Origin of the sequence: Pantoea ananatis PA13, assembly GCF_000233595.1 — a bacterium.
Classification (GTDB): Bacteria; Pseudomonadota; Gammaproteobacteria; order Enterobacterales; family Enterobacteriaceae; genus Pantoea; species Pantoea ananatis.
Genome location: NC_017554.1, coordinates 3,729,620 through 3,844,962 on the forward strand (window position 1 = coordinate 3,729,620; position 115,343 = coordinate 3,844,962).

The following is a 115,343-nucleotide window of genomic DNA, read 5'->3' on the forward strand; positions in this document are numbered from 1 at the left end:
ATAGATGTAGAACGGAATCATCGGCAGGTTGTTGGTGCTGTAAGAGGTTGCCGCCGCCAGCCAGGATGATCCTGCGCCCAGCTCGTTAATCCCTTCCTGCAGAATCTGACCTTTCTCGTCTTCTTTATAGTAAGCCACCTGCTCACGGTCCTGCGGTGTGTACTGCTGACCGTTCGGGCTGTAGATACCAATCTGACGGAACAGGCCTTCCATACCGAAAGTACGGGCTTCATCCGCAAGGATAGGCACCAGACGATCTTTGATCGACTTGTTCTTCAGCATCACATTCAGTGCACGCACGAACGCGATGGTGGTCGAGATCTCTTTGTTCTGCTCTTCAAGCAGCGCACTGAACTCTTCCAGCGCCGGCATTTCCAGCTTTTCAGTGAACTTCGGCTGACGTGATGGCAGGTAACCGCCTAACTTCTCACGCTGGCCGTGCAGGTAGTTGTACTCTTCAGAGCCTTTATCGAAGGTGATGTAAGGCAGAGATTCGATCTTGTCGTCTTCTACCGGCACGTTGAAGCGATCGCGGATGTAGCGAACGCCATCCATGTTCATCTTCTTCACCTGGTGCGCGATGTTCTTACCTTCGGCGGTGTCGCCCATACCATAACCTTTAATGGTATGGGCCAGGATCAGAACCGGCTTGCCTTTGGTATCCTGCGCTTTTTTCAGTGCCGCATAGATCTTCTTCGGATCGTGACCACCACGGTTCAGTGCCCAGATTTCATCATCTGACCAGTCTTTCACCAGGGCAGCGGTTTCCGGATATTTGCCGAAGAAGTGCTCACGCACATAGGCACCATCACGTGACTTAAACGTCTGGTAGTCGCCGTCAACGGTTTCGTTCATCAGCTGGATCAGTTTACCGCTGGTGTCATTACGCAGCAGTTCATCCCAACGACCGCCCCAGATAACCTTGATCACTTCCCAGCCAGCACCGGCAAAAATGCCTTCCAGCTCGTTGATGATCTTACCGTTACCGGTGACCGGTCCATCCAGACGCTGCAGGTTACAGTTGATGATGAAAACCAGGTTATCCAGTTTTTCACGGGTGGCGATGGTGATCGCACCTTTGGATTCTGGCTCATCCATCTCGCCGTCGCCCAGGAAAGCGTAAACGGTCTGACCGGAGGTATCTTTCAGACCACGGTGTTCCAGATATTTCAGGAATTTAGCCTGGTAGATGGCATTGAGTGGGCCCAGACCCATGGAGACGGTCGGGAACTGCCAGAATTCCGGCATCAGTTTTGGATGCGGATAAGAGGACAGGCCTTTGCCATCCACTTCCTGACGGAAGTTATTCATCTGCTCTTCAGTCAGACGACCTTCCAGGAAAGCACGGGCATAGATACCCGGAGAAATGTGGCCCTGGAAGTACACCAGATCGCCGCCGTCTTTTTCACTGCGCGCGCGGAAGAAGTGGTTAAAACACACTTCATAGATGGTGGCAGAAGACTGGAAGGAGGACATGTGGCCGCCAAGTTCCAGATCTTTCTTCGATGCGCGCAGCACCGACATGATGGCGTTCCAGCGAATGGCGGAACGGATACGACGTTCAAGTGAGGTGTTGCCCGGATAATCCGGTTCATCTTCAACGGCAATAGAGTTGATGTAGTTACTGATTGCGGCAGCACCGCCAGCAACTTTCACACCGCCTTTGCGGGCTGCACTCAGCACCTGATCAATCAGATACTGTGCACGTTCAACACCTTCTTCACGGATGACCGATTCGATCGCCTGTAGCCAGTCACGAGTTTCAATCGGATCCACGTCATTGTGTAAACGTTCTGACATGGGGGTATTCCTTATCTGTGTCTAATACGTTGAAAAATCGGGAGCCTGTTAACGTCAGGGAGACAGGCTCGTCGCACATGTTCGCACGATCTTTGCCGCACGTTATTCCTTACGTTGCTGTAAACGACGCAGGGAGCGTTCTCGACGGCTCTGCTCCCGACTTCTGTCCAGCAAGATTTCCTCAATGAACGCCAGGTGACGGTGTGAAGCCTCGCGTGCTTGTTCCGGCTCACGAGCCACAATCGCCTCGAAAATTCTGGCGCGGTGACCGCTCACTTTCGCCAGCATTTCCCGGCGCGAGTAGAGCAATTCAAAATTCTGTCGAACGTTCTGTTCCAGCATAGGTCCCATTGATCGTAGCAAATGCAAAAGCACGACATTATGGGCTGCTTCTGTGACAGCGATCTGATACTTCATTACTGCGTCTGCTTCAGCGTCGAGATCGCCGCTGTCCTGCGCCTGCTGAATATGAAGATGGCAGTCGCGAATCCGCTGTAAATCCTCTTCTGTACCGCGCAGCGCGGCATAGTAAGCGGCGATGCCTTCTAACGCGTGGCGCGTTTCCAACAGGTCAAACTGCGATTCCGGATGCTCGGCAAGAAGCCCAACGAGAGGATCGCTCACGCTCTGCCAGAGATGTTTCTGTACAAATGTTCCGCCGCCCTGACGGCGTAGTAACAATCCTTTCGCTTCTAAACGCTGGATTGCCTCACGGAGAGACGGACGTGAAACATCGAATTGTTTGGCGAGTTCGCGCTCGGGGAGCAACTTCTCTCCCGGCTGCAGCGTCCCTTCCATAATCAGGGATTCAAGTTGCTGCTCAATGGCATCGGAGAGTTTGGGTTGACGAATCTTAATGTAAGCCATCTTCCCTTCTTAGTGTGCCTGTCTGATAAAGTAAATTGGTAATACCAATTCAAAAAAGGAGCCCGTAAAGTAACAAAGTATTCACCTTGTGTCTATACGGCATCGGTGACATTAAGGTGACGTAAGGCTGTGCTTTTGCATTAACTGTTGAGTTGAAAAGTGGAAAACAGGGTGTTAACTCAATGTTAAATTTTTTCGGGTTTACCTAAAATTACACAAAGCTCCCAGTTAAACCGATTTAGCTCGCTGCGCTTTCCTTTCGCTGCGTTCAGGTTCGTTTTTTACCCACCTCGTCAACATCCCCCTTTTTCCGCTGCTTCTTTTTCAGCCAACTCGTAACAGGTAAAGCGAAAGCAGGTGCAAAGCCCTGCGCTTATCACTATTCTGGTCGGCAGGTTACAGCTGGCGGCATTACGCAAGTCAGATTCCCTAAAAATATCAGTCTTACGTGTATTTAATTCTTTACAGTCAGAGCATCCTGCGGCGAAGAATAACAACATCATGAGGTGTGTATGGAACAACAGCACGGCGAATCGCTGAAGCGCGGTTTAAAAAACCGCCATATTCAGTTGATTGCCCTGGGTGGTGCAGTGGGAACCGGCCTGTTTCTGGGCAGTGCGTCGGTTATCAAATCCGCTGGCCCGGCCGTTATTTTAGGCTATGCCATTGCCGGATTTATCGCTTTTTTAATCATGCGCCAACTCGGCGAAATGGTCGTAGAGGAGCCGGTCGCCGGCAGCTTCAGCCATTTCGCTTACAAATACTGGGGCAACTTCGCCGGTTTTGCCTCCGGCTGGAACTACTGGGTCCTGTATGTGCTGGTGGCGATGGCCGAGCTGAGCGCGGTGGGCAAGTATATCCAGTTCTGGTGGCCTGATTTTCCTACCTGGGCCTCAGCCGCCATCTTCTTTGTGCTGATCAACGCCGTTAACCTGACCAATGTAAAAGTGTTTGGTGAGATGGAGTTCTGGTTCGCCATTATTAAGGTGATTGCGGTTATTGCCATGATCCTGTTCGGCGGCTGGCTGCTGTTTAGCGGTACCGGCGGTCCACAGGCCACCGTGCGCAACCTGTGGGAGCAAGGCGGCTTTATGCCCAACGGCCTGGGCGGACTGGTGATGGTCATGGCCATTATTATGTTTTCGTTCGGCGGATTGGAGCTGGTAGGGATTACGGCTGCCGAAGCGGACAATCCTGAAACCACGATTCCTAAAGCCACTAATCAGGTGCTGTGGCGTATTCTGATCTTTTATATCGGTTCGCTGGCGGTACTGCTTTCTTTAATGCCGTGGACGCGCGTAACCGCAGAAACCAGCCCGTTTGTGTTTATTTTCCACGAGCTGGGCGATGCGATGGTGGCTAACGCGCTGAACGTCGTCATTCTGACTGCGGCGCTGTCGGTCTATAACAGCTGCGTTTACTGTAACAGCCGTATGCTGTTTGGTCTGGCGCAGCAGGGCAATGCACCTAAAGCGCTGCTGAACGTGGACCGTCGCGGTGTGCCCGTGATGAGTATTCTGGTGTCGGCCGTTGCCACGGCATTGTGTGTACTGCTCAACTTTCTTATGCCGGCTGAAGCGTTTGGCCTGTTGATGTCGCTGGTCGTTTCTGCCCTGGTCATCAACTGGGCGATGATTAGCCTGGCGCACCTGAAATTCCGTAAAAAGAAAAATCAGCAAGGCGTAACCACCCGATTCAAGGCCGTTCTCTACCCGCTGGGTAACTGGATTTGCCTGGTGTTCCTGGCCGGCATTCTGGTTCTGATGGCCATGACGCCGGGGATGGCCATCTCCGTCTGGTTGATTCCTGTCTGGCTGATCGTTCTTGCTATTGGCTATTTCGTCAAAAATAAGACGCAAAAAGCCTGATCCCCCTGCCCACCCGCCGCCATTTTTCAGCGGGTGGGCCGTCACCAGACCCGACGCGGTTCACACTTCTTCTCGCATGGCTGTTTTGTCCATCATCGCAACGATTTATTGCCGCTCATCCTGCTGATTAAACATTAATACTTCTTTTCTGTTTAATTGTTCTGCAGGAAACATTAATGACAGGTAAAACCCTCTCGTTCAGAGAAAAGCTGGGTTACGGCATGGGTGATGCCGGCTGCAACATGATTGGCGGTGCCGTCATGTTATTTCTCAGCTATTTCTATACCGACGTATTTGGCTTAGCCCCGGCGCTGGTCGGTGTGCTGTTACTCTCCGTCCGGATTCTGGATGCCATTACCGATCCGATAATGGGCGCGATTGCCGACAGAACCCAAAGCCGCTGGGGGCGCTTTCGCCCCTGGCTGCTGTGGGTATCGGTGCCCTACGTTATATTCAGTGTGCTGATGTTTACCACGCCTGACTGGAGCTATCACAGCAAAGTTATCTGGGCGTTTGTGACCTATTTTTTCATGTCCCTGACCTACACCGCGATCAATATCCCCTACTGCTCGCTGGGTGGCGTGATCACTAACGATCCTGGCGAGCGTGTATCCTGTCAGTCGTACCGTTTTGTGATGGTGGGGATTGCCACGCTGATTCTCTCGCTGTCTTTACTGCCCATGGCAGAGTGGTTTGGCGGCGACAATAAAGCGCGCGGCTACCAAATGGCGATGGGCGTACTGGCCCTGGTCGGCCTGGCGATGTTCCTGTTCTGTTTCGCAAACGTCCGTGAACGTATTCATCCTGCCGTGCCGACAAATGATGACCTGAAACACGATTTGCGCGATGTCTGGAAGAATGACCAATGGGTGCGCATTCTGCTGCTCACGCTCTGCAACGTGTGTCCGGGGTTTATTCGTATGGCGGCGACCATGTATTACGTGACCTGGGTAATGGGCCAAACGCCGCACTTTGCGACGCTGTTTATCAGCCTTGGCGTGGTGGGCATGATGCTGGGCAGTACGCTGGCCAAAGTGCTGACCGATCGCTGGTGCAAGCTGAAAGTCTTTTTCTGGACCAATATTGTCCTGGCCCTGTTCTCCTGCGGCTTCTACGGGCTTGATCCTCATGCCACCGTAGCAATCGTTATCGCTTACTTCCTGCTGAATATCCTGCATCAAATTCCTTCCCCCCTGCACTGGTCCCTGATGGCAGACGTGGATGACTACGGTGAATGGAAAACTGGCAAGCGCATCACGGGTATCAGCTTTTCAGGCAACCTGTTCTTTCTCAAGGTCGGGTTAGCGGTAGCAGGGGCGATGGTGGGGTTCCTGCTCTCCGCTTACGGTTACGATGCGGGAGCTAAGCAGCAATCCGCCCAGGCGATTAACGGCATCGTGCTGCTGTTTACCGTTATTCCTGGCATCGGCTATTTGATCACCGCGGGCGTAGTACGACTGATGAAAGTGGATCGTACCTTAATGCAAACCATCCAACGCGATCTTGCCCTGCGTCGCATCGCGGCACAGTCGGGCAGCAACCAGCCGCTGAGCGAGATCCAGACAGGAGCACTGAAATGAGTGAACACTGGCCGAACCCCTTTATCGAACGACGTGCCGATCCTTTTATCCTGCGCCACAGAGAGCACTACTACTTTATTGCCTCTGTGCCGGAATACGATCGTCTGGAAATCCGACGCGCCAGTACGCTAATGGACTTACGCCACGCGGAGCCGGTGGTGATCTGGCACAAGCCCGATATCGGTCCCTTCAGCGAGCTGATTTGGGCGCCGGAGCTGCATCACATTGACGGTCAATGGGTCATCTATTTTGCCGCAGCGCCCTCGCGTGACATCAAAGACGGGCTGTTTCAGCACCGCATGTATGCGCTGGTTTGCGAGGGTGAGGATCCGCTCAGCGGCCGCTGGCAGCCTGTACGCCAGGTTTTGAGCCATATCGACAGCTTCTCGCTGGATGCCACTCACTTCGTTCATCAGGGTAAAAACTGGTATTTATGGGCGCAGAAAGATCCCGGCATTCCGGGCAATTCCAACCTCTATCTTGCGGAGCTGCGCAACCCATGGACGCTTAAAGGTAAACCGGTCATGCTGAGCCGTCCGGAATATGAATGGGAGTGCGCAGGCTTTAGTGTTAATGAAGGGGCGGCGGCGATAGTGCATGGCGATCGGCTTTTTATTACCTATTCCGCCAGCGCAACGGATGAGAATTATTGTATGGGCCTGCTGTCGATTCCGCGTGATGCCGATCCGCTTAATGCCCTGGCCTGGCAGAAGTCAGCGCGGCCGGTATTCTCAACCAGTTGGGAGAACCGCCAGTACGGCCCTGGGCACAGCTGTTTTACCCAGGATGAAGCGGGGCGGGATCTGCTGGTCTACCATGCGCGCAACTACACGGAAATTGAAGGGGATCCACTGTGGGATGGCAACCGCCACACGCGCCTGAAATATTTTTACTGGCGTGAAGATGGCACACCGGATTTTGGCGTGCCACCTGCGGATCACACCAGCGTCCCGTAAATGGTCAAGAGCGCCACGACCACCACTAATACCAGTGAAATGCGTTTTGCCAGCGCCACCGCAACACGTGGCGTAGCAACCTTATCGGTATGAGGATCGCGGGCCAGTGAAAACTGCGCCAGCGTCGTCAGCACATGGTATTGAGAGCGATGCCTGTCGGTTAATGATGCAAACCAGGCAGGCAACGCTTTTTCACCATGCCCCAGCAGCGCATAGGCAACGCCCGCCAGGCGGACCGGGATCCAGTCAACCAGATGCAAAAGCGTGTCTACGCCTGATTGCGCGCGCGCCATTGGCGTACCGTGTTTTGCCAACCAGCTTTGCCAGGCCCGTAAAAAGGCGTAGCCGACCAGTAAAACTGGCCCCCATGCGCCGCCCACCACAAACCAGAACATTGGCGCCAGATAGAAACGAAAGTTAATCCAGATAAGGGCGTTTTGTAACTCGCGTAAAAATTCGCGTTCGCTGCATTCAACCGGCACGCCGTGGATCAAGGTCAGTTCTGCCGCCATCGCCTGATGCGCGGCCGCCTCATCCCGACTCGCCGCCTGCAGATAGGCATGATAATGCTGACGCACCACACCGGCACCGATGCACAGTAATCCCACCACAATCCAGAACACAAGCTGCGGGATCCCAAACAGAATCCCTTTCAGGCTCCACACCACCAGCGCGGTCAATGCCATCACGACCAACAACATCAAAAGAGTACGCATGAGGGAAACCTGCCGACGGCGACGAAAAACAGGTTCAAGCCGATGATCCAGTTGCCAGTGCTCTCCCAGCTTAAACAGCCGCTCCCAACCTAAAACCAGTAACAAGGTAAATAACGTCATAGTTACTCCAGATGAATCACGATTTTTGTTGCGGTAACCGCTGCAGATAATATTGCCAGTTAAACGCCGGTCCGGGATCGGTTTTACGTCCCGGTGCAATGTCGCTGTGTCCGGTAATGCGAGCAGGCGTTATCGGATAGTGCTGTAACAAAATTTGCGTGACCTGATGCAGCGCGTGGTATTGCGCTTCGGTATAGGGCTCAACGTCCGTTCCTTCCAGCTCGATACCGATGGAAAAGTCGTTGCAGTTTTCCCGCCCTTCAAACTGCGATATGCCTGCATGCCAGGCGCGTTGATCAAAAGGAACATATTGCACAATCTCGCCATCACGACGAATTAAGCAGTGGGCTGCAACGCGCAAATGCGCGATATCAGCAAAGTAGGGATGCGCGTCTGAGGGCAGTGTGCCCGTGAACAGTTTATCGATCCACGGCCCGCCATATTCGCCAGGCGGCAGGCTGATATTATGAATGACCAGAAGAGAGGGCGCCTCGTTGTGCGGCCGTTCATTACAGTGGGGTGACGGTACCTGGCGCACACCGGTCAGCCATCCATGTTCTAATTTCATACTGATTTCTCATCGCGAAGTCGAATTGAGAATAGCATGAATTCTAAGGCATTATTGCGCCAAAATGCGCCGCGCCCTCCTCACTCTCGCCCGTTTGTTAAGTATACTAAACAAAAATCCCCTCGGGGCTGGCACCGCTTTGTTATCCAGGATATGGTAATCCCACTGTTATCTGTCTTTTGCTGGAGCTGAACGCTATGTCTGTGCGTCGCTATGATCCTGACAGTCGCCGGAGTGCGCTGCTTGAACGTATTGAAAATGATATTCCTGAAACGGTCGCACGCGCATTACAGGAAGATCTTGGCGGTGAGGTAGACAGCGAACGGGATATTACCGCCCAACTGTTGCCCGCCGAAAGTCGCGCCCACGCCCGGGTGATTACCCGCGAAGCCGGTGTTTTTTGTGGTAAACGCTGGGTAGAGGAAGTCTTCAACCAGTTGGGTGCCTATACCGCGCTGACATGGCACGTGGAAGATGGCCAAACGCTTACGCCGGATCAACTGCTGTTTGAAATCGAGGGCCCTGCCCGCCTGTTGCTCACCGCCGAACGCACCGCCCTGAACTTTGTGCAAACGCTGTCTGGCGTTGCCACCGAAGTCCGTCGCTATGTTGCGCTGCTGGAAGGCACACAGACTCAGCTTCTGGATACACGCAAAACCCTACCAGGGCTGCGCACAGCTTTGAAATATGCGGTGCTGTGCGGTGGCGGCAGCAATCACCGTCTGGGTCTGTCAGATGCCTTTTTGATTAAAGAAAATCATATCATTGCCAGTGGTTCGATTCGCGAGGCCGTGGAAAAAGCCTCCTGGCTCTATCCGGATGTACCGGTCGAAGTCGAAGTTGAGTCGTTAAAGGAGCTACAGGACGCGCTTACGGCGTCGGCCGACATCGTCATGCTGGACAACTTCACGCTGGATGAGATGCGCGAGGCGGTGAAGATAACCGAGGGCCGTGCGCTGCTGGAAGTCTCAGGCAACGTGACCGAAACGACGATCCAGGAGATTGCTCAGACCGGTGTGGACTATGTTTCCGTCGGCGCACTGACTAAACATGTCCATGCCCTTGATCTTTCTATGCGCTTTGACGCTAAATAACAGCTTGTGCCGTGCCGCTTGGCACGGCCTGTTTTGTGCTATTTCTTCCAGCGTAACCGCTGTATTGCTGTAACCCGCTGTATTTACTGCCTGCCCTTTTCCACTCTTTCCTTTTGCTGCTGTTAACGCCATCACAGGCTTTTTAAACTGCGACCTTCTTATTCAGGAGGTAATGCAATGATCTCTCAACGTGGATTCACGCTGGTCGAGTTAATGATTGTGGTCGGCATCGTGGCAATACTCAGCGCTATTGGGTTGCCCGCCTACCAAAATTATCTGCAGCGCGCCGCGCTGACCGACATGCTGCAAACGATGGTGCCGTTTAAAACGGCGGTTGAGCTTTGCGCCATTGAACGCGGCGGCCCGGACGCCTGCCAGGCCGGGCAGCGAGGGATTCCGCAAGGCACAACATCACGGTATGTTTCAGCGGTCACCGTCGTGAACGGCACGATCACCCTGACCGGACAGGAAAGCCTTAACGGGCTAAGCGTTGAAATGCTGCCCGTGTGGGACAGCAATGAAGGCAGCATTCAGTGGCAGCGCACCTGTACCAGCGCTAATACCACGCTACGTGATAATTGTCAGGAGCAGTTCCGCTTTGCCGATCGGGGAGGTGCCTATGCCCACGTCTGATGATGCGATTGCGCTCATCTGCCAGCGCTTTCGGGCGATTGTCCTTGAGCACAGTGCGACACACTTGCGCCTTGCCGTTCCTGAAAGCGTCCCGGCGGGCCTGATGGAGGCATTACAGTTTGCCAGCCAGTGTCAGGCAGAGGTGGAGTGCTGGCCTCGTGCCCGGATAGAACAGTTTGAATCGATGCGTAAACCTTTGGTGGCCAATGAAAAAGCTCCCGGCGAATCGACCATTGATACGGCCAGTCAGCTTTTGCGCCAGGCAACTCTGCGTCGTGCATCGGATATTCATATCGAACCTTATCAGAGCACTCTGCGTATTCGCCTGCGGATTGACGGGGTCCTGCATCCTCTCCCCCTGCAGTTTGATACACAACCGGCTGCGCTGCTGGCACGACTGAAAATTCTGGCCGGTCTGGATATTGCCGAACGGCGCCTGCCTCAGGACGGACAGTTTAGTTGTGACATTGACGGAAAATCGGCCTCTTTTCGGCTCTCTACCCTGCCCGTTCAGGGCGGCGAAAAAGCCGTCGTTCGCCTGCTTCAGAGTGAGGGCGCGGCCTTGTCGCTGGACAAGCTGGGATTACCCACCGCGCAGTTACGCCTTCTGACCGCCGCGCTCAGGCAGCCACAAGGGCTGATTTTGGTAACGGGCCCTACCGGGAGTGGCAAAACCTTCACGCTTTACAGTGGCCTGAGCGCGATCAACCAGCCTGATAAGAATGTCTGCAGCGTGGAAGATCCTGTTGAAATCCCTCTCCCCGGTATCAACCAGACCCAGATTAATCCAAAGTATGGCCTTGATTTTAATCGCGTGTTACGCGCCCTGTTACGTCAGGATCCGGACGTGATGATGGTCGGTGAAATACGTGACGGCGAGACGGCGGAGATTGCCGTTAAGGCAGCTCAGACCGGTCATCTGGTTCTCTCTACCCTGCATACTAACTCGACAGCGGAAACGCTGACGCGCTTGCGTCAAATGGGCATTCCCGGTTATCTGCTGGGTTCCGCACTTCGTCTGATCGTTGCCCAGCGGCTGGTCAGGCGTTTGTGCCCTCACTGCCGTAAGCCAGCACAGGCGGTTGCCCACTTTCCCGCCTCACTTTGGCCCGGAACGTTACAAACCTGGCGGGCGCCGGGCTGCGATCACTGCTTCTCCGGTTATTTTGGTCGGCTGGCCTTGTTTGAATTACTGCCCATAACGGCTAAGTTACAAAACGCCATTGCCGCCGAAATGCCACTTGAGGGCTTGCTGAGTCTGGCAAAACAGCAGGGCATGCGCACCCTGCTGGCGTCGGGTCTTGAAGCCGTCAGCCGTGGGGATACCTCCCTGGAAGAAATGCAGCGCGTTGTCGGACTGGATAATGACTAGCCTTTATGTGTATCGCTGGCATGCGGTAGACGGCAGCGGAAGGTTGCAAACGGGCCACCATCTTGCGCCTGACGGCGAGACGTTGTTTTCTGACCTGGCACAGCGTCATTTACTGCCCGTCAGTTGGACGCGGGGAAAGGTGATGCGGCGAAGAGACTGGAAGTGGCAGCACAAAATTGATTTGATTCGCCAGCTCGCCACGCTGCTTAAGGCAGGCCTTCCTCTGTCACAAAGCCTGAGCCTGCTTGCCGAAGGACATTCGCAGGCGCCCTGGCGAGCCTTGATGCTGGCCCTACAACATCAGATATTAGCGGGCGAACCTTTTTCCAGCGCCTTACGACAGTGGCCGCAAATATTTCCCCCGCTTTACCCGGCGCTCATGGAGGTGGGTGAGCTGACGGGCCAGTTGGATGTCTGCTGCGAGCAGCTGGCACAGCAGCAAACGCGCCAGCAACATTTGCGGAGCAAGGTGATCAAGGCGCTGCGCTATCCGCTGTTTATTCTGGCCGTCGCACTGACCGTTACCTGCGGCATGCTGCTGTTCGTCTTGCCGGAGTTTGTTTCCGTGTATGCTTCCTTCAATGCTCCCTTGCCTGCGTTCACTGCGGCCGTGATCGGCCTCTCTGAGCGATTACAGGCATGGGGATTCCCGCTAAGTGGATTGATTATTCTGCTGGTCGCAGGGTGGCAACAGTGGCGGCGGCGTTCTGAAAACTGGCAGCGGCGCGAGCAGCGCGTTTTGATGCACATTCCGATCGTTGGCGGGCTATGGCAGGGCAATCAGCTGACACAAATCTACAGCGTTCTCCAGTTGACGCAGCAGGCTGGACTCACGCTGCTACAGGGACTTGAGGCAGCGAAAGTCACCCTGTCCTCGCGACTGTGGCAGGACGCCATCAGGCTGCTACAGAACCACATTGCGCAGGGTAATCCCCTGTATCTGGCGCTGAGCAATCATCCCTTATTTAGTCCGCTCTGCAGCCAGTTGATTCGCGTGGGGGAAGAGGCTGGCGCACTGGATGTGATGCTGGCGCGCCTGGCTGAATGGCATGAAGGGCAAACGCTGATGCGGGCTGATAACCTTGCCGCCTCGCTGGAGCCTGTCATGATGGTGGTGATTGGCGGCATCGTTGGCACGCTGGTGATTGCCATGTATTTGCCGGTGTTTGGGCTGGGAGAAGCGATGCAGTAAAGGCGCTGTATAGCCCTTACTGCATACGCAGCAGGCAACCTTAACGATTAAAGGTTCGGTTTTCCTGCTCGGCGACCCGAATAAAGGTGGTGCGCTTGGTTAACTCTTTCAGACGCTCAGCGCCAACATAGGTGCAGGCAGAACGAAGACCACCAAGGATATCGCGGAGGGTTTCCTCTACCGGCCCGCGCAACGGAAGCTTCACCGTTTTGCCTTCGGCCGCGCGGTATTCTGCGACGCTACCGGCATGACGCTTCATGGCCGATTCTGAACTCATGCCGTAGAACAGCATGAAACGCTCACCGTTTTCTTCTGTTATACGACCTTCGCACTCATCATGCGCCGCCAGCATGCCGCCCAACATGACGAAGTCTGCGCCACCACCAAAGGCTTTTGCGATATCGCCGGGTACGCTGCAGCCACCGTCGCTGACGATCTGACCGCTCAGACCGTGCGCTGCATCGGCACATTCAATAACCGCAGAAAGCTGGGGATAGCCGACACCCGTTTTGACTCGCGTGGTGCAAACTGAGCCAGGCCCAATGCCCACTTTGACGATATCCGCCCCAGACAGGATGAGCTCTTCCACCATCTCACCGGTTACCACGTTACCCGCGCAGATTGTCTTGCCGGGAAACGTTTCACGGGCACGCTTCAGGAAATCAACAAAGTGTTCAGAGTAGCCGTTGGCGACGTCGATGCAGATAAATTGCAGCGCATCGGAGATCGCCATGATCGCAATCAGTTTATTGAGATCGGCATCCGAGGTACCGGTTGAAACCATGACACAGTTCAGTACAGAACCCGGCACGCGCTGAACAAAGGCCCGCCACTCTTCCACGCTGTAATGCTTATGGACGGCCGTTAAAAGATGAAAACCCGCCAGCGCCTCAGCCATCATAAAGGTGCCAACGGTATCCATATTGGCGGCGATAACCGGGACGCCGCTCCAGCTCAGACCGGAATGCTTAAAGGTGAAGCGGCGATCCAGCTCAACCTGTGAGCGACTTTTCAGCGTGGAGCGCTTGGGGCGAATCAGTACGTCTTTAAATCCCAGTTTCAAATCTTCTTCAATGCGCATACATCGTGTCCTGGTAAGAGGTTATACACTGCCGTACATGACACCATCAGGGTTTTCCCTGTCTCATGATACGCGCCATTCCGGCCGCAACAAGACTGCGAATTTCACTTTATTTACGCTACAATCCATTACATTCAGATGCGGATTTTTAGTGTGATCCGGCACGCATTTTATCCTGTAACGACGCGTTGACCTGCGTGATACTGACCGACTAAGAGAGTTCGAGTGAGAAATCCCCCCTACACCGTGGCGCTGACTGGCGGAATTGGCAGCGGTAAAAGTACGATTGCCGGGTATTTTGCTGCGTCCGGTGTCGATATCATTGATGCGGATGTCATTGCACGCGAAGTCGTTGAACCCGGCACGCCAGCGCTTCAGGCCATTATCGAACGCTATGGCGATGCGATATTGACCGAACAGGGAACCTTGCAACGTTCACGGCTTAGAGAAATCATCTTTGCGACGCCCGATGAGAAAAACTGGTTAAACGCGCTGCTTCACCCGCTTATTAATGCCCGGACGCAACAGCTTAAAGCTCAGGCGGCCTCACCTTATGTTTTGTGGGTCGTGCCCTTGCTGGTCGAAAACCGGCTGCAGCGCCAGGCCGATCGCGTGCTGGTGGTCGATACCGACGAAGAGACGCAGCTCAGACGAACGCTGCAGCGCGATAATGTTTCTCTTGAGCAGGCTAAACGTATTCTTGCAGCACAGGCCACTCGCCAACAGCGCCTTGACTGTGCTGACGATATTATTGATAACAGTGGCGCACCTGAAAAGGCGCTACCCCAGGTTGCCAAGCTTCATCAGCTTTATCTAAAGCTTGCGGCAACGAGACAGGATTAACCCATGAGTACAGTCGTTCTGTTTGAACATCCACTGAATGAAAAAATGCGTACCTGGCTGCGCGTGGAATTTTTGATCGACCAGCTGCATGACATTATGCCGCTGGAAAACACCGCCACGGCACTGACTTTTTTTCGCCTGGTTGGCGAATTACTGGATATCTTCGAGCGCGGCGACATGCGCACCGAGTTGCTGAAAGAACTTGAACGCCAGCAAACGAAACTGCGCGCCTGGGCGGATGTCCCCGGTGTCGATATGTCCGTGGTCGATGCATTGCGTGACAAACTCAAAGCGCAGTCTGTTTTGCTTAACAGCGCCCCACGAATGGGCCAGCAGCTGCGGGAAGATCGTCTGATTGCCCTGGTGCGCCAGCGACTCAGCATTCCCGGCGGATGCTGTAGCTTTGATTTACCCGGCCTGCACATCTGGCTGCACCTGCCCCAGGCGACGCGCGACGCGCAGGTGACGCGCTGGATGGAAACGCTTATCCCGCTGCACAGTACGCTGGCGATGTTGCTGGATTTGATTCGCCAGTCAGGCACCTACCGTTTACAAACCAGTTTGAACGGGTTTTACCAGGATAATGCTGAAGGCGCTGATTTACTGCGGCTGCAGCTGGAAATGGAGGATGCGCTGTATCCTCAGGTTTCAGGCCATAAAAGCCGTTTTGCGATTCGTTTTATGCCATTGGACAGTGAGCGCGGCGAAGTGCCTGCGCGCCTGAATTTCCAACTGGCCTGTTGTTAGAGGTGAACATGCAGGAAGAGATAATGACGGTGGAATGTCCACAGTGCGGTAAAACGGTGATTTGGGATGAACTCAGTCCGTGGCGGCCATTTTGCAGTAAACGCTGTCAGTTGATCGATCTGGGCGAATGGGCGGCGGAAGAGAAGCGCATTCCCAGCAGTGATGATTTAAACGACAGCGACAACTGGAGTGAGGAAGAGCGCTGAGTGAGACGTGGGGCTTTGTTGCCCCACTCTGTTAAAGTTCGCCCGCCACCAGACGTGCGATTAGCTCATGATTCGCCGCCGGAAACTCATCGGCGATCAGCGCCTGTTGATCGACCCAACGCTGTGGTTGCCCTTCTTTGCCCCAGGGTTCTCCTTTCCAGCCTTCCACCAGAAAAAAGTGCAGCGTCACGCGCAGGTCATCGTAAGTGTGATCTTTCGTGCCAATTGCCCGCGCCTGCGTCACTTCAATCCCGGTTTCTTCGGCCAGTTCGCGCACCAGCCCTTCCTCTGCGCTCTCACCGGCTTCAATTTTGCCGCCGGGAAATTCCCATTTATTGGCCATATAGGAAGAAGCCGCACGCTGGGCAAGGAAAATTTGTTTACTGGCATTACGAATGATGCCGACTGCAACCTGCAGGTGCTTCATGAAAATATCCCGAAGAGTGGGTGAATGAGGGCTGATTCTAAAACATGTTAAGCAGGTTGTTAACCGCTCAGGGGGCCTAATGGTCAGCGGAAAAGTAAAAAAAAAGGAGCCAGTGGCTCCTTTTCGTTAACCGCTTATCAGGCCAGACGACCGTGACACTGTTTGTATTTTTTACCTGAACCGCACGGACAAGGATCGTTACGCCCCACTTTGCGCTCACCACCCTGCTGCGCAAGAGATTCCGCTGCCAGAATTTCTTCGCTGGCGTGGCTCAGATGCTGCTGTTGCGCCAGACGCTCGGCCTCTTCACGACGCTGTTGCTCCATCGCTTCAACCTCTTCCGGCATGCGCACCTGGACTTTGCTCAGCGTGCTGATCACTTCGTACTTCAGCGTTTCCAGCATCGCGGCAAACATGGCAAAAGATTCACGCTTATATTCCTGCTTAGGATCTTTTTGCGCATAGCCACGCAGGTGGATGCCCTGACGCAGATAGTCCATTGCGGCCAGGTGCTCTTTCCACAGCGAATCCAGCGTTTGCAGCATGACGCCTTTTTCAAAGTTTCGCATCATTTCTGCGCCGACAATCTCTTCTTTTGCCGCATAACTTTCGGCCGCGTGCGTCATGATACGTTCACGCAGAGTCTCTTCATGCAGATCCGGTTCTTTGTCCAGCCACTCGCTAATCGGCAGATCCAGATCGAAGTCGTTACGCAGGCGCTCTTCAAGGCCCGGTACATCCCACATTTCTTCCAGCGACTGAGGTGGAATGTAGCTGTCGATAATGGATTTATAGACGTCTTCGCGAATGCTGTTGATAGTGTCTGATACATCGGACACATCCAGCAGTTCATTACGCTGGCTGTAGATAGCACGACGCTGATCGTTGGCCACGTCGTCATATTCCAGCAGCTGCTTACGAATATCGAAGTTACGGCTTTCCACTTTACGCTGTGCGTTGGCAATCGCTTTGGTCACCCACGGATGCTCAATGGCCTCGCCAGGTTTCATGCCCAGCTTGCGCATCATGTTTGAAACACGATCCGAAGCAAAGATACGCATCAGCGCATCTTCCATTGACAGGTAGAAGCGTGAAGAACCGGCGTCACCCTGACGGCCTGCACGACCGCGCAGCTGGTTATCGATACGGCGAGATTCATGGCGCTCAGTACCCACGATATGCAGACCGCCAGAGGCCAGCACCGCATCATGACGAATCTGCCAGGCGGCTTTAATCTCGTCGATTTGCGCATCGGTTGGGTTTTCAAGCTCGGCAACGTCCGCATGCCAGCTACCGCCCAGCATGATATCGGTACCACGGCCCGCCATGTTTGTCGCGATGGTAACCGCGCCCGGTTGACCAGCCTGCGCCACGATATCCGCTTCGCGGGCGTGAAACTTAGCATTCAGTACGTTGTGTTTAATGCCTGCACGTGTCAGCTCGTTCGATACCACTTCTGATTTTTCGATGGAGATCGTACCCACCAGAACCGGCTGCCCGTTAGCCGTACGCTCACGAATATCTTCGATGATGGCGTCAATCTTCTCTTTCTCGGTCATATAAACCAGATCGGCAAGATCTTTACGCACCATCGGACGGTTGGTCGGGACAACAATCGTGTCGAGTTTGTAGATGGAACTGAACTCAAACGCTTCTGTATCAGCCGTACCGGTCATCCCTGCCAGCTTGTCATAGAGGCGGAAGTAATTCTGGAAGGTGATTGACGCCAGCGTCTGGTTTTCGTTTTGAATTTCAACGCCTTCTTTGGCTTCAACGGCCTGATGCAGACCATCTGACCAACGCCGGCCCTGCATCGTACGACCCGTGTGCTCATCAACAATGACAACTTCACCCTCTTTGACGATGTAATCAACGTCACGCGTGAACAGCGCATGGGCGCGAAGCGCAGCGGTAACGTGGTGCATCAGCATGATATTGGTTGGTGAATAAAGCGACTCACCTTCTACCATGATGCCCTGGCTCACCAGCAGTTCTTCAACTTTGACCAGGCCGCGCTCGCTCATATGTGCCTGGCGCGCTTTCTCATCAACCCAGTAGTCACCTTCGCCCTGGAAATTGTCTGAGTCTTCTTTTTCCTGACGAATCAGATGAGGAATGATTTTATTCACTTTGGTGTACAGGTCTGAACTGTCTTCTGCCGGACCCGAGATGATTAATGGCGTACGGGCTTCATCAATCAGGATGGAGTCAACCTCATCCACCAGTGCATAGTGCAGCTTACGCTGTACGCGCTCGTCAGGGCTGAACGCCATGTTGTCACGCAGGTAGTCGAAACCGTATTCGTTGTTGGTACCGTAAGTAATGTCTGCGGCATAAGCTTCACGTTTGGCGGCGGAAGGCAGGCCTGACATGTTGATCCCGACGCTCAGGCCAAGGAACTCAAACAGGGGGCGGTTATTTTCCGCATCACGCTGGGCCAGATAATCGTTGACGGTAACGACGTGTACGCCTTTTCCGGTTAACGCGTTCAAATAGGCTGGCAGGGTTGCCGTCAGGGTTTTACCTTCACCGGTGCGCATCTCTGCAATACAGCGGTTATTCAGCACCATCCCGCCAATCAGCTGCACGTCGAAGTGGCGCATGCCAAACACACGCTTACTGGCTTCACGTACCGTCGCAAAAGCTTCAGGAATCAGGCTTTCGAGTGATTCCCCTTTTTTCAGGCGCTCACGGAACAGCTCAGTTTTGGCTTTCAGTTCTTCATCAGAGAGCGCTTCGAATTCCGGCTCCATCTTGTTGATGATATCAACGTTTTTACGCATACGGCGCAAAGTACGATCGTTGCTGCTACCAAAAACTTTGGTCAACATTTTGATTAACATAATAAATATATTCTCAATTCAGCCGGGTCACCCGGACTGCGAAATCTAAAATGGGATTTAAAGCACAAAGATTAGCAGAACAATGGCGCGGGTCCGGCACGGATACCGTGCACTTTGCCGTGTCCGTCAGCCTGTGAGGATACCGGAGCAGCAGGAAGAGGTTGCGGAGACAAACCAACAGGGATGCCGGACTGTGCCGCCTGAGACGTTAATAACGCATGAAGGGAATCAATCAACGCCAGCTTTTGTGCGGCCAGCGGATGCACCTGCTCTTCCGCCTGCGCCTGTGGCGTTAACGTGAAAGAGAGATGGCGGATAACCGTGCGAATGGCATGCTGGTGCCAGTAGTCAACCGTAAAACTAGGGCGTCGCGAGGCTTCCTGAAGACGGATCAAATGATCAAAACGGACGGCATTGCCAATGAACAGGCTACTGGCTGAGGCTTCGGATGCCGTATTGAGTTCAGTGGTTTGCGCACACGCCGGCAAGCCAAGACTGGCCGCCACCATTCCCAGGAGGAAATGAGGCCAGAAATAGCGTCTACCTATTTGTCGCCAGCGTAGAAAAATTCCGATCACAATTGTTCCATTGCGCATAACATTTTAATTATTCACTGCTGTTTTCAGCAGCATGCAGCCTGTAAAAGCGCCAGAGATAGTAACACTAATGTGGCGCGGCGACACCTGAGTTTAGTGCGACAGTGGGAGAAATCGCGCGCGATTGTGCAGCAATTCAGCAATTGGTCGTTCTGAGCGGAGAATGCTGTCGCAGCAAGCGGAAATGAATGGCGAGGCAATAAAAAACGGCTGGTGCAACTGACCGGAGAGAGTGTCAGCGCAACCAGCCGTTTTTACGTTCTGAGCCGATATCAGGCCAGAACCAGATTAGGTGCTTTAAACGCCAGTGGCAATTCAGCTTCGTCTTCGAAGGTCGCCCATTCCCAGGCTTCCTGCTTCGCCAAAACGGCCTGCAGCAGTTTGTTGTTCAGAGCATGACCCGATTTGTACGCGGTAAACGCGCCAATAACGTTATGGCCACACATAAACAGATCGCCGATGGCATCTAACATTTTGTGACGCACAAACTCGTCTTCAAAACGCAGGCCTTCTTCATTAAGCACGCGGAAATCATCAAGGCCAATCGCACAATCTAAACTACCGCCCAGGCACAGGCCTTTAGACTGCAGATATTCGATTTCACGCATGAAGCCAAAAGTACGTGCACGGCTGATCTGACGAACAAACGCTTCGGCAGAGAATTTCATCTGGTAGCGCTGAGAGCTGGAATCGATAGCCGGGTGATTGAAATCAATGGTGAAATCAAGCGAGAAACCGTTGTAAGGTTTGATCTCAGCCCATTTGTCACCGTCTTCAACACGCACGGTCTGCTTAACACGCACAAATTTCTTCGCGCTGTTCAGCTGCTCGATGCCTGCATCCATCAGCAGATAGATGAAAGGCGCTGCACTGCCGTCCATAATTGGGATTTCTGGCGCATCAACTTCGACAATAATGTTGTCAATGCCCAGACCTGCCAGTGCGGCATTTAAGTGTTCAACTGTCGAAATACGCACGCCTTCATCGTTCACCAGGCAGGTGCTCAGCATGGTGTCGCGCACGTATTTTGCATCAGCCGGAAAATCAACCGGTGGATTCAAGTCAGTGCGACGATAGATGACCCCGGTATTAGCCGGCGCAGGGCGCAGGGTCAGGCTGACTTTCTTGCCGGTATGTAAACCGACACCTGTCGCCTGAACAATACGTTTTAATGTCCTTTGTTTGATCATCGTTATTATCTCGCAATATCGCTTTCCGACCGCCAGTATACGTTACCAGCGGGCGAACACTTTAGCACAAAGAGCGGGAAATCCCAATTATAAGGTTATTCCTAGTCGGCCTGCTTGCGCAAAAACGCCGGAATATCAAGGTAATCGGGCTCTTTGTTTGACTGTGCACTCTGATCGTTTACCACTTTCGCAGCAGGTTTTTGCTCCTGCGGCAGCGGGGACATACCATGCTGCTGGTAACGATGATCCATGACAGGCTGGCTGGCTGGTTTGTTCGTTACCAGCGTGATCTCTGGACGCTTATCCATGCCGATACCAGTTGCCACCACGGTGACGCGCAGTTCGTCATTCATCTCTGGATCCAGAGAGGTACCAATTACAACGGTCGCGTTGTCTGAAGCGAAGGCGCGGATAGTGTTACCCACGGTTTCGAACTCATCCAGACGCAGGTCGAAGCCCGCAGTAATGTTGACCAGCACGCCGCGCGCACCAGAGAGGTCGATATCTTCCAGCAGTGGACTGGAGATCGCCATCTCAGCGGCTTCTTCTGCACGGTCTTCACCACAAGCCACGCCTGAACCCATCATCGCGTAACCCATTTCTGACATCACGGTACGTACGTCAGCAAAGTCCACGTTCATCAAGCCAGGACGGGTAATCAGCTCGGCGATCCCCTGTACGGCACCTTTCAGCACGTCGTTAGCCGCACCAAACGCGTCGAGCAGGGAAATACCACGTCCGAGAACTTTTAACAGCTTGTCGTTCGGGATAGTGATCAGTGAATCCACGTGCTTGGACAGCTCAGCGATCCCCTGCTCAGCAAAGGCCATGCGCTTTTTGCCTTCAAAATTGAAGGGCTTGGTCACGACCGCAACGGTCAAAATACCTAGATCTTTGGCCACTTCAGCCACAACAGGCGCAGCGCCGGTACCGGTACCACCACCCATACCTGCTGCGATGAACACCATGTCTGCCCCTTCCAGCGCAGAACGCAGTGCTTCGCGATCTTCCTCTGCAGAGTTACGGCCGACTTCCGGGTTCGCACCCGCTCCCAGTCCTTTGGTAATGTTATTACCAATCTGGATGGTCTGGCCGACTGCTGTTTTACGCAACGCCTGCGCGTCGGTATTCACAGCGAAGAATTCCACACCTTCGATACGCTCGCGTACCATGTGCTCTACGGCGTTGCCACCGCCACCGCCGACGCCGATGACTTTAATCACCGCGTCATTGGTTAATTCCATAGGTTCAAACATGATTTCTCTCCGTTATGTGCCTGTCGCCTGGAGATCACTAAAGAAAACAGCATGATCCCCTTTTACAAAAATTAAAACTCTTTTTTTAACCAACTATTAATACGTTTAAACCAGTTACCCACGGAAACGCGCTTTTCAGCCTCTGCGTCACCGTTCATATGTGACTCTTTACCGTAGTGCAACAGCCCGACCGCCGTGGAATAGTAAGACTCCTGGGCGTAGTCCGTCAGGCCAGTAATGTTCAGCGGCTGTCCAATGCGCACCTGCGTATGGAATACGCGCTGCGCGCAGGCTGCCAGACCTTCAATCTGCGCCGCACCGCCGGTTAACACAATCCCGGCTGCCAGATGGTGCTTAACGCCCTGCTGGCGAAGCTGTTCCTGTAACTGCAAAATCTCGTCATTGACCAGATTTAAAAGCTCGGTATAACGCGGCTCAATCACCTCTGCCAGCGTCTGACGTTGCAGGCTTCGTGGCGGACGTCCGCCTACGCTCGGCACTTCAACGTTTTCATCTTTACCTACAATCGATCCTAGCGCACAGCCGTGACGCACTTTAATGGCTTCCGCATCGGTGGGCGGCGTACCAAATGCGTAGGCGATATCGCTGGTTACCACATTCCCCGCATAGGGGATCACCTTAGTATGACGCAATGCACCGCCAGTATAGACGGCGATATCCATTGTGCCGCCACCGATATCCACGACACAAACACCCAGTTCACGTTCGTCTTCGGTCAGGACCGCAAAGCTGGACGCCAGACCGGCAAAAATCAGTTGGTCAACTTTGAGGCCACAACGTTCAACGGCTTTAACAATATTTTTTGCCATGTCGTTGTGACAGGTGATCAAATGCACCTTTGCCTGCATGCGCACACCAGACAGACCGACCGGATTTTTGATGCCTTCCTGGTAGTCGATAGCATATTCCTGCGGAATAACGTGCAGGATACGATGCTCATCACGAACGCGCACTGACTTCGCAGTATGCACCACGTTCTCGACATCATCCTGAGTCACTTCCTCTTCGGAAATCGGAACCATCCCGATTTCGTTCTGACAGCTGATATGTTTGCCCGATAAAGCAAGGTAAACAGAGGAGATCTGGCAATCCGCCATCAACTCAGCCTGATCGATGGCGCGCTGAACGCATTTCACCACCGACTCAAGATCGTTTACGCCGCCTTTATCCATACCGCGGGACGGACAACTGCCGACCCCAATAATATTGACCATACCATCGGGCAGAATTTCCCCAACCAGGGCGGCGACCTTCGCAGTGCCGATTTCGAGTCCAACTACCAGTTTTCTGTCCGTTGCCTTGATCATTGTTGTTTAGCCTGTGCCTGGTTTTGTTGCTGATTACTGTCCTGTGGATCCATCACTATCGGTGTCCAGCCAACAGAAGCGCCAGAGTCATAGCGTAAATCAACCGAGTTGATGCGCTTGTGTTCATTCTGACCTTGCTGCAGTAGCACCGGATAGAGCTCAATAAAACGATTCAGACGCTTCATGGTATCGGTACGCCCCAGCTCAATGCGGACATCATCGCTGGTCACTAACTGCCATGAACGTCGCGCCGTCATCGACGCCACCTTCAGGGTAAACTTCCTGGCCTTCAGCACGTCATCCATACTGTGATAACCCGCCAGCACCTCTTTTTCACTGCCTTCTGGACCGTATAACATCGGCAGCGTTTCTTTACCCATGTGGTTAGCCGGGACGCTGAATGACACACCGTCGCTGTCCACCATGTGTGAGTCATTCCAGCGCGCTACCGGTGTAAACTCCACCAAATGAATTTTCAGTTCGTCTGGCCACTGCTTACGCACGCTAACCTGTTTAATCCATGGCAACCGTTCTATCTGCTGCTGGATCACGTTCACGTCCTGCGACATAAACGTGCCCGGTGAACCCAGTGACAAAATCGCCTGACGAATATCGTCATGGGTGGTGTAGTGCAGTTGCCCTGTGACCACCAGCTTCGACAGCGGTAAACGGGAGGCATCGTTCATCCACTTCAGAACGACCAGGCCACCCGCAATCATTACGCCCATCACCATCAGCAGAAACACGATGCCGAAGAGCCGGGCACCGTTACTGCGACCGGTGCGTGCCCGCTCCTGCGCTTCACGATTACGTACATTCATCGCCGCCTGTGACATATCAGTCGGCCAACTCCAGAATACGTACGACCAGTTGAGAAAATGTCAGCCCGGCCTGCTTTGCCGCCATCGGCACTAAGCTGTGGCTGGTCATGCCCGGTGAGGTGTTCGCTTCCAGCAGTTGGAAGTGTCCTTGATCGTCAGTCATGACATCAACGCGTCCCCAGCCGCTGCATCCGAGTGCACGCCAGGCTGACCACACCAGCTGTTGTAATTCCGCCTCGCGCTCGGCACTCAGCCCGGCTGGACAGAAGTACTGAGTATCGTCAGAAATGTATTTCGCTTCATAGTCATAGAACTCGCTGGCGGTCTTTATTTTTATCGCGGGCAGAATCTGGTCACCCAGAATGCCAACGGTATATTCCTCACCGCTCAGAAAAGCTTCGACCAGCACATTGTCGTCGTGGCGAAACGCCTCTTCCAGCGCAGCTGACAGATCGCTTAACTGGTTTACACGGCTGATGCCGACGCTGGATCCCTCGCTGCTCGGTTTCACGAACAGGGGTAATCCCAATGCGCTAATCGCCGCCTCGGTCGCCGCATCCAGACCGCTCTGCATCTGTTCACGCGTAATCCAGACAAATTTACCCGCCGGCAGTCCCCTGCCCTGCCACAGCAGTTTGGTGCGCAACTTGTCCATGGTGACGGCGGAAGCCATCACACCGCTGCCGGTGTAAGGCAACTGCAGGAATTCCAGCACCGCCTGAAGCGTGCCGTCCTCACCGCCGCGACCATGCAGGGCGATAAACACCTTTTCAAAACCTTGCGCGGTTAACTCCAGCACTGAGACGTCGCGGGTATCAATACCCTGTGCATCGATACCGGCTTCACGCAGGCCCGCCAGCACGGCACCGCCGGACATCAGGGACACGTCGCGCTCGGCTGACGTGCCGCCCATTAAAACGGCAACTTTAGTCATGACGGCCCTCCACTTTGCGTGCTGGCTGCAGTTTGCATTCAGCCAGCTTCCGCGCCACTTTACCGACGTTTCCTGCCCCCTGAACCAGAATCAGATCGTTGCCTGACAGCAAAGGCGCCAGCATTTCAACGAGCGCATCATGTTCCGGCACCAGAATAGGATCGACCTTGCCGCGATGACGAATGGCGCGGCACAGTGCACGGCTGTCTGCGCCTGGGATGGGCGTTTCGCCTGCGGCGTAGACATCCAGCATCAGCAAAACGTCAACCTGAGACAGCACGTTGGCAAAATCATCAAACAGGTCACGCGTGCGGGTATAACGGTGCGGCTGAAACACCATCGCCAGTTTTTTATCCGGCCAGCCCGCTCGCGCGGCTTTAATGGTGGCGTCAACTTCCGTGGGATGATGACCATAATCGTCCACCAGCATGGCGGTGCCAGGCTGCCCATTAACCGGCTCCGTAGGAAACTCACCCAGCTGGTCGAAACGACGACCGGTACCCTGGAAGCTTTCCAGCGCAGCCAGAATCGCGCTGTCTTCAATCCCTTCTTCGCTGGCCACCGCCACGGCGGCGGCGGCGTTTAAAGCATTGTGTCGACCCGGCGCATTCAGAGTGATCTGTAACGGCGCTTTGTCCTGACGAATCAGGCTGAAATGAACCTGCGCGCCGCGTTGTTCAAACGCCTCGATGCGAAAGTCGGCGTCGTCGCTGAAACCATAAGTAGTAATCTGGCGGCCGACACGCGGCAGCAGATCGCGAATCACGGCATCATCAACACACATCACCGCACGACCGTAAAACGGCAAATTGTGCAGGAAATTAATGAACGTCTGCTTCAGGTTTTCAAAATCGCCCTGATAGGTGTCCATATGATCCGCTTCGATATTGGTGACAACGGCGACCATTGGCTGTAAGTGCAGGAATGACGCATCGCTCTCGTCCGCTTCGGCGATCAGGTAGCGGCTACTGCCCAGACGTGCATGCGTGCCTGCGGCTTTTACCAGCCCCCCATTCACAAAGGTGGGGTCCAGACCGCCTTCCGCGTAAATGCTCGAGACCATCGCCGTCGTGGTGGTTTTGCCGTGCGTGCCGGCAATCGCAATACCGTGGCGAAAACGCATCAGCTCTGCCAGCATCTCTGCGCGGCGGATGACCGGGATTCGCTGTTCGCGTGCAGCCACCAGCTCAGGGTTGTCCTGCGCCACCGCACTGGAGACCACGACAACGCTGGCATCCGTTACGTTTTCCGGGCGATGGTTAAAGTAAATGGTCGCGCCCAGATTGATCAGATTCTGTGTCACCGGATTTGGCGCCAGATCAGAACCGCTGATATGGTAACCTTCATTCGCTAACACTTCGGCAATACCGCCCATGCCAGCACCACCGATGCCGACAAAGTGAATGTGCCGGACGCGACGCATCTCGGGCACGATAGAACGCAGTTTCGCCAGTTGTTGTGTATTCATTACGCTTTATTACCTACCTACTCATTCAGTTTGTGCTCAATATGAGCACGGGTCAGCCAGGCTGACCTGATGCGTTAATGTGCGGCGCGAGCCACTTCCTGCGCGACCCGTTCAGTCGCATCGGGTACCGCCACCTCGTGGGCTTTTTCAGCCATCGCGAGTAATGTTGGTCGATCCCAGTGACGCAACGTTTCCGCTACCGCCTCCGCTGTAAACTGCGGCTGCTCAAAAATTTTGGCTGCACCTGCGCCCTCAAGCGGCAAGGCATTCCAGTACTGCTGACGATCTTTATGCTGAAACGGCACGAAGATCGCCGGTAATCCTGCCGCGGCGATCTCACTCACCGTCAGTGCACCTGAGCGACAAATCACGACGTCTGCCCAGGCGTAGGCCGCTGCCATATCATCAATAAACTCGGTCACCTTGTGATGGTCCTGACCCACTTGCTGATAAGCATGTTGAACGTCCTGCAACGCGCCTTTTCCGGTCTGATGCCAGACGGTAATCTGCTCACCCAGTAGAGCCGCAATCTGGGGCACGGTCTGGTTAAGGATACGTGCGCCCTGGCTGCCACCCACCACCAGAATACGGATAGCGCCGCTGCGCCCGGCCAGACGCTGAGCCGGTGAGGGCAGTGCCAGCACGTCTGTACGTACCGGGTTTCCTACCACCTCTGCGTGAGGAAAGGCGCCGGGAAACGCCTGCATAACCTTGGTGGCGATTTTTGCCAGCCACTTGTTTGTCAGCCCGGCGATCCCGTTTTGCTCATGCAGCACCACAGGAACACCACAGCTCCATGCAGCCAGGCCACCCGGCCCCGAAACATAGCCACCCATGCCCAGCACAACGTCAGGCTTCCAGGCTTTAATAATCTTGCGAGCCTGACGCCAGGCGTTGAAAATACGCACCGGTGCCAACAGCAGGGCTTTGATGCCCTTGCCGCGTAATCCGCTGATACGAATGAAGTCGATGTCGATACCGTGCTTCGGTACCAGATCGGCTTCCATACGATCTGCAGTGCCTAACCAGCGAACTTCCCAGCCCTGCGCTTTCAGATGATGGGCAACAGCCAGCCCCGGGAAAACGTGTCCACCGGTGCCACCTGCCATTACCATCAATCGTTTACCACTCATCGACCACCTCGGGTAAACGCCTGCGCTTTAGCCAGACGCGTTTCATAATCAATACGTAATAAAAATACGATGGCCGTCGACATAATGATCAAACTCGAGCCACCGTAACTAATCAGCGGCAACGTCAGACCTTTGGTCGGTAACATACCGGCCGCAGCGCCCACGTTGACCAGTGCCTGAAAGCTGAACCACACGCCAATTGAACAGGCTAAAAAGCCGGAAAAACGTTGATCAAGTTCAAGCGCGCGCCGGCCAATCGACATCGCACGAAAAGCCACGAAGAATACCATTAACAGCGCTAAAACCACACCGATGTAACCCAGTTCTTCTCCGATAATGGAGAAAATAAAGTCGGTATGGGCTTCGGGCAAATACTCCAGTTTCTGAACCGAATTCCCCAGCCCCTGCCCCCAGAATTCACCGCGGCCAAACGCCATCAGAGACTGCGTCAGCTGGTAGCCGCTGCCGAACGGATCTTCCCACGGATTCCAGAACGAGGTGACACGGCGCATACGGTATGGCTCGGCGATGATCAGCAGCACCACAGCAAAGATGCCGGAGCCGATAATGGCCAGGAACTGCCACAGTTTGGCCCCCGCCAGAAACAGCATCGCCAGCGTAGTGACAAACAGCACGACCACCGTCCCCAGATCGGGCTGGGCCAGCAGCAGTACGGCCAGCACCACCATCACGCCCATTGGCTTACAAAAGCCCCAGAAGTTATTTCGCACCTCTTCTACCTTGCGCACCAGGTAACTGGCGAGATAGCAAAAGAGCGTGAGTTTAGATAACTCGGCGGGCTGAATACGCAGCGGCCCCAAGGCAATCCAGCGTGACGCACCGTTTACCGAACTGCCCACCACCAACACAATCAGCAGCATGGCGACGGAAACCATCAGCATTATGTTGCTGTAGCGCTGCCAGAAATCCATCGGAACGCGCAGCGTGACCAGCGCCATGCCGAATGCCAGCGCAATGTAGAACGCATCACGCTTGGCAAAGTAGAACGGATCGTCATTCAGACGCTGACCTACCGGCATTGATGCCGACGTCACCATCACAAAACCAATCGCGGCTAATCCCAGGGTTAACCACAGCAGCGTACGATCGTAGAGCACCAGTGAGGTATCGTCGCTCTCACGCGACCCCATCACCCAGTTGCTCAGGCGACCTGACAGATAATTCACTATGCCTGCACCAGGAATCCGCATCAGCTTAACTCCCTGGCCAGCTGCGCGAAGACGTCACCGCGCTGTTCAAAATTGCGAAACTGATCGAGGCTGGCACAGGCGGGGGAAAGCAGTACCATATCGTCCGGCTGGACCTGTCTGGCGATCTGCTCCATGGCCTGCTGCAGCGTATCGGTACGCACCGCCACGTCAGGCCGCAGCGCGGCGAGCGCATCGCCATCGCGACCAAAGCAGAACAGCCGGATACGATCGCCTTGCAGATAAGTGGCCAGCGGCGAGAAATCAGCCGATTTACCATCGCCCCCGAGCAGCAGCCAGAGCGTGCCGTTAACCTGTAAGCCTTTCAATGCCGCTTCCGTGCTGCCAACGTTGGTCGCTTTTGAATCATTGATCCAGCGCACCCCGCGACTCTGATGAACCAGTTGAAAGCGGTGTGGCAGTCCAGAGTACGCTGCCAGCGCAGACAGGCTGGTTGAGCGGGGCAGCCCTACCGCATCTGCCAGCGCTAAAGCCGCCAGCGCATTGGTGTAATTATGTTGGCCTACCAGCGTCATTTCGTCGGTATTCAGGACCTTCTCGCCTTTGGCGCGCAGCCAGATGCTGCCCTGCTGCTTATTAAGGTGATAATCGCCAATATCGATGCCAAAACTCACGCAGCGCGCGTCAGCGCCGCGTACCGGCATCGTCATGCCATCATCCGCGTTCACGACACAGACCTGCGCGTTTTCGTAAATCCGCAGTTTTGCTGCCCGATACTGCTGCATACCTAACGGATAGCGATCCATATGATCTTCAGTCACGTTAAGGATGGTGGCCGCTGCGGCTTTCAGGCTGTGAGTGGTCTCCAACTGAAAGCTGGACAGTTCAAGGACATAGAGCTGCGCAGGCGCTTTCAGCAGGCTGAGGGCGGGTAAGCCAATGTTGCCGCCGACACCGACCTGCCAGCCTGCGGCCTTCGCCATTTCGCCGACTAAGGTGGTGACCGTACTTTTTCCGTTCGAACCGGTAATTGCCACGATGGGTGCCTGTGCTTCACGGCAAAACAGCTCAATATCGCCCACGATTTCGATGCCCGCATCCGCGGCTTCGCACAGCGCCGGATGTGCCAGCGCAATACCGGGGCTGGCAACAATCAGGTCGGCAGCCAACAGCCAGTCGCTGTTGATCCCGCCCACATAGCGCCCCACCTGCTCAGGCAGCTTGTCCAGCCCGGGCGGTGACATACGGGTATCCATCACGCGTGGCGTTACGCCCTGCGCTACAAAGAAATCAACACAGGACAGTCCGGTCAGGCCCAGTCCGATGATGACAACTTTTCTCCCGCGATAGTCAGCCATGATTAACGTACCTTCAGCGTCGCCAGGCCAATCAGCACCAGCATGAGCGAAATAATCCAGAAGCGCACAATCACGCGCGGCTCCGGCCAGCCTTTAAGTTCATAGTGGTGGTGAATCGGCGCCATACGGAAAATGCGTTGCCCGCGGAGCTTGAACGATCCCACTTGCAGGATCACCGACAGGGTTTCAACAACAAACACGCCGCCCATGATCACGAGTAAAAATTCCTGACGCAGCAGCACGGCGATGGTGCCCAGTGCGCCGCCCAGCGCCAGCGATCCGACATCCCCCATAAACACCTGGGCCGGATAGGTGTTGAACCAGAGGAACCCTAAGCCCGCCCCCACGATAGCGGTACAGACGATCACCAGTTCGCCAGCGTGGCGCAGATAAGGAATATGCAGATATTCTGCGAATTTCACGTTACCCGTTGCCCAGGCAACCAGCGCAAAGCCCGCCGCAACAAAGACGGTCGGCATGATCGCCAGGCCGTCCAGACCATCGGTGAGGTTAACGGCATTGCCGGTGCCGACGATGACGAAGTAAGCCAGTACGATGTAAAACAAGCCCAGCTGTGGCATAACATCTTTAAAGAAAGGCACCACCAGCTCGGTCGCCGGGGTATCTTTTCCGGCCAGGTAAAGCGCAAAAGCGACGCCCAGAGAGATCACCGACATCCAGAAATATTTCCAGCGCGCAATCAGCCCTTTCGTGTCTTTACGGACCACTTTGCGGTAATCGTCGACAAAGCCGATCACGCCAAAGCCCACCAGCACCACCAGTACGCACCAGACGTACGGGTTGGAAGGGTAAGCCCACATCAATACTGACAGGGTTATCGACGTCAAAATCATGATGCCGCCCATGGTCGGCGTACCGCGCTTGCTAAAGTGCGACTCCGGACCATCGTTACGCACAACCTGGCCGATTTGCAGTTTTTGCAGCCACGCAATCAGCCGTGGGCCCATCCACAGTGAAATAAACAGTGCGGTCAGCAGGCTGACAATGGCGCGAAACGTCAGATACGAAAAGACGTTGAAGCCGGAATAAAATGCGACCAGATGCTCGGCCAGCCAAACTAACATGTTCCTTTCTCCTGTAAACTCTGTACTACCTGCTCCATGGCGGCACTACGCGAGCCCTTAATCAATACGGTCATTTCCTGGTGTTCGGACAGCAGCTGGCGTAAACGTTCAGTCAGCGCAGTTTTATCGCTGAAATGTTCGCCAACGCCACTGCTTTCACTCAGGAAGTGGCTGAACTGACCGGTGCTGAGCACCCGATCCAGCCCTGCGGCTTTGGCCGCCAGCCCGACTTCACGATGAAACTTTTCGCTTTCATCACCTAATTCAGCCATATCGCCCACGACCATCACACGGTAGCCCGGCATCTCAGACAGCACCTGTGCCGCCGCAACCATCGATCCTACGTTGGCGTTATAACTGTCATCCAGAATGAGTTGATGCTCAGAGAGGCGAACAGGGAATAAGCGGCCGGGAACGGACTGAAGACTTTTCAGGCCCGCCTGAACTGCGCTAAGCGGCGCATCGACCGACAGGGCGAGCGCAGCAGCGGCCAGCGCATTGGCGATATTGTGCCGCCCGGGCAACGGCAGAATGATGTCGGCTTCTCCACGGGGCGTGTGCATCACAAAATGGGTCCCATCCTGACGAATGCGGATATCATGCGCACCGAAGTCACAGTCTGCGGCCTGAGGCGAGAAACGCCAGACCGTTTTACCGTGCAGGTTCTCCTGCCAGCGCGGCCAGTCATTGCTGTCAGCATTTAAAATGGCCGTTCCCCTGGCAGGCAGGCCGTAAAAAATTTCACCCTTCGCTTTTGCTACACCTTCCAGCGACCCGAAGCCTTCGAGGTGCGCGGCGGCCAGATTATTGACCAGTGCCGCTTCCGGACGGACCAGGTTAGTGGTGTAAGCGATTTCGCCCTGATGATTGGCGCCAAGCTCAATGACGGCATACTGATGTTCTGGCGTGAGACGCAGCAAGGTCATGGGCACGCCAAAATCGTTATTCAGGTTACCGGCGGTATGCAGCGTTTCGCCGCACTGACGCAAAATGGACGCGGTCATCTCTTTCACTGACGTTTTGCCGGATGAGCCGGTCAGCGCAACAACGCGGGCAGTGGCCTGCTGGCGCACCCATGCTGCCAGCTTACCAAAGGCGATACGCGTATCTTTTACAACCACCTGAGGCACTGAGACAGGTAAATGCTTACTCACCAGCAAGGCTTTGGCACCCTTGGCGATGGCATCTTCTGCAAAGTCGTGGGCATCAAAACGCTCGCCCACGATGGCCACAAACAGGCTGCCTGCGGTGACCTTACGGGTATCCGTCGTGACGTCATTTAAAACCAGGTCATCGCCGTGCAGGGTGCCGCTGGCGATCTCTGCCAATGTGCTCAATGAAACCGGAATCATGCTACGCCTCCTAGCAGTGTGGCGACCGTGGCACGATCGGAGTAATCCAGGCGTTGATTGCCAATAATTTGATAGTCTTCGTGACCTTTTCCAGCCACCAGTACGATATCATCGGGCTGGGCCTGCATAATGGTGCTGGTCACGGCCTGCGCCCGACCGGCGACCACGCGGGCACGGCCAGGGTCAAGCAGCCCACTCAGAATATCCTGTACGATGGCCTGCGGATCTTCGCTTCGTGGGTTATCATCTGTCACCACCACGATGTCGGCAAATTGCTCAGCGATCGCTCCCATTAGTGGGCGCTTACCTTTATCACGATCGCCACCACATCCAAACAGGCACCATAGTTTGCCTTTGCAATGCAGCCGCGCCGCTTCCAGCGCTTTCTCTAATGCATCTGGCGTATGGGCATAATCCACTACCACGGTGGGTTTACCGGTGGCGCTAAAGACCTCCATGCGTCCGTTCACCGGCTGCAGTCTTGCCGCTACGCGCAGCAGATCGTCCAGGGCGTAGCCCAGCGCCAGCAGCGTCGCCAGCGCCAGCAGTAAATTGCTGACGTTGAAGGCGCCCATCAGGCGACTGTTCATTTCGCCCTCGCCCCAGCTGGAGTCAAAACGAATGTGCGCACCATTGTCGTGATAATTCACGTCAGTCGCACGAAGCCAGCGGCCATGACAGCCAGGCTGCAGATTATTTTCCATCGTGACGGCCACAGCGTCTGGCAGGTTTGCCAGCCAGCGGCGACCGACCTCATCGTCAGCATTGATAATGGCCACACCGACCTGATGTTCGGAAAACAGCAGCCATTTAGCGGACTCGTACTGCTGCATGTCACCGTGATAATCAAGATGGTCGCGACTGAGATTCGTAAAGACGGCAGCGGCAAACGGCAGCGCTGCGACCCGATGCTGTACCAGCCCGTGCGAGGAAATTTCCATTGCCGTCAGCGATGCGCCCTTCCTGACCAGTTCGTCCAGGTTATGTTGCACATCCACCGCTGAACCGGTGGTGTTTTCAGCCGGGACCAGTTGCCCGACCAGACCATTGCCGACTGTCCCCATCACCGCGCTGGTTTCACCCAGCAGGCTGGCCCACTGCGCCAGCAGCTGTGTGGTCGTGGTTTTGCCGTTCGTACCGGTCACGCCAATCAGTTTCTGCTTTTCGCCCGGCTGCTGGTAAAAACGGCCTGCCAGGGCAGAAAGGCGCTGATGCAGTTGCGCCAGATAAATCACCGGCACGCCGTGCATCTCCCGAATTTCACCGTCGCTTGCTTCCCCTTCCGCTTCCGCGATAACGGCCGCCACGCCCTGCGCAATTGCCTGAGGAATAAACCGGCGTCCGTCAACCTGATGGCCTGCAATTGCAACAAACAGATCACCTGCAGCCGCTAAGCGACTGTCCAGAGTCATGTCACGCAACGGGCGCGCAGGTGCGTCAGGCACCCACGGTCCGAGTAAGTCGCGCAGGTTACGATCTGTCACTTGATTCCTCACTTCTGTTTGTCACCAACTCGTTTTTGTCATTGGTCGGCAGGGCATCCGGTTCGATGTTCATGGTGCGCAGCACGCCGCCCATGATGGCACCGAACACCGGTGCAGAAACCGCACCACCATAATATTTACCGGCCTGGGGATCGTTAATGACCACCACCAGCGCAAAACGAGGGCGACTGGCAGGCGCAACGCCTGCGGTATACGCAATGTATTTATTCACGTAACGACCATCCGGGCCGACCTTTTTCGCCGTACCGGTTTTGATCGCCACGCGATAGCCTTTAATGGCGGCTTTCACCCCGCCGCCGCCCGGTAGCGCCACGCTTTCCATCATGTGGACCACGGTTTTCACGAGGGCCTCAGGAAACACGCGCTCTCCGCCTACCGGCGGATCAACTTTCGTTATCGACAGCGGACGGGCAATGCCAAAGCTGCCAATGGTTGCGTAGACTCGCGCTAACTGTAACGGGGTTACCATTAGCCCGTAGCCGAAAGAGAAGGTGGCCCTCTCTATGTCAGACCACCGTTGTTTTTTAGGGTATAAGCCACTACTTTCCCCGACCAGCCCCAAATTGGTCGGTTTGCCCAGCCCAAAGCGCGCGTAAGTTTCTACCAGTGCTGAGGAGGGCATCGCTAACGCCAGTCGTGAAACACCGACGTTACTCGATTTCTGTAAAACACCTGTCAAAGTCAGTTCGTTATAGCGCGCGACATCTTTGATTTCATGGCCGTTGACGCGGTAGGGAACGGTATTCAGCACGCTGTTCTCTTTCACCACGCCACGTTGCAGCGCCGTCATCACTACCATCGGCTTCACCGTTGAACCGGGTTCAAAAATGTCGGTGATGGCGCGGTTACGCATCAGGTCTTTGGCCGTGTCGCTCAGATTATTCGGGTTGTATGCCGGACTGTTGGCCATCGCCAGCACTTCACCGGTGTTAACGTCCACCAGCACCGCCGTGCCTGATTCCGCTTTGTTAAACGCCACCGCGTTATTAAGTTCGCGGTAGACCAGCGCCTGCAGGCGTTCGTCGATGCTCAGCGTCAGGTTATGCGCGGCACGGCTGTCTACAGAGGAGATATCTTCGATAACACGGCCATAGCGATCTTTACGTACGGTTCGCTCGCCCGGCTCGCCGGTCAGCCATTTATCGAAGCTCTTTTCGATGCCTTCAATGCCTTCGCCATCAATATTGGTAAAGCCGATGAGGTGTGAGGTGACCTGCCCCGCCGGATAGTAGCGACGGGACTCTTCGCGTAGGTGAATGCCCGGCAGCTTGAGTTTTTTAACATATTCCCCAATGGCGGGATTAACCTGGCGCGCCAGATAAATAAAGCGCCCTTTGGGATTGGCATTTACGCGCGCGGCCAGCTGATCGATCGGGATGGAAAGCGCATCTGACAACGCTTTCCAGCGGCTGTCGAGCGTGACGCCACCGGCATCGTGCAGCTCTTTAGGATCGGCCCAGATCGCATTAACCGGCACGCTGACCGCCAGCGGACGGCCACCGCGATCGCTGATCATCCCGCGCGCGGTCGGCACCGCCTGAACGCGTAAGGAGCGTAAATCGCCCTCTTTAACCAGCTTGTCTGGATTGATCACCTGCAGCCACGCAACCCGGGACAGCAGCCCACCTAACGCCAGCAAAATGCAACCGCATAACAACGCAAAACGCCAGCTTACAAAGCTGGCTTTATCTTCTGGTTTTTTTAACTTCAGCGTTCTTTTTACGCCGTTCATTAGCAGTAACAGATCCTTATTTTTGCACCACGATGTTTTCCTGCGAAGGATCAACGTGCTGCATCTGCAGCTTTTCGGTGGCGATCCGCTCAACGCGGCTGTGATCGCCAAGGGCGTTCTCTTCCAGAATCAAATTGCGCCATTCAATGTCCAGCGCATCGCGCTCCAGCACCAGCTGCTCTCGCTGGGCAGTTAACAGGCGCGTTTTATGCGTAGTGGTGACCACCAACACGGCAGAAACCAGTACAGCAATCAGCAACAGCAGTGGAATTTTGCCTTTGCGCAAAATATCCCCGGCGATAACGCCGGGTAGGCTGTGCCTTTCGTTGCCGATCATGCGTCGGTTCTCTCCGCGATGCGTAAAACGGAACTACGCGCACGGGGGTTCTCTTTCACCTCGGCGTCACCCGGTACCATCTTGCCCAGTAACGTTAACTGACGACCGCCCAGCGCATTGAGCTGCTGTTCGGTCATTGGCAGTCCACGCGGCACCTGCGGACCCCGACTTTGATCGCGCATAAAGCGTTTTACTAAACGGTCTTCCAGCGAATGGAAGCTAATAACGGACAAACGCCCTTGTGGAGCCAGGACCTCGACCGCGCCTTTCAGGGCGGTATCGATCTCTTCCAGTTCGCTGTTAATCCAGATCCGAATCGCCTGGAAGCTGCGGGTGGCCGGATGTTTAAACTTGTCTTTAATCGGCGTGGCCGCGGCGATCACCTCTGCCAGCTCTTTCGTGCGCGTCATTGGCTGTTCACGGTTGCGCTCGACGATGGCGCGGGCGATGCGTTTTGCAAAACGCTCTTCCCCATACGTTTTCAGCACAAATGCGATATCGGCTTCTTCCGCCTGCATTAACCACTCGGCGGCAGAGTGGCCCCGCGTTGGATCCATTCGCATATCCAGCGGTCCGTCGCGCATAAAAGAAAAGCCACGTTCAGCATCATCCAGCTGCGGGGACGAAACCCCCAGATCCAGCAAGATGCCGTCGATGCGCCCAACCAGTTCACGCTCTGCCACGTAGTCCGCCAGGGCGGAAAAAGGGCCGTGAACAATGGAAAAGCGCGGATCCTTTATCTCAGCCGCCGCGGCGATAGCTTGCGGGTCACGGTCAATGGCGATGAGCTTTCCGCTGGCGCCAAGCTGCGCCAAAATTAAGCGTGAGTGACCGCCACGACCAAAAGTGCCGTCGATGTAGATTCCGTCTTCCTTGATGTTGAGGCCATTAACCGCCTCATCCAACAGCACGGTGGTGTGTTTGTAATTTTCCTGCATAGCTATAGCGATAAATCCTGCAACCGCTCAGATAAAGGCGCCTGAGCTGACTGTTCTGCGTCAATATCTTCCCTGACTTGTTGATACCAGGTCTGTTCATCCCACAGTTCAAACTTGTTGAACTGCCCAACCAGCATCACTTCTTTGCTTAAATTTGCATGCTGACGAAGCGTATTCGCCACCAGTAAGCGGCCCGCATTGTCCATCTGACATTCACTGGCATGCCCCAACAGCAAGCGCTGCACGCGGCGCTCCAGAGGATTCATGCTGGAAAGACTCGCCAGCTTCTTCTCAATGATTTCCCAGGCGGGCAAGGTGTAGAGCAACAGGCATGGCTGGTGGAGGTCGATGGTACACACCATCTGCCCCTGTGATTCCTCGTTCAGCAAATTGCGATAGCGGGTTGGTACCGCCAGGCGTCCTTTGCTGTCGAGATTGACTAACGTTGCTCCACGGAACATGCCAGTCTCACCCCTCAATTACCCAATAACACCACTTTATCCCACTTTTTACCACAAAACGAGTTTAAGGATCGTAGGAAATCATTGTCAAGCCGGAGCGGCAGGTGAATATGATTATTTACCGAGGCGGGAATTAACGCTGGGAAGGTTTCAAAACGCCAAAAGATGATTAATCAAAATTAAACTAATGAATAACTGAATAAAAAAACCTGCCCCGAAACAGCATGGCTAAAATTAGCGCGCTTATTCCGGCCGAACGGCGGCGCGTCGTTTTGAGACAGGGGACGCATTTTAGGGGATTTCTTAAAGGATGCACAGCGGCACGCGCGCGGACGGGGGTTTTAAACAGCGGCTAAGTTGTAAGTAAACAAGAATGGTCTGTTAAGTTAATTTGTTAGCATAGATGATTAGCGCTGACGCTTTTTTACTTTGTAAGGAAAGAGTTTAAAAACAGCAGGTAATAGTCAGGGGCAGACGCATTGCTGCCCTGATTTTATTTAGAAATTCTGCTTAATTGTCCCCGCCGTAATAAATTACGACGAATTCGGGTTAAACCGGGTTTGGGTTTTCTGGGTTCATCTAAAGAAGCCAACACTAATTCCAGCACCCGTTCGGCGACATCACGATGACGTTGACCCACAGACAGGACCGGACATTCAAGAAAGTCCAGCAGCTCATGATCGCCGAAGGTGGCAATCGCCAGGTCGGCCGGTAAGCGGCCGTTACGTTTCAGCGTAACATCCATAACGCCCTGCAGCAGGCCAAAAGAAGTGGTGAAAAGCGCATCTGGCATTGGATGATTTTCCAGATAGGTTTCGAACAGGGCTGCGGAGGCAGTGCGTTCAAAACTGTTACAGTAAAGGTAATCTATCGGGCGCTCATCCCCTTTCCAGGCATCTCTGAAGCCCAGCTCGCGCAGAAAACTGACCGACAATTCAGGTAACGCGCCCATAAACAGCACATTACTGATTTTAAGCTGACGCAATTCAGCAGCCAGCGCAAAGGCATCATCCTGATCGGCACCCACCACGCTGGTAAAGTGTTCGCGATCCAGCGCCCGGTCCAGCGCAATAATCGGCAGCGGGTGATTAATCCAGCGCTGATAAAAAGGGTGCTCGGGCGGAAGCGACGTTGAAACGATAATCGCATCAACCTGGCGTTGCAGCAGATGTTCAATACAGCGCATCTCGTTATCGGGCTGATCTTCAGAACAGGCGATCAACAGCTGGTAGCCGCGCTGGCGGGCCTGGCGTTCAAGGTAGTTAGCAATACGCGTGTAACTGGTATTTTCCAGATCGGGGATGACCAGCCCAATCGAGCGCGTGCGACCGGCGCGCAGACCTGCCGCTACCGCATTGGGATGGTAATTGTGCTCGCGCACCACCGCCATGACTTTCTCAACGGTTTTGTCGCTGACACGATACTGCCGTGCTTTCCCATTAATAACGTAACTGGCCGTGGTGCGCGATACACCCGCCAGACGCGCAATTTCATCCAGTTTCACTGTAACCCCACCATTAAACAGGCTTAAGCTGATCGTTAATCCGCAGATAAGCTATGGACATCCTTTCTAGCACATCTAACAGCAGAAAAGTGCGCGTAGCAACCGCTTTTCCGATGGTTGGCTGTCTTACGCATTAAAAAGAAAAAACCCGGCATTTCGCCGGGTTGCAAATTTCGCTGAGGCTACCAGTGCGTCATTAACGCATAATGCGCTCACCACGAGACACGCCCACAATCCCCGAGCGGGCTACTTCAACAATTTCCGCCACTTCCCGGACGGTGTTCAAAAAGGCATCCAGCTTGTCGCTCGTCCCTGCCAGCTGAACCGTGTAAAGCGAAGGCGTGACGTCAATGATCTGTCCACGGAAAATTTCGGCGCTGCGCTTTACCTCTTCACGGCCATAGCCCGTTGCCTGAATTTTCACCAGCATAATTTCACGTTCAACGTAAGCGCCCTGCCCCAACTCCGTGACGCGCAGTACATCGACCAGCTTGTGCAGTTGCTTCTCGATCTGCTCCAGCACTTTCTGGTCGCCCACGGTCTGAATCGTCATGCGTGACAACGTAGGATCGTCAGTGGGCGCAACGGTGAGACTCTCAATGTTATAGCCGCGTTGTGAAAACAGGCCCACTACGCGAGACAATGCGCCGGATTCGTTTTCCAGCAAAACCGATAAAATGCGACGCATAATTATGTCCTCTCCGTTTTGCTCAACCACATTTCGTCCATACTGCCACCGCGAATCTGCATCGGGTAAACATGCTCGCTGCCGTCAACGTTGACGTCAACAAAGACCAGCCGTCCTGTCGCCAGGGTTTCCAGCGCCATGGCCAGCTTCTCTTCCAGCTCAGCGGGATGATTAATGGCAATACCCACGTGGCCATAGGCTTCTGCCAGACGAACAAAATCAGGCAGCGATTCCATATAGGATTGAGAGTGGCGGCCAGAATAGATCATATCCTGCCACTGCTTCACCATGCCCAGGAAACGGTTATTCAGGTTCAGCACCAACACCGGCAAATCGTACTGCAGTGCGGTAGAGAGCTCCTGGATGTTCATCTGAATACTGCCATCGCCCGTAACGCAGATGACGGTTTCGTCAGGCAGGGCCATTTTCACCCCCAGTGCGGCAGGCAGGCCAAAGCCCATGGTGCCGAGACCACCGGAGTTGATCCAGCGACGGGGTTTATCGAAGGTGTAATAGAGGGCGGCGAACATCTGATGCTGACCCACATCCGAGGTCACATAGGCCTCCCCGTTGGTGAGACGACAAATGGTTTCGATAACCGCCTGCGGTTTGATTTTGTCGCTGGTGCGATCGTATTCGAGGCATTGACGACCACGCCAGGTTTCAATCGACTGCCACCAGTCGCGCAGACTGTCCAGTTGCTGCTTCGCTTCGCTTTGGTCAAGCAGTTCGAGCATTTGCTGTAACGTCTGTTTGGCATCCCCAACGATCGGAATATCGGCCGCCACCGTTTTTGAAATGGAAGTAGGATCGATATCGATGTGCATCACGGTAGCGTTCGGGCAATACTTCGCCAGATTGTTCGTGGTGCGGTCATCAAAACGGACGCCCACCCCGAAGATCAAATCGGCATTGTGCATGGTCATATTTGCTTCGTAGGTGCCATGCATGCCAAGCATGCCTACGCACTGACGATGACTACCGGGAAACGCGCCCAGCCCCATCAATGACGTGGTAACCGGAATATTCAGGCGCTCGGCCAGCTGCAGCAGTTCGGCTTCGCACGAAGAGGTAATCGCGCCGCCTCCGGCGTAGATCACCGGCTTATGCGCTGCCAGCAACGTGTTTAACGCACGCTTGATCTGGCCCTTATGCCCCTGAATCGTCGGATTATAGGAGCGCATGCTCACTTCCTGCGGATAATGATAAGGCAGCTTATTGGCAGGGTTGAGAATATCTTTTGGCAGATCGATAACTACCGGTCCAGGACGCCCCGTGGATGCCAGCCAGAAGGCTTTTTTCAGTACCGTCGGGATCTCTTCGGTATTTTTCACCAGGAAACTGTGTTTCACCACCGGACGGGAAATACCCACCATGTCACATTCCTGGAAGGCGTCGTAGCCGATCAGGGATGAAGGCACCTGACCTGACAGAATAACCAACGGAATAGAATCCATATAGGCCGTCGCAATACCGGTGATCGCATTGGTTGCGCCCGGACCCGACGTTACCAGCACCACGCCCACTTCGCCGGTTGCGCGAGCCAGGCCATCGGCCATATGCACGGCGCCCTGCTCGTGACGAACCAGAACGTGATCAATACCGCCGACGGTCTGCAGCGCATCGTAAATGTCGAGCACTGCGCCACCCGGATAACCGAATACCTGCTTAACGCCCTGATCGATTAACGACCGGACGACCATTTCGGCTCCTGACAACATCTCCATTTTCTGCCTCCCGGCTTGAGGAACTGAATCTACTGACGACTGCTTTCCCGCTAGCCACATGCATCCTGCCCTGCTATTCGCCAATTAAGATCAAAACCTTATGTTTTTGCAAAGACAGCAGAATTCATTTCTGCTGTCCCGATACAGAGAATTCTGCTGGGTTATTTTTTCTAAGAGTAGGTCGATTACCATAACCGCAGAAAAACGGGCTGGCAAACGCCAAACGCCTTTTATTAAAGGGCGCAGGATACAAAGGCTCTGCTCGCCAACTTTGGCTTACGATTATTAAACTAAATACGTCTGTTAATAGCAGAGGAAAATGCTGGGATTGATATTTTTTCCAGCCGTATCTAAGAAATAAAAAAAACATATGATGCAGGCCTTCAGGCAGCCGTGTTTTGGTCGGGCACTTTTATGGCGTAAGTCTCTTATAAACGCGTCATGCACATTCGATTATGCTGCCTTTAAACAAAACCGCCTGGGTAAAATGATGCCATGACAGTAAATTATCATTATATTTCATTGCATTACTCCATCACCGCAGCCCTTCAGGCCCGGATCGTCGGCACTAAACGCCGCGCGTGCAAAGGGTCTCGTTTAATACTCTGCGCAGGCGTTAAATGTCAGAACATTTTTCTTTACTGTGACAAAAAAATAACCCTTCGCTTATGGTTGACATTGATTGGCGATTCCAGTACCAATAGAGGCAGCAAAAAATTCACGAGGTTTGAAACATGTCACGTTCTTTCCGTCTATCAGGTCTACTACTAAACGCAACTTATCTGCGCGGTAGACTTGTGGGCGAAATCAAACACTGATTCGAACCTGCTAAAAGTTAAAAACCCGCGCCTGTCGCGGGTTTTTTTATGCTCGTTGCAAGGCAAGAAACGCAAAAGGATGAACACGATGAGCCAGCAAGTTATTATTTTCGATACCACTCTGCGTGATGGTGAACAGGCATTACAAGCCAGCCTGAGTGTGAAAGAAAAACTGCAAATTGCGTTAGCGCTGGAACGTATGGGCGTTGATGTTATGGAAGTCGGTTTCCCTGTGTCCTCACCGGGTGATTTTGAATCCGTGCAAACCATTGCACGCACGATTAAAAACAGCCGGGTTTGCGGCCTGGCACGCTGTGTTGAACAAGATATTGATGCCGCCTACGAGTCTTTACGCGTCGCCGAGGCCTTCCGTATCCATACTTTTATTGCCACCTCACCCATGCACATTGCCACCAAGCTGCGCAGCACCCTGCCTGAAGTGATTGAACGTGCGGTGCGCATGGTGAAACGCGCCCGTAACTACACGGACGATGTGGAGTTTTCCTGCGAAGACGGTGGCCGTACACCGATTGACGACCTGTGCCGCATGGTCGAAGCCGCAATTAATGCCGGTGCCACCACCATTAACATTCCGGATACCGTTGGCTACACCTTGCCAAACGAGTACGCCAACATTATCAGCCAGTTAATTCACCGCGTGCCAAACATCGATAAAGCCATCCTGTCTGTTCATACCCATGATGATTTAGGTATGGCGACCGGCAACGCGATTGCTGCCGTGCAGGCTGGCGCGCGTCAGGTGGAGGGTACGCTGAACGGGTTAGGTGAGCGCGCCGGTAACTGCGCACTGGAAGAAGTGATCATGGCGATTAAAACCCGTCAGCAGATCATGAATGTTCACACCAACATTCACCATCAGGAAATTTATCGTACCAGCCAGATGATTAGTCAGATCTGCAACATGCCAATCCCGGCTAATAAAGCGGTGGTCGGTTCTAACGCCTTTGCCCACTCTTCGGGCATTCATCAGGACGGCGTCATTAAAAACCGTGAAAACTATGAAATCCTGACTCCAGAATCCATTGGCCTGCACAAAATTCAGCTTAATCTGACATCCCGTTCCGGCCGCGCAGCGGTAAAACATCGTATGGAAGAGATGGGCTACACAGAAAGCGAATACAATCTGGACTCCCTGTATGACGCTTTCCTGAAACTGGCGGACAAGAAAGGTCAGGTGTTTGATTACGACCTGGAAGCGCTGGCTTTCATTAATAAACAAAACGAAGAGCCTGAATTTTTCCAACTGAATGATTTCAATGTGCAGTCAGGCTCCAGTATCACGGCCACCGCGTCGGTGAATCTGGGCTGCGGCGAACAAACGAAATCAGAAGCGGCGACCGGTAACGGTCCGGTTGATGCGGTTTATCAGGCCATTAACCGAATTACCCAGTTCAACGCAGAGCTGGTTAATTACAAGCTGACGGCAAAAGGCCACGGCGAGAATGCGCTGGGTCAGGTTGATATCGTGGTGGGCTATAACAATCGTAAGTTCCACGGCGTCGGTCTGGCGACGGATATCGTCGAGTCTTCTGCCAAAGCGATGGTGAACGCATTAAACAACATCTGGCGAGCCAAACAGGTCGAGAAAGAGTTACAGCGCAAGTCTAAAGATCAGAAGGAAACGGTGTAATCATGTCAAACTCTTCACATATCGCAGTACTGGCGGGCGACGGAATCGGCCCGGAAGTGATGGCCCAGGCTATCAAAGTATTGGATGCGATTCGTCAGCGTTTTAACCTGCGTATTACCACCAGTGAGTACGACGTCGGTGGTATCGCCATTGACCGTCACGGCGAACCCTTGCCACCGGCTACCGTTGCAGGCTGCGAACAGGCCAACGCAATCCTGTTTGGATCGGTAGGTGGCCCTAAGTGGGAGCACCTGCCCCCGGCCTCTCAACCCGAGCGCGGGGCGCTGTTGCCGCTGCGTAAACACTTTAAGCTGTTCAGCAACCTGCGTCCTGCGGCGCTCTACAGCGGCCTGGAAGCATTTTGTCCCTTGCGCAGCGATATCGCAGCACGCGGTTTCGATATCCTGTGCGTACGTGAACTGACCGGCGGCATTTATTTTGGTCAGCCGAAAGGACGCGAAGGCAGCGGCCCGCACGAGCGCGCTTTTGATACCGAAGTCTATCATCGTTTTGAAATCGAACGCATTGCGCGTCAGGCTTTCGAGTCCGCTCGCAAGCGCCGTAATAAAGTCACCTCTGTCGATAAAGCTAACGTGCTGCAAACATCCGTTATGTGGCGGGAAATCGTGAACGAGATCGCGAAAGATTATCCCGATGTTCAGCTGAGCCACATGTACATCGACAACGCCACCATGCAGTTGATCAAAGATCCTTCTCAGTTCGACGTGCTGCTGTGCTCTAACCTGTTTGGCGACATTTTGTCAGACGAGTGCGCGATGATCACCGGCTCAATGGGCATGTTGCCGTCCGCCAGCCTGAGCGAAGACGGTTTTGGCCTGTATGAACCGGCTGGCGGCTCGGCGCCGGATATCGCCGGGCAAAATATTGCTAATCCCATTGCCCAGATCCTGTCACTGTCGCTGCTGCTGCGCTACAGCCTGAATGCCGATGACGCCGCCGCCGCTATTGAGCGCGCCATTAGCCGGGCGTTAGCGGAAGGCTATCGCACCAAAGACCTGGCCGGTGACGGCCCTGCGATCAGCACAGATGAGATGGGCAGCATCATTGCCCGCTTTATCGCCGAGGAAAAATAATAAAATGAAAACCTTATACCAGAAGTTATTTGATGCACATGTCGTTCACGAAGCGCCGAATGAAACACCGTTGCTCTATATCGATCGTCATCTGATTCATGAGGTGACTTCGCCACAGGCCTTTGATGGCTTGCGTGCCCACGGTCGTAAAGTTCGTCAGCCTTCAAAGACGTTTGCCACCATGGATCACAACGTGTCCACCCAGACCAAAGATATTAATGCTTCGGGCGAAATGGCGCGTATTCAGATGCAGGAACTGATGAAAAACTGTGCCGAATTCGGCGTGCAGTTGTATGACCTGAATCACCCGTTCCAGGGCATCGTGCATGTGATTGGGCCAGAGCAAGGCATGACGTTGCCCGGCATGACCATTGTCTGCGGCGATTCCCATACGGCGACGCACGGTGCCTTTGGTTCACTGGCCTTTGGTATTGGTACGTCAGAGGTTGAGCATGTTTTTGCCACGCAAACCCTGAAACAGGGCCGTGCCAAAACCATGAAGATTGAAGTGACAGGTACGGTTGCGCCGGGCATTACGGCGAAAGATATCGTACTGGCGATTATTGGTAAAACCGGCAGCGCAGGTGGTACCGGCCACGTTGTTGAATTCTGTGGCTCGGCGATTGAAGCGTTGAGCATGGAAGGCCGCATGACGCTGTGCAACATGGCTATCGAGATGGGCGCAAAAGCCGGTCTGGTCGCCCCGGATGAGACCACCTTCGCTTACCTGAAAGGTCGCCAGTTTTCACCTCAAGGTGAAAAATGGGAGCAGGCCGTTGAGTACTGGGGCACGCTGAAGTCCGACCCAGGCGCTAAGTTTGACCGCGTGGTGACGCTGCATGCGGAAGAGATTGCACCGCAGGTGACCTGGGGAACCAACCCCGGCCAGGTGATCGCGGTGGATGCGCAGATTCCCGATCCGGCTTCGTTTGCCGATCCGGTCGAGCGTGCCTCTGCGGAGAAAGCGCTGGCTTACATGAATCTGCAACCCGGCATCAAACTGACCGATGTCAGCATTGATAAAGTCTTTATTGGCTCCTGCACAAACTCACGCATTGAAGATCTGCGTGCCGCCGCCGCGATTGCCAAAGGGCGTAAGGTCGCGCCTGGCGTTCAGGCACTGGTGGTGCCGGGTTCAGGCCCGGTTAAAGCACAGGCCGAAGCGGAAGGGCTGGATAAGATCTTTATTGAAGCAGGATTTGAGTGGCGCCTGCCCGGCTGCTCAATGTGTCTGGCCATGAACAACGACCGTCTGAACCCCGGCGAGCGCTGTGCCTCAACCAGTAACCGTAACTTCGAAGGCCGCCAGGGCCGTGGCGGACGGACGCATTTGGTTAGCCCGGCAATGGCCGCCGCTGCCGCCGTTAATGGCCATTTCGCCGACATTCGCAGCCTGACATAAGGACACCATCATGGCAGAAAAATTTACCCAACATACTGGTTTGGTGGTTCCACTGGACGCCGCTAACGTCGATACCGATGCCATCATTCCAAAGCAGTTTTTGCAGAAAGTCACCCGCGTAGGCTTTGGCGCCCACCTGTTCAATGACTGGCGTTTCCTGGACGATCACGGCCTGGAACCCAATCCGGACTTCGTTCTCAACTTTCCGGAGTATAAAGGTGCTTCTATCCTGCTGACGCGGGAAAACTTTGGTTGTGGTTCGTCACGTGAGCATGCGCCCTGGGCACTGACCGATTACGGCTTTAAAGTGGTGATTGCGCCCAGCTTTGCCGATATTTTCTATGGCAACAGCTTCAACAACCAGTTGCTGCCGGTTACGCTGAGCGATGAGCAGGTGGAGGAGCTGTTTACGCTGGTGAATGCGCATCCGGGTATCCGCTTCGAAGTGGATCTGGAAGCGCAGGTCGTGAAAGCGGGCAACAACACCTACAGCTTTAAGATTGATGACTTTCGTCGTCACTGCATGCTGAACGGGCTGGACAGTATCGGCCTGACGCTGCAGCACGAAAGCGCGATCTCGGCTTACGAAAGTAACCAGCCTGCCTTTATGCGTTAACGCGTAAATAATGTAACCAGCCCGTTCGGCTCTGCCGTTCGGGCTTTTTTTCATCTGGCAAAAACTGCGCTAAAACAATTAATCGCGATTTATTTTATTGCAGAACTCCTGTTATTTATTCAGCAACAACGTTGATATTTTGACTCGCATCATTTTCCTCTCAACTTTCCCTTCTCTTTTTTCACAAGACGTAAATGGCTTGCTGATTTAATTAATATCATTTTCATTTTTATGTTATTTGATCGTTAACTCCATAGAGCTCACCTATAGCTTGTAGAAAAAAAAGCATTATTTCCGCTCATTCCCCCTCGCTATCATCGCCACAGATAAAGATTAACGCAAAACACATCGAGATCGTCTCAGCCTGGCTGTCGGATCTTTTGTGGAGACTCTGTATGCACGCTTATCCTCACCTGTTTACCCCGCTCACAATCAACGGAATGACATTAAAAAACCGTGTCATCATGCCGCCAATGGGCACCAACCTGGCCAGTCTGAATGGCGAAGTGTCTCAGGAACAGCTTGATTACTATTCACTTCGCGCCAGGGGCGGCACTGGGCTCATTACGATTGAGAATATTTGTGTGGATTTTCCCTTCGCGTCGAACGGCACCACACAACTGCGCATTGATAATGATCAGTATATTCCTGGCTTATACAAACTTACCGAGACGTTGCATAAACATGGAACCTGTGTCGCCATCCAGTTAAACCACGCCGGTGCATCAGCCTATGCCTATCGCCTCAATGGGGAAATGCCCATTTCCGCCTCCGCGGTCCCCTCCAAAAAGAATGGTAATATTCCCCGTCCGATGACACATGAGGAAATATATCGGGCGGTTGACAAATTTGGCGACGCAGCAGAACGCGTCAGACGCGCCAATTTTGACTGCGTAGAGATTCATGCCGGTCACTCTTATTTAATCAGTCAGTTTTTATCTCCACTGTTTAATCAGCGTACTGATGAATTTGGTGGCAATATCGAGAATCGGTCGCGCTTTTTAACCCTGATTGTCGACAAAGTTCGGGCCTGCGTGGGACCGATGTTTCCCATCAGCCTGCGTATCAGCGCGGATGATTTCTTACAAGGCGGAAACACGCTGGAAGATTCGCTACACATTCTTGAACGTTGTCAGGAAAAGGTCGACATCATCAATGTGTCAGCGGCGCAGAATGACAACCTGTATTTACAGATAGACCAAATGTCTCAAGAGGATGGCTGGAAACGCTATCTGTCACGTGCCGTTCGCACCAGATTTAATAAGCCCACCGTTGTCGCAGGCAATATTCGCACCCCGCAACTTGCTGAAGACATTCTTGCTCAGGGTGACGCGGACCTGATCGCTATTGGTCGTGGGTTGATTGCTGAACCGGATTGGGTACAAAAGGTACAGAGTGGGCATGAGGAGACGATGCGTAAGTGTATCTCATGCAATATTGGATGCGCCGACCATCGCATCGCCCGCTCTCTTCCCCTTCGCTGCTCAATTAACCCCGATATCATCCATGGCGACGCTTATAAGCAGCGCCAGGTCAAGCGACCGACGCGTGTCGTCGTGATCGGGGCTGGCACGGCAGGCATCGAAGCCGCCTGCACCGCCGCAGAGGTAGGGTGCAAGACCTGGCTGTTCGAAGCCAAAAACCATATCGGTGGGCTGGCTGTCGAGATCGCACGATTACCCGAAAAAAAACGTATTGCCGATTTTCCGCAATTCCTGCGCAACCGTATGGCCCGGCTGGAGAATTTGCAACTGCATCTGGGACAACAGGTTCAGCCCGAGCAGCTTGAGGTTCTGCGTCCCGACTTAATTGTTAATGCCACGGGCTCTGTCCCCCTGCTGCCGCCCATTGCGGGATTACATGAGACGATCGACCGCCCCGGCAGCGTCGTGTTCACGATTACGGGCATGATTCAACACCTGGATACATTCAGCGCGCTGCAAGGCAAACGTATCGCCGTGGTCGGCGGCGGTGCCGTTGGACTCGATGTCATCGAGTATTTTGCCACCCGGGGCGCTGAAGCAGTACTGATTGAAATGCAGAATTCACCAGGACGCGACCTCGACATCATCACAAAGAGTGCCATGTTAGCGCTGCTTGAACAGCACCAGGTAGAACAACACATGGACACGCAGCTCATTGAGGTCAAACCCGATCGCTTCCGCGTTAAAAACGCCCACCACACCTTCGACATCGCCTTCGACTACGGCTTTATCTGTCTGGGGATGTGCCCCAACCGCAGCGGTTTCGAGGCCGTTGAGCGCTGGGCCACCGCCAGACATATCAAAATAATGAACATCGGCGACAGCCTGAAAGCCCGGCGAATTATTGATGGTGTACGCGAAGGACGCAACGTACTGGATGCCCTGGAAGAGACTGGCGCACTGGGCAGCCACGAAGCGACAAGCATTCCACTTTTAACTTACTGAGGACACTATCATGGCAGAACGTATTACCGGGCATACCGAGCTGATTGGGCTGATCGCCACCCCCATTCGCCACAGCATGTCGCCAACCATGCACAACGAAGCCTTCGCGCACCTTGGGCTGGACTATGTTTATCTGGCTTTTGAGGTCGGCACTGCGGAACTGGAGAAGGTGGTGCAGGGTTTTCGTGCACTGAAGCTGCGCGGATGCAATGTTTCCATGCCCAATAAGACGGAGGTTTGCCGCTATCTGGATACGTTGTCTCCCGCAGCACAGCTTGTGGGCGCGGTGAATACTGTCGTCAATGATAACGGCGTGCTGACCGGGCACATCACGGATGGGACAGGTTATATGCGCGCCCTCGCTGAAGAGGGCATCGATATTCTGGGCAAAAAGATGACGATTCTGGGCGCGGGCGGTGCGGCAACGGCCATTTGCGTTCAGGCCGCCCTGGATGGCGTTAAGGCGATCTCGGTCTTTAACCAACGCGATAAATTCTTTGCAAATGCCCAGGAAACCGTCGCGAAGATTCGCGCCCATACTGACTGTGAGATTCACCTTTTTGACCTCGACGACCACGATCGTTTGCGTGCTGAAATTAACGACAGCGTTATTCTGACCAATGCGACCGGCGTCGGCATGAAACCCTTTGAAGGACAGATGCTGCTTCCCGACGAGAGCTTCCTGCGTCCTGAGCTTATTGTCTCCGATGTGGTCTATATCCCACGTAAAACACATTTGCTTGAGACGGCCGAGAAAAAAGGCTGCCGTATTATTAACGGTCTCGGCATGATGCTGTGGCAAGGCGCAAGCGCGTTCGAAATCTGGACGGGAAAACCGATGCCGGTTGATCACATCAAAAACATCCTTTTTTGAGGATGGCTGAGATGAAAAACAAGTATATTCCCACCGCCGCCGGGCTGTATCTCAATTACCTCATTCATGGCATGGGCGTGCTGGTCATCACTCTCAACATGGCTAACCTGCAGGCACAATGGAATACCGATGCGGCGGGCGTATCGATTGTGATTTCCTCACTGGGCATTGGCAAACTGATTACCATCGTTACCGGTTTTCTGTCGGATCGTTTTGGCCGAAAGCCTTTTGTCTATTTTGGCATCATCAGTTACGTGGCCTTTTTCATCGGTATCCTGTTTACCCGGGATATTTACACGGCCTATTTCTTTGGCGTGCTGGCAGGAATGGCTAACAGTTTCCTTGATTCTGCTACCTATCCGGCGCTGATGGAGGCCTTTCCGGACTCCGCCAGCCGCGCTAACGTGCTGATAAAAGCGTTTGTCTCCGCCGGACAATTTTTATTGCCGTTTATCATTAGCCTGCTTATCTGGGCGGATTTGTGGTTTGGTTGGTCATTCGTGCTGGCAGCAGCCTTAATGACGATGAGCGGAATCTACCTGATCAAAATGCCGTTTCCCGATCACCGGGTACAGAAAGTCTCGGAAACATCAGCCAGCGTGACCGCGCCACCGCGTAGTCGTCTGTATCAGCTGGATATGGTTGTGTTCACCTTTTACGGCTATATCAGCATGGCGACGTTTTATCTGGTGAGCCAATGGCTGGCACAGTATGGGCAGTTTGTCGCGGGCATGCCCTACACCGCATCGGTGAAGTTACTCAGTATCTACACGGCAGGATCGCTGACCTGCGTATTCGTCACTGCGGTCATGGTGAAAAAAGTGTTGAGCTCAGCCATCGCGATGGTCTTTTACACGTTCCTGTCGGCCCTCTCACTGCTGATCGTCTGCCTCTATCCAACGCCACTGATTGTTACCGGTTTTGCGTTCGTATTTGGGTTTGCGGCCGCGGGCGGCGTTATGCAACTGGGTGCAACGATTATGGCGATGAGTTTTCCACAAGCGAAAGGCTTTGCGACAGGCGTGTTTTATACCGCCGGCAGTCTGGCCAGCTTTACCATCCCTTTATTTACAGCGCATCTCTCACGAACCAGTATCGCCAGCATCATGTGGTTTGATCTGATTATTGCGGTGACAGGTTTTATCCTTGCGCTTTATATCGCTTCCCGCCAATTTCAACGTCATTGTGCGGAAACACGCCGTCAGTCCGCTACAGCGGCTAGTTGAACAGTTAAAACAGGAATGACTATGACTCAAACGGTTAGGGTTAAAAAAATCGTCTTTCAGGCAGGGCAAACGCGGCTTTGTGTGCCCTTGACAGGCCGCACTCGCGAGGAGCTTCAGGCCAGAGCACAGTTACTGACTTCCGCACAGGCAGACATTATCGAATGGCGCGTCGACCACTTCATCGAGGGTAAAGACGAGAAGCAAGTCTTGCTGGCGCTGGCCGACATTCGTCAGCAACTTGGGGAAACGCCGCTGCTCTTTACCTTCCGCAGTAAAAAAGAAGGTGGCGAAATGGACATCAGTGATGACCAATACTTCGCGCTCAACCACGCGGCCGCCTTAAGCGGGCTGGCTGATGTGATTGATATTGAGTTGTTTAACGATGAGTCACGCATCCGTTCGCTGGTAAGCGAGGCGCATAACGCAGGTGTTAAGGTCATTATGAGTAATCATGACTTTCACCAAACGCCCGCGAAGGAAGAGATCATTTACCGGTTACGTCGCATGCAGGATTTAGGTGCAGACCTGCCCAAGATTGCCGTAATGCCTCAAACACCTCAGGATGTGCTGACGCTGCTGTCTGCGACCCTGTTAATGAAAGAGCACTACGCAACGCGGCCGCTTATCACGATGTCGATGGGAAAAATGGGCGGAGTCAGTCGGGTCACCGGACGCCTGTTCGGTTCCGCAATGACGTTTGGCACCCTGGGCCAGTCCTCGGCACCAGGGCAAATCGCCGTTACACAACTGCGGGAGATGATGGAGACGCTTTCCTAGCGGCGGACATGCCCAAAGCCGCGCTTTGGGCATGTTTCCTGGCGACATCACTGTGAGTAATAATAAAGTTTTTTAGCCTCAGCGCCGCCGGTGAAAGCATTTTTGTTTTAATTGTCGCCAGACAAATATAACGCGGTGGAAGCGAATTTTTGATCGTCAGGATATGGAGATTGTAGTGCGTGAGCGCCGCAATTCTTGGCATGATGGCAATACCATAGCCGATACTGACCAACCCGGCCATTGCTAAATCCTCTTCCACATAACAGGCAATATCCGGTGACAGCGTTTGCTGGTGAAAGATGTCGTCAATAAACGGACGTAGCCCACTACTTTCTGAAAAATAGACATAGGGATAATGGATAGTTTCCGCTAAATCAACGTCGCTTTCGTGAAGACGCGCTAACGGATGATCTTTCGCTGTCACTACCACTAATTCTTGTTCAATAACCGGGATAAATTCAATATCAGGATCGTCGCCAATCCGCGAACAGATGACCATATCAACCTTATCCGCTTTGAGTGACTGCAACAACGCAACTGACGTCCCCTGTTTAAAAGAGAATGTCACATCATTATGACGAAAGTGTTGGGAGTAATTGTTGATAATTTGCGGAATAACATATTCCCCCATTGTATAGATAAATCCAATTCGGATATTTTCCCGGCACAGAAGGTGATTGTTTTTTAGCCTCTCCCTGCCATTTTCCAGTGCCGACAGTGCTGTCTCAACATAGGGTAAAAAACATTTCCCACTTTCACTAATCCTTACATTTCTGCCCTGACGGAAAAAGAGTGAAACGCCTAACTCCTTTTCTAACTCAGCGATAGCATGGCTAAGAGAGGGCTGGGTGATAAAAAGACTGGATGCCGCTTCCGTGTAATGCTCCGTTTCTGACAGGCGTTTAAAATAATAAAGTTGCTTGAGGTTCATGGCATTTGCCTTTGAATGAAAAGTAAATCTGCTATCGCTACTTTATCACCGTTAAAAGGACTAATTATGTACTCAGGTCAAAATTAATGACGCTTAAAAAATGCTATAAAGAAACAAAAAAATTAGCAATATCAGACTATTTTTCAATGTAAAAAAAACATCAAAAAATAGTTTAAACTTCAGGGATACATCATGGAAAAGTTATACAATGAGGAACACGCTGGCAGGCGCACGCCGAAAAATAAACCCACGAAAGTCAGAATAATCATTCTGCTATTAATATCCGCTGGCACAATGATTAACTATCTTGATCGGACAATTTTAGGCATCGTTGCGCCAAAAATCACCCGCGAACTTGAAATCGATCCCGCTATGATGGGCGTGGCTTTTTCTGCCTTCGCCTGGACGTATACGCTGGCACAAATCCCCGGAGGGATGTTTTTAGATCGCTTTGGTAACAAACTGACCTACGCCCTTTCCGTGCTGTTTTGGTCGATTTTCACTCTACTGCAAACATTTACTCTTGGGCTCAAGTCTTTGATCTTCCTGAGACTGGGGCTGGGATTGAGCGAAGCACCCTGTTTTCCGGTTAACAGTCGCGTAGTGGCAAAATGGTTCCCGCGTCATGAACGTGCCCGCGCCACCGCAACCTATACCGTCGGGGAATATATTGGTCTGGCGGCTTTCTCGCCCTTACTCTATCTCATTCTGGAGTATCACGGCTGGCGCAGCCTTTTTTTTATTACCGGCGGAGCCGGTATTCTGTTCACGTTTATTTGGTGGCGACTTTACCATGAGCCTGAAGCATCCCAAAAAGCCAATCAGGAAGAAATTGATTACATTATCAATAATGAACCCATTGAAACATTAAAAAACACGCCCTTTAATTGGCCCGATGCCAAACGTTTACTCTGCTGCCGGCAAATTATTGGCGCCAGTCTCGGACAATTCGCTGGAAATACGACCCTGGTGTTTTTTCTGACATGGTTTCCCACCTATTTAGCGAAAGAACGGCAACTGGAATGGCTTCAGGTGGGCTTTTTTTCTGTATGGCCATTTATGGCTGCCGCTGTAGGCGTTTTCTTTGGCGGGTGGCTCTCAGATAAACTGTTGAATGCAACAGGATCTATTAATCTGAGCCGAAAACTTCCGGTTATTAGCGGCCTGGTGCTTTCCGGCACGATTATTGCGGCTAACTGGATGAGTTCAGACAGCGCCGTTATCATCGTTATGTCCATTGCCTTTTTTGGACAAGGCATGGTCGGTCTGGGCTGGACAATAATCGCAGATATTGCCCCGGCTTCTATGGCAGGACTCACTGGTGGTATATTTAACTTTTGCGCCAATATGGCTTCGATTTTAGCGCCCCTGATTATCGGCATTATCATTTCAATGACAAGCAGCTTTTTTTATGCGCTCGTGTATATCGGTATCACTGCGGTGATTGGCTTAGTCGCCTATATCTTTATCATTGGCGATATTAAGCGGATTGTGCTCTAAAGCACCGTTCCCCCGGCACTGTTCTGCCGGGGGAACGTGCTTATTAAACGTCTTTAACGTTGCGTATCATTCCCAGCGTCAGTAAAGCAATCGCGGCGATCACCCAGTACACGCTGCCGTGACCAAAATGTTCAACCAGTATGCCCTGAAATAACCCCGCCAAAATAATGCCGGTCGAAATGCTGTTGGTAAACAGGGTTGTGGCTGCGCCTGCCCGCCCCGGCATCAGATCCTGAAACCACAACATTCCAATGCCCGCGACAACGCCGATAAACAGAGCGTTGAACACCTGCAGGACCAGCAGCGCCAGGTGACTGTGAAACAGAATCAGGCCGCTGTAAAACACAACGGCGGAGGCCACCGCGCCCACCATCATCTTTCGCTTACCCCAACGTTTGGCATAGAAACCGGCCAGGATCATGACCGGGATTTCCAACCCGGCGGCCGTGCCCATTAAGAGACCGGCAAGCTTTTCGGGCAGGCCCAAATCGTTGCTGATCCACAGCGGCATATCGATAATGTACATGGTGTTACAGGTCCACATCAGCGTTGATGCGGCAAACAAAATGCGCACGTCACGAATCCGCCAGCCGCTCAGGGGGATCCCGCCCGACTGCATCAGGGAAGCCGCACGCGGCACCGAGGGCACGGTAAACCAGATCAGCAGGAAACAGAGAAAAAACAAGCCGGCCGCCACGCTGAACAGCGTAACGAAACCAAAATTCAGCGCCAGCGCAAACGACAGCGGTGGCCCAATCACCCACGCCAGCGACACCTGAGCGCGCATAATGGAACTGAACATCACCACTTCGCGCGAGGAACTGTCGGCATATTCTCGCGCCAGCGCAAAGAGCTGCGGCATGGCGACGTTCGCCAGCGACGATAACAGCACGCCCAGCGTTATCAGCGTCAGGTAATGGCGGGTAAACGCGAACAGTATGGCGTTTGCCAGGGCAAGGATACAGCACACTAAGATGATATTCCGCCGATCGCCAACGCTGTCGGAGCGCTTTGCGATCATCATGCTGACCACAATGCCGGCGATGGCATTGATGGTAAAAAACAGCCCGACCCACAGCGGTGGCACCTGTACTTCTCGCGATAAAAACAGGCTCAGCGTCGGCGCCTGCAGCGCACCGGCCACGCCGAGGATAAAGGCGGTCACCATAAAAGCCAAAAAGACCGGATTGAAACGGCGCGAGAACGATAACAAAGATTTCATGCCTTATCCCTGACAGAACAACGGGAGAAACGGGAACAATGGAACCCCGACCCAAACCTACAACGTAAAAAAAACCAGCAGAATAACCCTGCTGGCGAAATCGTAACACACTACTCAGAAGGGACAGACATCGCTGCCAGTCCATGTCAGAGCGCCATTCATTACTGAATGCCTCCCGCTCTTCCAATACAGGAAAGATTGCCTCTAAAATGGGGTAAGAAAAACAGAGCACCTTTATCAGGGAGTTCCTCTTTTATGTCGTCATCACGTCTGAAGCAGCAGTTCATTCGTCTGTGGCAAAATTGCCAGGGACAACCACAGGAAACAACCCTGGGCGAACTGGCTGATTTGCTGCACTGTTCGCGTCGCCATATGCGAAACCTGCTCAACAGAATGCAAGCGGCTGGCTGGCTCACCTGGCAGGCCGAAGCCGGACGGGGCAAACGTTCCCTGATGACCTTCTGCTACACCGGGCTGGCGCTGCAGCAGCAGCGTGCCGAAGATCTTCTGGAGCAGGATCGTATCGATCAGTTAGTCCAGCTGGTGGGGGATAAAGATCAGGTCAGACAGATGATCAGCGCCCACCTGGGGCGGAGCTTCCGCCAGGGCAAACATATTTTGCGCGTCCTCTATTATCGCCCTCTGCTGAATCTGTTACCCGGTTCGCCCCTGCGCCGTTCGGAAACCCATATTGCCCGCCAGATCTTTAGCGGCCTGACGCGCATAAATGAGGAAAAGGGGGAAATCGAGGCCGATATCGCCCATCACTGGCAGCAAACATCCGATCTCCACTGGCGCTTTTATTTACGTCCTGCCATTCGTTTTCATCATGGCCGGGAGCTGGACATGGCCGATGTGATCGCAAGCCTGGAACGCCTGCGTCAGTATCCCCTGTTTTCTCATATCCAACGGCTCGACTCACCGGCCCCCTGGACCCTGGATATCTATCTGGATCAGCCCGACAGCTGGCTGCCCTGGCTGCTGGGCAGCGTCAGCGCCATGATTCTGCCACGGGAATGGCCTGAAATTCGCGATTTTGCCCGTCAACCTGTGGGAACAGGTCCTTATCGGGTCGTCCGTAATCAGCACAGCCAGTTGAAGATAGAAGCGTTTGACGACTACTTTGGCTATCGCGCGCTGATCGATGATGTGTCGGTGTGGGTACTGCCAGAGATCAGTGACGAGCTGGTTTATGCAGGGGTTCGCCTGCAGGGCGAAAAAGCCGATGAGAAACAGGAAGAGAGCCGGCTTGAAGAAGGTTGCTACTATTTACTGTTCGATCAGCGTTCAGAAAAAATGGCCGATCGAGACATTCGACGCTGGCTCAGCGACCTGCTTAACCCGATTGCACTCCTCAATAATGCGGGCAGGGGTTATCAGCGCTACTGGTTCCCGGCTTACGGCCTGCTACCCCGCTGGCACCATCGCCGCGATCTGACCCCAGTGGACAAACCGGCGGGCCTCACGAGCCTGACGTTAACCTGGTATAACCAGCATATTGAGCATGTCAGTATTACGGATGCCTTACGTCCGTTGCTGGCAGAACAGGGCGTTACGTTGAACACCCGGGAAGTCAGTTACGAAAGCTGGCATCAGGGCGAAGGCGAGAGTGATATCTGGCTGGGCAGCGTCAATTTTACCCTGCCCCTCGAATATTCCCTGTTTGCCCTGTTATACGAAACGCCGTTGATGCAGCACTGTCTGCCTGTTAACTGGCAGCAGGATGCCACGCGCTGGCGTGAAAAAACGCTCTCCCTCGCTGAATGGGGTAAATATCTGGTGGAAAATAGCTGGCTTCATCCGCTGTTTCATCACTGGCTGCTGCTGGAGGGCCAGCGCAGTATGCGCGGCGTGCGGATGAATACATTGGGCTGGTTTGATTTTAAATCCGCCTGGTTTGCCCCGCCTACGCTGTGAGCCTTTCCCCTTGCGCATTTAATGACTAGAATGTGGCGTTCTCAACGGGGTGCCCCTTTCCACAGTGTCAGGGCGCTGAGAAATACCCGTCGAACCTGAATCGGTTAATACCGACGTAGGGATTTGAGAGGTTGTTTTGCTCAGATCCTTTGCGACTCAACCCTGCCGCCCTAGGAGCGCAAAGTGTTAAAAAACGTCCTGCCCGTGCTGCTGTTACTTTCTGCCCCGGTCTTTGCGGCCAAACCTGTCCTGACGGTTTACACCTACGACGCCTTTTCCGCTGACTGGGGGCCGGGTCCGGCCGTCAAAAAAGCCTTTGAAGCCCAGTGCGGTTGCGAGCTGAAATTTGTCGCGCTGGAAGACGGTGTTTCGCTGCTGAACCGTGTACGTATGGAAGGCAAGAACACAAAGGCCGATGTGGTACTAGGCCTGGATAACAACCTTCTGCAGGCCGCGCAGCAAACCGGCCTGTTTGCCAAAAGCGACGTGGATACCCGTGAGCTGCAGGTGCCCGGCGGCTGGAAGGACACCACCTTTGTGCCGTTCGATTACGGTTATTTCGCATTCGTGTACAACAAAAACACGCTAAAAAATCCCCCTACAAGCCTGAAAGAACTGGTCGAAAGCCCAGAGAAATGGCGCGTGATTTATGAAGATCCTCGCACCAGCACGCCAGGCCTTGGCCTGCTGCTGTGGATGCAAAAGGTTTACGGGGACAACGCGCCTGAGGCCTGGCAAAAGCTGGCGAAGAAAACCGTCACGGTCACCAAAGGCTGGAGTGAAGCCTACGGCCTGTTTCTTAAAGGCGAGAGCGATCTGGTGCTGAGCTATACCACGTCACCGGCTTATCACATCATTGAAGAGAAAAAAGATAACTATGCTGCGGCATCCTTCGCCGAAGGCAACTATCTGCAGGTTGAGGTGGCCGCCCGACTGGCGAACAGCAAGCAGCCCAAACTGGCAGAACAGTTTATGCAATTCATGGTTACGCCAGCCTTTCAGAACACCATCCCTACCGGGAACTGGATGTATCCGGTGATCAAAACTGACCTGCCCGCCGGGTTTGCCTCGCTCAGCGTGCCGAAGACAACATTGCAGTTTTCACCGGAAGAGGTTGCCAGCCACCGTTCGCAATGGGTTAGCCAATGGCAACGCGCCGTCAGCCGTTAATCCCTTTCTGGCTGATTCCGGGTTCGCTCGCCACGCTGCTGCTCTGCAGCGTGGCGCTGCTGGCCTTCACAGCACTGTGGATGGCGGCGCCAGCGACCGACTGGCGGTCTGTCCTGCAGGATACGTACCTGCATCATGTTATTGGCTTTTCGTTTAAGCAGGCGCTGCTGTCCGCCCTGCTCTCCTTGCTGCCGGCCATTCCACTGTCCCGAGCCCTTTATCGGCGGCGCTTTCCCGGACGTCAGGTGTTGCTGCGCCTGTGCGCCATGACGCTGGTTCTGCCCGTGCTGGTGGCCGTATTCGGCCTGCTCACCGTCTATGGTCGGGTGGGCTGGCTGGCGCAGCTTTGCGCCTGGCTTGGCGTGGACTATCACTTCTCGCCTTACGGGCTTCAGGGAATTTTACTGGCCCATGTGTTTTTCAACCTGCCGCTGGCCACGCGCCTGATGCTGCAGGCGCTGGAAAGCATTCCTGCCGAACAGCGTCAGCTTGCTGCCCAACTGAACATACGTGGCTGGCATCATTTCCGGCTGCTTGAATGGCCCTGGCTGCGCCGCCAGCTCCTGCCCACCGGGGCATTAATCTTTATGCTCTGTTTTGCCAGTTTTGCCACCGTGCTATCGCTGGGTGGCGGGCCGCAGGCGACCACCATCGAACTGGCCATCTTCCAGGCGTTAAGCTATGACTACGATCCGGGCCGCGCGGCGCTCCTGGCGCTGATTCAGCTCAGCTGCTGCCTGGTGCTGGTGCTCCTCAGCCAGCGCTTCAGCAACGCCATTCCGGCGGGTAGCCCGCAACTGCACGGCTGGCGCGATCCTCAGGATTCCACGCTGGCCCGCGTCAGCGACGCCGCCATCATCTTTTTCGCCCTGCTGCTGCTGCTGCCGCCGCTGCTGGCGGTGATCGTAAATGGTCTGGATGGCGGGCTTCGGGGCGCGATACAGCAACCGGCGTTATGGCAGGCAACGTTGACCTCGTTACGTATCGCGCTCGGCGCCGGCGTGCTGTGTCTGGTCCTGACCACCATGCTGTTGTGGAGCAGCCGGGAGCTGCGCCTGCGGCGGCATACACTCGCCGCACAGATCATGGACACCAGCGGCATGCTGATTTTGGCAATGCCCGGTATCGTGCTGGCAACCGGCTTTTTCCTGCTACTGAACGCCACGACCGGCTTGCCGGACTCCGCGGATGGCGTGGTGATCTTTGCCAATGCGTTAATCGCGATTCCCTACGCGTTGAAAGTGCTGGAAAACCCGATGCGGGATATCGCTGAACGTTACGCCCACCTGTGCGGGGCACTGGGCATCAGCGGCTGGAACCGCCTGTGGCTGATTGAACTCCGGGCGTTGAAACGTCCGCTGGCGCAGGCGCTGGCGTTTGCCTGCGTGCTGTCGATTGGTGATTTTGGCATCGTGGCGCTGTTTGGTAATGCCGATTTCCGCACGCTGCCGTTCTACCTTTATCAGCAGATAGGCGCCTATCGCGGTGCCGATGGCGCCGTTACTGCACTGTTATTGCTGCTACTCTGCCTGTCTCTGTTCACCTTGATGGAAAAATTACCGGGCCGCCATGCTGACACTGAATAATCTGACTTACCTGTATCAGCATTTGCCGATGCGTTTTTCCCTTCACGCCGGGCGCGGCGAACGACTGGCGATTCTCGGCCCAAGCGGGGCAGGTAAAAGTACGTTATTAAACCTGATTGCCGGTTTTCTGCCCGTCAGCCAGGGCAGCCTGACGATTAACGATGTTGACCATACGAATAGCGTGCCCGCCCAGCGCCCGGTATCAATGCTGTTTCAGGAAAATAACCTGTTTCCGCACCTGAGCGTAGAACAGAACCTGGGGCTGGGCTTACATCCCGGTCTGAAGCTGACCTCAGATCAGCGCCAGCAGGTGACGACCATTGCGCAGCAGGTCGGACTCAGTGAGATGCTGTCACGCCTGCCGGGCCAGCTCTCGGGAGGACAACGCCAGCGCGTTGCCCTGGCACGCTGTTTACTGCGCGATCGCCCGGTGCTGCTGCTGGATGAACCTTTTTCGGCGCTCGATCCAGCCCTGCGCGGCGAGATGCTTAATCTGGTGCGCACCGTCTGCGAAACCCGTGCGATTACGTTGCTGATGGTGTCGCACAGTCTTGAAGACGCACAGCAGATAGCGCCACGTAGCGTGGTGGTGGTGGATGGACGCGTTTACTGGCAGGGATCGACGGACGCACTGTTGTCAGGGAACATACGGGAAGCCGATGTGCTCGGCATCCCGCGCCGTTAACCGATAAAGACCTGCCACAACAGGTGGCGGAAAATCGGCATCATCGGATGAAACTGGATGCCGACGAACGCCGCAACGGCCACCACAAAACTTAGCGGCGCCAGCCAGCGCAGACGTTCGGGTGGCAAATAAGCCGTCGCCCAGTCGCGCGTTTTTCCACTGCGCCACCAGCGCCAGCACAGCCAGCATCCCAGCCATACCAGGATAGCAACGCCTAATAACAGCCAGATGAAATGGCCGCCCTGGGCTTCTTTCGGAACATCAATCGCGACGCCTGCCAGAATACCCGGCAATAAATAGAGCGGTGGCCATAAAATACAGCCGATCAGATTGGGGGGCAGAAATTTGCGTACCGGCAATTCCAGCATGCCCGCCACCAGCGGGATCAGCGGCCGGGTTGGCCCGACAAAGCGCCCGACCAGAATGGTAAACATGCTGTGCTGATACAGCGCGTGTTCGGTCTTATCCAGCAGCCCTTTGTACTTTTGCAGGTATTTCCAGCGATGGAGCGGCCCCTGAAACTTCCAGCCAATGCCATAGGAAACCCAGTCGCCCAGCAGGCAGCCAATGAAGCCCGCGGCCCAGGCGGGATATAAGCCGATCTGTCCACTGCCCACCAGCGCACCCAGGCTCGCCATCATGACGGTGCCAGGGAGTAACAGCCCCACGAACGCCAATGACTCCAGAAACGTCACCAGCGCGACGGCAAACAGCGCCCACTCCAGCGACTGTGTAATCAGGTGTTCAACCCAGGCTTCCATATCAATCCTCAGAAAAAGCAGAAGGCTGGATTGTCCAGAGCAGACATCACAGCGTCAAGGCAAGAATTGTAGGCCAATATTGACAAAACGCACCGGCAGACACTGTATAAATATCCATGTTATACTGGTCAATGAGATGTCCGACTCGCTATCTGCCTGGAGAATACGTGAATAAGCCCCGCGCAGGGTTTCTGCTCAGCCGTCACTGGCGCGACACGCCGCAAGGCACCGAAATTACGCTGTGGCTGGCCACCGACGAGGGTGCTCAGCGCGTTGTGCTGCCTTTACAGGAATCCGTGACGTTTATTCCCTGTGAATATCAGGCGCAGGTCGACACGCTGTTGCAGGGCGAGCGCCAGCTGCGGATGCAGCCTCTGCAATTAAAAGATTTTCGCCGCCGTCCAGTATTTGGCCTGTACTGCCGGCAGCATCGCCAGTTGCAGTGGGTTGAAAAGAAACTGCGCGAAAGCGGTATCCCCCTGTATGAATCCGACATTCGTCCACCCGAACGCTACCTAATGGAACGGTTTATTACCGCGCCCGTGTGGTTTGATGGTGACATTCAGGGCGACACATGGGTTAACGCCCGTCTGAAACCCCATCCCGATTACCGGCCCCCGCTGAAGTGGGTCTCGCTGGATATTGAAACGACCCAGCATGGCGAGCTTTACTGCATTGGTCTGGAAGGCTGCGGACAGCGCCAGGTTTTCATGCTGGGACCGCCTAACGGCGACGCCAGCGAACTGGATTTCGAACTTATCTATCTTGAGAGCCGCCCGCAGTTGCTGGAGGCGCTGAATCGCTGGTTTGCCGATAACGATCCGGATGTGATCATCGGCTGGAACGTGGTGCAGTTTGACCTGCGCGTGCTGCAGAAACACGCCGATCGCTACGGCATTCCGTTACGTCTTGGCCGCCAGCAGGCCGCGCTGGAGTGGCGCGAGCATGGGTTTAAACCCGGCGTGTTTTTTGCCCAGGCGACAGGTCGCCTGATTATTGACGGCATTGATGCCCTGAAATCCGCCTTCTGGGATTTTCCCTCTTTTAGTCTGGAATCTGTTTCGCAACAGCTGCTCGGTGAAGGCAAAGCCATTGATAACCCATGGCAGCGCATGGAAGAGATCAACTGGCGTTTTGCCAACGATAAACCGGCGCTGGCGCGCTACAACCTGAAGGACTGCGAGCTGGTCACGCGCATCTTTCATAAAACCGAAATCATGCCGTTTTTACTGGAGCGCGCAGCCGTTAACGGGCTGGCAGTCGATCGCCACGGTGGCTCCGTCGCGGCATTCGGTCATCTGTACATCCCCCGCATGCACCGGGCCGGTTTTGTCGCCCCGAATCTGGGCGATGTGGCGCCGGAAGCCAGCCCCGGCGGCTACGTGATGGATTCCCGGCCCGGCCTGTATGATTCCGTGTTAGTGCTGGATTATAAAAGCCTGTATCCCTCGATTATCCGCACCTTTCTGATCGATCCCGTCGGGCTCATCGAAGGTCTGGCGCACCCAACGGATGCGGACTCGGTGCCCGGTTTTCGCGAGGCGCGCTTCTCACGTGAGACGCATTGCCTGCCCGCCATCGTAGAGCAGATTTGGCAGGGGCGCGAAACCGCAAAAACACAGGGCAATAAACCCCTGTCGCAGGCCCTGAAAATCATCATGAATGCGTTTTACGGCGTGCTCGGCACCAGCGCCTGCCGCTTTTTTGACCCTCGCCTGGCCTCGTCTATCACACTGCGCGGTCATGCCATCATGCAGCAAACCCGTGAACTCATTGAAGCCGAAGGCTACGATGTGATTTATGGCGACACCGATTCGACCTTTGTCTGGCTGAAATCCGCCCGGGATGAAGACGAGGCAGAGGCAATTGGCCGGGCACTGGCCGGGAAGGTCAACGGTTGGTGGCGTGAACACCTGCAGCAGCAATACGGCCTGACCAGCGCCCTGGAGCTGGAGTATGAAAATCACTTTTGCCGATTCCTGATGCCGACGATTCGCGGTGCTGAACAGGGCAGTAAAAAACGCTATGCGGGCTTAATTCGGGAAGGCGAAAGTGAGCGTATGGTGTTCAAAGGACTGGAATCGGTACGTACCGACTGGACGCCGCTGGCGCAGCAGTTTCAGCAGGAGCTTTACAGCCGCATATTTCATCGCCAGCCGTGGGAAGACTATGTTCGTAACACGGTGGCCCAGCTGTTGGCAGGTGAGCTGGACGACAGGCTGATTTATAAAAAGCGCCTGCGCCGCCCACTGAACGAGTATGAACGCAATGTGCCGCCGCACGTTCGCGCCGCCCGTCTGGCTGATGAGCAGAATCGTAAGCTGGGCCGGCCGTTGCAATATCAGACCGGGGGCCGCATTCGTTATGTGATTGCCACCGGCGGCCCCGAGCCGGTAGAGGCCCGAACCACGCCGCTGGACTACGATCACTACGTGACTAAACAGCTGCAGCCCGTAGCCGAAGGCATTCTGCCTTTTGTCGATGGCGACTTTGCTACACTCATTACCGGGCAGTTAGGCCTTTTTTGACAGGTGACGAATGCCCTGCCATCCAGTACCATAACGCCCTTCCTCAAAACTCACTGCTCTGACATGACGCACCAGGCCCTTTTGCCTGGATGAAATGCTATTGCCTGAGAATGGGGAACACCTTCAAAAACGTTAAAAATTCGAGCAAAAATTATATGGTTTTTACATTAGGTCAGCGTTGGATTAGTGATACAGAAAGTGAACTGGGATTAGGCACCGTGGTGGCGATTGATACGCGCATGATCACCCTGCTGTTCCCGGCCACAGGGGAAAATCGCCTCTACGCTCGCAGCGACTCGCCGGTCACCCGCGTGATTTTTAATCCGGGTGATACCGTTACCAGCCACGAAGGCTGGCAGATGCAGGTCGATGAAGTACGCAATGACAATGACCTGATAACCTATATCGGCACGCGCCTTGATACCGAAGAAACCCACGTCATGCTGCGTGAAGTGATGCTCGACAGCAAACTGGTGTTCAGCAAACCTCAGGACAGGCTGTTTGCAGGCCAGCTCGACCGTATGGATCGCTTCGCCCTGCGTTTTCGCGCACGTAAATATCAAAGTGAGCAGTATCGCCTGCCCGTCAGCGGCCTGCGCGGCATGCGTACCAATCTGATCCCCCACCAGCTGCATATCGCCCACGACGTAGGCCGCCGCCATGCGCCACGCGTCCTGCTCGCGGATGAGGTCGGCCTGGGGAAAACCATCGAAGCCGGCATGATCATCCAGCAGCAGCTGTTGGCAGGCCGTGCTGAACGCGTACTTATCGTCGTGCCAGAAACCCTGCAACATCAGTGGCTGGTAGAAATGCTGCGCCGCTTCAACCTGCGCTTCGCCCTGTTTGACGACGATCGTTACGCTGAAGCGCAGCACGACAGCGACAATGCCTTCGACACCGAACAGTTGATTATCTGCTCGCTGGACTTTGTGCGTCGCAACAAACAGCGTCTGGATAAGCTGGCGGACGCCGACTGGGATTTAATGGTGGTGGATGAAGCGCACCATTTGGCCTGGTCCGAAGGCGAACCAAGCCGCGAGTATCAGGTGATCGAAAAACTGGCTGAAAAAACGCCGGGCGTCCTGTTACTGACCGCGACACCAGAACAGCTGGGCATGGAGAGTCATTTTGCGCGCCTGCGCTTGCTTGACCCCGACCGTTTTCATGATTTTGCCGCCTTTGTTGAAGAGCAGCAGCACTTCCGCCCGATTGCCGATGCGGTGACATCGCTGCTGGCCGATCATGCCATCTCACAAAACGAGATGAATATGATCAATGAGCTGGTCGGCGAGCAGGATATTGAACCGCTGCTGCAGGTGGCAAACAGCGATCGTGAAGGCAAACAGGACGCGCGCAGCGAACTCATTTCCATGCTGATGGATCGCCACGGTACCAGCCGCGTGCTGTTCCGTAATACCCGCAACGGGGTGAAAGGCTTCCCGAAACGTGAGTTACACGCTATTCGTCTGCCCCTGCCGGCTCAGTATCAAACGGCCATTAAGGTGTCCGGTATTATGGGCACACGTAAAAGCGCAGAAGCGCGCGCGCGCGATCTGCTCTATCCGGAACAGATTTATCAGGAGTTCGAAGGCGATACCGGCACCTGGTGGAACTTCGATCCGCGCGTTGAATGGCTCATGGGTTACCTGACCAGCAACCGTAAAGAAAAAGTGCTGGTGATCTGTGCTCAGGCCGCTACAGCACTTCAACTGGAGCAGGTGCTGCGTGAACGTGAAGGGATTCGCGCCGCCGTGTTCCATGAAGGGCTGTCGATCATTGAACGCGATCGGGCTGCCGCCTGGTTCGCTTCTGAAGAGAACGGCGCACAAGTTCTGCTGTGCTCAGAAATTGGTTCCGAAGGCCGTAACTTCCAGTTCGCCAGCCGTCTGGTGATGTTCGATCTGCCGTTTAACCCGGATCTGCTGGAACAGCGTATTGGCCGACTGGATCGTATTGGCCAGGCGCACGATATTCAGATTCTGGTCCCCTGGCTGGAGAAAACGGCCCAGGCCGTGCTGCTGCGCTGGTATCACGAAGGGCTGGACGCGTTCGAGCACACCTGCCCGACCGGCAGAGCCATCTACGACAGCGTCAACGCAGAGCTGATTAACTACCTGGCCGCACCGGAAAACAGCGACGGGTTTGATGATTTCATTAGCGAATGCCGTAAGCAGCATGATGCGCTGAAATCCCAACTCGAACAGGGCCGTGACCGCCTGCTGGAGCTAAACTCTAACGGTGGTGAAGCCGCCCAGGCGCTGGCCAATACCATTGCCGAACAGGATAATGATACCGAACTGGTTAACTTTGCTCTTAACCTGTTTGATATCGTCGGCATTAATCAGGAAGACCGCAGTGATAACCTGATCGTGCTGACACCTTCAGATCATATGCTGGTTCCGGACTTTCCGGGCCTGCCGGAAGACGGCTGTACGATCACCTTCAATCGCGACCAGGCCCTGTCGCGTGAAGATACGCAGTTTATTACCTGGGAACATCCGTTAATCCGTAATGGCCTGGATCTGATTCTGTCAGGTGACACCGGCAGTTGTGCGCTGTCGCTGTTAAAGAACAAGGCATTGCCTGTGGGGACACTGCTGGTCGAGATGATCTACGTGGTGGAATCCCAGGCACCGAAACATCTGCAGCTAACCCGCTTCCTGCCCCCTACGCCGGTGCGCCTGCTGCTGGATCGCAACGGGACGAACCTGGCCGGTAAAGTGGAATTCGAAAGCTTCAACCGCCAGTTGAATGCCGTTAACCGCCACACCGGCAGCAAGCTGGTGAATGCCGTACAGCAGGACGTTCACGCGATCCTGACGCTGGCTGAAAAAGAAGTCGTCAGTGAAGCACGTGCCGTTATTGACGCGGCACGGCGCGAGGCGAGCGAAAAGCTGGGGGCCGAGTTATCACGTCTGGAAGCACTGAGAGCCGTTAACCCCAACATCCGTGACGATGAGGTCGAGGCGCTGGAAACGAATCGCCAGCAGGTACTGGAGAGTCTGGATGAAGCGAACTGGCGACTGGATGCACTGCGTCTGATTGTGGTTACGCATCAATAAGTTCAGGGCCGCAAGGCCCTCTTTTTTGGAATAGAGTATGGAACCCTACAATCCACCGCTTGAGCCCTGGCTGCACATTCTGTATCAGGATGCCCATATCATGGTGGTGAATAAGCCCAGCGGCCTGCTTTCAGTACCCGGTCGGCTTGACGAGCACAAAGACAGCGTGATGACGCGGATCCAACGCGATTATCCTGAGGCGGAATCTGTGCATCGGCTGGACATGGCGACCAGCGGCGTGATTGTGGTCGCCCTGACAAAGGCCGCAGAGCGCGAGCTTAAACGCCAGTTTCGTGAACGCGAGCCTGCAAAGACCTATGTGGCCCGGGTTTGGGGCCATCCGGCGCAGGAGAAGGGCATGGTGGATTTACCGCTGATTTGCGACTGGCCTAATCGCCCGAAGCAGAAAGTGTGTTTCGACACCGGCAAGTCGGCGCAAACCGACTATCAGGTTGTGGAATACGGTGAAGATAACAGCGCGCGCGTCGCGCTCAAACCGATTACCGGGCGCTCGCATCAGCTGCGCGTACATATGCTGGCGCTGGGCCATCCGATTCTGGGTGACGGTTTTTACGCACATCCGGAAGCAAAAGCCATGGCAGATCGTCTTCTGCTGCACGCCGAATCGCTGACCATCACGCACCCGGCGTTTGGTAATGCCATGACCTTCAGGCAGCCTGCCGATTTTTAATCTGCCATGATGCTAATGCTTCTGCTTCGCGCGCCCTCGCCATCAGCCCGGGCGCGCATCTCACTTATTTAAAGCCTTTTTCTTTGCGAATCAGATCGTAAGCCGACTGAATGTCCTGCGCTTTCTGTTTCGCCATCTCCATCATCTCGGGCGGCAGACCTTTCGCCACCAGCTTATCCGGGTGATGTTCACTCATCAGTTTGCGATAGGCGCGTTTGATGGTGGTGGCATCGTCGGTGGTTTTCACACCCAAAACGTTACAGGCATCGGATAACGTCGGGCCTCGTTGCGCCTGCTGAAAACCGCCCTGCTGTGAATAGCTGCGACCGCCGCCGAACTGCTGTCCCCCCTCCATCATGCGCAGAAACTGGTCGAACTGACTCTGAGAAATCCCCAGTTCTTCACCAATCACATACAGCACCTGACGTTCATTGGGATGCAGCGACCCATCGGCAAACGCGGCCTGGATCTGAATTTCCAGAAACATCCTAATCAGATCAAAACGTCCGAAGCAGGCACTGCGCAATTCACGCAGTTTGGTACGGAGCGGATATTCCCCCTGCTTGCCTTCGCGAAAGGCGCGCTGTGCAGCCATTCGGGCATCGCCATGCAGCTGCATGCGATCCATAAACAGCGATGCAATCTGAATATCCGCTTCGGTTACGCGCCCTTTCGACTTGGTTAAGTGCCCCATGACCTGAAAAGTCGTGCTGAAAAAGAGTGACTGCCGGGTCTGATTATTTGAGAAGTAAGCTTTGCTCTGCGCGCCGCGAACCTTGTCAAATCCATGCCCAATGATCAGACCAATAACAATTCCCCAAAAGCCTGCGCCGGACAGCAATCCAAGCACTAAACCTATTACTTTTCCCCAGTAGCGCATAAACTCCTCAATTCGCCATGCTTACGGCTGAAAATTGCATTATCATACCTGTCATTTATCTCAGCGCCTAACGGCAGCGCGGACAGAAAAGGATTAACACTGGCGCAACGCCAGGCAGTGCGTTAGTCTCTGACCCGATTGTCGGCATGATGCCAGTTTTCATGGAATTCTCGATACCGCGTATGAAAAAACATATACCTACTCTGCTGGCCACCATGATCGGCGCAGCCATTAGCCAGCAAGCCTTCGCCGATGATTTAATGTCGCAGTGTATGTTAGGCGTGCCGAGCTACAATCGCCCCCTGGTTAACGGCGATCCTAATCAGCTGCCCGTTACTATTCACTCGGATTCCCTGAAAGGCAACTATCCTGACGATGCGGTCTTCACAGGTGATGTGGATGTGCAGCAGGGTAACAGCCGCATGCTGGCAGATGAAGTACAGCTTCACCAACGCCAGCCTGAAGGTCAGACCGTCCCCGCTCGTACCGTCGATGCGCTAGGTAATGTGCACTACGATGATAATCAGGTCATCCTGAAAGGTCCGAAAGCCTGGTCAAATCTGAATACCAAAGATACCAACGTCTGGAACGGCGATTATCAGATGGTAGGCCGTCAGGGCCGTGGAACGGGCGATCAGATGAAGCTGCGCGGTGAAAACCGTTACACCATCATGGAAAACGGCACCTTCACTTCCTGTCTGCCCGGCAGCAACAGCTGGAGCGTCGCGGGTTCTGAGATCATTCAGGATCGTCAGGAAGAAGTGGCTGAAATCTGGAATGCGCGCTTTAAACTGGGTTCCGTTCCGGTGTTTTACAGCCCCTATCTGCAATTGCCATTGGGCGATCGTCGCCGTTCCGGTTTTCTGATCCCCAATGCTAAATACGGCAGCAGCAACGGTTTTGAGTTCATTCTGCCCTACTACTGGAACATCGCGCCGCAGGCCGATGCGACCATTACGCCGCATTACATGAGTAATCGCGGGCTGCAATTACAGAATGAGTTCCGTTATCTGACACAGGCTGGCGCAGGCCTCGTTGAGTTTGACTATCTGGCCTCAGATAAACAGTATGACAACGACAAAGCTGCACGCGGCATTGCCCAAAATGACAGTTCGGACCGTTGGTTATTTTACTGGCGTCACTCTGGTGTTTACGACCAACACTGGCGTTTCAGTGCTGACTACACCAAAGTCAGCGATCAGTATTATTTCAACGATCTGACCTCGCCTTACTACAGTTCGACAGATGGTTACGCCTCGCAAAAATTCAGCGTGGGCTATGCGGATACCAACTGGGACGCAACGCTGTCGACCAAAGATTTCCAGATTTTTGGCAACACGAGCAACAGCAACGTCTATCGCGCCTTCCCGCAACTGGATCTGAACTGGTACCAGAACGATGTGGGTCCGTTCGACACCCGCATCTATGCGCAGGCCGTCAAGTTTACCAACGTCAACAGCAACTATCCTGAAACCACGCGTTTACACGTTGAGCCCACGATTAATCTGCCGTTGTCCAACGGTTGGGCCAGTCTGGATACCGAAGCGAAGTTTCTGGCGACGCACTATCAGCAGAAAGATGTTGATTACTACAACACGAATTTTGCGCCAACCAGTACAAGTAGTGGCGTGCTGAAAGACTCTGTTAACCGGACCTTGCCACAGTTTAAAGTTGACGGTCGTATGGTGTTTGACCGCGATATGGACTGGGCGCAGGGCTACACGCAGACGCTGGAACCCCGGGTTCAGTACCTGTATATCCCGTATCGTGACCAGAGTGATATCTACCCTTACGACTCCACCCTGCTGCAAACCGACTATACCGGCCTGTTCCGCGATCGTTCATACAGCGGCCTGGATCGCATCGCATCGGCCAACCAGGTTGCCACCGGTGTCACTACGCGAATTTATGATACCGATTTGGTTGAACGTTTTAACGTTTCTGTGGGTCAAATCTATTCGTTCACGCCTTCTCGTACGGGTGTTAACCAGGTCAATAAAGAAGACGACACCGGTAGTCTTCTGTGGGCGGGTGACAGCTACTGGAAGATAAGTGACCGTTGGGGCGTGCGCGGCGGGCTGCAGTACGATACCCGCCTGAATAACGTGGCACAGGGAAATACCGTGCTGGAATACCGCCGTGATGCTGACCGTATGGTGCAGTTGAGCTACCGTTACAGTAGCCCGGAGTATGTTGCTTCTGCGCTGAACGACAGTTCACTGGTGAATAACCCGATTTATAAAAACGGGATTTCACAGGTCGGTACGACGGCGAGCTGGCCGATTCATGATGCCTGGTCGGTGGTTGGCGCGTATTACTATGATACGCGTAATAATCGTCCTGCATCACAGTTGGTTGGCCTGCAGTACAGCTCTTGTTGCTACGCAATTCGTCTGGGATATGAGCGCAAAATCAACGGTTGGGAAAACAACGACAGTAAGTATGACAACCAAATCTCATTCAACATTGAGTTACGTGGCCTGAGCTCAAATTATGGCCTGGGAACCGGCCAGATGCTGAGTCAGGGTATCATCCCTTATCAGCGTGCATTCTGATGTTGTGATGTTTGACAGGCAATCCCGCAGTGCGGAACCAATAATGGATAAAGTATGAAGAACTGGAGAATGCTGATTCTTGGTGTGGCGCTCAGTGCCAACACCGCGTTCGCAGCACCACAAGTGGTTGATAAAGTTGCAGCTGTAGTGAATAACGGCGTGGTCCTCGAGAGTGACGTGGACAGCATGATGAGCACCGTTAAATCTCAGGCGAAGCAGGCAGGTCAACAGTTGCCTGATGACAAGACGTTGCGCCATCAGATCCTCGAACGTGAGATCATGGACGCGATCATCCTGCAGTTAGGTGATAAAGCCGGTTTACAGATTACCGATCAGCAACTGGATCAGGCTATTCAGAATATCGCCGCGCAAAACCGCATGAGCGTTGATCAGCTGAGAAGCCGCCTGGCTTACGACGGGATGAACTACAACACCTATCGTGCTCAGATCCGTAAAGAGATGCTGATCTCTGAAGTGCGTAATAATGAAGTCCGCCGTCGTGTCACTATCCTGCCGCAGGAAGTCGATACGCTGGCGCAGCAGGTTGGCGCTCAGAATACGCAGGGCACTGAAATGAATATCAGTCATATCCTGCTGCCTCTGCCGGAAAACCCTACGCAGCAGCAGGTTGACGATCAGGAGAAGCTGGCAAAACAGCTGATAACGGAACTGAAAGGTGGCGCAGACTTTGGCAAGCTGGCCGTGACCTACTCCGCCGATTCTCAGGCGCTGAAGGGCGGCAACATGGGCTGGGCAAAAATCGAAGAGCTGCCTACCCTGTTTGCTCAGGCGCTGACCACAGCGAAGAAGGGCGACATTGTTGGCCCTATCCGTTCAGGTGTGGGTTTCCATATCCTGAAGGTGAACGATCTACGCGGCGAGAGCAAAAACGTCTCTGTTACCGAAGTGCATGCGCGCCACATTCTGCTGAAGCCGTCTCCGATCATGACTGACGATCAGGCTCGCGCTAAGCTGGAACAGATTGCTGCCGACATTCGCAGTGGTAAGACGACCTTTGCCGCGGCCGCCAAACAGTTCTCCGACGATCCGGGTTCGGCTAATCAGGGCGGCGATCTGGGCTGGACCTCACCAGAAGTGTTTGACCCGGCATTCCGCGATGCGCTGCTGCGTCTGAAAAAAGGCGAAACCAGTCAGCCGGTCCACTCCTCTTTTGGCTGGCATCTGATTCAGCTGCTGGATACGCGTCAGGTGGATAAAACCGATGCAGCCCAGAAAGAGCGCGCTTACCGTATGCTGTTTAATCGTAAGTTTGCGGAAGAAGCGCAAACCTGGATGCAGGAACAGCGCGCCGGCGCTTACGTGAAAATCCTGGATAACAATGCGCAGTGATTTTCGTGTGGTGATCACGCCCGGCGAACCCGCCGGGATTGGTCCCGATCTTGCCGTTCAACTGGCTCAGCGAGCCTGGCCTGTTGAACTGGTTGTGTGTGCTTCTCCCCAGCTGTTGCTGCAACGTGCCGCTCAGCTGGGTTTGCCGTTGACGCTGCGCGTTTACGACGCCGCAGGCGAACCCGAACCGCAACAGGCTGGCACGCTCACCGTCCTCCCCGTTGAAATACCGCAGCCGGTCACGCCCGGCACGCTATGCGTCGCCAACAGCCACTATGTGCTGGAAACTCTGGCACGCGCCTGCGACGGATGTTTATCCGGGGAGTTTTCTGCCTTAATTACTGGCCCCGTTCACAAGGGCGTGATTAACGACGCGGGCATTCCGTTTACCGGGCATACCGAATTTTTTGCCGAGCGCGCGGGCGCGCAGCGCGTGGTGATGATGCTGGCCACCGAGCAACTGCGTGTCGCGCTTGCCACTACGCATCTGCCGTTAAAAGATGTTGCTGGTGCCGTCACCCGCGATTGTCTGCATGAAGTCATCACCATTCTGCATCAGGATCTCAAGCATAAGTTTGCCATTGCTCAGCCGCATATTTTTGTCTGCGGACTGAATCCCCATGCCGGAGAAGGCGGTCACATGGGGCGGGAAGAGATAGACACGATCATCCCGGCACTCAATGCGCTGCGCGAGCAAGGCATTCAACTCACCGGTCCGCTGCCTGCGGATACGCTGTTCCAGCCCAAATATCTGCAACATGCCGATGCGGTGCTGGCGATGTATCACGATCAGGGGTTACCGGTGCTTAAATTTCAGGGATTTGGTCGGGCGGTTAATATTACCCTCGGCCTGCCGTTTATCCGTACCTCAGTCGACCACGGCACCGCGCTTGAATTAGCCGGGTTGGGTCAGGCTGACGCGGGCAGCTTTATCACGGCGCTTAACCTCGCCATCACTATGATCAAGAGCAGTAATGAATAATCGCGTCCATCAGGGGCACTACGCCCGTAAACGTTTCGGGCAAAACTTCCTGAACGATCAATATATTATCGACAGCATCGTCTCCGCCATCCATCCACAGCGCGATCAGGCAATAGTGGAAATCGGTCCGGGTTTGGGTGCACTTACTGAACCCGTGGGCGAACGCCTGGACAGTTTAACCGTGGTGGAGTTAGATCGCGATCTGGCTGCACGCCTGCAAACTCATCCGTTTTTAGGGCCCAAGCTGACGATTTTCCAGCAGGACGCCATGACGTTTGACTTCGCTGCGCTGGCCAAAGAGAAAGGCCAGCCGCTGCGGGTCTTCGGTAACCTGCCATATAATATTTCGACCCCGCTGATGTTCCATCTGTTCAGCTATACTGGTTCGATTAAAGATATGCACTTCATGCTGCAGAAAGAGGTGGTTAATCGTCTGGTTGCAGGTCCCGGCAGCAAAGCCTATGGTCGTCTGAGCGTAATGGCTCAGTACTATTGTCAGGTGATTCCGGTGCTGGAAGTGCCGCCGCACTCTTTTACCCCGCCCCCGAAGGTGGACTCGGCGGTTGTGCGGTTAGTCCCTTACATGACACCGCCTCATCCGGTCAAAGACGTGCGTATTCTGAGCCGCATTACCACTGAAGCATTCGGTCAACGCCGCAAAACGCTGCGTAACAGCCTGAGCCATATGGTCGTTGCTGGCGCACTGGATGAGCTGGAAATCGACACCAGCCTGCGTGCCGAAAATGTTTCGGTCGCGCAGTATTGCCAGTTAGCAAACTGGCTGGCAGATCATCTGGATCAACCCCAGGAGTAACCCATGAGTGAACCGGCCCGCGTATCGCTGCACGTACAAAGTCTGTATGTCGCCTCACAGTCCTCACCGGAAGATGAGCGCTATGTCTTTGCTTATACCGTCACGATTCGCAACGTAGGCCGGTCCTCAGTGCAACTGCTCCGACGCTACTGGCTCATCACTAACGGCAACGGCCGTGAGACGGAAGTTCAGGGTGAAGGCGTCATAGGCGAACAGCCGCATATTGCACCGGGAAACGAATATCAGTACACCAGCGGTGCTGTTCTTGAAACCCCGATGGGCACCATGCAAGGTCACTATGTGATGGTCGATGAGCAAGGCGATGAATTCCACGTCGAGATCCCGGTATTCCGCCTCGCGATTCAAACCCACATCCATTGATACTGGCGCCCTTCGCCCGCCTGGCGGGCGACTGTCTGAGTTGGATAATCCTCTATGAATACTTACCTGATTGGCGACGTTCACGGTTGTTATGATGAATTACGTGCTCTGCTGAACCAGGTTAATTACGATCCCAGTCAGGATACCTTATGGCTGACGGGTGACCTGGTGGCGCGAGGGCCCGGCTCGCTGGAGGTTCTGCGCTACGTAAAGTCATTGGGTGACAGCGTCCGTCTGGTGCTGGGTAATCACGATCTGCATTTGCTGGCCGTTTATGCCGGAATCAGTCGTAATAAACCCAAAGATCGCCTGACACCGCTGCTGGAAGCGGAAGATGCAGATGACCTGATTAACTGGCTGCGTCGCCAGCCGTTGCTGCAGGTCGATGAAGAGAAAAAGCTGGTGATGGGCCATGCCGGCATTACGCCTCAGTGGGATCTGGATACAGCACAACAGTGCGCACGCGAAGTGGAAGCCGTGCTGTCCAGCGACAGTTACCCACTGTTTCTTGACGCAATGTACGGCGACATGCCGAATAACTGGAGTGAATCCCTGACCGGCCTGGCCCGCCTGCGCTTCTCGACCAATGCACTAACCCGTATGCGTTTCTGCTTTCCTAACGGTCAGCTAGACATGATCTGTAAGGATGCGCCGGAATCCGCCCCGCCGCCGTTAAAACCCTGGTTCATGATTGAAGGCCCGGTCGCACGCGATCACACTATTGTTTTCGGTCACTGGGCGTCGCTGGAAGGGAAAGGCACGCCAGAGGGCATTATCGGTCTGGATACCGGCTGCTGCTGGGGCGGGAACCTGACGCTCCTGCACTGGGAAACCCAACGCTACTATATTCAGCCATCGAACCGTCAGTTGTCCGTACCGGACGATCTTACTCCGCAATCGTCAACCCGCTAACGCGCAGCCATAAAAAAACGCCTTGTCACAACAAGGCGTTATTTACTGCGCGTAAATTAACGGCGGCGTTCGAGGATCTCAAAGCAGTAACTGTGCGAGTTCTGCTCATCGGCATCATGAAACTCACTGAACGTGGAGTGCCACTCATCCGGCTCGTAATCCGGGAACTGCGTATCGCCTTCCACTTCCGCATCAATGTGCGTCAGATAAAGACGGTCGGCGCGCGCCAGCATCTGCTCATAGATGCGGCCGCCGCCAATGACCATGATCTCTTCAGCCTCACCCGCCGCACTGATGGCGTCGTCCAGCGAAGTTACCCAGGTTACGCCTTCGGCACTGCCCGGCTTGCTGCTGACCACAATGTTGAGCCGGCCAGGCAATGGACGACCAATAGATTCAAAGGTCAGTCTGCCCATAATAACTGGCTTTTTCAGTGTGTTGCGCTTAAACCACGCCAGGTCTGCAGGCAGGTCCCACGGCATGGCGTTTTCCATTCCAATAATGCGATCTGCTGCTAATGCCGCGATAAGACTAATCATGTTAAAAGGCTCGCTGAAAAAAACAGGCGCCATGATACGTAAAGGTTAAACCTTCGTCGATAGCAGGAAGGTGCTTATTGCATAAAGCGGCATTGCCACCATGTTTCAGACGTTGTACAGGGTTTTACTCCATAAGAAGGGCAAGTCCACCGCAAAAGTCGCCAGATAATGGCGTCACCTCGCTATAAATCATGATAATAAAAACGGCTCCCTGGGGAGCCGTTGTGTGTCATCAGAAATCGTAGCGGAAACGAACCAGGTTCATATCGCCCTGATTGTCCGTACTGGAAGTGAAGACATGTTCGTAATCCACACGGAAACCGTAGTCCAGGAATAACGTTACGCCCAGGCCATTGTCAATGCGCTGGTAGTTGCGGCCATTCACGTATTCTAAACGGTCGCCCATCACGTAAGGCTGAACGGCTTTGAAACCATATTGCGCCACCGGGATTTTGTATCCGGCGTAATATTCGATGCCCCAGGCATCGTCCGCAAAATAGTTATTCACGTTGCGCTGTTTGGTCGTCAGGAAGTTTTGATACCAGCCACCGCCTGCTGACAGTGTCCAGTTACCCGGCGTCCAGCTCAGTGCCGTGCCAAAAATGTTTTGGTCGTACTCTTTATTGTTGCCCGTGACCGGATCACGCATGCTGGCGCGGGTGTAGTTCCAGGCCGTGCCCCATGCCAGCGTTGGCGTAATGTTGTAATTCACGCCCAGCGAACCGCCGCCCTGACGCTTGTAGCGCAGTCCATTGCCCGGCAAATATTCGTTATCGCTAAACAGGTAAGAGGCATAAAGATCAACTGCACCATAACTGTTTTTGTATTTCAGCTGCTTACGAGAACGGTATGAACCGTCGTAATCACCGTTAATGCCGTTACCCGGTGCCTGGGCCAGCATGTCGTAATCCCAGATATCCGTCTTGGCACCCACAACGTCGTAATAAACGCTGTTCTGCTGACCGAAGGTCAACTGGCCCCAGGTTTTACTTTTCAGGCCGGTATAGAGCTGGCGGCGCGTGGTTTCATGCGCCCCTTCAGCGTAGTGATTATCCCAGTTGAATACGGCCGGAATGTTAACGCCCAGCTCGTAGTAGCTGGTCCAACTGATATCGTCGAACAGGTAGTAATCCGCGCTAAAGCGGAAACGTGAACCACCGTCAAAGCCATTACGCTTATAGGATTTATCATTCACGCCGGTTTGATGGTTAAACTGAGGACGAATACTGCCACCGAATTTAAAATCGAGACGGCTAAGGGGATCGCCTGCTTGTGGGTCTTGTTTGAGAAGAGTGATTTCAGCCTGGCTGGAAAAAGACGCCAGAGCCAGGAGTGCAGCCACTGCACTCAGTGAAAAAGAACGCGCTTTCATTGTTATAACTATCCTGTTTACGCTCTAATAATGAGCGAGCCGGATATTACAGCGGTCAATGTCAGCCTGGTAGTTTTTTGTATTATAGATTTGTGCGGATGAGCAGATTGGGCATGATTGGCTAAAAATTAAATCAAATTTATTTGAGATTGCTGCCGCTTACCCCAGTATGAACGGGTTGATACAGCGCCAGTGGGCCGCATCAGCAGCCTGACTGAGAATGCGTTACATCGCCGGTCTTCCCTCTGGCTGTGAGCCGTATTTAGTTTGCCCCTGGCAGATCGACCAGCACTTTTTCGATTAACGCGACGATGCCTCTAACCCTGGGAGGGATAAAGCGCGCATCCGGGAAAACGGCATACACAAAGCGATCGGGATAGCGATACGCTGGCAACACCCTGATAAGCGAGCCGGATTTCAACGCCTCAGTTGCAAGGGGTAATTGCATACCGCCTACACCGATTCCCGCCTGCAACGCCTGTAATAACCCTTCACTGCTATTGGCCCTGAAGGCTGTCTTTACGGCCAGTTCTACGGTTTCATCGCCCCTGACAAGCCGCAATGGCGCAGACTCGGCAATGCTGCTGAAACGCACGTGCGGTTGGCACATCAATGCATCCAGTGAATTGAGCGGCGGGAAATCCGGTGATGCGAAAAGCGGTGTTTCAATACGCGCGATTTTCCGTGCCGGATACACTTCCGGCGCATCCTGAGTAAGGCGGAACGCCACATCCACGCCTTCTCTGGCCAGGTCGGATATCCTGTCATCAAGCGAGAGCGTCAGATGCAAACCCGGATTCGCTTTTTGCAATCCGAGCAGATGAGGAAGAAACAAACGCCCTAATCCGCCCGGGAGTTGAACGTTTATCTTGCCCTGCCATTGCTGTGCGACAGGGGATAGCTGGTTCTCGACCGCCTGCATTGCCTCAAGTATGGGCTGCATCTTACGCCGGTAATATTCTCCTTGCGCTGTCAGTACCCTCACCCGCGTCGTCCTGTGCAGCAGCACTACGCCGAGTTCAGCCTCAAGCGCGGCGATCTGCTGGCTGACCGCAGACTGTTTGATATTCAACTGGCGTGCTGCCTCAGAAAAAGACCCCGCCTCAGCCACGCGTAAAAACGTTCGAATGGCATTGAGCTTGTTATTCATTTACGCATTTCTCTTATAAGTGACATCAGCTTTCGGGGATACCGACAAAAAACAATTTATAGCAGGCTGTCTGCAACCAAACTGGAGGACAAAAAATGTCACAGAAGCCTCAATCTAAAGTCGCACTGGTTGCGGGTGCAAGCGGTATTGTCGGCAGCAAACTGGTTAAAACGCTGTTGCAGAATGAATGGCAGGTTATTGGATTGTCTCGCGCAGGAGGCGCTCACCGGGGCACGGTGCCGTTTGTTAACGTCGATCTGCTCAATGAAAAAGACACTGCACGCGCCCTCAAGCCCCTTCGGCACGTTACCCACATTTTCTACAGCGCCTGGCTTAATGCCGCGAGCTGGCGGGAAATGGTTGAACCCAACGTCACCATGTTACGTAACCTGGTCACTCAGGTTGAGAACGTGGCTCCGCTGGAAACGGTGAGCCTGATGCAGGGCTACAAAATTTACGGCGCTCATCTTGGCCCGTTCAAAACCCCCGCCAGAGAAAGCGATGCCGCTATTCCCGGCGCCGAATTCAATACGGCGCAACAGGACTGGCTCTGCCGCTTTCAGCATCATAAAACCTGGCACTGGCATGCACTTCGTCCTGGCGTTGTCGGCAGCGCGTTAACCGGCAATACCATGAATCTTGCGCTGAGTATCGCGATATACGCTTCACTGTGCAAAGCGCAAAATCTGCCCCTGCGCTTTCCAGGGTCGCAGCGCACCTGGCACAGCATTATCGATCACACCGATGATAGCTTATTGTCTGCCGCCACCCTGTGGGCATCAACCGCATCCTCCGCCAGGAATCAGGCATTTAACATCAATAACGGTGATATCTGGCGATGGTGTGAGCTCTGGCCCCTCATTGCAGGCTGGTTTGAACTGGAGACGGCGCCCCCGGTTGCGTTGTCATTTCAGCAGCTTTTCGGCGATTACCGCAGGACATGGCATGCCTTGGCGGAAAAAAAACAGCTGGTTGAGGCTGACATCATGAGGCTGAGTGACGGTCAGTTCGCCGATTTTGTCTTTAGCTGGGATTACGATATGTTTGGTGATGGCAGCAAACTGAGGCGGGCAGGGTTTACCGAATTTTGCGCCACGGATGAGATGTTTATCCGCCTGTTTACTCAGTTCAGGATGGCGAACATTATTCCCTGAGGCATGCAGCGAGCCATTTTCCCCTGCCGCAGCGCTGGCAGGGGAGCATTGATCAATCGCGCTTCGCAGGCAAAAGCCGCCCACGGGAGCGGAAAAACAGGGCCATCAGGCACCTGGTCGAATCACGCTAAACTGGCTTCACGACGCAGAGGTATGTCAACGCGCCGACAGAACGGATCAATCAGATGATGACCCGGCCGTTATTAACCGAATGGCACCAGCGGTTTTTATAGTCTCCGGACATCGAACCGTAGGAGTAATGAAGAGGAAGCTGCTTTTCTGCTGCTTCCTGATACAAGGCTGTCAGGTTCTTCCACATCAGCATTGTCCCCACCGCGCCAGCATTGCTGTCTATCCGGTAGCCAATATTAATAAAATCAACGAACATCCCGGCACTGCTCGAGACAGAAAGCAGGAGCTGCAGTGCAACAGGTTCATTATGCAGGAACATCATATAGCCTTTGAAACAGGGCTGAAACTCCCGGAAAAACGCTTTATTAATGGCCCTCTCCGCGATGGCCTGATTGCGTCTCGCCTGATAGAGAATCTCAAACACCTCAAAAATATGTTCCCCGTCAAGCTGGCTGACATTGAGAAAACTCCCCCCGTCATTGAGAAACTTTCTGAGCTCTCTCTCCCGTGTCGAGACCGTTTTACGGGAAAAGTCGGCGACAGGGCTCTTGGTAAAAGCGGCATGGCTCTTACTAAACAGGCTATAGGAGGTATTGAGGAAGCGATGACGCTGCAAATGATGTAGCGACTTGCACCGGAAAGGTAAAAGCACCTTTTTCGACGCCTCGTTGCAAAACGGCACATAGACAGAGGTTGAGGGAGCAAGTAGCGCGGGAAGCGAACGCTGCCGATGTCTGCCATCGTTGGCAAGCCAGCCCTTTTCAACGCACACGCTCCCCATCGTTTTCCCTTTCCTTTGATAAGAATAAAAGTCAAAGGACTGCCCACATCGCATTTTAAAGGCAATAAATTCCGGTGCGGACTCGCAGTTATAACCAAAATTATTACAGGCTCTTTGATAATCCTCAAAAGAGCACTGCCCCCATCTGAAAAACTTGGGAATAAACATGTCAGGCGCTAACTCTTAATCAAGCATGTAAACTTCAGAGAAGCGAATGGGTTCTCTGGGTATGTAAACCATGAAAAATACAGGGTATTTTAAAGATAAGCGCTGCGGCTGAACAGGTGATTATCGAGCACTGTAAGCAGTAATGCGGGTTTGTTTAAAATCGGTTGAGCAACGGTCAAATAGCGAAAATACAGTAGAGCGTTAAGAAACAGATCGTAAATAATTAAAAACATTAATGCGTATTTAAACATCAAGGCATCAATATTTAAAAAAAACTATTTAATTAAAGTCTGTTTACTCAGAAACGTTCATGAGCCTGAAAAGAATATAAAAAAAAATACCGGTTTATTCGAAATGTCGCGCTGACCTGAGAATCGCTGCCCAGAAACAGGGGTCATCCCGTTCTGTTAGGAACAGACTGCTTTCTGACCAACCCCAGACTCACCAACCATTCTAAAGGCGATGCCCTTTTTTACAGGCGGCGCTTGCCGCAGGCAGGTACAGCCTCCACGCTGCCTGCTAAGACAGAAACGCACTCAGCAGAGGGTGATCTGTACCCGTGCCTGTAGAACTGCTCAGTTCAGGCCCGATCTCTCAAAAAAAAGCCCCTGCGAGGAGCGTTAAGCCAGCACACTGGCAAATCGTCCTACCACAGGGGCTATTACCGCCACTCAGCCAGCGCTATTTATGCGCAAGGATCTGCGCATGCATTTCCTGTACTGAAATCACTTTTTCAGTCGGGTCGGCGTTTAGCGCCATGGCCGTTGCAAAACCCCCGTTTAGCGTAGTGTCGTAATGAACTTTGTATTGCAGCGCACTACGACGAATCAGCTTGGAGTCTTCAATAGCCTGGCGGCCTGCCGTGGTATTCACGATGTAGGCATATTCGCCGTTTTTCAGCCGGTCCTGAATATGTGGGCGGCCTTCGTGAACCTTGTTAACCAGGCGAGGATTAATGCCCGCTTCCCCCAACACCACAGCGGTGCCGTGAGTGGCATCCAGCTCAAAGCCAAACTTCTGCAACTTCGCGGCCAGGTCAACGATACGTTTCTTATCGCCCTCACGGACCGACAGCAGCGCGCGTCCGGTTTTCTTCATGTTGCTTTGCGCACCCAGCATCGCTTTGGCAAAGGCCTCTGCAAAGGTACGGCCCACGCCCATGACTTCACCGGTTGAGCGCATTTCTGGCCCCAGAATGGGGTCAACGCCCTGGAACTTGTTAAACGGCAGCACCACTTCCTTGACAGAGTAGTAAGGCGGAATCACCTCTTCGGTGACGCCCTGCTCTGCCAACGTTTTGCCTGCCATCACGCGTGCGGCGACTTTCGCCAGCGGTACGCCCGTCGCTTTTGACACAAAAGGAACGGTACGCGCAGCACGTGGGTTAACTTCAATCAGGTAGACTTCATTGTCTTTCACCGCGAACTGCACGTTCATTAAGCCGCGAACGTTCAGCTCAAACGCCAGCTTTTCAACCTGCTGACGCATTACGTTTTGAATATCCTGACTCAGCGTGTAGGCCGGCAGAGAACAGGCCGAGTCACCTGAGTGAACGCCTGCCTGCTCAATGTGCTCCATGATGCCGCCGATCAGTACACGCTCACCATCACAGATGGCATCCACATCGACTTCTACAGCATCGTCAAGGAAGCGATCCAGCAAGACCGGCGCATCGTTAGAAACCGACACCGCCGTCTGGAAATAACGCTTCAGGTCTATTTCGTCGTAGACGATTTCCATCGCACGTCCGCCCAGCACGTACGAGGGACGGACCACCAGCGGATAACCAATCCCGGCAGCTTTTTCTACCGCCTGCTCCAGGGTGGCAACGGTGGCGTTGGCAGGCTGCTTCAGGTTCAGGCGGTCAACGGCCTGCTGGAAGCGTTCGCGGTCTTCTGCCCGATCAATCGCATCCGGGCTGGTCCCGATGACCGGTACGCCAGCGGCTTCCAGTGCACGAGCCAGTTTCAGCGGAGTCTGACCACCGTACTGCACAATCACCCCTTTCGGTTTTTCGATGCGGACGATCTCCAGCACGTCTTCAAGCGTTACCGGCTCGAAGTAAAGGCGGTCAGAGGTGTCATAATCCGTGGAGACGGTTTCCGGGTTACAGTTCACCATGATGGTTTCGAAACCGTCTTCGCGCAGCGCCAGTGCCGCATGAACACAACAGTAGTCAAACTCAATGCCCTGGCCGATACGGTTTGGTCCACCACCCAGTACCATGATCTTGTCACGATCCTGGTTAGGATTCGCTTCGCACTCTTCCTCATAGGTAGAGTACATATAGGCTGTATCGGTCGAGAATTCTGCCGCGCAGGTATCCACCCGCTTGTAAACCGGATGCAGATTGTGATGCTGACGTAGCTTACGAATTTCACCTTCTGCCACGCCCACCAGTGAGGCCAGGCGCGCATCGGCAAAACCTTTGCGCTTCAGCGTGCGCAGGAAATCGGCGTTCAGCCCGTTCACGCCTTCGCGCGCTACCTGCTCTTCAAGACGAACCAGCTCTTCAATCTGCACCAGGAACCAGCGGTCAATATTGGTGAGATTGAATACGCCGTCCACCGACATCCCCGCACGGAAGGCATCGGCGATGTACCAGATCCGATCGGAACCGGCATCTTTCAGCTCACGACGGATACGGGTTAAGGCTTCCGCATCGTCAAGGTGGACTTTCGGATCAAAACCATTCGCGCCAACCTCCAGGCCGCGCAGCGCTTTCTGCACCGACTCCTGGAAGGTGCGACCAATCGCCATGACTTCGCCCACTGACTTCATCTGCGTGGTCAGACGGTCATTCGCACCAGCAAACTTTTCAAAGTTGAAGCGAGGAATTTTTGTGACGACGTAATCGATTGAAGGCTCAAACGAGGCAGGCGTCCGTCCACCGGTAATGTCGTTCATCAGCTCATCGAGCGTAAAGCCAACCGCCAGCTTTGCCGCCACTTTCGCGATCGGGAAGCCGGTTGCTTTGGAGGCCAGCGCCGAGGAACGTGACACGCGCGGGTTCATCTCGATCACGATCAGACGACCATTTTTCGGGTTCACCGCAAACTGTACGTTGGAGCCGCCGGTTTCCACACCAATCTCACGCAGCACCGCCAGCGAGGCGTTACGCATAATCTGGTACTCTTTGTCGGTCAGCGTCTGCGCGGGCGCAACCGTGATGGAGTCGCCCGTGTGGATCCCCATGGCATCAAAGTTTTCAATTGAGCAGACAATGATGCAGTTGTCGTTTTTGTCACGCACCACTTCCATCTCATACTCTTTCCAGCCAATCAGCGATTCGTCAATTAACAGCTCGTTGGTTGGGGAAAGGTCGAGGCCGCGTTCACAGATCTCTTCAAACTCTTCGCGGTTATACGCGATACCGCCGCCGGTGCCGCCCATGGTAAAAGACGGACGGATAATGCAGGGAAAGCCCACATCGGCCGCCACTGCCAGCGCTTCATCCATGGTATGCGCGATACCGGAGCGCGCGGTATCCAGACCGATGCTTTTCATCGCCACGTCAAAACGACGACGGTCTTCTGCTTTATCAATAGCGTCTGCGGTTGCACCAATCATGGTGACGCCGAATTCTTCCAGCACGCCCTGACGCTCCAGCTCCAGCGCACAGTTCAACGCCGTCTGGCCGCCCATGGTGGGCAGCACCGCATCCGGGCGCTCTTTTTCAATGATTTTACGTACCACTTCCCAGTGAATCGGCTCAATGTAGGTTGCATCGGCCATTTCCGGGTCGGTCATAATGGTGGCCGGGTTGGAGTTCACCAGAATGACGCGGTAACCCTCTTCACGCAGGGCTTTACACGCCTGTGCACCGGAATAGTCGAATTCGCAGGCCTGACCGATCACAATCGGACCGGCACCAAGAATCAGGATGGATTGTATGTCTGTACGTTTTGGCATGATTAGCTCCTGATTACTTTGCTTTCGAACGGAATGCGTCAATCAACTCAATAAAGTGGTCAAACAGCGGTGCAGCATCACCCGGTCCCGGGCTGGCTTCCGGATGGCCCTGGAAGCTAAACGCAGGCTTATCGGTGCGGTGGATGCCCTGCACCGTCTTATCGAACAGGGAGATATGCGTCACACGCAGGTTCGCAGGCAGATTCGCCTCATCCACCGCGAAGCCGTGGTTCTGCGCCGTGATCATGACGCGGTTGTTGTCCAAATCTTTAACTGGATGGTTGCCGCCGTGGTGGCCCAGCTTCATTTTGACGGTTTTCGCGCCGCTGGCCAGGGCCAGCAGTTGGTGGCCCAGGCAAATACCAAACACCGGGATATCGGTTTTCAGGAAGGCTTGAATCGCCTCAATGGCATAATCGCAGGGCTCAGGATCGCCAGGGCCGTTAGAGAGGAAGATACCGTCCGGATTCATCGCCAGGACCGTTTCTGCTGGCGTTTTGGCCGGCACCACTGTCAGGCGGCAGCCGCGGTCCACCAGCATACGCAGGATGTTGCGTTTCGCGCCGTAATCATAAGCGACGACGTGGTAAGGCAGTGCTTCTGCCTGTTTCTGTTCTGGCAAATCCCCTTCCAGTGTCCAGCTCCCCTGCTGCCAGGCATAGGTTTCAGCCGTCGTCACTTCCTTTGCCAGATCCATGCCTTTCAGGCCAGGGAAAGCCTGCGCTTTTTGTAAGGCCAGAGCCGCATCCAGATTATCGCCTGCAATAATGCAGCCGTTCTGCGCGCCCTTTTCCCGTAACAGTCGCGTCAGCTTGCGCGTATCAATATCGGCAATCGCCACGATGTTATTGCGCTGCAGATAAGCCGATAAGCTTTCTTCGCTACGGTAGTTGCTGGCAATCAGCGGCAGGTCACGAATGACCAGGCCCTGCGCATGGATTTGACTGGATTCTTCATCGGCGGCGTTAGCACCAACATTGCCGATATGGGGATAAGTGAGAGTAACAATCTGGCGGGAATAGGAGGGATCAGTGAGGATTTCTTGATAACCGGTCATTGACGTATTGAAAACGACTTCCCCCACTGCCGACCCTGTAGCCCCGATGGCCCGACCGTGGAATTGGGTTCCGTCTTCCAGAACCAAGAGCGCTGACTTAATCAAAACATCCTCCAGGGAATAAACAGTCACAATATCTGCATATTAATTCAAAATAGTGATCTGAATCAATGCAAAAACTGCCTGAGTGGTCAATTTTTGGCAAATTGCGCGCATTCTAATGATCGTCCTGATACTTGTCCACCCTGAAGCAACATTTTTAACATCTTTTCAGGCTCAGAGCGAAAATGAAGAGGATAAGCGTTAAAAACAGGGGTAAACACAGCCGAATAAACGTTTGCCGATCGCAGTCGATGTTTATTCCGGGAAAACCAACTGCTAATTTTGACCAAATGGTCAAAATTAGCAGGTTTACTGAGAAGCGAAAGGAAGAAAAACCCGACTTTCATTCATCACAATGAAGAAAAAGGCCAAAGCGACTATTTTTTAGATAAAATTAAGGGCAATTAAAAAATTGCCCTTCTCAATCAAGTTATTAGCGATTGAAATCACCACATCACACAGGTAAAACTCATTACAAACTTGATAAATCCAGCACGTCACGCATATCGTAAAGCCCGGTTTTATTCTCACTCAGCCAAATGGCAGCCTTTACGGCGCCATTGGCAAAGGTCATGCGACTGGACGCCTTGTGCGTTATCTCTATGCGTTCCCCTTCGTCGGCAAATAACGCGGTATGCTCTCCGACAATGTCTCCTGCCCGCACAGTGGCAAAACCAATGGTATTCGCTTTTCGCTCACCGGTATGGCCCTCACGGCTGTAAACGGCATGTTCATCCAGTTTCCAGTCCATCGCCTCTGCAATCGCCTCGCCCATCGCCAGCGCCGTGCCGGAGGGTGCATCCACCTTGTGGCGATGATGCGCTTCAATAATTTCAATATCCGCATAATCGCCCATCACTTTGGCGGCTTTCTCCAGCAGCTTCAGGACCAGATTAACGCCTACGCTAAAGTTAGCGGCAAACACAATGCCAATATCCGCCGCCGCGTCGCGAATCGCTGCTTTACCGGCGTCATCAAAGCCTGTCGTACCGATGATCATGGCTTTGCGGTGCTCACGACAGATGGCAAGGTATTCCAGCGTTCCTTCAGGGCGGGTGAAATCAATCACGACGTCAAAATCATCGACGACGGCGCGTAAGTCATCTCTCAGGGTAACGCCAGCGTGGCCGATACCGGCCAGTTCACCTGCGTCGCTGCCGATCAACGAGGATCCCGGTCGGGCTAACGCTGCGCCCAGCTCAACGCCTTCCAGCTGAGCAACCGCCTGAATCAGATTGCGCCCCATGCGCCCCGGCGCGCCCACGATGGCAATGCGGATATTCTTCATATTTATTCATTCCTAAAACAAATCTATGCATGCAAGCGCAATCAGGTTAACCATGAGATAACAACTGCGCCACTCTTTCTCGGGGATAATAAGAATTTTTATGCCAGGTGGGGCGGATTATCAGTAAAAGCAATTTCCGCCGCCAGCACCCGGTCTGAAAAGCAAAAAGGCCGAACAGAGTCGGCCTTTTGATTGCTTAACGTGTGCGGATTACTGCACGTTGCGGACGTCAACCCGCAACTCTTTGGGCACTTCAAACACAATGTTTTCTTCCCGCCCTTCCAGCACTCTCGCTTCACCACCGCCCAAGGCCTGCAGGCGACTAATCACGTTCTGAACCAGAATATCGGGAGCCGAAGCGCCCGCCGTTACGCCAACACAATCGACAGAAACCACCCACTCAGGCTGAATGTCCGCCGCATCATCAATCAGATACGCCGCTTTACCCATGCGCTGGGCCAGCTCGGCCAGGCGATTGGAGTTAGAGGAGTTTTTCGATCCGACTACCAATACCACATCGGCCTGCTCGGCCATCGCCCGCACGGCTTCCTGACGGTTGGTGGTGGCATAACAAATATCATCTTTACGTGGGCCCACGATTTTCGGGAAGCGAGCGCGCAGCGCATCAATCACTTCCGACGTGTCATCCACCGACAGCGTCGTCTGGGTCATAAAGGACAGGCGGTTGTCATCTTTAACGTCCAGCTTCCAGACGTCCTCCGGCGACTCCACCAGGTACATCCCACCTTTAGGGTTATTGTACTGCCCCATGGTGCCTTCCACTTCCGGATGGCCCGCGTGGCCAATCAGTACCGATTCTTCACCCCGACGGCTGGCGCGGGCCACTTCCATATGCACCTTGGTCACCAGTGGGCAGGTGGCATCAAAGACGGTGAGATCACGCCCTTTTGCTTCATTGCGTACCGCCTGCGAGACGCCGTGGGCAGAGAAAATCAGGATAGCGCCATCAGGCACTTCCGCGATCTGCTCAATAAAAATCGCGCCGCGCTGGCGCAGGCTGTCCACCACGTAGCGGTTATGAACCACTTCGTGCCGGACGTACACCGGCGCACCAAACAGCGTTAGTGCGTTTTCAACAATGCTGATGGCGCGATCTACACCTGCACAAAAACCCCGTGGATTAGCCAGCAGAATTTGCATTGTTCGCCTCCAGTACCGGATCGATATCCAGCACCTCAATATCAAACTGAACGCGGTGGCCTGCCAGCGGATGGTTGAAATCCACGGTGATTGAATCACCGGAAATTTCCCGAATCACGCCTGGCATTTCACTACCGCCCATTCCGGTAAACAGCATGATGGCGCCAATCTCAGGCTCTCCCGTGTCAATAAAATCACGGCGGGAAAAGTACTGGATAAGATCGGGGCTGACGCTACCAAACGCGTCTTCTGGTGCCAGCGTGAATTGATGTTTTTCACCCGGCGTCAATCCCAACAGTGCCTGCTCCAGCGCGCCGGACAGGCTACCGTCGCCGAGACGAAACAGCGCAGGTTTACCGTTGGCACGAGTGGATTCCGCCACTGAGCCGTCTTCCAGCTTCATGACGAAATGCAACAATACCGCGCTGTCGCCCTGTACAGACTCAGTCATGGTTTACCCTTTTTTAACCTGCTTGCTGGAAGGATTGAAAAAGCCCTCCAGCACCACCAACGCGGCCCCGATACAGATGCCGCAGTCAGCGATATTAAATGTAGCAAAGTGCCAGTTACCGACGTAGAAATCGATAAAATCTACCACAAAGCCATGATACGAACGGTCAAACAGATTGCCCACTGCGCCGCCAATGATTAAGGCATAGGCGATATTGGCGATCTTCTGACTGGCGCTGTTGCGGTACATCATGACCAGTAACGACACCACGATCGCCAGGGCAATGCCGGCAAAGAACCAGCGCTGCCAGCCGCCTTTATCCGCGAGGAAGCTGAACGCCGCGCCATAGTTATGCGCATAGAACAGGTTAAGGAACGGCATCAGCGGCTGCGTTTCATGCAGCATCATGTTGTTCATGACCCACTGCTTGCTGATGAAATCAACAACGATAACAACCAGCACCAGCCACAGCCAGCGCAATCCGGTGGAGAAAACAGGTCTACTCATCAGGCAAACTTACGCTCTTCGCCGTTGCCGGCTACGTTGGTGTAACAGCGACCGCACACCGCAGCGTGCTCCGGATTCTGACCGACGTCAGTCGTGTAGTGCCAGCAGCGCGGGCATTTCTCGCCTTCTGCCTTATGCAGGCCGATTTTCAGCCCTTTTACCAGTTCGCTCTGCTGCGCTTCAGCCTCTGCCTCTGCGTAATCAGCGACCTGAGCACCGGAGGTCAACAGCACAAAACGCAGTTCGTTACCTAACGCCTGCAGTTTCGTCGCCAGGTCCGCATCGGCATACAGAGTAACGGACGCTTCCAGCGCGCCACCGATACGTTTGTCGCTACGCGCCTGCTCGATCACCTTGTTCACTTCACCACGTACTTTCAGCAGTTCTGCCCAGTACGCATCGTTCAGCGCTTCGTTTTCTGGCAGACCAAACAGGCCGGTATACCACTCTTCAGTGAAGACATACTTCGCCCGATCGCCTGGCAGATAGCCCCAGATTTCGTCGGCCGTGAAAGACATGATCGGTGCCATCCAGCGTACCAGCGCTTCAACAATGTGCCACAGCGCTGACTGGCAGCTACGGCGGGCCAGGCTGTCGCCTTTCGCGGTGTACTGACGATCTTTAATGATATCCAGGTAGAAGGAGCCCATCTCGATGGAGCAGAACTGCATCAGGCGCTGAATCACTTCGTGGAAATCGTAGTGCTCGTAAGAGGCGATGATATCCGCCTGCGCCGCCTGCGCACGTCCCACCGCCCAGCGATCGACCACCACCATCTCTTCCGGTTTAACCAGATCGGTGGCCGGGTTAAAGCCGCTCAGGTTGGCTAACAGGAAGCGCGCGGTGTTACGAATACGACGATAGGCATCCGCAGAGCGTTTCAGGATTTCATCGGATACCGCCATCTCACCCGAGTAATCGGTAGAAGCAACCCACAGGCGCAGAATGTCCGCACCCAGCTTGTCCATGACATCCTGGGGTGCAACGGTATTGCCGATGGATTTGGACATCTTGCGGCCCTGACCATCGACGGTAAAGCCGTGCGTCAGTACCTGGCGATAAGGCGCTTTGCCTTTCATCGCGGTCGAGATCATCAGCGACGACATAAACCAGCCACGATGCTGATCGGAACCTTCCAGATACATATCCGGTGTATTGCCACCAAATTCCGGGCGGGCATCCACGACCGAATAGCTGGTGGAACCTGAGTCAAACCAGACGTCCAGCGTGTCCGGCACCTTCACGTAGTGGTCAGCATCGTCGCCCATCAGATCGCGCGGATCGAGATCCCACCATGCCTGGATGCCATCCTGCTCAACGCGCTGCGCCACTTTTTCCATCAGCGCCAGGGTATCCGGATGCAGGGCTTCGGTTTCTTTGTGTACGAACAGCGCCATTGGCACGCCCCAGGTACGCTGGCGGGAAATACACCAGTCAGGCCGGTTGGCAACCATGGACTCAATGCGCGCCTGACCCCAGTCCGGGATCCACTGCACGCCTTTGATCTCCTGTAATGACTGAGCACGCAGGCCTTTCTGATCCATGCTGATAAACCACTGCGGCGTGGCACGGAAGATAATCGGGGTTTTATGGCGCCAGCAGTGTGGGTAGCTGTGCAGCAGTTTTTCAACGTGCAGCAATGCGCCTTTCTCTTTCAGCAGCTCAACGATCATATCATTGGCTTTAAAGACGTTAATGCCGTCGAGTCCCGGATACGTACCCGGCAGGTAGGCACCATCAGGGCCGACCGGGTTAGCCGTTTCCAGACCATATTTCTGACCAATCACGTAGTCATCCGGGCCGTGGCCTGGCGCGGTATGAACAGCCCCCGTACCGGCATCCAGCGTGACGTGCTCACCTAATACGACTTTGGACTGGATCTGCTCAAGCAGAGGATGCTGGAACAGCTGCAATTCCAGGGCCGCGCCCTGACATTCGCCCAGCACGGTCCAGTCGCTGACGCCCGCGCGTTTCATGACGCTCTCAACCAGATCTTTTGCCAGGATCAGGCTACGTCCTGCAATCTGCACCAGCTGATAGGTGAACTCGGGATGCAGTGAAATACCGCGGTTAGCCGGAATGGTCCACGGCGTGGTCGTCCAGATCACCAGCGAAACCGGGCCTTCTGAGGCGGTCACACCGAAGGCTGCGCGCGCCCTGTCCGCATCAACGGCATTGAACATCACATCGATGGAGGGGGAGGTTTTGTCGTAGTATTCCACTTCGGCTTCCGCCAGAGCAGAACGGCAATCCATGCACCAGTGCACCGGCTTGGCGCCTTTGTGCAAGTGGCCATTGCCGATGATTTTACCCAGGGCACGGATGATATTGGCTTCGGTGGTGAAGTCCATGGTGAGGTAAGGACGATCCCAGTCGCCCAGCACGCCCAGGCGAATAAAGTCGGCTTTCTGCCCTTCAACCTGTTCGGCGGCATACTGACGGCAGGCGGCGCGGAATTCGGCGGCGCTGACTTTTTCGCCCGGCTTGCCGATCATCTGCTCAACTTTATGCTCGATAGGCAAACCGTGACAGTCCCAGCCTGGCACATACGGCGAGTCGTAACCTGCCATGCCTTTAGACTTCACAATAATGTCTTTCAGAATCTTGTTAACAGAGTGACCAATATGAATGCTGCCGTTCGCATAAGGAGGGCCATCATGCAGGATAAAGGTTTTTTTCCCTTTCTTGGCTTCGCGGATGATGCCGTACAGGTTGTCATCATACCAACGTTGCAGCATTCCCGGTTCGCGCTTGGCCAGATCGCCACGCATGGGGAACCCCGTTTCCGGCAAATTCAGGGTTGATTTATAGTCACTCATCAGATTCTCGATTCCGTTTTTCGCTCAGGTTACAGACCAAAAAATTGTCGGGCCGTTACCGTATCTTTCGCAATTTGCTCTTTCAACGCATCCAGTGAAGCAAAGCGCTGCTCGTTTCGTATTTTCTGCTTCAACACCACATCAATGTGGCGACCATAGAGATCCATATTGATGTCCAACAGGTGAACTTCAAGCTGTTGGCGCAAACCTTTTACCGTCGGGCGGGTGCCGATATTGGCAACGCCAGGCAGGGGTTGTGGCCCCAGCCCATGGACTTCCACCGCATAAACGCCTTTAACCGGCGACACGCAGCGGCGTAAAGGAAGATTAGCCGTAGGGAACCCCAGCGTGCGTCCGAGTGCATCACCGTGCACGACGCGCCCAGAGATACTGAAAGGATGGCCCAGCAGCGACTGCGCCAGCGCTAAGTTGTCCTCGGCCAGTGCCTGACGCACCGCCGTGCTGCTGATGCGCTTACCGCCGTCACAAAAGGTTTCTGTGCTGACCACATCAAAGCCATACTGGGCGCCGGCTTTCTGTAATAGCAGGAAATCCCCCTGGCGACCAGCGCCAAAGCGGAAATCATCCCCGACGGCAAGATAGTTCACGCCCAGCTTGTTCACCAGCAGTTCGCTGATAAAACTCTGCGCCGACAACGCGGCAAAGCGATGGTCAAAACGCACGCACAGCACGGAGTCCACGCCGATCTCTGCCAGATATTTTAGCTTCTCTCGCAAGCGAGTGAGCCTGGCGGGTGCGCTTTCGCCCGCAAACAGTTCAAGCGGCTGGGGTTCAAACACCATCACCATCACTGGCAGGTTACGTTTCCGTCCCTCTTCCAGCAACCGCCCCATCAGCGCCTGATGACCGCGGTGCACACCATCGAAATTACCAATGGTCAAAACGCAGCCGTGATGCTGCGCGTTAAGATTATGAATACCGCGGATAAACTTCATGGCTGACTCAAACCGGTGGAAATCGGCGGATTATACCCTCGAAAGCCGCCAAGGTTAACCCGTGAACACGCCTTTCATGCGTTACAGGCCGTATTTACTGCCTTGCAAAGCCGCTGAGAGAATTTTGTTGCGAAATACTGTATTCAGGGAGCGGAAGCTGGTAGAATCTTGCGCCATCAAATACGTAACCGAGTGTCATACAGGTTATCACTTGTAAACGACGCTTATTTGCACAAATCCATTGACAACAGAAGGTCCAAAAGGCATAGTCCTCGGCCTTTGATTTGTCTCTATCGAACATATTTGGGAGTTGGACCTTGGCTAATATCAAATCAGCTAAGAAACGTGCCGTAACATCTGAGAAACGTCGCAAGCATAACGCAAGCCGTCGCTCTATGATGCGTACCTTCGTTAAGAAAGTATACGCGGCGATCGCTTCAGGCGACAAAGCTGCTGCGCAGAACGCATTTAATGAAATGCAACCAATTGTGGACCGTCAGGCTGCTAAAGGTCTGATCCACAAAAACAAAGCTGCACGTTATAAAGCAAACCTGACTGCACAGATCAACAAACTGGCTTAATCGCCATTTGTTCATCGCTTTGTTGAAAGAACCGGCGCTAAGCCGGTTTTTTTATGCCTGCTGTTTAGCACCGCCAGGCGACTGTCTCTTCATGACTTTATCTTCCTGACTTTATCTTCCAGCCCTGCCCTGCCATGCCAGACAACCCACCGCCTCTGCACTGCTCTCAACCTGCCGAACAATGCTGCCCCAGGTTCAGGCTCGTAGCGCTCCGGACAGCCTCTATCACGAGCCCTCCTTCGGGTTATCAGGTCCAGGGTGAACAGAAAAGGTCAATCACGGCGTCCTTGCGAGTTCAGACCGGCCGCAGAGTAACGCGATAACAGCCAGTCAACGCGCGATGTCATCGTGGGTCACAGGCCATATTGAGATGTTGAGATGTTGAGACAGGAAACAGCATTGCTGCAACACCGGATGAATGTGTTGCAGCAATGGATTTTTATCGCAGCTTGATTCGCAATAAGGTGTAACCCAGAACGGCGGAAAGCAACGAACCGCTGAGGATACCCAGCTTAGAGAACGTCACTAACTGCTCGTGGGCAGCGTCAAAGGCCAGCGAACTGATAAATATCGACATGGTAAAGCCAATACCGCACAGCACGCCAATCGCCATGATATCGCGAATAGTCGTGCCGCTCGGCAAGGCTGCCAGCCTCAGCTTCACCGCCAGCCAGCAAAACAGCGTAATCCCCAGCGGCTTACCGATTAACAGGCCCAGGATGATGCCCAGCGGCTCTGGTGACAGCACATCGCCAAAGGTGATACCCGTCAGCGAAATCCCGGCATTCGCAAAGGCAAACAGCGGCAGAATCAGCCAGTTCACCCACGGCATTAATCCGTGTGCCAGATGTTCCGCAGGCGAATGGCCGTCTTTCTCTTCCAGCGGTACAAAGAAGCCCACGATCACGCCCGCCAGCGTAGCATGGACGCCCGATTTCAGCACGGCCGTCCACAGCACTATGCCGACCAGCATATAGATGGCGATATTCCGCACGTTACAGCGGTTCAGCACCGCCAGCACCACGATAGCGCCTGCCGCCACGCTCAGAGACATCACAGACAGATCGCTGGTGTAAAACAGCGCGATGATCACGATGGCACCCAGGTCATCAATAATCGCCAGCGCCATCAGGAATACCTTCAGGGCGGTCGGCACACGGCTGCCAAGCAGGGCAAGGACTCCGAGCGCAAACGCGATATCCGTCGCGGTGGGGATCGCCCAGCCATTTCGGGCAATCTCATCACCGTGGTTAAACAGCAAAAACACCAGTGCCGGTGCCGCCATTCCCCCTAACGCGGCAATCACCGGAAAGATGGCCCGATCGCGGCTGGCGAGTTCGCCTGAGATCAGCTCGCGCTTCACTTCCAGACCAATCAGCAGGAAGAACAGTGCCATCAGGGCGTCGTTGATCCATAGAAGCAGATTTTTACTGATATCCAGTTCGCCGAAGCGAATATGTACCGGTGTATCCAGCAAAGCCTGGTAGCCCTGGGCGGTGGAAGCGCCATTGGCGAGGATCATAGCGACGACCGCAGCCAGAATGAGCACCATGCCGTTGCTGGCATCGCTCTCAATAAAACTTTTCAGTAAATGCTTAATTCGACGAGGTTTTGACAAAATGCACTCCTCCTGAGCGTAATACAGAATGCTGAGCAGTGTAACGATTCAACGAACCTGATAAAAAGCTTATTTAGTCGCTTTTACATTACGTTAGACTTTTGGCTACAACAGCCCGCGAATGATAACCCGACGGGAGAACCGGATAGCCGTGAAAGGTGCAGAGCTGGTCTGTGCCAGAAACCGTTTCAGCAGTGCAGGACGCAAAAAAAAGCGGAGAGTTTCCTCTCCGCTTTCATCGGGTCTGACGTCAGTAACGCGATTAACGCGTCAGGTCGTCGAAGAATTTCTTCACGCCGTCGAAGAAGCTTTTGGAGCGCGGACTGTTATGCTCGCCGCTGGGCCCACCAAAGCTCTCTTCCAGCTCACGCAGCAACGCTTTCTGCTTGTCGTTCAGGCTGACTGGCGTTTCCACCACCACACGACACAGCAGATCGCCTACCGCACCGCCGCGCACCGACTTCACACCACGCCCGCGCATGCGGAACAGCTTGCCGGTCTGGGTTTCTGCCGGGACTTTCAGCTTCACGCGACCGTCCAGCGTCGGCACTTCAATCTCGCCACCCAGGGCGGCCATCGCGAAGTTAATCGGTACTTCGCAGTAGAGGTTGTTCTCTTCACGCTCGAAGATCGGGTGTTTTTTCACCGACACCTGCACGTACAGATCGCCCGCAGGTGCGCCCTGCTCACCGGCTTCACCTTCGCCGCTCAGACGAATACGGTCGCCCGTATCCACACCGGCAGGAATTTTTACCGACAGGGTTTTCGATTTCTCTACGCGACCGTGCCCGTGACAGGCATTGCACGGATCTTTAATCACCGAGCCGCGACCGTGACAGGTCGGACAAGCCTGCTGTACGGTGAAGAAGCCCTGACGCATCTGTACCTGGCCTGCACCATGACAGGTTGAACAGGTTTGCGGTTTGGTGCCCGCTTTGGCACCGCTGCCGTGGCAAACGTCACACTCTTCCAGCGTCGGTATACGGATCTCTTTGGTCACGCCGCGAACCGCTTCTTCCAGCGTCAGCTCCATGTTGTAGCGCAAATCTGCACCACGGGCTGCGCGCTGACGGCGGCCACCACCAAAGATGTCACCGAAAACGTCGCCAAAGATATCGCTGAAATCTGCACCGCCGCCGCCAAAGCCGCCGCCGCCGTATCCGCCACCGCCCATACCACCTTGTTCAAAGGCAGCATGGCCGTACTGATCGTAGGCCGCACGCTTCTGAGGGTCGGTCAGAATCTCGTAGGCTTCTTTCGCTTCTTTAAATTTGGTTTCAGATTCTTTATCACCGGGATTGCGGTCCGGATGATGTTTCATCGCCAGGCGTTTGTAAGCCTTTTTGATTTCACGCTCGTCTGCAGATTTGGCGACGCCTAAAATCTCGTAGTAATCACTCTTCGCCATTTATTTAGCCCTTAACATGATCGCACGGGCGTGGAGAAAACTCCTACGCCCGTGCTGGTTTCAACGGCTGTCAGGGCAACCGTCGCGCCCGGTCAGGGGCAATTATTTCTTATTGTCTTTCACTTCTTCGAATTCAGCATCAACCACGTCGTCATCTTTCTTCGCTGACGCATCGTGGGCATCCGCTGCACCTGCCTGAGACTGCTGTGCCGCTTCCATCAGCTTGCTGGATACTTCCATCAGCGCCTGCATTTTGGCATCGATCTCTGCTTTATCTTCGCCTTTCAGCGCAGTTTCCAGCGCGCTCAGTGCAGCTTCGATAGGCGCTTTATCATCAGCTGACAGCTTGTCGCCCGCTTCATCCAGCTGCTTACGTGTGCTGTGCGCGATCTGGTCGCCCTGGTTACGGGTCTGCACCAGCTCTTCGAACTTACGGTCAGATTCTGCGTTCGCTTCAGCATCACGAACCATCTTCGCAATCTCGTCCTCGTTCAGGCCGGAAGACGCCTTAATGGTGATCTTCTGCTCTTTACCGCTGTTTTTGTCCTTCGCCGACACGTGCAGGATACCGTCCGCATCGATGTCAAAGGTCACTTCAATCTGCGGCATACCGCGTGGCGCAGCCTGAATGCCGTCCAGGTTAAACTGGCCCAAAGACTTGTTGTCGTTGGCACGCTTGCGTTCACCCTGCAGCACGTGAATCGTTACGGCAGACTGGTTGTCTTCTGCCGTCGAGAACACCTGGCTGTGCTTGGTTGGGATGGTGGTGTTCTTGCTGATCAGCGATGTCATCACGCCACCCATGGTTTCGATACCCAGTGACAGCGGGGTCACGTCCAGCAGCAGAACGTCTTTAACATCACCACCTAACACACCGCCCTGTACCGCAGCACCTACGGCAACTGCTTCGTCCGGGTTCACATCTTTACGTGGCTCTTTACCAAAGAACTCGGTCACTTTCGCCTGAACCAGTGGCATACGTGTCTGACCACCGACCAGGATGACATCGTTGATGTCAGAAACTGACAGTCCGGCGTCCTGCAGTGCCACTTTCAGCGGCTCGATAGAGCGAGCAACCAGATCTTCAACCAGTGATTCCAGTTTAGAACGAGTCACTTTAATGTTCAGGTGCTTAGGACCGGTTGCGTCCGCCGTGATGTACGGCAGGTTAACGTCGGTCTGCTGCGCAGAAGACAGCTCGATCTTCGCTTTCTCTGCCGCTTCTTTCAGGCGCTGCATCGCCAGCGGATCGTTGTGCAGATCGATGCCCTGATCTTTCTTAAATTCCGCGACCAGATAGTTGATCAGACGGCTGTCGAAGTCCTCACCACCCAGGTGGGTATCACCGTTGGTTGCCAGCACTTCAAAGGTTTTCTCGCCATCAACTTCATCGATTTCGATGATAGAGATATCGAATGTACCGCCACCCAGGTCATAGACCGCGATCGTGCGGTTGCCCTGGCCTTTATCCAGACCGTAAGCCAGTGCCGCGGCGGTAGGTTCGTTAATGATACGTTTGACTTCCAGACCTGCGATACGGCCGGCATCTTTGGTCGCCTGACGCTGCGCATCGTTGAAGTAGGCTGGAACAGTGATAACCGCTTCAGTCACTGGCTCACCCAGGAAATCTTCAGCCGTTTTCTTCATCTTTTTCAGGACTTCCGCAGAAATCTGCGGCGGTGCCATTTTCTGGCCTTTCACTTCCAGCCATGCGTCGCCGTTATCGGCACCCACAATTTTGTATGGCATGATTTTGATATCACGCTGCACTTCTTCGTCCTGGAAGCGACGGCCGATCAGGCGCTTAATCGCAAACAGGGTATTCTGCGGGTTGGTGACGGCCTGACGTTTAGCCGGTTGTCCGACCAGAGTTTCCCCATCCTGGGTGTAAGCGATGATCGAAGGCGTGGTGCGATCGCCTTCCGCGTTTTCGAGTACGCGCGCTTTGGTGCCGTCCATGACCGCAACACAAGAGTTGGTTGTACCCAGGTCAATACCAATAATCTTACCCATCTAAACATCTCCCACTTAAATTCGTTGCCAGTTTGGGTTGTGAACCTTTTATGTGGGCAGGTTGTTTACATTCAACCCAACCTCACATGCTTTTTTTTACAACGTTCACAACGCTCGATGACAAGTAAATGGGGTCGCTTAGAAGCGCATCAAGGGTTAAATGAAAAAAAATTTTCAGTCCCTGTCAGACCAGGATCAAAGACGGCTATGAATACGCTGACTATTATGCGGCTCGCCGCGCTTATTCTGCATTGAGGCGGGCAGCGCCTTTTACGCTAACAACACCGCTGAGGAACGATGACAACGACAACACTGGCCAATCCTGCCCCCCTGGGGTTGATGGGATTCGGCATGACAACGATTTTACTGAATTTGCACAATACGGGCCTGTTTGCCATGGATGTGACCATTCTGGCGATGGGCATGTTTTATGGTGGGATTGCGCAGGTGCTGGCCGGACTGCTGGCGTTTAAAAAGAATAATACGTTTGGACTGACGGCCTTTACCTCTTACGGCATGTTCTGGCTAAGCTTTGTGGCTATTCAGTTACTGCCTGAAATGGGGCTGGCGAAACCGGCCAATGAGACCTTTTTAGGCGCCTGGCTAGGACTGTGGGGCCTGTTTACCCTGTTTATGTTCTTTGGCACGCTGCGGAGCGCAACGATGCTGCAGTTTGTTTTCGGCTCGCTGGCGTTATTGTTCCTGTTACTGGCGACGGGTCACCTGGCGCATCTTCCCGCGCTGATCCCCTGCGCAGGCTGGGTCGGGTTGGTGTGCGGTGCCAGCGCCTGTTACCTGGCCATAGGTGAAGTGCTAAACGAAACCTTCCGACGGATCGTTCTGCCCATCGGCGCGTAAGCAAATGGTCGAGGCAGCACGCGGAGCCCGGCTCCGCGTGCGTGTTTATGCCTGTTTTATCCCGTCACACAGATTCGGCTCATGGCTGATATCCTGTCTGAGCCAGAGACCGGTCAGCAACCCGACCAGCGCAAGCGTCATGACATACCAGCCGGGTGCCATGGTGGAAACGTTCATCAGCAGCGTCACGCAAATCGGCGTCAGGCCACCAAATACCGCATAAGAAAGATTATAAGAGAACGACAAGCCGGTGAAACGCACCTCAGCAGGGAACGCACGTACCATCACAAAGGGCACAATCCCCACGACGCCCACGCTAAAACCCACCAGCCCATAGAGCTGAAACAGGTAATCAGGATACTGAGGCGCGAGGGAATAGAACATCCCGCTACACAATGCCAGCAGCACGCTACCGAGGCTTAACGTCCGACTGGCGCCAAAACGGTCCACCAACAGCCCGGCAACGATGCAGCCGATACATAACATGATAATCGCGATGCTGTTGGCCTTTAAGGTGAGCGCCGGGGCCATACCATGCTGTTTCTGCAGCCAGACCGGCGCCATTAAAATCACCACCACGATGCAGGCAGACAGCATCCAGGTCAGCAGAATCGAAATCACGACCGATTTTTGGTGTTTAAGGATTACGGTTTTCAGCGGCAGCTCCTGCGCCAGCGTTTTACGCTGCTGCATTTCAATGAAAACCGGCGTTTCATGTAGCCAGCGGCGAAGATACATCGCCCCCAGGCCAAACAATCCGCCCAGGAAAAAAGGAATGCGCCAGCCGCCATCATGAATGGCCTGCTGGGTCATGGTGGTATTAATTAAGGTTGCCACGACCGACCCTAACAGGATGCCGATAGTGAGTCCGGCGGTCAGCGTGCCGCAGGCGATACCAATACGTTTGTAGGGCACGTGCTCCGCCACAAAAACCCATGCGCCCGGGACTTCCCCACCAATCGCCGCGCCCTGTAGCATGCGCATCAGCAGCATTAACAGGGGGGCCGCCAGGCCAATCGCGTCCCAGCCAGGCAGTGCGCCCATAGCCAACGTGGGCAGCGCCATCAACAAAATACTCAGGCTGAACATTTTTTTGCGTCCCACTTTATCGCCAAAGTGGGCCATGATGATGCCGCCCAGCGGACGCGCCAGGTAGCCCGCTGCAAAAATGGCGAACGTCTGGAGCTGGCGGAGCCATTCAGGAATATCGCTGGGGAAGAAAATCTCGCCGATCACGGCAGCGAAAAAGACGAAAATAATGAAGTCGTAAAATTCCAGCGCGCCACCCAGCGCCGCGAGTGCCAGCGTTTTGTAATCCTGGGGTTTCAGGCGCGGTGTCTCAAGTGTGGTCATAAGCGTCCAGAGAAAGTGAAAACAGTTGTAAAGATTCGCTTACTATACCGTCAATTTATCACCACACCAGCGAGCCTGTAGCTTATTCCTGAAAAGCAAAATATTTAGTTATTTATCTCACGTATCGCGCCTTTGGGGCGAAAAGCTGCTACCACATCCGCGTGCGTCTCCACGTAAGGGCCTTCCAGAAGCTGTAAACAATAAGGTACAGCCGCGAAGATGCCCGGAACGTTTATCTTGCCCTGGTCGTCTTTCAGGCCTTCAAGGGTTTCCCTGATGGACTTCGGCTGGCCGGGCAGATTGAGAATGAGCGACTGTTTACGGATCACCCCTACCTGACGCGACAGAATGGCAGTCGGCACAAACTGCAGGCTGATTTGCCGCATTTGCTCACCAAACCCCGGCATCTCGCGATCGGCAACGGCCAGCGTGGCATCGGGCGTAACATCACGCCGGGCCGGGCCTGTCCCACCGGTGGTCAATACCAGGTGGCAAAAACGCTCATCGACCAGCTCGCAAATCGTCTGTTCTATCATGGGCTGCTCATCGGGCACCAGGCGCGTTTCCACTTCAAAGGGCGTGCTGATCGCGCTGTTCAGCCAGGCTTCCAGGGCAGGGATCCCCTGATCCTGATAAATCCCGTTCGCGGCGCGATCGGAAACCGAGATCAATCCGATACGTAATGTGTTCATGATGATATTCGCTGTGATTTACCGCAGTGCGGTGCATGGGGAAGGAGGTACTAAGAAGAATAACAAACGGTGGCGGAAAGGGAAAACCGTGGCGACAGCGCCGCCACGGTAAAACGATTACAGCATTTCTGCCAGCATCTTCTCAAGCTTGCCCTGGTCGATGGCAAAATTACGAATGCCTTCGGCCAGCTTGGTCACAGCCATAGGATCCTGATTGTGCTGCCACAGGAACTCGGATTCTGTCATCTTAGCCGGACGCGCTTTAACTTCACCCTTGTAGCTCAGCTTACGCTCCAGTGTGCCTTCACTCTCCGCCAGCTCTTTCAGCAGCGCAGGAGAAATGGTCAGACGGTCACAACCGGCCAGTTCGATGATCTCACCGACGTTACGGAAGCTGGCGCCCATCACAACGGTTTCGTAACCGTGCTGCTTGTAGTAATCGTAGATTTCAGACACGGACACCACGCCAGGATCTTCGTGTGGCGCGTACTCTTTCTTATCCGTGTTGGCTTTGTACCAGTCGAGGATACGGCCAACAAACGGCGAAATCAGGTAAACACCCGCTTCAGCACAGGCACGCGCCTGAGCGAAGGAGAACAGCAGGGTCAGGTTACAGTTGATACCTTCTTTTTCCAGCTGCTCTGCTGCACGAATGCCCTGCCAGGTGGAGGCCAGTTTGATCAGGATACGATCGTTGCTGATACCGGCATCGTTGTACAATTTAATCAGGCTGCGAGCTTTGGCAATGCTGGCTTCGGTGTCATAAGAAAGGCGAGCATCCACTTCGGTGGAGATACGGCCCGGCACCAGCTTAAGAATTTCCAGACCGATGTTAACGGCCAGCTTGTCGGATACCAGCTGCAGCTGTTGTTCTTTATCGCTGCTCTGCTGACGCGCCCAGGCGATCGCTTCATCAATCAGTTTGCGGTATTCAGGGATTTGAGCAGCATTGAGAATCAGAGAAGGGTTGGTCGTTGCGTCCTGAGGCTGATACAGCTTCATCGCTGCGATATCACCAGTGTCGGCCACTACGGTGGTCAGTTGACGCAGGGAGGTCAGTTTGTCCGTCATGTTTTTTCTCTTAGTTAACTGTCAGGGTGATAAAAGGCTGTTGGGATAATATCACGCGGTAACGGTGGTGCAAGGTCAGGGAATGCCGTTTACGATAGCGCGAACAAATAGGAGTGATTTGCCGATCCTTGCGGCTTTTTTGCTACACTCGCAGGCAACAATTACAGGCTAACCCCTTAAAAAAGGGACTCATTGAGGAAGCGACGATGTTGATGGTGATTTCTCCTGCCAAGACGCTGGATTATGAAAGCCCCCTGACGACGCAGCGTTTTACCCAGCCCGCGCTGTTAGAAAAGTCACAACAGCTGATTGAAATTGCGCGTAAGCTCTCGCCGGCGCAGGTCGCTTCACTGATGAGCATTAGCGACAAGCTGGCACACTTAAACGCTGACCGCTTTAACAGCTGGCAGCCGGATTTCAATCTGAAGAATGCCCGTCAGGCTATTCTGGCGTTTAAAGGTGATGTCTATACCGGTTTACAGGCTGAGACGTTTAGCGAGCAAGATTTCGACTTTGCCCAGCAGCATCTGCGTATGCTGTCCGGACTTTACGGCCTGCTGCGGCCGCTGGATTTAATGCAGCCCTATCGGCTGGAGATGGGCATCAAACTGGCTAACCCGGCCGGTCAGGATCTCTACAGCTTCTGGGGCGATCTGTTAACGGAAAAACTGAACGACGCGTTGGCCAGTCAGGGCGATGACGTGCTGATTAATCTGGCTTCCGATGAGTACTTCAAAGCCATCAAACCCAAGAAACTGCAGGCGCGCCTGATTAAACCGGTCTTTCTGGATGAGAAAAATGGCAAATTCAAAGTGATCAGTTTCTATGCGAAAAAAGCGCGGGGTCTGATGAGCCGTTACATCATTCAGAATCGCCTGACGAAGCCAGAGCAGCTTACGCGGTTCGACGTGGATGGCTATGCTTTTGCGGCTGAGGAAAGCCGTGAGAATGAGATGGTGTTTAAACGCGCCGAACAGTAACAACAGCCCGACGCATTAGCCCTGCAAAAGCGATGAGGTGGTCAGCCCACCTCATCCTGACTGACAGAGCATTACTTGAGCAGAAACGCCCGTAGTTGGGCAAAATCTGCGCCCATCTGATGCGACAGCAGGGGCAGATCCGCGCGCTCAGCCAGCTCGGCAGGCAATGCCAGTTTCTGATCCAGAATGCTTTCCACGCTCTCCAGGAACTTAGCCGGATGGGCCGTTCCGAGGAATAAACCAAACTCCCCTTCCTGCAGCTGGTCACGCAACAGACGCCAGGCAATTGCTGCATGCGGCTCAGAGACGTAACCCAGCTTCGCCAGCTCGCGCATCGCTTCACGCGTAACATCGTCCGTTACCGCACCGTAAGCCAGATCGCTCAGACGCCAGGTTTTACGGCGGAACAGCTCTTCCACACGCGGCCAGTTGTTTGGCTGGCTAACGTCCATAGCATTCGACAGCGTCGCCACGGTGGCGTTAGGCTGCCATTCACCCTTGCCCAGGAAACGTGGCACCGTGTCGTTGGCGTTGGTCGCGGCGATAAAGCGTTTAATCGGCAGGCCGAGTGATTTCGCCAGCAGGCCGGCCGTTAAATCACCAAAGTTTCCGCTTGGCACGGAGACCACCAGCTGATTACGCTTCTCCTGCGGCAGTTGGGCAACCGCTTCAAAGTAGTAGCAAATCTGCGCCAGCAGGCGGCTGATGTTAATCGAGTTAGCGGAGTTCAGGCCGATCGCCTTTTTCAGCGCCTGATCGTCAAACGCCTGCTTAACCAGCGACTGGCAGGCGTCAAAATCGCCGTCAATCGCAATGGTTTCGATGTTGCCGCCCAGCGTGCAGAACAACTTCTCCTGTAACGGGCTGATTTTCCCCTGCGGATAGAGGATGACAACACGCACATTCTCCATACCGTAAAAGGCGTGAGCCACGGCAGCACCGGTATCGCCGGACGTCGCCGTCAGAATGGTAATTTGCTCATCGGACCCGCTGACGTATGACAGCATCTGCGCCATGAAGCGGCCGCCAAAATCTTTGAACGCCAGCGTCGGGCCGTGGAACAACTCCAGGCAGGCAATGTCGTCGCTGACGGCCTTAACCGGCGCCGGGAAGGTGAACGCGGTTTTCAGGCGTTCAGTCAGGTGCGCTGCCGGGATTTCATCCCCGATATAGGCTGAAAGGATTTTACTGCTGCGGGTAACAAAATCCATTTCCAGCATGGCATCGATGTCGGTCAGTTCAAATTCCGGCAGTTCGAGCGGAAAAAACAGCCCTTGCTGTGAACCCAGACCTTGTTTCACCGCCTGGGCGAAGCTGACCTGCTCGTTATGATCCTTAAGGTTGTAGAGTTTCATGCGTTATCCCAGTTTACGTGCGCCAGCCGTATCAAGACGGCAGATATGGACGAAGCCTTCATCGTTCTGCAGATAGTGCTGGCTCAGCCAGTCGGCCATCTGCTGCGCCGTTTCCATCTGGTTGCAAACGGCAAATAGCGTGGGGCCGGAGCCCGATATTCCACAGGCCAGCGCGCCAATATCCTGCGCGGCCTGGCGAGCCTCGGCAAAGCCCGGTAACAGCTGAGTACGATAAGGCTCAGCAATGACATCCTGCATAAGTTTAGCCGCCAGCGCGGGTTGGCGCGTATGACAGGCGTGAACAAAGCCTGCCAGCAGACGACCGTGTTTGATGCAGTCCTGCTTTGCATACTGCGCAGGTAAAATCGCCCGCGCTTCCGCCGTCGAGACTTTAATACCCGGATAGGCCATGACCCACAGCCAGTCGTCAAATCCGGGTACGGCCTGACTGATAATGCCGTTTTCTTCCAGCATCAGCTGAATACCGCCAAGGAAGCAGGGCGCGACATTATCGTAATGTACGCTACCGGAGATGCGCCCTTCCAGTTCTCCCATCAGGGTCAGGAGCTGAGTTTCATCAAGCGGGTTACCACAAAATTCATTCATCGCCATCAGGCCAGCCACCACGGAGCAGGCGCTGGAGCCGAGGCCGGAGCCGATCGGCATATTTTTTTCCAGCGTCATCGCTACAGGTACGGTTTTGCCAATCGCTTCACAGAAACGCTGCCAGCACTGATAGACGATGTTCTCTTTGGGATCGCTGGGCAGCTTACTGACAAAACGTCCCGCATTGCTCAGGCTAAAGCTGTCGGCCGCCTCGACCGACACGCAGTCACCCAGCAATGTACCATCCACTGGCGATACCGCCGCGCCCAGCACGTCAAAACCCACGCTGACGTTACCGATTGAGGCCGGCGCATAAATTTTTACCATCATTACACTCCCAACTTCCATGACAGTGTGCGCAGCAGATCGGCAAACACGCCCGCAGCTGTCACATCGTTTCCTGCACCGTATCCGCGCAATACTAACGGAATCGGCTGATAATAGCGGCTGTAAAAGGCCAGCGCGTTTTCGCCATTTTTGACTTTGAAAAGCGGATCGTTACCGTCAACCGCATCGATCTTCACTTTACATGCCCCGCCCTCTTCGATCACGCCAACCAGACGCAGCACTTTGCCTTCAGCACGTGCCTGTTCCACCCTGGCTGCAATAGCCGCATCGGCTTCGGGTAACTGCGCCATAAACTGGTCGACATCGGCGATGGCATTCAGATGCGCGGGCAGCAGGGGTTCGATTTCAATGTCGCTCATTTCGAGCGAATGCCCCGCTTCACGCGCCAGAATCAGCAGCTTGCGCGCGACATCCGTACCAGAGAGATCGTCACGAGGATCGGGCTCGGTAAAGCCCATCTCGCGTGCCATCCTGGTCGCTTCTGACAGCGATACACCTTCATCCAGCTTGCCAAAAATATAGGATAACGATCCTGATAAGATTCCAGAGAACCTGATCAACTCATCGCCTGCATTGAGCAGATTTTGCAGGTTCTCAATGACGGGTAAACCCGCGCCGACGTTAGTGTCATACAGGAACTTACGACGCGATCCCGCCGCCGCCACACGCATCTTCTGATAGTATTCCCACGACGAGGTGTTGGCCTTTTTATTCGGCGTGACCACGTGAAAACCTTCCGCCAGAAAATCTGCGTACTGGTCGGCAACCGCCTGGCTCGAGGTACAGTCCACAATCACCGGATTCAGTAAATGATACTCTTTAACCAGGCGAATTAAGCGCCCCAGGTTAAACGGCTCTTTGGCCTGCGCCATTTCGCCTTTCCAGTCGCTGAGATCGATACCGTGCACGTTGGTTAACAGCGCCCGGGAATTCGCAATGCCGCAAACGCGGAGATCGATGTGCTTTTGTTTAAGCCACGTCTGCTGGCGATGCAGCTGATCCAGCAGGGCGCCGCCGACTCCGCCGACGCCCACCACAAAAACCTCAATCACCTGGTCGGTGGCAAACAGCATCTGATGCACGACGCGCACGCCCGTGGTGACGTCATCATTATTGACCACGACCGAAATAGAGCGTTCAGACGATCCCTGAGCGATAGCGATAATGTTGATATTGGCGCGCGCCAGGGCAGAGAAGAATTTCGCTGAAATCCCGCGCAGGGTGCGCATGCCATCCCCTACAACCGAGATCACCGCCAGATTTTCGATAACGTCCAGCGCATCCAGCAATCCATCTTTCAGTTCAAGATAGAATTCGTCTTCCAGCACACGGCGCGCTCGCGCCTGCTCGCTCTGAGGAACACAGAAGCTGATGCTGTATTCAGAAGAAGACTGGGTGATTAACACCACTGAAATCCCGGTGCGTGACATAGTCGCGAACACGCGGGCGGCCATGCCCACCATGCCTTTCATCCCCGGGCCAGACACGTTAAACATCGCCATATTATTCAGGTTGGTGATGCCCTTAACCGGGAATTCATCCTTTTCACCATTGGCGCTGATCAGCGTACCTGGGGCCTGCGGATTGGCCGTGTTTTTGATCAGGCAAGGGATCTGGAACTGGGCGATAGGCGCGATAGTCCGTGGATGCAGGACTTTCGCCCCGAAATAGGAGAGCTCCATCGCCTCCTGGTATGACATGGATTTGAGCAGGCGGGCATCCGGCACCTGACGGGGATCGCAGGTATAAACCCCGTCTACGTCGGTCCAGATTTCGCAGCAATCGGCACGCAGACAAGCCGCCAACACGGCAGCAGAGTAGTCGGAACCGTTTCGGCCCAGCACCACCAGCTCGCCCCGCTCATTACCGGCGGTAAAACCGGCCATCAGGATCATATTTTCAGCCGGAATTTTACTGGCTTCGATGCGGCGGGTTGATTCTGCGATATCCACGGTAGACTCGAGATAGTGGCCGATGGCTAACAGCTTCTCGACCGGATCGATAACGCTGACGCCATAACCTCGTGCCTCAAGCAGCTTTTCCATAATCGCAATCGAGAGCTTCTCACCACGACAGATCATCGCGGCGTTGACGCTGTCAGGGCACTGTCCTAACAGGCTGATCCCGTGCAGCACCTGTTTAAGCTGAGCAAACTCGCTGTCTACGCGGCTTTTAAGCCCGTCATAGTCGAAACCGGGTTGCGCCTCGGCCAGCCCCTGCAGCAGCTCCGCAAAGATGCGCGTCGCGTCACTGATATTCGGCAGCGCATCCTGACCGCTAATGGTTTTTTCGATCATCGCGACCAGATGGTTGGTAATCTTAGCGGGCGCAGAAAGCACGGTGGCAACCTGTCCCTGTTGCGCATTACTTTCCAGAATATCGGCCACGCGCAGAAAACGCTCTGCATTAGCAACCGAGGTCCCACCGAATTTCAGCACTCGCATGATGTCAACTCTCCTGATTTTGAGTCAAAAAAAAACCCGCACTCGTGAGGTGCGGGCTTCTTTTCTGTTTTTCCTGGATGCGTCAGCCCGCCCCTTTACCGATCGTAATGGTAATGGTGGTGGTAATAATTGTGGTGTTCAGGCTGTGATTACGCATTCAGATTTATTTTTTCTGTCTGTCATTGATTGTCCGTCTGCGTCAAGAAGTAAAGCAAAGCGCACATTAAGTCAACGGTTTTATCCGTTGCGCAAATACAGACCACAATGTTTAGCATGCTGTTAAACAAAAAAAGCCTGGTGAATCGTTTGTTATACCGCATTTCGTTAACATCTGTGACTGTATAGTCACGCTTAACCCGAGGATTTATCTGCCAGCTTTTTTTCCACGTCATGCAACAAACGGTGCAACATCGCACTGTCGCGCTGCTCTAACAGGCCAATACGCTGATTAATCCAGTCGGCCATTTTATTGTCGTCACTCACCTCTAACCGGCTCAGTAACTGTTCAAACCGCTGGCGCAGGGCTTGGAGCTGCTGACCATCGGCCGCTGGGGCGACAGGCGCAGCCACCTGATTGAGCGCCGACAGCTGGTAACAGTAAACCATAACGGCCTGCCCCAGGTTCAGTGAAGGATAATCGTTTGCCATTGGAATGCCGGTGAGCAGGTCAACCTGCTCCAGCTCTTCATTGGTCAGCCCGCTGTCTTCACGGCCAAATACCAATGCCATGCTGTTTACCCACTGACGTTTTTCCCGCAGTTGCGCTTCCACCTGCTGCGGCGTTGCATAATAGCGGAACCTGGCCCGACTTCGCGCGGTCGTGGCGACGGAAAAGTCGATGTCTGCCAGCGCTTCGGCCAGCGTATCAAAGGTTTTTATCCTGTCCAGAATATCACCTGCGCCATGAGCTACGCGGCGGGCGGCCGGATCCTGCCATGCATCACTGGCAACAATACGCATTTCATTAAAGCCCATGGTTTTCATGGCACGCGCCGCCGCGCCAATATTTTCTGCCCGGGCAGGTGAGACGAGGATAAGAGGAAAAAGCATGATCATTCCATCAGTAAATGTGCACGCTGCTAGTGTAACACGCACCTGCTTTATTGAGGGATATAGGTGGTCATGTTAAGACTCTGACATACATGTTAAAACACGTTAAAAAAGGCCGGAGCGCGCCTTTTTATCATAAAGTGCACATTATCAAAACCTTCAAAATAAAAGCCTTTCATTTCAGTCCACTGTAATAGTAAGTTTCTAACATCATATTTAGTGATAAGCCGGGCTGGCGGGGACAAAAATGAGACGTAATGTCAGCCAGCACGCTATTTTTTGAGATGTTTTTCACAGAAATGTTAACGTGCTACAATTGCATTTGATATAAGTCAACGAAGCGTTGTTTTTATGCTTACCAGTTGTTGTTATTGCTGTTAGGTTGCTGTTAATACAGTTAGTATGTGTTTCAAATTATTATTCCGCAGGGCATGGAATTTTTACCCCGGCAGGCTGGCGAATACGGTTGTTGACCTTGATAAAAGCTTATCAAAATTTACTTTTGTACAACGGTTCAGCAAAGCTTGCCGTTCTCCGCACTGGAGAGCACCTAACCGCTGTACGCCCTGTTTTCAATTTAGTTGGCAAAATTAGGTAGCTAAACATGCAGACCCCGCACATTCTCATCGTTGAAGACGAACTGGTCACGCGCAATACCCTCAAAAGCATTTTTGAGGCGGAAGGTTATGTCGTGTACGAAGCGACCGATGGTGCAGAGATGCACCAGGTGTTGACCGACAATGATGTCAATCTGGTTATTATGGACATCAATCTGCCGGGTAAAAACGGCCTGTTACTGGCACGTGAACTGCGTGAGCAAGCCAATGTCGCATTGATGTTCCTGACCGGACGCGATAACGAAGTCGATAAAATTCTTGGGCTGGAAATTGGTGCAGACGACTACATTACTAAGCCGTTTAACCCACGCGAATTAACTATTCGTGCACGTAACCTGCTGTTGCGCACCATGAATTTGCCTTTACCCAATGAAGAGCGTCGCCAGGTTGAAAGCTATAAGTTCAACGGCTGGGAGCTGGACATCAACAGCCGCTCACTCATCAATCCCAACGGTGAGCAGTACAAACTGCCGCGCAGTGAGTTCCGTGCCATGCTGCACTTCTGCGAAAACCCCGGCAAGATTCAGACGCGTGCTGATTTGCTGAAGAAAATGACCGGACGCGATCTCAAGCCACACGACCGTACTGTTGACGTGACAATCCGTCGTATCCGTAAACATTTTGAATCCACGCCAGATACCCCTGAAATCATCGCCACCATTCACGGCGAAGGTTATCGTTTCTGTGGTGACCTGCAGGATTAAGCTGGCAATCATTTAACGCCCTTACGGGCGTTTAATGATTGCCTTAGTGCCACGGCATAATCGGTACGGCGCTTAGCGCATTTTTAGGTGAACCATCCACCACTTTATCTGAGTAAGCCAGATAAATTAATGCGTTACGCTTGCTGTCAAAGAAACGCACGACCTGCAGTTTCTTGAAGATCAGCGATGTGCGCTGACGAAACACTACGTCACCCTGTGCTTTGCCTTTGGCAATTTTCTCGCTCAGTTCTACCGGCCCGATTTGCTGACACGAAATGGCCGCGTCTGATGTATCTTCCGCTAATCCCAGCCCGCCCTTGATACCGCCTGTTTTCGCCCGGCTGATGTAGCAGGTGACATTTTTTACGTCGGGATCGTCGAATGCCTCAACCACAATTTTGTGGTCGGGTCCAAACATCTTAAACACAGTGTCGACGGAGCCAATCTCTTCAGCCAGAAGCGGACTGGAAAACAGCAAACCCGCGAAGGTGACGAGCAGGAGACGAGGTATTGTCATTGAGTTACCATTGCAAATGTAATAGATGAGCATGTAATGTACTGTCAATCGATACAATAACCAACGTAAAAAGGGTATAAATTCCCGCGTAGATAGCACAACCATCCCAGTCAAAACCAAACATGTCTTTAAAGCAATAAGTGCTATTATTCGTCGACTTCATTTAGCTGCGCCACCAGAGTATGAGGATGTTTTATGGACCAAGCCGGTATCATTCGCGATTTGCTTGCCTGGCTGGAGAGCCATTTGGATCAACCACTTTCACTGGATAACGTTTCCACTAAAGCCGGTTATTCTAAATGGCATCTACAACGGATGTTTAAAGACGTTACCGGACACGCCATTGGCGCCTATATCCGGGCACGACGTCTTTCCAAAGCCGCGGTGGCACTTCGCCTGACCAGCCGCCCGATTCTCGATATTGCTTTGCAGTATCGGTTTGATTCACAGCAGACCTTTACACGAGCCTTTAAAAAGCAGTTTAATCAAACACCTGCATGGTATCGCCGCTCGTCTGACTGGAATTCATTTGGTATTCGCCCACCCATTCGGTTAGGAAACGATCAGCAGCCGGAATCGCAGTTCGTCACCCTGCCGGAGACCGTTCTGGTGGGACAGACACAGAGCTACACCTGTACCCTGGAACAAATTTCCAGCTACCGCGATGAAATGCGTGTCCATTTCTGGAAACAGTTTCTGTTGGAAACGGATACGGTTCCGCCCGTGCTCTACGGTCTGCACCAGGTCCGTGCCAGTCATGAAAAAGACGATGAGCAGGAGATTCTGTACACCACAGCCGTGCCAACCGACAGCGCGACCAATATGCATTCGGGCCAGAAGGTCATTCTTGAAGCCGGGGATTACGTTCAGTTCAACTACAGCGGTCCGCGCGTTGAACTTCAGGAGTTTATTCTGTTGTTATACGGTACCTGCATGCCGACGCTGGGCCTGACGCGCCGCATGGGGCAGGACATCGAGCGCTTTATTACCCACGGCGGTAAAAAGCGCAGCGAACCGCCTACAGAGATTCGTTGTGAATATCTGATCCCGATTCGCCGTTAATACCTGGTGTGATGCCGCCGTAATGACGGCATCATCGATTAACGCTGAAGCTCGTCCATCGCGGGTTCGTCGAGGTGGGCAATATCACCCGCCGTTTCCACGACCCAACCCTGTGCCAGCCATGCGCTCTGCTGATGATCAACGCGGGAAATCGAACAGTTGCGCAGGCGCAGGCGACGTTCGGCATAGGCCGGTAGTCCCAGAATGGTGCTGACCAGCACGCCCAGCGCCATGCCGTGGCTGACCAGTAGCGGGCGGCTCCCTGCCGGCAGCGCCAGGCAGGCATTAAGTGCCTCCTGCATACGCTGCGCCAGTTCCGTCATGGATTCGCCCTGAGGAATGCGGCCGCCCTCGCTGCCGTTTACCAGCGAAGCACGCCAGCCCTCTTCTTCCGGGCTCAGTTCATCAAGCAATCGTTTTTCCAGTATGCCCATGTTCAGCTCCCGCAGTCGCGGGTCGAAAGTGATATCACAACCACAGGCATCGGCAATGATTTCAGCGGTGCGCCGGGTGCGCCCTAAATCGCTGGAAATAATATGCGTGATACCGGCGCTTTTGATGCGTTCACCGACCTGACGGGCTTGTTGCTCACCTTTTTCCGTCAGCGGACTGTCGGAGTGCCCTTGAATGCGACGTTCTGCATTCCATACCGTTTCACCGTGACGAACAAGATAGACCTGTAGCATGCTTAGTTTCCGTTATACTGCGACCAAAATCGCCTTAATTACCTGAGGGTTCAATTAATTATGTACCATGTTGTCGCAGCTACCATCAATCCAGCGAAGATTCGTGCGATTGCTCAGGCATTCAACGACGTTTTCGGCGAGGGATCCTGCCATATCGAAGGGGTCGAGGTCGAGAGCGGCGTTGCGGCACAGCCTTTAACCAACCTCGAAACGCGAACTGGCGCACGCCAGCGCGTGATGAATGCCCGTCAGGTTCGTCCGGAAGCCGACTTCTGGGTGGCGATTGAAGCCGGAATTGAAGAAGAGTGCGCTTTTGCCTGGATGGTGGTGGAAAACCAGAAACAGCGGGGAGAGTCACGTTCGGCCAGTTTTACCCTGCCGCCGGTGGTGATGGCCGGTTTACGTGAAGGACGCGAACTGGGTGAGGAGATGGCGCGCCTCACCGGCATCGACAATATTAAGCACAAAGGCGGCGCAATCGGCACCCTGACCCAGGGCCTGCTCAGCCGCTCCAGCGTTTACCACCAGGCTCTGATACTGGCGCTCTGCCCGCTAACCCATCCGTTCTATCAGCAGTAATCAGCGACGCTTCAGGTGTGCTTCCAGCCACTCCTTCAGTGCCGGAGGCGCCTCTTTCAGGCTGTTTGATCCGCGGGTAATCGTGGCAATTCCCACGCCCAGTTCGTTTTTCAGTTCACGCTGGCTGATGTCGCCATTCAGCAGCGATTCAATGATACGCAAGCGTGTACCAAAGGACTCTCGTTCATCTGGCGTCGTCATCAGCTGTAACAGCGGCAGCGCCTGGTTATCCGCAAAAGCCTGTTGCATCAGCTCAACAAAACGCAGCCAGTGCGCGTCCGTAGCCGGGTCAGTCGTGGATGGCACAGAGGGTTGATTCATGAGAGGCTTCCGTACTCGCTAAAGAGTACGGAAGCTTAACACAGCTAGTAGCGGCGATTCCACTCAGCATCGGACAGGATCTTGTCCGGCTGACCCAGGAAGTAGCGGTAGTACGCATCATAGGCCAGCACATTCTTCACGTAACCCCGGGTTTCCGAAAACGGAATGGTTTCGATAAAGGCGACGGCGTTGAGATTGCCTGCTGTACTGCCTTGCCAGGTCCGTACGCGTCCCGGGCCGGCATTGTAAGCCGCTGAGGCGAATATCCGGTTCTTATCAAACTGCTGATAAACATACTCCAGATATTGCGTCCCGATCTGAATGTTGGTCTGCGGATCGAACAGCTGAGACGCGTTCACATAGCCCGGGATGCTAAACATCTTCACGGTGTGTGCCGCGGTCGCCGGCATAATCTGCATCAGTCCGCTGGCACCCACCGGGGAACGGGCTTTCGGGTTCCATGCACTTTCCTGACGGGAAATCGCCATCGCATAACTCTGCGGAATGGATTTACCCTGGGTGTTCTGCTTATACAGATCCTGCCATGCCAGCGGGAAACGCTCTTTCAGGCTGTCCCACATTTTCGCGGTGATCGTGGCCTGTACGCTCAGATCCCACCAGT

The 115,343-nt window shown here is 54.1% G+C and carries 98 protein-coding genes, 1 riboswitch and 1 other annotated feature (2 of these 100 running past the window's edge); of the genes, 40 read left to right on the forward strand and 58 right to left on the reverse strand.

Going from position 1 to position 115,343, the window contains the following annotated elements:
• Positions 1-1,800, reverse strand: the 5' portion of a protein-coding gene (aceE, locus tag PAGR_RS17730) for a pyruvate dehydrogenase (acetyl-transferring), homodimeric type (RefSeq protein ID WP_014592928.1). Its footprint begins 867 nt before the window's first position; only the first 1,800 of its 2,667 coding nucleotides appear in the window; its start codon is at positions 1,798-1,800; the stop codon falls past the left edge of the window.
• 102 nt (positions 1,801-1,902) lie between these two features.
• Complete coding sequence (gene pdhR, locus PAGR_RS17735; protein WP_013024636.1) at positions 1,903-2,667, reverse strand: pyruvate dehydrogenase complex transcriptional repressor PdhR; 765 nt, start codon at positions 2,665-2,667, stop codon at positions 1,903-1,905.
• 512 nt (positions 2,668-3,179) lie between these two features.
• On the opposite strand from pdhR, the gene aroP reads away from it, so the two are divergent.
• The 3 genes from aroP to PAGR_RS17750 all read left to right on the forward strand — a co-directional run bounded on the left by aroP (position 3,180) and on the right by PAGR_RS17750 (position 7,071).
• On the forward strand, positions 3,180-4,535 hold the full coding sequence (gene aroP, locus PAGR_RS17740; protein ID WP_014592927.1) for an aromatic amino acid transporter AroP: 1,356 nt from the start codon (positions 3,180-3,182) through the stop codon (positions 4,533-4,535).
• Between the two features lie 176 nt (positions 4,536-4,711).
• Positions 4,712-6,115 (forward strand): glycoside-pentoside-hexuronide (GPH):cation symporter, encoded by a 1,404-nt coding sequence (locus tag PAGR_RS17745; protein ID WP_014606577.1) that lies wholly within the window; start codon positions 4,712-4,714, stop codon positions 6,113-6,115.
• Positions 6,112-7,071: a glycoside hydrolase family 43 protein gene (locus PAGR_RS17750; RefSeq protein ID WP_014606578.1), complete on the forward strand. Its 960-nt coding sequence runs from the start codon at positions 6,112-6,114 to the stop codon at positions 7,069-7,071. Before PAGR_RS17745 ends, PAGR_RS17750 begins: the two co-directional genes overlap by 4 nt.
• On the opposite strand, the gene ampE is transcribed toward PAGR_RS17750, so the two are convergent.
• Positions 7,053-7,907, reverse strand: a complete 855-nt coding sequence (gene ampE, locus PAGR_RS17755; RefSeq protein WP_013024632.1) for a beta-lactamase regulator AmpE — start codon at positions 7,905-7,907, stop codon at positions 7,053-7,055. The genes PAGR_RS17750 and ampE overlap by 19 nt on opposite strands.
• A 16-nt stretch (positions 7,908-7,923) precedes the next feature.
• Positions 7,924-8,475, reverse strand: a complete 552-nt coding sequence (gene ampD / locus PAGR_RS17760; RefSeq protein ID WP_014592923.1) for a 1,6-anhydro-N-acetylmuramyl-L-alanine amidase AmpD — start codon at positions 8,473-8,475, stop codon at positions 7,924-7,926.
• Between the two features lie 197 nt (positions 8,476-8,672).
• Here ampD and nadC point away from each other — a divergent pair, with 197 nt between their 5' ends.
• The 4 genes from nadC to hofC all read left to right on the forward strand — a co-directional run bounded on the left by nadC (position 8,673) and on the right by hofC (position 12,766).
• Positions 8,673-9,569, forward strand: coding sequence for a carboxylating nicotinate-nucleotide diphosphorylase (nadC, locus tag PAGR_RS17765; RefSeq protein ID WP_014606579.1), 897 nt, complete (start codon positions 8,673-8,675; stop codon positions 9,567-9,569).
• Positions 9,570-9,746: 177 nt separating this feature from the next.
• Positions 9,747-10,202, forward strand: coding sequence for a prepilin peptidase-dependent pilin (gene ppdD / locus PAGR_RS17770; protein ID WP_014606580.1), 456 nt, complete (start codon positions 9,747-9,749; stop codon positions 10,200-10,202).
• Positions 10,189-11,574 carry a type II secretion system protein GspE gene (gene gspE / locus PAGR_RS17775; RefSeq protein ID WP_026021064.1) on the forward strand — a complete coding sequence of 462 codons (1,386 nt, stop codon included), beginning with the start codon at positions 10,189-10,191 and terminating at the stop codon, positions 11,572-11,574. The genes ppdD and gspE overlap by 14 nt, the downstream gene beginning before the upstream one ends.
• Positions 11,567-12,766: a protein transport protein HofC gene (gene hofC, locus PAGR_RS17780; RefSeq protein WP_014606581.1), complete on the forward strand. Its 1,200-nt coding sequence runs from the start codon at positions 11,567-11,569 to the stop codon at positions 12,764-12,766. Before gspE ends, hofC begins: the two co-directional genes overlap by 8 nt.
• A 40-nt stretch (positions 12,767-12,806) precedes the next feature.
• On the opposite strand, the gene PAGR_RS17785 is transcribed toward hofC, so the two are convergent.
• Entirely contained in the window at positions 12,807-13,847 is a 1,041-nt protein-coding gene (locus tag PAGR_RS17785; RefSeq protein ID WP_014606582.1) for a GMP reductase, read from the reverse strand.
• Positions 13,848-14,072: 225 nt separating this feature from the next.
• On the opposite strand from PAGR_RS17785, the gene coaE reads away from it, so the two are divergent.
• Genes coaE through yacG form a run of 3 tightly spaced genes read left to right on the forward strand, consistent with a single transcriptional unit; the run spans position 14,073 to position 15,643 of the window.
• Entirely contained in the window at positions 14,073-14,690 is a 618-nt protein-coding gene (gene coaE / locus PAGR_RS17790; protein WP_014606583.1) for a dephospho-CoA kinase, read from the forward strand.
• A gap of 3 nt (positions 14,691-14,693) precedes the next feature.
• Positions 14,694-15,437, forward strand: a complete 744-nt coding sequence (gene zapD, locus PAGR_RS17795; protein WP_013024624.1) for a cell division protein ZapD — start codon at positions 14,694-14,696, stop codon at positions 15,435-15,437.
• Between the two features lie 8 nt (positions 15,438-15,445).
• Positions 15,446-15,643, forward strand: a complete 198-nt coding sequence (gene yacG, locus PAGR_RS17800) for a DNA gyrase inhibitor YacG (protein ID WP_014606584.1) — start codon at positions 15,446-15,448, stop codon at positions 15,641-15,643.
• 31 nt (positions 15,644-15,674) lie between these two features.
• Here the strand turns inward: yacG and mutT are convergent, their stop codons facing one another.
• The 22 genes from mutT to ilvI form a co-directional block, all read right to left on the reverse strand.
• Positions 15,675-16,070 carry an 8-oxo-dGTP diphosphatase MutT gene (gene mutT, locus PAGR_RS17805; protein ID WP_013024622.1) on the reverse strand — a complete coding sequence of 132 codons (396 nt, stop codon included), beginning with the start codon at positions 16,068-16,070 and terminating at the stop codon, positions 15,675-15,677.
• 137 nt (positions 16,071-16,207) lie between these two features.
• Positions 16,208-18,913 (reverse strand): preprotein translocase subunit SecA, encoded by a 2,706-nt coding sequence (secA, locus tag PAGR_RS17810; RefSeq protein ID WP_014606585.1) that lies wholly within the window; start codon positions 18,911-18,913, stop codon positions 16,208-16,210.
• A 71-nt stretch (positions 18,914-18,984) separates the two neighbouring features.
• Positions 18,985-19,491 carry a secA translation cis-regulator SecM gene (gene secM, locus PAGR_RS17815; protein ID WP_014606586.1) on the reverse strand — a complete coding sequence of 169 codons (507 nt, stop codon included), beginning with the start codon at positions 19,489-19,491 and terminating at the stop codon, positions 18,985-18,987.
• Between the two features lie 290 nt (positions 19,492-19,781).
• On the reverse strand, positions 19,782-20,699 hold the full coding sequence (lpxC, locus tag PAGR_RS17820) for a UDP-3-O-acyl-N-acetylglucosamine deacetylase (RefSeq protein WP_013024619.1): 918 nt from the start codon (positions 20,697-20,699) through the stop codon (positions 19,782-19,784).
• A gap of 101 nt (positions 20,700-20,800) precedes the next feature.
• A complete protein-coding gene (gene ftsZ / locus PAGR_RS17825) occupies positions 20,801-21,955 on the reverse strand; it encodes a cell division protein FtsZ (RefSeq protein WP_013024618.1) in 1,155 nt (384 codons plus the stop codon).
• 71 nt (positions 21,956-22,026) lie between these two features.
• Positions 22,027-23,283, reverse strand: a complete 1,257-nt coding sequence (ftsA, locus tag PAGR_RS17830; protein WP_006117681.1) for a cell division protein FtsA — start codon at positions 23,281-23,283, stop codon at positions 22,027-22,029.
• Positions 23,280-24,119 (reverse strand): cell division protein FtsQ, encoded by an 840-nt coding sequence (gene ftsQ, locus PAGR_RS17835; protein WP_013024616.1) that lies wholly within the window; start codon positions 24,117-24,119, stop codon positions 23,280-23,282. The genes ftsA and ftsQ overlap by 4 nt, the downstream gene beginning before the upstream one ends.
• A 1-nt stretch (position 24,120) precedes the next feature.
• A complete protein-coding gene (locus tag PAGR_RS17840) occupies positions 24,121-25,038 on the reverse strand; it encodes a D-alanine--D-alanine ligase (RefSeq protein WP_013024615.1) in 918 nt (305 codons plus the stop codon).
• Entirely contained in the window at positions 25,031-26,506 is a 1,476-nt protein-coding gene (gene murC / locus PAGR_RS17845; protein ID WP_013024614.1) for a UDP-N-acetylmuramate--L-alanine ligase, read from the reverse strand. The genes PAGR_RS17840 and murC overlap by 8 nt, the downstream gene beginning before the upstream one ends.
• A 74-nt stretch (positions 26,507-26,580) precedes the next feature.
• Positions 26,581-27,639: an undecaprenyldiphospho-muramoylpentapeptide beta-N-acetylglucosaminyltransferase gene (murG, locus tag PAGR_RS17850; RefSeq protein WP_013024613.1), complete on the reverse strand. Its 1,059-nt coding sequence runs from the start codon at positions 27,637-27,639 to the stop codon at positions 26,581-26,583.
• Positions 27,636-28,850, reverse strand: coding sequence for a cell division protein FtsW (gene ftsW / locus PAGR_RS17855; protein WP_013024612.1), 1,215 nt, complete (start codon positions 28,848-28,850; stop codon positions 27,636-27,638). Before ftsW ends, murG begins: the two co-directional genes overlap by 4 nt.
• Positions 28,850-30,166 carry a UDP-N-acetylmuramoyl-L-alanine--D-glutamate ligase gene (murD, locus tag PAGR_RS17860; RefSeq protein ID WP_014606587.1) on the reverse strand — a complete coding sequence of 439 codons (1,317 nt, stop codon included), beginning with the start codon at positions 30,164-30,166 and terminating at the stop codon, positions 28,850-28,852. The genes ftsW and murD overlap by 1 nt, the downstream gene beginning before the upstream one ends.
• A gap of 2 nt (positions 30,167-30,168) precedes the next feature.
• The gene (gene mraY, locus PAGR_RS17865) at positions 30,169-31,251 is read right to left on the reverse strand and encodes a phospho-N-acetylmuramoyl-pentapeptide-transferase (RefSeq protein WP_013024610.1); all 1,083 of its coding nucleotides are present in this window, start codon (positions 31,249-31,251) and stop codon (positions 30,169-30,171) included.
• The gene (gene murF, locus PAGR_RS17870) at positions 31,245-32,603 is read right to left on the reverse strand and encodes a UDP-N-acetylmuramoyl-tripeptide--D-alanyl-D-alanine ligase (protein ID WP_014606588.1); all 1,359 of its coding nucleotides are present in this window, start codon (positions 32,601-32,603) and stop codon (positions 31,245-31,247) included. Before murF ends, mraY begins: the two co-directional genes overlap by 7 nt.
• Positions 32,600-34,087 carry a UDP-N-acetylmuramoyl-L-alanyl-D-glutamate--2,6-diaminopimelate ligase gene (gene murE / locus PAGR_RS17875; RefSeq protein WP_014606589.1) on the reverse strand — a complete coding sequence of 496 codons (1,488 nt, stop codon included), beginning with the start codon at positions 34,085-34,087 and terminating at the stop codon, positions 32,600-32,602. The genes murF and murE overlap by 4 nt, the downstream gene beginning before the upstream one ends.
• Positions 34,074-35,840, reverse strand: coding sequence for a peptidoglycan DD-transpeptidase PBP3 (ftsI, locus tag PAGR_RS17880; RefSeq protein ID WP_013024607.1), 1,767 nt, complete (start codon positions 35,838-35,840; stop codon positions 34,074-34,076). The genes murE and ftsI overlap by 14 nt, the downstream gene beginning before the upstream one ends.
• Positions 35,841-35,856: 16 nt before the next feature.
• The gene (gene ftsL / locus PAGR_RS17885) at positions 35,857-36,177 is read right to left on the reverse strand and encodes a cell division protein FtsL (RefSeq protein WP_013024606.1); all 321 of its coding nucleotides are present in this window, start codon (positions 36,175-36,177) and stop codon (positions 35,857-35,859) included.
• Positions 36,174-37,115 (reverse strand): 16S rRNA (cytosine(1402)-N(4))-methyltransferase RsmH, encoded by a 942-nt coding sequence (gene rsmH / locus PAGR_RS17890; RefSeq protein ID WP_014606590.1) that lies wholly within the window; start codon positions 37,113-37,115, stop codon positions 36,174-36,176. The genes ftsL and rsmH overlap by 4 nt, the downstream gene beginning before the upstream one ends.
• Before the next feature lie 2 nt (positions 37,116-37,117).
• Positions 37,118-37,576 (reverse strand): division/cell wall cluster transcriptional repressor MraZ, encoded by a 459-nt coding sequence (gene mraZ, locus PAGR_RS17895; RefSeq protein ID WP_014592911.1) that lies wholly within the window; start codon positions 37,574-37,576, stop codon positions 37,118-37,120.
• A 493-nt stretch (positions 37,577-38,069) separates the two neighbouring features.
• Positions 38,070-39,080: a catabolite repressor/activator gene (gene cra / locus PAGR_RS17900; protein ID WP_014606591.1), complete on the reverse strand. Its 1,011-nt coding sequence runs from the start codon at positions 39,078-39,080 to the stop codon at positions 38,070-38,072.
• A 196-nt stretch (positions 39,081-39,276) separates the two neighbouring features.
• Complete coding sequence (gene ilvN / locus PAGR_RS17905) at positions 39,277-39,768, reverse strand: acetolactate synthase small subunit (RefSeq protein ID WP_014592909.1); 492 nt, start codon at positions 39,766-39,768, stop codon at positions 39,277-39,279.
• A 2-nt stretch (positions 39,769-39,770) separates the two neighbouring features.
• A complete protein-coding gene (gene ilvI / locus PAGR_RS17910) occupies positions 39,771-41,495 on the reverse strand; it encodes an acetolactate synthase 3 large subunit (protein ID WP_014606592.1) in 1,725 nt (574 codons plus the stop codon).
• Positions 41,496-42,229: 734 nt separating this feature from the next.
• On the opposite strand from ilvI, the gene leuL reads away from it, so the two are divergent.
• The 9 genes from leuL to aroD all read left to right on the forward strand — a co-directional run bounded on the left by leuL (position 42,230) and on the right by aroD (position 52,382).
• Positions 42,230-42,313 (forward strand): leu operon leader peptide, encoded by an 84-nt coding sequence (leuL, locus tag PAGR_RS24390; RefSeq protein WP_109707008.1) that lies wholly within the window; start codon positions 42,230-42,232, stop codon positions 42,311-42,313.
• An 88-nt stretch (positions 42,314-42,401) separates the two neighbouring features.
• Positions 42,402-43,964 carry a 2-isopropylmalate synthase gene (gene leuA / locus PAGR_RS17915; RefSeq protein WP_014606593.1) on the forward strand — a complete coding sequence of 521 codons (1,563 nt, stop codon included), beginning with the start codon at positions 42,402-42,404 and terminating at the stop codon, positions 43,962-43,964.
• Between the two features lie 2 nt (positions 43,965-43,966).
• Positions 43,967-45,058: a 3-isopropylmalate dehydrogenase gene (gene leuB, locus PAGR_RS17920; protein WP_013024599.1), complete on the forward strand. Its 1,092-nt coding sequence runs from the start codon at positions 43,967-43,969 to the stop codon at positions 45,056-45,058.
• Between the two features lie 4 nt (positions 45,059-45,062).
• A complete protein-coding gene (gene leuC, locus PAGR_RS17925; RefSeq protein WP_014606594.1) occupies positions 45,063-46,460 on the forward strand; it encodes a 3-isopropylmalate dehydratase large subunit in 1,398 nt (465 codons plus the stop codon).
• A 10-nt stretch (positions 46,461-46,470) separates the two neighbouring features.
• Complete coding sequence (gene leuD / locus PAGR_RS17930; RefSeq protein WP_013024597.1) at positions 46,471-47,076, forward strand: 3-isopropylmalate dehydratase small subunit; 606 nt, start codon at positions 46,471-46,473, stop codon at positions 47,074-47,076.
• Positions 47,077-47,471: 395 nt separating this feature from the next.
• Positions 47,472-49,505: an oxidoreductase gene (locus PAGR_RS17935; RefSeq protein ID WP_014606595.1), complete on the forward strand. Its 2,034-nt coding sequence runs from the start codon at positions 47,472-47,474 to the stop codon at positions 49,503-49,505.
• A 10-nt stretch (positions 49,506-49,515) separates the two neighbouring features.
• Positions 49,516-50,379: a shikimate dehydrogenase gene (locus PAGR_RS17940; protein ID WP_014606596.1), complete on the forward strand. Its 864-nt coding sequence runs from the start codon at positions 49,516-49,518 to the stop codon at positions 50,377-50,379.
• 11 nt (positions 50,380-50,390) lie between these two features.
• Positions 50,391-51,605, forward strand: coding sequence for an MFS transporter (locus PAGR_RS17945; protein ID WP_014606597.1), 1,215 nt, complete (start codon positions 50,391-50,393; stop codon positions 51,603-51,605).
• A 21-nt stretch (positions 51,606-51,626) separates the two neighbouring features.
• Positions 51,627-52,382, forward strand: a complete 756-nt coding sequence (gene aroD, locus PAGR_RS17950) for a type I 3-dehydroquinate dehydratase (RefSeq protein WP_014606598.1) — start codon at positions 51,627-51,629, stop codon at positions 52,380-52,382.
• Here aroD and PAGR_RS17955 read toward each other — a convergent pair.
• Entirely contained in the window at positions 52,345-53,313 is a 969-nt protein-coding gene (locus tag PAGR_RS17955; RefSeq protein ID WP_014606599.1) for a LysR family transcriptional regulator, read from the reverse strand. The genes aroD and PAGR_RS17955 overlap by 38 nt on opposite strands.
• Positions 53,314-53,505: 192 nt before the next feature.
• Here PAGR_RS17955 and PAGR_RS17960 point away from each other — a divergent pair, with 192 nt between their 5' ends.
• Complete coding sequence (locus tag PAGR_RS17960; RefSeq protein ID WP_014606600.1) at positions 53,506-54,813, forward strand: MFS transporter; 1,308 nt, start codon at positions 53,506-53,508, stop codon at positions 54,811-54,813.
• 43 nt (positions 54,814-54,856) lie between these two features.
• On the opposite strand, the gene PAGR_RS17965 is transcribed toward PAGR_RS17960, so the two are convergent.
• Complete coding sequence (locus PAGR_RS17965; RefSeq protein ID WP_013024590.1) at positions 54,857-56,035, reverse strand: MFS transporter; 1,179 nt, start codon at positions 56,033-56,035, stop codon at positions 54,857-54,859.
• Positions 56,036-56,290: 255 nt separating this feature from the next.
• Between PAGR_RS17965 and sgrR the strand changes: the two genes are divergently transcribed.
• From sgrR to thiQ, 4 genes are all read left to right on the forward strand, one after another.
• On the forward strand, positions 56,291-57,952 hold the full coding sequence (sgrR, locus tag PAGR_RS17970) for an HTH-type transcriptional regulator SgrR (RefSeq protein WP_014606601.1): 1,662 nt from the start codon (positions 56,291-56,293) through the stop codon (positions 57,950-57,952).
• Positions 57,953-57,987: 35 nt separating this feature from the next.
• A riboswitch (TPP riboswitch) is annotated at positions 57,988-58,092 on the forward strand.
• Positions 58,093-58,135: 43 nt separating this feature from the next.
• Entirely contained in the window at positions 58,136-59,122 is a 987-nt protein-coding gene (thiB, locus tag PAGR_RS17975) for a thiamine ABC transporter substrate binding subunit (RefSeq protein ID WP_013024588.1), read from the forward strand.
• Positions 59,098-60,708, forward strand: a complete 1,611-nt coding sequence (thiP, locus tag PAGR_RS17980) for a thiamine/thiamine pyrophosphate ABC transporter permease ThiP (RefSeq protein WP_014606602.1) — start codon at positions 59,098-59,100, stop codon at positions 60,706-60,708. The genes thiB and thiP overlap by 25 nt, the downstream gene beginning before the upstream one ends.
• Positions 60,692-61,393 (forward strand): thiamine ABC transporter ATP-binding protein ThiQ, encoded by a 702-nt coding sequence (gene thiQ, locus PAGR_RS17985; RefSeq protein ID WP_014606603.1) that lies wholly within the window; start codon positions 60,692-60,694, stop codon positions 61,391-61,393. The genes thiP and thiQ overlap by 17 nt, the downstream gene beginning before the upstream one ends.
• Here thiQ and PAGR_RS17990 read toward each other — a convergent pair.
• Complete coding sequence (locus PAGR_RS17990; protein ID WP_013024585.1) at positions 61,390-62,154, reverse strand: DedA family protein; 765 nt, start codon at positions 62,152-62,154, stop codon at positions 61,390-61,392. The genes thiQ and PAGR_RS17990 overlap by 4 nt on opposite strands.
• 167 nt (positions 62,155-62,321) lie before the next feature.
• Between PAGR_RS17990 and polB the strand changes: the two genes are divergently transcribed.
• The 3 genes from polB (at position 62,322) to rluA (ending at position 68,435) form a co-directional block, all read left to right on the forward strand.
• Positions 62,322-64,682, forward strand: coding sequence for a DNA polymerase II (gene polB, locus PAGR_RS17995; RefSeq protein ID WP_014606604.1), 2,361 nt, complete (start codon positions 62,322-62,324; stop codon positions 64,680-64,682).
• A gap of 155 nt (positions 64,683-64,837) precedes the next feature.
• The gene (gene rapA / locus PAGR_RS18000; protein ID WP_029568461.1) at positions 64,838-67,744 is read left to right on the forward strand and encodes an RNA polymerase-associated protein RapA; all 2,907 of its coding nucleotides are present in this window, start codon (positions 64,838-64,840) and stop codon (positions 67,742-67,744) included.
• Positions 67,745-67,781: 37 nt separating this feature from the next.
• Positions 67,782-68,435, forward strand: a complete 654-nt coding sequence (rluA, locus tag PAGR_RS18005) for a bifunctional tRNA pseudouridine(32) synthase/23S rRNA pseudouridine(746) synthase RluA (protein ID WP_013024582.1) — start codon at positions 67,782-67,784, stop codon at positions 68,433-68,435.
• Positions 68,436-68,499: 64 nt separating this feature from the next.
• Here the strand turns inward: rluA and djlA are convergent, their stop codons facing one another.
• Entirely contained in the window at positions 68,500-69,315 is an 816-nt protein-coding gene (gene djlA / locus PAGR_RS18010) for a co-chaperone DjlA (protein WP_013024581.1), read from the reverse strand.
• 182 nt (positions 69,316-69,497) lie between these two features.
• Here djlA and lptD point away from each other — a divergent pair, with 182 nt between their 5' ends.
• Genes lptD through apaH form a run of 6 tightly spaced genes read left to right on the forward strand, consistent with a single transcriptional unit; the run spans position 69,498 to position 76,309 of the window.
• Positions 69,498-71,870, forward strand: coding sequence for an LPS assembly protein LptD (lptD, locus tag PAGR_RS18015; protein WP_014606605.1), 2,373 nt, complete (start codon positions 69,498-69,500; stop codon positions 71,868-71,870).
• 54 nt (positions 71,871-71,924) lie between these two features.
• Positions 71,925-73,220, forward strand: a complete 1,296-nt coding sequence (gene surA, locus PAGR_RS18020) for a peptidylprolyl isomerase SurA (RefSeq protein WP_013024579.1) — start codon at positions 71,925-71,927, stop codon at positions 73,218-73,220.
• Positions 73,210-74,202 carry a 4-hydroxythreonine-4-phosphate dehydrogenase PdxA gene (gene pdxA, locus PAGR_RS18025; RefSeq protein WP_013024578.1) on the forward strand — a complete coding sequence of 331 codons (993 nt, stop codon included), beginning with the start codon at positions 73,210-73,212 and terminating at the stop codon, positions 74,200-74,202. The genes surA and pdxA overlap by 11 nt, the downstream gene beginning before the upstream one ends.
• Positions 74,195-75,016: a 16S rRNA (adenine(1518)-N(6)/adenine(1519)-N(6))-dimethyltransferase RsmA gene (gene rsmA, locus PAGR_RS18030; protein WP_013024577.1), complete on the forward strand. Its 822-nt coding sequence runs from the start codon at positions 74,195-74,197 to the stop codon at positions 75,014-75,016. Before pdxA ends, rsmA begins: the two co-directional genes overlap by 8 nt.
• Before the next feature lie 3 nt (positions 75,017-75,019).
• Positions 75,020-75,397 (forward strand): Co2+/Mg2+ efflux facilitator ApaG/CorD, encoded by a 378-nt coding sequence (gene apaG, locus PAGR_RS18035; protein ID WP_013024576.1) that lies wholly within the window; start codon positions 75,020-75,022, stop codon positions 75,395-75,397.
• Between the two features lie 54 nt (positions 75,398-75,451).
• Positions 75,452-76,309, forward strand: coding sequence for a bis(5'-nucleosyl)-tetraphosphatase (symmetrical) ApaH (gene apaH / locus PAGR_RS18040; RefSeq protein WP_014606606.1), 858 nt, complete (start codon positions 75,452-75,454; stop codon positions 76,307-76,309).
• 56 nt (positions 76,310-76,365) lie between these two features.
• Here the strand turns inward: apaH and folA are convergent, their stop codons facing one another.
• The 3 genes from folA to PAGR_RS18055 all read right to left on the reverse strand — a co-directional run bounded on the left by folA (position 76,366) and on the right by PAGR_RS18055 (position 79,370).
• Positions 76,366-76,848 (reverse strand): type 3 dihydrofolate reductase, encoded by a 483-nt coding sequence (gene folA, locus PAGR_RS18045; RefSeq protein ID WP_024472273.1) that lies wholly within the window; start codon positions 76,846-76,848, stop codon positions 76,366-76,368.
• Positions 76,849-77,080: 232 nt separating this feature from the next.
• A complete protein-coding gene (locus PAGR_RS18050) occupies positions 77,081-78,220 on the reverse strand; it encodes a porin (RefSeq protein ID WP_014606607.1) in 1,140 nt (379 codons plus the stop codon).
• A 262-nt stretch (positions 78,221-78,482) separates the two neighbouring features.
• Positions 78,483-79,370, reverse strand: coding sequence for a LysR family transcriptional regulator (locus tag PAGR_RS18055; protein WP_014606608.1), 888 nt, complete (start codon positions 79,368-79,370; stop codon positions 78,483-78,485).
• Between the two features lie 95 nt (positions 79,371-79,465).
• Here PAGR_RS18055 and PAGR_RS18060 point away from each other — a divergent pair, with 95 nt between their 5' ends.
• Complete coding sequence (locus PAGR_RS18060) at positions 79,466-80,524, forward strand: SDR family oxidoreductase (protein WP_013024571.1); 1,059 nt, start codon at positions 79,466-79,468, stop codon at positions 80,522-80,524.
• A 181-nt stretch (positions 80,525-80,705) separates the two neighbouring features.
• Here the strand turns inward: PAGR_RS18060 and PAGR_RS23305 are convergent, their stop codons facing one another.
• The 9 genes from PAGR_RS23305 to ribF form a co-directional block, all read right to left on the reverse strand.
• Complete coding sequence (locus PAGR_RS23305; protein WP_014606609.1) at positions 80,706-81,605, reverse strand: GNAT family protein; 900 nt, start codon at positions 81,603-81,605, stop codon at positions 80,706-80,708.
• Between the two features lie 681 nt (positions 81,606-82,286).
• Positions 82,287-85,517, reverse strand: a complete 3,231-nt coding sequence (carB, locus tag PAGR_RS18070) for a carbamoyl-phosphate synthase large subunit (RefSeq protein WP_014606610.1) — start codon at positions 85,515-85,517, stop codon at positions 82,287-82,289.
• 13 nt (positions 85,518-85,530) lie between these two features.
• On the reverse strand, positions 85,531-86,679 hold the full coding sequence (carA, locus tag PAGR_RS18075; protein ID WP_014606611.1) for a glutamine-hydrolyzing carbamoyl-phosphate synthase small subunit: 1,149 nt from the start codon (positions 86,677-86,679) through the stop codon (positions 85,531-85,533).
• Between the two features lie 469 nt (positions 86,680-87,148).
• Positions 87,149-87,964 carry a 4-hydroxy-tetrahydrodipicolinate reductase gene (gene dapB, locus PAGR_RS18080; RefSeq protein ID WP_014606612.1) on the reverse strand — a complete coding sequence of 272 codons (816 nt, stop codon included), beginning with the start codon at positions 87,962-87,964 and terminating at the stop codon, positions 87,149-87,151.
• Between the two features lie 210 nt (positions 87,965-88,174).
• Positions 88,175-89,125 (reverse strand): 4-hydroxy-3-methylbut-2-enyl diphosphate reductase, encoded by a 951-nt coding sequence (ispH, locus tag PAGR_RS18085; RefSeq protein ID WP_014592886.1) that lies wholly within the window; start codon positions 89,123-89,125, stop codon positions 88,175-88,177.
• Positions 89,106-89,576, reverse strand: a complete 471-nt coding sequence (gene fkpB, locus PAGR_RS18090; protein WP_014592885.1) for an FKBP-type peptidyl-prolyl cis-trans isomerase — start codon at positions 89,574-89,576, stop codon at positions 89,106-89,108. Before fkpB ends, ispH begins: the two co-directional genes overlap by 20 nt.
• Before the next feature lie 3 nt (positions 89,577-89,579).
• Positions 89,580-90,083 carry a signal peptidase II gene (lspA, locus tag PAGR_RS18095; RefSeq protein WP_014606613.1) on the reverse strand — a complete coding sequence of 168 codons (504 nt, stop codon included), beginning with the start codon at positions 90,081-90,083 and terminating at the stop codon, positions 89,580-89,582.
• Positions 90,083-92,902, reverse strand: a complete 2,820-nt coding sequence (gene ileS, locus PAGR_RS18100) for an isoleucine--tRNA ligase (RefSeq protein WP_014606614.1) — start codon at positions 92,900-92,902, stop codon at positions 90,083-90,085. The genes lspA and ileS overlap by 1 nt, the downstream gene beginning before the upstream one ends.
• A 29-nt stretch (positions 92,903-92,931) precedes the next feature.
• The gene (gene ribF, locus PAGR_RS18105; protein ID WP_013024562.1) at positions 92,932-93,858 is read right to left on the reverse strand and encodes a bifunctional riboflavin kinase/FAD synthetase; all 927 of its coding nucleotides are present in this window, start codon (positions 93,856-93,858) and stop codon (positions 92,932-92,934) included.
• Positions 93,859-94,175: 317 nt separating this feature from the next.
• Between ribF and rpsT the strand changes: the two genes are divergently transcribed.
• The gene (rpsT, locus tag PAGR_RS18110) at positions 94,176-94,439 is read left to right on the forward strand and encodes a 30S ribosomal protein S20 (RefSeq protein ID WP_006117633.1); all 264 of its coding nucleotides are present in this window, start codon (positions 94,176-94,178) and stop codon (positions 94,437-94,439) included.
• A 439-nt stretch (positions 94,440-94,878) separates the two neighbouring features.
• Here rpsT and nhaA read toward each other — a convergent pair whose 3' ends face one another.
• The 3 genes from nhaA to dnaK form a co-directional block, all read right to left on the reverse strand.
• The gene (gene nhaA / locus PAGR_RS18115; protein ID WP_014606615.1) at positions 94,879-96,057 is read right to left on the reverse strand and encodes a Na+/H+ antiporter NhaA; all 1,179 of its coding nucleotides are present in this window, start codon (positions 96,055-96,057) and stop codon (positions 94,879-94,881) included.
• Positions 96,058-96,319: 262 nt separating this feature from the next.
• On the reverse strand, positions 96,320-97,465 hold the full coding sequence (gene dnaJ / locus PAGR_RS18120) for a molecular chaperone DnaJ (RefSeq protein WP_013024559.1): 1,146 nt from the start codon (positions 97,463-97,465) through the stop codon (positions 96,320-96,322).
• A 102-nt stretch (positions 97,466-97,567) separates the two neighbouring features.
• Entirely contained in the window at positions 97,568-99,478 is a 1,911-nt protein-coding gene (gene dnaK / locus PAGR_RS18125) for a molecular chaperone DnaK (protein WP_013024558.1), read from the reverse strand.
• Positions 99,479-99,775: 297 nt separating this feature from the next.
• On the opposite strand from dnaK, the gene PAGR_RS18130 reads away from it, so the two are divergent.
• On the forward strand, positions 99,776-100,336 hold the full coding sequence (locus PAGR_RS18130) for an acetate uptake transporter (protein ID WP_014606616.1): 561 nt from the start codon (positions 99,776-99,778) through the stop codon (positions 100,334-100,336).
• Positions 100,337-100,381: 45 nt separating this feature from the next.
• On the opposite strand, the gene PAGR_RS18135 is transcribed toward PAGR_RS18130, so the two are convergent.
• From PAGR_RS18135 to tal, 3 genes are all read right to left on the reverse strand, one after another.
• Complete coding sequence (locus PAGR_RS18135) at positions 100,382-101,689, reverse strand: MFS transporter (protein WP_013024556.1); 1,308 nt, start codon at positions 101,687-101,689, stop codon at positions 100,382-100,384.
• Between the two features lie 104 nt (positions 101,690-101,793).
• Positions 101,794-102,381: a molybdopterin adenylyltransferase gene (gene mog / locus PAGR_RS18140; RefSeq protein ID WP_014592878.1), complete on the reverse strand. Its 588-nt coding sequence runs from the start codon at positions 102,379-102,381 to the stop codon at positions 101,794-101,796.
• 117 nt (positions 102,382-102,498) lie between these two features.
• Complete coding sequence (gene tal, locus PAGR_RS18145) at positions 102,499-103,452, reverse strand: transaldolase (protein ID WP_013024554.1); 954 nt, start codon at positions 103,450-103,452, stop codon at positions 102,499-102,501.
• Positions 103,453-103,658: 206 nt separating this feature from the next.
• Between tal and yaaA the strand changes: the two genes are divergently transcribed.
• Positions 103,659-104,432 (forward strand): peroxide stress protein YaaA, encoded by a 774-nt coding sequence (gene yaaA / locus PAGR_RS18150; protein ID WP_014592877.1) that lies wholly within the window; start codon positions 103,659-103,661, stop codon positions 104,430-104,432.
• 71 nt (positions 104,433-104,503) lie between these two features.
• Here yaaA and thrC read toward each other — a convergent pair whose 3' ends face one another.
• The 5 genes from thrC to PAGR_RS18170 form a co-directional block, all read right to left on the reverse strand.
• Positions 104,504-105,787, reverse strand: a complete 1,284-nt coding sequence (gene thrC, locus PAGR_RS18155) for a threonine synthase (RefSeq protein ID WP_013024552.1) — start codon at positions 105,785-105,787, stop codon at positions 104,504-104,506.
• Between the two features lie 3 nt (positions 105,788-105,790).
• A complete protein-coding gene (gene thrB / locus PAGR_RS18160; RefSeq protein WP_024472265.1) occupies positions 105,791-106,720 on the reverse strand; it encodes a homoserine kinase in 930 nt (309 codons plus the stop codon).
• Between the two features lie 2 nt (positions 106,721-106,722).
• Positions 106,723-109,185 carry a bifunctional aspartate kinase/homoserine dehydrogenase I gene (gene thrA, locus PAGR_RS18165; RefSeq protein ID WP_014606618.1) on the reverse strand — a complete coding sequence of 821 codons (2,463 nt, stop codon included), beginning with the start codon at positions 109,183-109,185 and terminating at the stop codon, positions 106,723-106,725.
• Positions 109,186-109,210: 25 nt separating this feature from the next.
• Positions 109,211-109,335, reverse strand: a sequence feature (Thr leader region).
• The gene (gene thrL / locus PAGR_RS24395) at positions 109,268-109,342 is read right to left on the reverse strand and encodes a thr operon leader peptide (protein ID WP_109707012.1); all 75 of its coding nucleotides are present in this window, start codon (positions 109,340-109,342) and stop codon (positions 109,268-109,270) included. Its footprint overlaps the feature before it by 68 nt.
• A 194-nt stretch (positions 109,343-109,536) precedes the next feature.
• Positions 109,537-110,235, reverse strand: coding sequence for a tRNA/rRNA methyltransferase (locus tag PAGR_RS18170; RefSeq protein WP_014606619.1), 699 nt, complete (start codon positions 110,233-110,235; stop codon positions 109,537-109,539).
• 604 nt (positions 110,236-110,839) lie between these two features.
• Between PAGR_RS18170 and arcA the strand changes: the two genes are divergently transcribed.
• Complete coding sequence (gene arcA, locus PAGR_RS18175) at positions 110,840-111,556, forward strand: two-component system response regulator ArcA (protein ID WP_013024548.1); 717 nt, start codon at positions 110,840-110,842, stop codon at positions 111,554-111,556.
• Between the two features lie 43 nt (positions 111,557-111,599).
• Here arcA and creA read toward each other — a convergent pair whose 3' ends face one another.
• Positions 111,600-112,073 carry a protein CreA gene (gene creA / locus PAGR_RS18180; protein WP_019106396.1) on the reverse strand — a complete coding sequence of 158 codons (474 nt, stop codon included), beginning with the start codon at positions 112,071-112,073 and terminating at the stop codon, positions 111,600-111,602.
• Positions 112,074-112,268: 195 nt separating this feature from the next.
• Between creA and robA the strand changes: the two genes are divergently transcribed.
• A complete protein-coding gene (robA, locus tag PAGR_RS18185) occupies positions 112,269-113,135 on the forward strand; it encodes an MDR efflux pump AcrAB transcriptional activator RobA (RefSeq protein WP_013024546.1) in 867 nt (288 codons plus the stop codon).
• Between the two features lie 38 nt (positions 113,136-113,173).
• Here the strand turns inward: robA and gpmB are convergent, their stop codons facing one another.
• The gene (gpmB, locus tag PAGR_RS18190; protein ID WP_014606621.1) at positions 113,174-113,821 is read right to left on the reverse strand and encodes a 2,3-diphosphoglycerate-dependent phosphoglycerate mutase GpmB; all 648 of its coding nucleotides are present in this window, start codon (positions 113,819-113,821) and stop codon (positions 113,174-113,176) included.
• 60 nt (positions 113,822-113,881) lie between these two features.
• Between gpmB and yjjX the strand changes: the two genes are divergently transcribed.
• On the forward strand, positions 113,882-114,400 hold the full coding sequence (yjjX, locus tag PAGR_RS18195; RefSeq protein WP_013024544.1) for an inosine/xanthosine triphosphatase: 519 nt from the start codon (positions 113,882-113,884) through the stop codon (positions 114,398-114,400).
• Here the strand turns inward: yjjX and trpR are convergent, their stop codons facing one another.
• Positions 114,401-114,721, reverse strand: coding sequence for a trp operon repressor (gene trpR, locus PAGR_RS18200; RefSeq protein WP_014606622.1), 321 nt, complete (start codon positions 114,719-114,721; stop codon positions 114,401-114,403).
• Positions 114,722-114,765: 44 nt separating this feature from the next.
• Positions 114,766-115,343 carry the 3' end of a murein transglycosylase gene (gene sltY / locus PAGR_RS18205; RefSeq protein ID WP_014606623.1) on the reverse strand. Its footprint extends 1,342 nt past the window's final position, so only the last 578 of its 1,920 coding nucleotides appear in the window; its start codon lies off the right edge, out of view — the gene reads right to left on this strand; its stop codon occupies positions 114,766-114,768.

Coding starts and splice junctions, on each gene's coding strand:
- PAGR_RS17840 (WP_013024615.1), bottom strand. CDS start 25,038: ATGACTAAAGTTGCCGTTTTAATGGGCGGCACGTCAGCCGAGCGCGAC.
- gspE (WP_026021064.1), top strand. CDS start 10,189: ATGCCCACGTCTGATGATGCGATTGCGCTCATCTGCCAGCGCTTTCGG.
- PAGR_RS17965 (WP_013024590.1), bottom strand. CDS start 56,035: ATGAAATCTTTGTTATCGTTCTCGCGCCGTTTCAATCCGGTCTTTTTG.
- dnaJ (WP_013024559.1), bottom strand. CDS start 97,465: ATGGCGAAGAGTGATTACTACGAGATTTTAGGCGTCGCCAAATCTGCA.
- mog (WP_014592878.1), bottom strand. CDS start 102,381: ATGAACACATTACGTATCGGATTGATCTCGGTTTCCGATCGCGCCGCG.
- dapB (WP_014606612.1), bottom strand. CDS start 87,964: ATGAAGAATATCCGCATTGCCATCGTGGGCGCGCCGGGGCGCATGGGG.
- PAGR_RS18170 (WP_014606619.1), bottom strand. CDS start 110,235: ATGCTTTTTCCTCTTATCCTCGTCTCACCTGCCCGGGCAGAAAATATT.
- carB (WP_014606610.1), bottom strand. CDS start 85,517: ATGCCAAAACGTACAGACATACAATCCATCCTGATTCTTGGTGCCGGT.
- rsmH (WP_014606590.1), bottom strand. CDS start 37,115: ATGCAGGAAAATTACAAACACACCACCGTGCTGTTGGATGAGGCGGTT.
- apaG (WP_013024576.1), top strand. CDS start 75,020: ATGAGTGAACCGGCCCGCGTATCGCTGCACGTACAAAGTCTGTATGTC.
- thrC (WP_013024552.1), bottom strand. CDS start 105,787: ATGAAACTCTACAACCTTAAGGATCATAACGAGCAGGTCAGCTTCGCC.
- tal (WP_013024554.1), bottom strand. CDS start 103,452: ATGACGGACAAACTGACCTCCCTGCGTCAACTGACCACCGTAGTGGCC.
- ilvN (WP_014592909.1), bottom strand. CDS start 39,768: ATGCGTCGCATTTTATCGGTTTTGCTGGAAAACGAATCCGGCGCATTG.
- pdhR (WP_013024636.1), bottom strand. CDS start 2,667: ATGGCTTACATTAAGATTCGTCAACCCAAACTCTCCGATGCCATTGAG.
- ilvI (WP_014606592.1), bottom strand. CDS start 41,495: ATGGAGATGTTGTCAGGAGCCGAAATGGTCGTCCGGTCGTTAATCGAT.
- thiP (WP_014606602.1), top strand. CDS start 59,098: ATGGCAACGCGCCGTCAGCCGTTAATCCCTTTCTGGCTGATTCCGGGT.
- creA (WP_019106396.1), bottom strand. CDS start 112,073: ATGACAATACCTCGTCTCCTGCTCGTCACCTTCGCGGGTTTGCTGTTT.
- thrA (WP_014606618.1), bottom strand. CDS start 109,185: ATGCGAGTGCTGAAATTCGGTGGGACCTCGGTTGCTAATGCAGAGCGT.
- lpxC (WP_013024619.1), bottom strand. CDS start 20,699: ATGATCAAACAAAGGACATTAAAACGTATTGTTCAGGCGACAGGTGTC.
- lspA (WP_014606613.1), bottom strand. CDS start 90,083: ATGAGTAGACCTGTTTTCTCCACCGGATTGCGCTGGCTGTGGCTGGTG.
- leuD (WP_013024597.1), top strand. CDS start 46,471: ATGGCAGAAAAATTTACCCAACATACTGGTTTGGTGGTTCCACTGGAC.
- trpR (WP_014606622.1), bottom strand. CDS start 114,721: ATGAATCAACCCTCTGTGCCATCCACGACTGACCCGGCTACGGACGCG.
- PAGR_RS17750 (WP_014606578.1), top strand. CDS start 6,112: ATGAGTGAACACTGGCCGAACCCCTTTATCGAACGACGTGCCGATCCT.
- mutT (WP_013024622.1), bottom strand. CDS start 16,070: ATGAAGCACCTGCAGGTTGCAGTCGGCATCATTCGTAATGCCAGTAAA.
- PAGR_RS18130 (WP_014606616.1), top strand. CDS start 99,776: ATGACAACGACAACACTGGCCAATCCTGCCCCCCTGGGGTTGATGGGA.
- yacG (WP_014606584.1), top strand. CDS start 15,446: ATGCAGGAAGAGATAATGACGGTGGAATGTCCACAGTGCGGTAAAACG.
- ppdD (WP_014606580.1), top strand. CDS start 9,747: ATGATCTCTCAACGTGGATTCACGCTGGTCGAGTTAATGATTGTGGTC.
- rapA (WP_029568461.1), top strand. CDS start 64,838: ATGGTTTTTACATTAGGTCAGCGTTGGATTAGTGATACAGAAAGTGAA.
- sgrR (WP_014606601.1), top strand. CDS start 56,291: ATGTCGTCATCACGTCTGAAGCAGCAGTTCATTCGTCTGTGGCAAAAT.
- ftsA (WP_006117681.1), bottom strand. CDS start 23,283: ATGATCAAGGCAACGGACAGAAAACTGGTAGTTGGACTCGAAATCGGC.
- aroD (WP_014606598.1), top strand. CDS start 51,627: ATGACTCAAACGGTTAGGGTTAAAAAAATCGTCTTTCAGGCAGGGCAA.
- PAGR_RS18060 (WP_013024571.1), top strand. CDS start 79,466: ATGTCACAGAAGCCTCAATCTAAAGTCGCACTGGTTGCGGGTGCAAGC.
- aroP (WP_014592927.1), top strand. CDS start 3,180: ATGGAACAACAGCACGGCGAATCGCTGAAGCGCGGTTTAAAAAACCGC.
- thrB (WP_024472265.1), bottom strand. CDS start 106,720: ATGGTAAAAATTTATGCGCCGGCCTCAATCGGTAACGTCAGCGTGGGT.
- rsmA (WP_013024577.1), top strand. CDS start 74,195: ATGAATAATCGCGTCCATCAGGGGCACTACGCCCGTAAACGTTTCGGG.
- ribF (WP_013024562.1), bottom strand. CDS start 93,858: ATGAAGTTTATCCGCGGTATTCATAATCTTAACGCGCAGCATCACGGC.
- PAGR_RS17785 (WP_014606582.1), bottom strand. CDS start 13,847: ATGCGCATTGAAGAAGATTTGAAACTGGGATTTAAAGACGTACTGATT.
- djlA (WP_013024581.1), bottom strand. CDS start 69,315: ATGCGCTACTGGGGAAAAGTAATAGGTTTAGTGCTTGGATTGCTGTCC.
- PAGR_RS18050 (WP_014606607.1), bottom strand. CDS start 78,220: ATGAAAGCGCGTTCTTTTTCACTGAGTGCAGTGGCTGCACTCCTGGCT.
- PAGR_RS17990 (WP_013024585.1), bottom strand. CDS start 62,154: ATGGAAGCCTGGGTTGAACACCTGATTACACAGTCGCTGGAGTGGGCG.
- ftsQ (WP_013024616.1), bottom strand. CDS start 24,119: ATGTCACAGGCGGCGATGAATGTACGTAATCGTGAAGCGCAGGAGCGG.
- ftsW (WP_013024612.1), bottom strand. CDS start 28,850: ATGCGGATTCCTGGTGCAGGCATAGTGAATTATCTGTCAGGTCGCCTG.
- PAGR_RS17945 (WP_014606597.1), top strand. CDS start 50,391: ATGAAAAACAAGTATATTCCCACCGCCGCCGGGCTGTATCTCAATTAC.
- ampD (WP_014592923.1), bottom strand. CDS start 8,475: ATGAAATTAGAACATGGATGGCTGACCGGTGTGCGCCAGGTACCGTCA.
- mraZ (WP_014592911.1), bottom strand. CDS start 37,576: ATGTTCCGTGGAGCAACGTTAGTCAATCTCGACAGCAAAGGACGCCTG.
- yaaA (WP_014592877.1), top strand. CDS start 103,659: ATGTTGATGGTGATTTCTCCTGCCAAGACGCTGGATTATGAAAGCCCC.
- leuB (WP_013024599.1), top strand. CDS start 43,967: ATGTCAAACTCTTCACATATCGCAGTACTGGCGGGCGACGGAATCGGC.
- arcA (WP_013024548.1), top strand. CDS start 110,840: ATGCAGACCCCGCACATTCTCATCGTTGAAGACGAACTGGTCACGCGC.
- PAGR_RS17960 (WP_014606600.1), top strand. CDS start 53,506: ATGGAAAAGTTATACAATGAGGAACACGCTGGCAGGCGCACGCCGAAA.
- PAGR_RS18135 (WP_013024556.1), bottom strand. CDS start 101,689: ATGACCACACTTGAGACACCGCGCCTGAAACCCCAGGATTACAAAACG.
- PAGR_RS18055 (WP_014606608.1), bottom strand. CDS start 79,370: ATGAATAACAAGCTCAATGCCATTCGAACGTTTTTACGCGTGGCTGAG.
- apaH (WP_014606606.1), top strand. CDS start 75,452: ATGAATACTTACCTGATTGGCGACGTTCACGGTTGTTATGATGAATTA.
- robA (WP_013024546.1), top strand. CDS start 112,269: ATGGACCAAGCCGGTATCATTCGCGATTTGCTTGCCTGGCTGGAGAGC.
- PAGR_RS17940 (WP_014606596.1), top strand. CDS start 49,516: ATGGCAGAACGTATTACCGGGCATACCGAGCTGATTGGGCTGATCGCC.
- ileS (WP_014606614.1), bottom strand. CDS start 92,902: ATGAGTGACTATAAATCAACCCTGAATTTGCCGGAAACGGGGTTCCCC.
- murF (WP_014606588.1), bottom strand. CDS start 32,603: ATGATTCCGGTTTCATTGAGCACATTGGCAGAGATCGCCAGCGGCACC.
- murG (WP_013024613.1), bottom strand. CDS start 27,639: ATGAGTGGTAAACGATTGATGGTAATGGCAGGTGGCACCGGTGGACAC.
- leuA (WP_014606593.1), top strand. CDS start 42,402: ATGAGCCAGCAAGTTATTATTTTCGATACCACTCTGCGTGATGGTGAA.
- lptD (WP_014606605.1), top strand. CDS start 69,498: ATGAAAAAACATATACCTACTCTGCTGGCCACCATGATCGGCGCAGCC.
- fkpB (WP_014592885.1), bottom strand. CDS start 89,576: ATGACTGAGTCTGTACAGGGCGACAGCGCGGTATTGTTGCATTTCGTC.
- leuL (WP_109707008.1), top strand. CDS start 42,230: ATGTCACGTTCTTTCCGTCTATCAGGTCTACTACTAAACGCAACTTAT.
- mraY (WP_013024610.1), bottom strand. CDS start 31,251: ATGTTAGTTTGGCTGGCCGAGCATCTGGTCGCATTTTATTCCGGCTTC.
- PAGR_RS17935 (WP_014606595.1), top strand. CDS start 47,472: ATGCACGCTTATCCTCACCTGTTTACCCCGCTCACAATCAACGGAATG.
- surA (WP_013024579.1), top strand. CDS start 71,925: ATGAAGAACTGGAGAATGCTGATTCTTGGTGTGGCGCTCAGTGCCAAC.
- rluA (WP_013024582.1), top strand. CDS start 67,782: ATGGAACCCTACAATCCACCGCTTGAGCCCTGGCTGCACATTCTGTAT.
- ispH (WP_014592886.1), bottom strand. CDS start 89,125: ATGCAAATTCTGCTGGCTAATCCACGGGGTTTTTGTGCAGGTGTAGAT.
- ftsI (WP_013024607.1), bottom strand. CDS start 35,840: ATGAACGGCGTAAAAAGAACGCTGAAGTTAAAAAAACCAGAAGATAAA.
- murC (WP_013024614.1), bottom strand. CDS start 26,506: ATGAATACACAACAACTGGCGAAACTGCGTTCTATCGTGCCCGAGATG.
- ftsZ (WP_013024618.1), bottom strand. CDS start 21,955: ATGTTTGAACCTATGGAATTAACCAATGACGCGGTGATTAAAGTCATC.
- ampE (WP_013024632.1), bottom strand. CDS start 7,907: ATGACGTTATTTACCTTGTTACTGGTTTTAGGTTGGGAGCGGCTGTTT.
- dnaK (WP_013024558.1), bottom strand. CDS start 99,478: ATGGGTAAGATTATTGGTATTGACCTGGGTACAACCAACTCTTGTGTT.
- ftsL (WP_013024606.1), bottom strand. CDS start 36,177: ATGATCGGCAACGAAAGGCACAGCCTACCCGGCGTTATCGCCGGGGAT.
- PAGR_RS17955 (WP_014606599.1), bottom strand. CDS start 53,313: ATGAACCTCAAGCAACTTTATTATTTTAAACGCCTGTCAGAAACGGAG.
- secA (WP_014606585.1), bottom strand. CDS start 18,913: ATGTTAATCAAAATGTTGACCAAAGTTTTTGGTAGCAGCAACGATCGT.
- leuC (WP_014606594.1), top strand. CDS start 45,063: ATGAAAACCTTATACCAGAAGTTATTTGATGCACATGTCGTTCACGAA.
- pdxA (WP_013024578.1), top strand. CDS start 73,210: ATGCGCAGTGATTTTCGTGTGGTGATCACGCCCGGCGAACCCGCCGGG.
- PAGR_RS17745 (WP_014606577.1), top strand. CDS start 4,712: ATGACAGGTAAAACCCTCTCGTTCAGAGAAAAGCTGGGTTACGGCATG.
- murD (WP_014606587.1), bottom strand. CDS start 30,166: ATGGCTGACTATCGCGGGAGAAAAGTTGTCATCATCGGACTGGGCCTG.
- PAGR_RS23305 (WP_014606609.1), bottom strand. CDS start 81,605: ATGTTTATTCCCAAGTTTTTCAGATGGGGGCAGTGCTCTTTTGAGGAT.
- hofC (WP_014606581.1), top strand. CDS start 11,567: ATGACTAGCCTTTATGTGTATCGCTGGCATGCGGTAGACGGCAGCGGA.
- nadC (WP_014606579.1), top strand. CDS start 8,673: ATGTCTGTGCGTCGCTATGATCCTGACAGTCGCCGGAGTGCGCTGCTT.
- zapD (WP_013024624.1), top strand. CDS start 14,694: ATGAGTACAGTCGTTCTGTTTGAACATCCACTGAATGAAAAAATGCGT.
- yjjX (WP_013024544.1), top strand. CDS start 113,882: ATGTACCATGTTGTCGCAGCTACCATCAATCCAGCGAAGATTCGTGCG.
- folA (WP_024472273.1), bottom strand. CDS start 76,848: ATGATTAGTCTTATCGCGGCATTAGCAGCAGATCGCATTATTGGAATG.
- gpmB (WP_014606621.1), bottom strand. CDS start 113,821: ATGCTACAGGTCTATCTTGTTCGTCACGGTGAAACGGTATGGAATGCA.
- thiQ (WP_014606603.1), top strand. CDS start 60,692: ATGCTGACACTGAATAATCTGACTTACCTGTATCAGCATTTGCCGATG.